The sequence below is a fragment of the Acidovorax sp. GBBC 1281 genome, assembly GCF_028473645.1.
Taxonomy (GTDB): Bacteria; Pseudomonadota; Gammaproteobacteria; order Burkholderiales; family Burkholderiaceae_C; genus Paracidovorax.
In genome coordinates this window covers 2697808-2811074 of the sequence record NZ_CP097269.1, presented here as the reverse complement: position 1 = coordinate 2811074, position 113267 = coordinate 2697808, and the positions used below count along the sequence as shown (strand labels likewise).

The 113267-nt window shown below is 66.1% G+C and carries 99 protein-coding genes, 2 tRNA genes and 8 pseudogenes (2 of these 109 only partly in view); 52 read left to right on the top strand and 57 right to left on the bottom strand.

Translation table 11 applies throughout. The annotated features are described in order from the left end of the window. The 6 genes from M5C96_RS13055 to dapC all read right to left on the bottom strand — a co-directional run. Positions 1–377, bottom strand: the beginning of a protein-coding gene (locus tag M5C96_RS13055; protein ID WP_272569515.1) for an ABC-F family ATP-binding cassette domain-containing protein. Its footprint begins 1666 nt before the window's first position; only the first 377 of its 2043 coding nucleotides appear in the window; its start codon is at positions 375–377; the stop codon falls past the left edge of the window. Positions 378–520: 143 nt separating this feature from the next. Beyond that, positions 521–1462, bottom strand: coding sequence for a 50S ribosomal protein L3 N(5)-glutamine methyltransferase (prmB, locus tag M5C96_RS13050; protein WP_272569514.1), 942 nt, complete (start codon positions 1460–1462; stop codon positions 521–523). Beyond that, the gene (dapE, locus tag M5C96_RS13045) at positions 1459–2634 is read right to left on the bottom strand and encodes a succinyl-diaminopimelate desuccinylase (protein ID WP_272569513.1); all 1176 of its coding nucleotides are present in this window, start codon (positions 2632–2634) and stop codon (positions 1459–1461) included. The genes prmB and dapE overlap by 4 nt, the downstream gene beginning before the upstream one ends. 40 nt (positions 2635–2674) lie before the next feature. Further along, positions 2675–3835: a PilT/PilU family type 4a pilus ATPase gene (locus tag M5C96_RS13040; protein ID WP_272569512.1), complete on the bottom strand. Its 1161-nt coding sequence runs from the start codon at positions 3833–3835 to the stop codon at positions 2675–2677. A gap of 71 nt (positions 3836–3906) precedes the next feature. Then, complete coding sequence (gene dapD, locus M5C96_RS13035; RefSeq protein WP_272569511.1) at positions 3907–4731, bottom strand: 2,3,4,5-tetrahydropyridine-2,6-dicarboxylate N-succinyltransferase; 825 nt, start codon at positions 4729–4731, stop codon at positions 3907–3909. Positions 4732–4739: 8 nt separating this feature from the next. Next, positions 4740–5942 carry a succinyldiaminopimelate transaminase gene (gene dapC, locus M5C96_RS13030; protein ID WP_272569510.1) on the bottom strand — a complete coding sequence of 401 codons (1203 nt, stop codon included), beginning with the start codon at positions 5940–5942 and terminating at the stop codon, positions 4740–4742. 212 nt (positions 5943–6154) lie between these two features. Between dapC and M5C96_RS13025 the strand changes: the two genes are divergently transcribed. After that, on the top strand, positions 6155–7651 hold the full coding sequence (locus M5C96_RS13025) for a methyl-accepting chemotaxis protein (RefSeq protein WP_272569509.1): 1497 nt from the start codon (positions 6155–6157) through the stop codon (positions 7649–7651). Positions 7652–7715: 64 nt separating this feature from the next. Here M5C96_RS13025 and rsxB read toward each other — a convergent pair whose 3' ends face one another. From rsxB to M5C96_RS13000, 5 genes are all read right to left on the bottom strand, one after another. Continuing rightward, positions 7716–8390, bottom strand: a complete 675-nt coding sequence (gene rsxB / locus M5C96_RS13020; RefSeq protein ID WP_272569508.1) for an electron transport complex subunit RsxB — start codon at positions 8388–8390, stop codon at positions 7716–7718. Beyond that, positions 8387–9814, bottom strand: coding sequence for a polyhydroxyalkanoate depolymerase (locus M5C96_RS13015; protein ID WP_272569507.1), 1428 nt, complete (start codon positions 9812–9814; stop codon positions 8387–8389). Before M5C96_RS13015 ends, rsxB begins: the two co-directional genes overlap by 4 nt. Before the next feature lie 214 nt (positions 9815–10028). After that, on the bottom strand, positions 10029–11099 hold the full coding sequence (locus M5C96_RS13010; protein WP_272569506.1) for a GTP pyrophosphokinase: 1071 nt from the start codon (positions 11097–11099) through the stop codon (positions 10029–10031). Positions 11100–11225: 126 nt separating this feature from the next. Further along, the gene (gene dusA, locus M5C96_RS13005) at positions 11226–12221 is read right to left on the bottom strand and encodes a tRNA dihydrouridine(20/20a) synthase DusA (protein WP_272569706.1); all 996 of its coding nucleotides are present in this window, start codon (positions 12219–12221) and stop codon (positions 11226–11228) included. A 208-nt stretch (positions 12222–12429) separates the two neighbouring features. After that, a complete protein-coding gene (locus M5C96_RS13000; protein ID WP_272569505.1) occupies positions 12430–12882 on the bottom strand; it encodes an Lrp/AsnC family transcriptional regulator in 453 nt (150 codons plus the stop codon). A 162-nt stretch (positions 12883–13044) separates the two neighbouring features. On the opposite strand from M5C96_RS13000, the gene M5C96_RS12995 reads away from it, so the two are divergent. Together M5C96_RS12995 and M5C96_RS12990 are read left to right on the top strand one after the other, a co-directional pair. Then, complete coding sequence (locus M5C96_RS12995) at positions 13045–14166, top strand: saccharopine dehydrogenase family protein (protein ID WP_272569504.1); 1122 nt, start codon at positions 13045–13047, stop codon at positions 14164–14166. 381 nt (positions 14167–14547) lie between these two features. Next, a complete protein-coding gene (locus M5C96_RS12990; RefSeq protein ID WP_272569502.1) occupies positions 14548–14784 on the top strand; it encodes a hypothetical protein in 237 nt (78 codons plus the stop codon). Here M5C96_RS12990 and M5C96_RS12985 read toward each other — a convergent pair. Next, positions 14781–15875: an IS630 family transposase gene (locus tag M5C96_RS12985; protein ID WP_272563777.1), complete on the bottom strand. Its 1095-nt coding sequence runs from the start codon at positions 15873–15875 to the stop codon at positions 14781–14783. The two genes, M5C96_RS12990 and M5C96_RS12985, sit on opposite strands and share 4 nt — an antisense overlap. A gap of 127 nt (positions 15876–16002) precedes the next feature. Between M5C96_RS12985 and M5C96_RS12980 the strand changes: the two genes are divergently transcribed. Then, positions 16003–16737, top strand: coding sequence for a lipase family protein (locus M5C96_RS12980; protein ID WP_272569499.1), 735 nt, complete (start codon positions 16003–16005; stop codon positions 16735–16737). On the opposite strand, the gene M5C96_RS12975 is transcribed toward M5C96_RS12980, so the two are convergent. From M5C96_RS12975 to M5C96_RS12960, 4 genes are all read right to left on the bottom strand, one after another. Next, on the bottom strand, positions 16734–17690 hold the full coding sequence (locus M5C96_RS12975; protein ID WP_272569498.1) for a sensor domain-containing diguanylate cyclase: 957 nt from the start codon (positions 17688–17690) through the stop codon (positions 16734–16736). The genes M5C96_RS12980 and M5C96_RS12975 overlap by 4 nt on opposite strands. Continuing rightward, entirely contained in the window at positions 17660–18112 is a 453-nt protein-coding gene (locus M5C96_RS12970; RefSeq protein WP_272569497.1) for a PAS domain S-box protein, read from the bottom strand. Before M5C96_RS12970 ends, M5C96_RS12975 begins: the two co-directional genes overlap by 31 nt. After that, on the bottom strand, positions 18109–18801 hold the full coding sequence (locus tag M5C96_RS12965) for an MHYT domain-containing protein (RefSeq protein ID WP_272569496.1): 693 nt from the start codon (positions 18799–18801) through the stop codon (positions 18109–18111). Before M5C96_RS12965 ends, M5C96_RS12970 begins: the two co-directional genes overlap by 4 nt. 161 nt (positions 18802–18962) lie before the next feature. Next, positions 18963–19598 carry a GntR family transcriptional regulator gene (locus M5C96_RS12960; RefSeq protein WP_272569495.1) on the bottom strand — a complete coding sequence of 212 codons (636 nt, stop codon included), beginning with the start codon at positions 19596–19598 and terminating at the stop codon, positions 18963–18965. 124 nt (positions 19599–19722) lie between these two features. Between M5C96_RS12960 and scpA the strand changes: the two genes are divergently transcribed. The 8 genes from scpA (at position 19723) to bioB (ending at position 29880) form a co-directional block, all read left to right on the top strand. Beyond that, complete coding sequence (scpA, locus tag M5C96_RS12955) at positions 19723–21888, top strand: methylmalonyl-CoA mutase (protein ID WP_272569494.1); 2166 nt, start codon at positions 19723–19725, stop codon at positions 21886–21888. Positions 21889–21949: 61 nt separating this feature from the next. Further along, on the top strand, positions 21950–22414 hold the full coding sequence (locus tag M5C96_RS12950; protein ID WP_336297899.1) for a GNAT family N-acetyltransferase: 465 nt from the start codon (positions 21950–21952) through the stop codon (positions 22412–22414). 128 nt (positions 22415–22542) lie between these two features. Then, positions 22543–23580, top strand: a complete 1038-nt coding sequence (gene meaB, locus M5C96_RS12945) for a methylmalonyl Co-A mutase-associated GTPase MeaB (protein WP_272569705.1) — start codon at positions 22543–22545, stop codon at positions 23578–23580. A 33-nt stretch (positions 23581–23613) separates the two neighbouring features. Then, entirely contained in the window at positions 23614–25146 is a 1533-nt protein-coding gene (locus tag M5C96_RS12940; RefSeq protein WP_272569492.1) for an acyl-CoA carboxylase subunit beta, read from the top strand. Positions 25147–25160: 14 nt separating this feature from the next. After that, complete coding sequence (locus M5C96_RS12935; RefSeq protein ID WP_272569491.1) at positions 25161–25700, top strand: NYN domain-containing protein; 540 nt, start codon at positions 25161–25163, stop codon at positions 25698–25700. 72 nt (positions 25701–25772) lie between these two features. Then, positions 25773–27821 carry an acetyl-CoA carboxylase biotin carboxylase subunit gene (locus M5C96_RS12930; RefSeq protein ID WP_272569490.1) on the top strand — a complete coding sequence of 683 codons (2049 nt, stop codon included), beginning with the start codon at positions 25773–25775 and terminating at the stop codon, positions 27819–27821. Positions 27822–27991: 170 nt separating this feature from the next. Then, positions 27992–28468, top strand: coding sequence for a VOC family protein (locus tag M5C96_RS12925; RefSeq protein ID WP_272569489.1), 477 nt, complete (start codon positions 27992–27994; stop codon positions 28466–28468). A gap of 353 nt (positions 28469–28821) precedes the next feature. Next, positions 28822–29880 (top strand): biotin synthase BioB, encoded by a 1059-nt coding sequence (gene bioB / locus M5C96_RS12920; RefSeq protein ID WP_272569487.1) that lies wholly within the window; start codon positions 28822–28824, stop codon positions 29878–29880. Positions 29881–29910: 30 nt separating this feature from the next. On the opposite strand, the pseudogene ligD reads toward bioB, so the two are convergent. Continuing rightward, positions 29911–32461 (bottom strand): annotated as a pseudogene (gene ligD, locus M5C96_RS12915) (DNA ligase D). Between the two features lie 84 nt (positions 32462–32545). Between ligD and M5C96_RS12910 the strand changes: the two are divergent. Beyond that, complete coding sequence (locus tag M5C96_RS12910) at positions 32546–33331, top strand: IS5 family transposase (protein WP_272569486.1); 786 nt, start codon at positions 32546–32548, stop codon at positions 33329–33331. Positions 33332–33349: 18 nt separating this feature from the next. Continuing rightward, positions 33350–33451 (top strand): annotated as a pseudogene (locus M5C96_RS12905) (IS5/IS1182 family transposase); the annotation flags it as partial. Here M5C96_RS12905 and M5C96_RS12900 read toward each other — a convergent pair. Then, entirely contained in the window at positions 33449–34543 is a 1095-nt protein-coding gene (locus M5C96_RS12900; RefSeq protein ID WP_272563777.1) for an IS630 family transposase, read from the bottom strand. The pseudogene M5C96_RS12905 and the gene M5C96_RS12900 sit on opposite strands and share 3 nt — an antisense overlap. Positions 34544–34609: 66 nt before the next feature. On the opposite strand from M5C96_RS12900, the pseudogene M5C96_RS12895 reads away from it, so the two are divergent. The 4 genes and pseudogenes from M5C96_RS12895 to M5C96_RS12880 all read left to right on the top strand — a co-directional run. Beyond that, a pseudogene (locus M5C96_RS12895) lies at positions 34610–35461 on the top strand (IS5 family transposase); the annotation flags it as partial. Positions 35462–35517: 56 nt separating this feature from the next. After that, positions 35518–36399 (top strand): annotated as a pseudogene (gene tnpC, locus M5C96_RS12890) (IS66 family transposase); the annotation flags it as partial. Positions 36400–36401: 2 nt separating this feature from the next. After that, on the top strand, positions 36402–36983 hold the full coding sequence (locus M5C96_RS12885; protein WP_272563684.1) for a plasmid pRiA4b ORF-3 family protein: 582 nt from the start codon (positions 36402–36404) through the stop codon (positions 36981–36983). A 6-nt stretch (positions 36984–36989) separates the two neighbouring features. Continuing rightward, positions 36990–37235: a hypothetical protein gene (locus M5C96_RS12880; RefSeq protein ID WP_272563685.1), complete on the top strand. Its 246-nt coding sequence runs from the start codon at positions 36990–36992 to the stop codon at positions 37233–37235. Between the two features lie 313 nt (positions 37236–37548). Here the strand turns inward: M5C96_RS12880 and M5C96_RS12875 are convergent. The 3 genes and pseudogenes from M5C96_RS12875 to M5C96_RS12865 form a co-directional block, all read right to left on the bottom strand. After that, a pseudogene (locus tag M5C96_RS12875) lies at positions 37549–38499 on the bottom strand (IS5 family transposase). 379 nt (positions 38500–38878) lie between these two features. Continuing rightward, positions 38879–41482, bottom strand: coding sequence for a MobH family relaxase (gene mobH, locus M5C96_RS12870; protein WP_272563906.1), 2604 nt, complete (start codon positions 41480–41482; stop codon positions 38879–38881). Further along, positions 41479–42066: a hypothetical protein gene (locus tag M5C96_RS12865; protein WP_272563907.1), complete on the bottom strand. Its 588-nt coding sequence runs from the start codon at positions 42064–42066 to the stop codon at positions 41479–41481. The genes mobH and M5C96_RS12865 overlap by 4 nt, the downstream gene beginning before the upstream one ends. Positions 42067–42194: 128 nt before the next feature. Between M5C96_RS12865 and M5C96_RS12860 the strand changes: the two genes are divergently transcribed. Continuing rightward, positions 42195–42614, top strand: a complete 420-nt coding sequence (locus M5C96_RS12860; RefSeq protein WP_272563908.1) for an XRE family transcriptional regulator — start codon at positions 42195–42197, stop codon at positions 42612–42614. Positions 42615–42651: 37 nt separating this feature from the next. Then, on the top strand, positions 42652–42918 hold the full coding sequence (locus M5C96_RS12855) for a hypothetical protein (protein WP_272563909.1): 267 nt from the start codon (positions 42652–42654) through the stop codon (positions 42916–42918). 78 nt (positions 42919–42996) lie between these two features. On the opposite strand, the pseudogene M5C96_RS12850 reads toward M5C96_RS12855, so the two are convergent. The 3 genes and pseudogenes from M5C96_RS12850 to M5C96_RS12840 form a co-directional block, all read right to left on the bottom strand. Beyond that, positions 42997–43848 (bottom strand): annotated as a pseudogene (locus M5C96_RS12850) (IS5 family transposase); the annotation flags it as partial. Continuing rightward, a complete protein-coding gene (locus M5C96_RS12845) occupies positions 43845–44939 on the bottom strand; it encodes an IS630 family transposase (RefSeq protein ID WP_272563777.1) in 1095 nt (364 codons plus the stop codon). The pseudogene M5C96_RS12850 and the gene M5C96_RS12845, both read right to left, overlap by 4 nt. Before the next feature lie 67 nt (positions 44940–45006). Continuing rightward, positions 45007–45108, bottom strand: a pseudogene (locus M5C96_RS12840) (IS5/IS1182 family transposase); the annotation flags it as partial. 439 nt (positions 45109–45547) lie between these two features. Between M5C96_RS12840 and M5C96_RS12835 the strand changes: the two are divergent. Further along, a complete protein-coding gene (locus M5C96_RS12835; RefSeq protein ID WP_272569485.1) occupies positions 45548–46834 on the top strand; it encodes an O-acetylhomoserine aminocarboxypropyltransferase/cysteine synthase family protein in 1287 nt (428 codons plus the stop codon). Positions 46835–46953: 119 nt separating this feature from the next. Here M5C96_RS12835 and egtB read toward each other — a convergent pair whose 3' ends face one another. Further along, entirely contained in the window at positions 46954–48279 is a 1326-nt protein-coding gene (gene egtB, locus M5C96_RS12830) for an ergothioneine biosynthesis protein EgtB (RefSeq protein ID WP_272569484.1), read from the bottom strand. After that, entirely contained in the window at positions 48276–49193 is a 918-nt protein-coding gene (gene egtD, locus M5C96_RS12825) for an L-histidine N(alpha)-methyltransferase (RefSeq protein WP_272569483.1), read from the bottom strand. Before egtD ends, egtB begins: the two co-directional genes overlap by 4 nt. A 323-nt stretch (positions 49194–49516) precedes the next feature. Between egtD and M5C96_RS12820 the strand changes: the two genes are divergently transcribed. After that, positions 49517–50545 (top strand): metal-dependent hydrolase, encoded by a 1029-nt coding sequence (locus M5C96_RS12820; protein WP_272569482.1) that lies wholly within the window; start codon positions 49517–49519, stop codon positions 50543–50545. Between the two features lie 66 nt (positions 50546–50611). On the opposite strand, the gene M5C96_RS12815 is transcribed toward M5C96_RS12820, so the two are convergent. Together M5C96_RS12815 and M5C96_RS12810 are read right to left on the bottom strand one after the other, a co-directional pair. Continuing rightward, complete coding sequence (locus M5C96_RS12815) at positions 50612–51208, bottom strand: OmpW/AlkL family protein (protein WP_272569480.1); 597 nt, start codon at positions 51206–51208, stop codon at positions 50612–50614. A 145-nt stretch (positions 51209–51353) separates the two neighbouring features. Continuing rightward, on the bottom strand, positions 51354–52346 hold the full coding sequence (locus tag M5C96_RS12810; RefSeq protein WP_272569478.1) for a DUF808 domain-containing protein: 993 nt from the start codon (positions 52344–52346) through the stop codon (positions 51354–51356). A 236-nt stretch (positions 52347–52582) separates the two neighbouring features. On the opposite strand from M5C96_RS12810, the gene M5C96_RS12805 reads away from it, so the two are divergent. Beyond that, positions 52583–53299, top strand: coding sequence for a class I SAM-dependent methyltransferase (locus M5C96_RS12805; protein ID WP_272569477.1), 717 nt, complete (start codon positions 52583–52585; stop codon positions 53297–53299). Between the two features lie 69 nt (positions 53300–53368). Here M5C96_RS12805 and purL read toward each other — a convergent pair whose 3' ends face one another. Then, positions 53369–57319, bottom strand: a complete 3951-nt coding sequence (purL, locus tag M5C96_RS12800; RefSeq protein WP_272569704.1) for a phosphoribosylformylglycinamidine synthase — start codon at positions 57317–57319, stop codon at positions 53369–53371. Between the two features lie 268 nt (positions 57320–57587). On the opposite strand from purL, the gene map reads away from it, so the two are divergent. Together map and M5C96_RS12790 are read left to right on the top strand one after the other, a co-directional pair. After that, the gene (gene map / locus M5C96_RS12795; protein ID WP_272569475.1) at positions 57588–58403 is read left to right on the top strand and encodes a type I methionyl aminopeptidase; all 816 of its coding nucleotides are present in this window, start codon (positions 57588–57590) and stop codon (positions 58401–58403) included. A gap of 118 nt (positions 58404–58521) precedes the next feature. Next, entirely contained in the window at positions 58522–61116 is a 2595-nt protein-coding gene (locus tag M5C96_RS12790; RefSeq protein WP_272569474.1) for a [protein-PII] uridylyltransferase, read from the top strand. Positions 61117–61234: 118 nt separating this feature from the next. On the opposite strand, the gene def is transcribed toward M5C96_RS12790, so the two are convergent. Beyond that, positions 61235–61774: a peptide deformylase gene (gene def, locus M5C96_RS12785; protein WP_272569472.1), complete on the bottom strand. Its 540-nt coding sequence runs from the start codon at positions 61772–61774 to the stop codon at positions 61235–61237. A gap of 88 nt (positions 61775–61862) precedes the next feature. On the opposite strand from def, the gene M5C96_RS12780 reads away from it, so the two are divergent. The 7 genes from M5C96_RS12780 (at position 61863) to M5C96_RS12750 (ending at position 65790) form a co-directional block, all read left to right on the top strand. Beyond that, the gene (locus M5C96_RS12780) at positions 61863–62285 is read left to right on the top strand and encodes a YbaN family protein (RefSeq protein WP_272569471.1); all 423 of its coding nucleotides are present in this window, start codon (positions 61863–61865) and stop codon (positions 62283–62285) included. Between the two features lie 92 nt (positions 62286–62377). After that, positions 62378–62453 (top strand) — tRNA-Asn (locus M5C96_RS12775). A 63-nt stretch (positions 62454–62516) separates the two neighbouring features. Next, positions 62517–62592: transfer RNA gene (locus tag M5C96_RS12770), tRNA-Asn, on the top strand. A gap of 224 nt (positions 62593–62816) precedes the next feature. After that, entirely contained in the window at positions 62817–63227 is a 411-nt protein-coding gene (locus M5C96_RS12765; protein WP_272569470.1) for a YgiW/YdeI family stress tolerance OB fold protein, read from the top strand. 199 nt (positions 63228–63426) lie between these two features. Next, positions 63427–64185 (top strand): leucyl/phenylalanyl-tRNA--protein transferase, encoded by a 759-nt coding sequence (gene aat / locus M5C96_RS12760; protein ID WP_272569468.1) that lies wholly within the window; start codon positions 63427–63429, stop codon positions 64183–64185. Then, entirely contained in the window at positions 64182–64919 is a 738-nt protein-coding gene (locus tag M5C96_RS12755; protein WP_272569466.1) for an arginyltransferase, read from the top strand. The genes aat and M5C96_RS12755 overlap by 4 nt, the downstream gene beginning before the upstream one ends. Positions 64920–64986: 67 nt before the next feature. Further along, entirely contained in the window at positions 64987–65790 is an 804-nt protein-coding gene (locus M5C96_RS12750) for an IclR family transcriptional regulator (protein WP_272569465.1), read from the top strand. Positions 65791–65913: 123 nt separating this feature from the next. On the opposite strand, the gene M5C96_RS12745 is transcribed toward M5C96_RS12750, so the two are convergent. From M5C96_RS12745 to M5C96_RS12720, 6 genes are all read right to left on the bottom strand, one after another. After that, entirely contained in the window at positions 65914–67011 is a 1098-nt protein-coding gene (locus M5C96_RS12745) for a serine hydrolase (protein ID WP_272569464.1), read from the bottom strand. A 115-nt stretch (positions 67012–67126) separates the two neighbouring features. After that, the gene (locus M5C96_RS12740; RefSeq protein WP_272569463.1) at positions 67127–68665 is read right to left on the bottom strand and encodes a 2-isopropylmalate synthase; all 1539 of its coding nucleotides are present in this window, start codon (positions 68663–68665) and stop codon (positions 67127–67129) included. Between the two features lie 208 nt (positions 68666–68873). Further along, entirely contained in the window at positions 68874–69707 is an 834-nt protein-coding gene (pssA, locus tag M5C96_RS12735) for a CDP-diacylglycerol--serine O-phosphatidyltransferase (RefSeq protein ID WP_272569462.1), read from the bottom strand. A 196-nt stretch (positions 69708–69903) separates the two neighbouring features. Continuing rightward, on the bottom strand, positions 69904–70920 hold the full coding sequence (ilvC, locus tag M5C96_RS12730) for a ketol-acid reductoisomerase (protein WP_272569461.1): 1017 nt from the start codon (positions 70918–70920) through the stop codon (positions 69904–69906). A gap of 63 nt (positions 70921–70983) precedes the next feature. After that, a complete protein-coding gene (ilvN, locus tag M5C96_RS12725; protein WP_092743827.1) occupies positions 70984–71475 on the bottom strand; it encodes an acetolactate synthase small subunit in 492 nt (163 codons plus the stop codon). A 142-nt stretch (positions 71476–71617) separates the two neighbouring features. After that, positions 71618–73405, bottom strand: a complete 1788-nt coding sequence (locus M5C96_RS12720; RefSeq protein WP_272569460.1) for an acetolactate synthase 3 catalytic subunit — start codon at positions 73403–73405, stop codon at positions 71618–71620. A gap of 285 nt (positions 73406–73690) precedes the next feature. Here M5C96_RS12720 and M5C96_RS12715 point away from each other — a divergent pair, with 285 nt between their 5' ends. The 6 genes from M5C96_RS12715 to M5C96_RS12690 all read left to right on the top strand — a co-directional run bounded on the left by M5C96_RS12715 (position 73691) and on the right by M5C96_RS12690 (position 77174). Further along, entirely contained in the window at positions 73691–74260 is a 570-nt protein-coding gene (locus M5C96_RS12715; protein ID WP_272569459.1) for an RNA polymerase sigma factor, read from the top strand. After that, positions 74257–74703, top strand: coding sequence for a DUF3619 family protein (locus tag M5C96_RS12710; RefSeq protein WP_272569458.1), 447 nt, complete (start codon positions 74257–74259; stop codon positions 74701–74703). The genes M5C96_RS12715 and M5C96_RS12710 overlap by 4 nt, the downstream gene beginning before the upstream one ends. Positions 74704–74719: 16 nt before the next feature. Then, positions 74720–75574, top strand: a complete 855-nt coding sequence (locus M5C96_RS12705) for a DUF3106 domain-containing protein (protein ID WP_272569457.1) — start codon at positions 74720–74722, stop codon at positions 75572–75574. Between the two features lie 34 nt (positions 75575–75608). Next, positions 75609–76127, top strand: a complete 519-nt coding sequence (locus tag M5C96_RS12700) for an RDD family protein (RefSeq protein ID WP_272569702.1) — start codon at positions 75609–75611, stop codon at positions 76125–76127. 62 nt (positions 76128–76189) lie between these two features. Continuing rightward, the gene (locus M5C96_RS12695) at positions 76190–76585 is read left to right on the top strand and encodes a diacylglycerol kinase (protein ID WP_272569455.1); all 396 of its coding nucleotides are present in this window, start codon (positions 76190–76192) and stop codon (positions 76583–76585) included. Further along, the gene (locus M5C96_RS12690) at positions 76578–77174 is read left to right on the top strand and encodes a TIGR00730 family Rossman fold protein (RefSeq protein ID WP_272569454.1); all 597 of its coding nucleotides are present in this window, start codon (positions 76578–76580) and stop codon (positions 77172–77174) included. The genes M5C96_RS12695 and M5C96_RS12690 overlap by 8 nt, the downstream gene beginning before the upstream one ends. A 70-nt stretch (positions 77175–77244) precedes the next feature. Here the strand turns inward: M5C96_RS12690 and M5C96_RS12685 are convergent, their stop codons facing one another. Together M5C96_RS12685 and M5C96_RS12680 are read right to left on the bottom strand one after the other, a co-directional pair. Next, the gene (locus tag M5C96_RS12685; RefSeq protein WP_092743842.1) at positions 77245–77583 is read right to left on the bottom strand and encodes a P-II family nitrogen regulator; all 339 of its coding nucleotides are present in this window, start codon (positions 77581–77583) and stop codon (positions 77245–77247) included. 62 nt (positions 77584–77645) lie between these two features. Continuing rightward, positions 77646–79298, bottom strand: a complete 1653-nt coding sequence (locus tag M5C96_RS12680; protein ID WP_272569453.1) for an NAD+ synthase — start codon at positions 79296–79298, stop codon at positions 77646–77648. Between the two features lie 250 nt (positions 79299–79548). Between M5C96_RS12680 and M5C96_RS12675 the strand changes: the two genes are divergently transcribed. Next, on the top strand, positions 79549–80853 hold the full coding sequence (locus M5C96_RS12675; RefSeq protein ID WP_442867390.1) for a GNAT family N-acetyltransferase: 1305 nt from the start codon (positions 79549–79551) through the stop codon (positions 80851–80853). A 162-nt stretch (positions 80854–81015) separates the two neighbouring features. On the opposite strand, the gene M5C96_RS12670 is transcribed toward M5C96_RS12675, so the two are convergent. The 3 genes from M5C96_RS12670 to M5C96_RS12660 all read right to left on the bottom strand — a co-directional run bounded on the left by M5C96_RS12670 (position 81016) and on the right by M5C96_RS12660 (position 83239). After that, positions 81016–81525, bottom strand: coding sequence for a chemotaxis protein CheW (locus M5C96_RS12670; protein ID WP_272569450.1), 510 nt, complete (start codon positions 81523–81525; stop codon positions 81016–81018). A gap of 258 nt (positions 81526–81783) precedes the next feature. Continuing rightward, positions 81784–82425, bottom strand: coding sequence for a 3-oxoacid CoA-transferase subunit B (locus M5C96_RS12665; RefSeq protein WP_272569449.1), 642 nt, complete (start codon positions 82423–82425; stop codon positions 81784–81786). A gap of 1 nt (position 82426) precedes the next feature. Next, complete coding sequence (locus tag M5C96_RS12660) at positions 82427–83239, bottom strand: CoA transferase subunit A (RefSeq protein ID WP_272569448.1); 813 nt, start codon at positions 83237–83239, stop codon at positions 82427–82429. A gap of 78 nt (positions 83240–83317) precedes the next feature. On the opposite strand from M5C96_RS12660, the gene M5C96_RS12655 reads away from it, so the two are divergent. Further along, positions 83318–83863, top strand: a complete 546-nt coding sequence (locus tag M5C96_RS12655) for a PAS and helix-turn-helix domain-containing protein (RefSeq protein ID WP_272569447.1) — start codon at positions 83318–83320, stop codon at positions 83861–83863. Positions 83864–84143: 280 nt separating this feature from the next. Beyond that, on the top strand, positions 84144–84914 hold the full coding sequence (locus tag M5C96_RS12650; RefSeq protein WP_272569445.1) for a hypothetical protein: 771 nt from the start codon (positions 84144–84146) through the stop codon (positions 84912–84914). A gap of 82 nt (positions 84915–84996) precedes the next feature. On the opposite strand, the gene M5C96_RS12645 is transcribed toward M5C96_RS12650, so the two are convergent. From M5C96_RS12645 to M5C96_RS12595, 11 genes are all read right to left on the bottom strand, one after another. Beyond that, complete coding sequence (locus tag M5C96_RS12645; protein ID WP_272569444.1) at positions 84997–86277, bottom strand: NAD(P)/FAD-dependent oxidoreductase; 1281 nt, start codon at positions 86275–86277, stop codon at positions 84997–84999. A gap of 165 nt (positions 86278–86442) precedes the next feature. Then, a complete protein-coding gene (gene katG / locus M5C96_RS12640) occupies positions 86443–88698 on the bottom strand; it encodes a catalase/peroxidase HPI (protein ID WP_272569442.1) in 2256 nt (751 codons plus the stop codon). Positions 88699–88900: 202 nt separating this feature from the next. After that, on the bottom strand, positions 88901–89830 hold the full coding sequence (locus tag M5C96_RS12635) for an SMP-30/gluconolactonase/LRE family protein (RefSeq protein ID WP_272569440.1): 930 nt from the start codon (positions 89828–89830) through the stop codon (positions 88901–88903). 73 nt (positions 89831–89903) lie between these two features. Next, entirely contained in the window at positions 89904–90806 is a 903-nt protein-coding gene (locus M5C96_RS12630; protein ID WP_272569439.1) for an amidohydrolase family protein, read from the bottom strand. An 8-nt stretch (positions 90807–90814) separates the two neighbouring features. Then, entirely contained in the window at positions 90815–91774 is a 960-nt protein-coding gene (locus M5C96_RS12625; RefSeq protein ID WP_272569438.1) for a Bug family tripartite tricarboxylate transporter substrate binding protein, read from the bottom strand. A 109-nt stretch (positions 91775–91883) separates the two neighbouring features. Continuing rightward, on the bottom strand, positions 91884–92816 hold the full coding sequence (locus M5C96_RS12620; protein ID WP_442867389.1) for a Bug family tripartite tricarboxylate transporter substrate binding protein: 933 nt from the start codon (positions 92814–92816) through the stop codon (positions 91884–91886). Between the two features lie 189 nt (positions 92817–93005). Continuing rightward, positions 93006–93944 (bottom strand): NAD(P)-dependent oxidoreductase, encoded by a 939-nt coding sequence (locus tag M5C96_RS12615; RefSeq protein ID WP_272569436.1) that lies wholly within the window; start codon positions 93942–93944, stop codon positions 93006–93008. Beyond that, positions 93941–94627, bottom strand: coding sequence for an RraA family protein (locus tag M5C96_RS12610; protein ID WP_272569434.1), 687 nt, complete (start codon positions 94625–94627; stop codon positions 93941–93943). Before M5C96_RS12610 ends, M5C96_RS12615 begins: the two co-directional genes overlap by 4 nt. A 61-nt stretch (positions 94628–94688) precedes the next feature. After that, complete coding sequence (locus M5C96_RS12605; RefSeq protein ID WP_272569433.1) at positions 94689–95708, bottom strand: Bug family tripartite tricarboxylate transporter substrate binding protein; 1020 nt, start codon at positions 95706–95708, stop codon at positions 94689–94691. Between the two features lie 19 nt (positions 95709–95727). Then, positions 95728–96636, bottom strand: coding sequence for an amidohydrolase family protein (locus M5C96_RS12600; protein ID WP_272569431.1), 909 nt, complete (start codon positions 96634–96636; stop codon positions 95728–95730). A 48-nt stretch (positions 96637–96684) separates the two neighbouring features. Then, entirely contained in the window at positions 96685–97689 is a 1005-nt protein-coding gene (locus M5C96_RS12595; RefSeq protein WP_272569430.1) for a Bug family tripartite tricarboxylate transporter substrate binding protein, read from the bottom strand. Between the two features lie 114 nt (positions 97690–97803). Here M5C96_RS12595 and M5C96_RS12590 point away from each other — a divergent pair, with 114 nt between their 5' ends. From M5C96_RS12590 to M5C96_RS12560, 7 genes and pseudogenes are all read left to right on the top strand, one after another. Next, entirely contained in the window at positions 97804–98640 is an 837-nt protein-coding gene (locus M5C96_RS12590) for an IclR family transcriptional regulator (RefSeq protein ID WP_272569429.1), read from the top strand. 50 nt (positions 98641–98690) lie between these two features. Next, positions 98691–99263 (top strand): annotated as a pseudogene (locus tag M5C96_RS12585) (peroxidase-related enzyme). A gap of 240 nt (positions 99264–99503) precedes the next feature. Further along, positions 99504–101408 carry a multicopper oxidase family protein gene (locus M5C96_RS12580; protein ID WP_272569428.1) on the top strand — a complete coding sequence of 635 codons (1905 nt, stop codon included), beginning with the start codon at positions 99504–99506 and terminating at the stop codon, positions 101406–101408. A 40-nt stretch (positions 101409–101448) separates the two neighbouring features. After that, on the top strand, positions 101449–102255 hold the full coding sequence (locus M5C96_RS12575) for a tyrosinase family protein (RefSeq protein ID WP_272569427.1): 807 nt from the start codon (positions 101449–101451) through the stop codon (positions 102253–102255). 45 nt (positions 102256–102300) lie between these two features. After that, complete coding sequence (locus M5C96_RS12570) at positions 102301–102969, top strand: tyrosinase family domain-containing protein (RefSeq protein WP_272569426.1); 669 nt, start codon at positions 102301–102303, stop codon at positions 102967–102969. A 52-nt stretch (positions 102970–103021) separates the two neighbouring features. Beyond that, positions 103022–103483 carry a hypothetical protein gene (locus M5C96_RS12565; protein ID WP_272569425.1) on the top strand — a complete coding sequence of 154 codons (462 nt, stop codon included), beginning with the start codon at positions 103022–103024 and terminating at the stop codon, positions 103481–103483. Positions 103484–103485: 2 nt separating this feature from the next. Continuing rightward, positions 103486–104244 (top strand): DJ-1/PfpI family protein, encoded by a 759-nt coding sequence (locus tag M5C96_RS12560; protein ID WP_272569424.1) that lies wholly within the window; start codon positions 103486–103488, stop codon positions 104242–104244. A 33-nt stretch (positions 104245–104277) separates the two neighbouring features. On the opposite strand, the gene M5C96_RS12555 is transcribed toward M5C96_RS12560, so the two are convergent. Next, positions 104278–104940: a TetR/AcrR family transcriptional regulator gene (locus M5C96_RS12555; protein ID WP_272569423.1), complete on the bottom strand. Its 663-nt coding sequence runs from the start codon at positions 104938–104940 to the stop codon at positions 104278–104280. A gap of 120 nt (positions 104941–105060) precedes the next feature. Continuing rightward, on the bottom strand, positions 105061–106068 hold the full coding sequence (locus M5C96_RS12550; protein WP_272569422.1) for a LacI family DNA-binding transcriptional regulator: 1008 nt from the start codon (positions 106066–106068) through the stop codon (positions 105061–105063). Positions 106069–106373: 305 nt separating this feature from the next. Here M5C96_RS12550 and M5C96_RS12545 point away from each other — a divergent pair, with 305 nt between their 5' ends. The 3 genes from M5C96_RS12545 (at position 106374) to garD (ending at position 110220) form a co-directional block, all read left to right on the top strand. After that, positions 106374–107333, top strand: a complete 960-nt coding sequence (locus M5C96_RS12545) for a Bug family tripartite tricarboxylate transporter substrate binding protein (protein ID WP_272569421.1) — start codon at positions 106374–106376, stop codon at positions 107331–107333. Between the two features lie 58 nt (positions 107334–107391). Continuing rightward, positions 107392–108546 (top strand): L-talarate/galactarate dehydratase, encoded by a 1155-nt coding sequence (locus tag M5C96_RS12540; RefSeq protein WP_272569420.1) that lies wholly within the window; start codon positions 107392–107394, stop codon positions 108544–108546. Positions 108547–108624: 78 nt separating this feature from the next. Next, complete coding sequence (gene garD / locus M5C96_RS12535) at positions 108625–110220, top strand: galactarate dehydratase (protein ID WP_272569419.1); 1596 nt, start codon at positions 108625–108627, stop codon at positions 110218–110220. Positions 110221–110262: 42 nt separating this feature from the next. Here garD and M5C96_RS12530 read toward each other — a convergent pair whose 3' ends face one another. The 3 genes from M5C96_RS12530 to M5C96_RS12520 all read right to left on the bottom strand — a co-directional run bounded on the left by M5C96_RS12530 (position 110263) and on the right by M5C96_RS12520 (position 113129). Continuing rightward, positions 110263–110607, bottom strand: coding sequence for an acyl-CoA thioesterase (locus tag M5C96_RS12530; RefSeq protein WP_272569700.1), 345 nt, complete (start codon positions 110605–110607; stop codon positions 110263–110265). A gap of 73 nt (positions 110608–110680) precedes the next feature. After that, positions 110681–111037 (bottom strand): H-NS histone family protein, encoded by a 357-nt coding sequence (locus M5C96_RS12525; RefSeq protein ID WP_272569417.1) that lies wholly within the window; start codon positions 111035–111037, stop codon positions 110681–110683. A 556-nt stretch (positions 111038–111593) separates the two neighbouring features. Next, a complete protein-coding gene (locus M5C96_RS12520; protein ID WP_272569416.1) occupies positions 111594–113129 on the bottom strand; it encodes a hypothetical protein in 1536 nt (511 codons plus the stop codon). A 112-nt stretch (positions 113130–113241) separates the two neighbouring features. Between M5C96_RS12520 and M5C96_RS12515 the strand changes: the two genes are divergently transcribed. Beyond that, positions 113242–113267, top strand: the 5' end (the start) of a protein-coding gene (locus tag M5C96_RS12515) for a hypothetical protein (protein ID WP_272569415.1). 880 nt of this gene lie beyond the right edge of the window; the window shows 26 of its 906 coding nt (coding positions 1–26); the start codon lies at positions 113242–113244; its stop codon lies off the right edge, out of view.

Below are 113267 nucleotides of genomic sequence, written 5' to 3'. Positions count from 1 at the left end.
ACGGCATCATGGTCGCCCGCATCGGCCAGGTCGGAATAGGCATGCGCGATGGCCATGCCGTCCTCGTCCTGCTCGGCTTGGACCAAGGCCTGGCGCAGTTCGGCCAGTCGCGTGTCGCCGTTGAGCACGAATTCGGTGGCCGATTCCGAGGTCTCCGGCATGTTCTGCGCGACCTGGGCCATGCGCCACTGCGGTGGAATGAAGAAGTCGCCGCCATCCTCGTGCAGCGTGCGGTTGAGCAGTGCGAACAGGCTGGATTTGCCCGCGCCGTTGCGCCCGACCAGGCCCACGTTCTCCCCGGGGTTGATGGTGACGGAGACGCGGTCGAGCAGGACCTTGGCGCTGCGGCGCAAGGTGACGTTTTTGAGTGTGATCATCGATAAGAACCAGCAAAGGCGTTCAAAAACGCCCGAAGAAAAAACGGGGGGCTGGATGGCAAGCACCAGCCCGGCGCGCGCCGCAAACGGCAGCCCGCGCGAAGGGAGCAGGGCGCTTGGGCGCCCCGGTCGGCAGTGCGAAATCAGGTCGGGTGTGTCACCAGTGCCTCGCGGGTGATCAGCAGCACCTGGTCCTCGCCAGCGCTCGTGTCGAGCCAGAACACAGGCAGGTCCGGAAAGGCGGCTTCGAAATGGCTGCGCTCGTTGCCGATCTCCAGCACCAGCACGCCGTCTTCGCTCATGCAGCCGGGCGCCTGCGCCAGCAGGCCGCGGACGAAGTCCATGCCATCCGGGCCACCGGCCAGGGCCAGTGCGGGCTCGGCAAGGTACTCCTGGGGCAGCGCCGCCATGCTCTGGGCATTCACGTAGGGGGGGTTGCAGAGGATCAGGTCCCACGGGCCCGGCACAGCGTCCAGCCCGTCGGACTGTTGCAAGGCCACGCGCTCTTGCAGGCCGTGCTTGTCCACGTTGATGCGGGCCACGGCCAGCGCGTCAGGCGAGATGTCGGCCCCGGTGACCTGCACGTCCGGATAGACCATGGCCGCCAGGATGGCCAAGCTGCCGTTGCCAGTGCACAGGTCCAGCACGGCACGCGTCTGCTCGCCCAGAAACCCGTCGATGCCGCCGTCCGGTGGCGGGTTCACCAGCAGTTCGGCGATGAAGCTGCGCGGCACGATGGCCCGCTCGTCCACATAGAACGGAACGCCCTGCAGCCACGCCTCGCGCGTCAGGTAGGCCGCGGGTTTGTGGGTGGCGATGCGCTCTTCGAAGAGCGCGGCCACGCGGGCTTGATCGGCCGCAGCCACGGGACGGGCGGATACGGGCTCTAGGCCATCGTCCAGCGGCTCGTCCAAGGCAATGCCCAGGCGCCACAGCACCAGCCACACAGCCTCGTCGCGTGCATTGGCGGTGCCGTGACCGAAGGCCACGCCCGAGGCCTCCAGCCGCGCGGTCCCGGAGGCGATCAGGGCGCCGACCGTGTCGCCATGCACCTGAGCCCCGGTGGTTTGCGCCGTTTCGCTCATGCGGCCGCCTGTGCGTTCAGATGCTCGAGCGTGCGGCGGTAGATGTTCTTCAGCGGCTCGATGTCGGTCACGACCACGTGCTCGTCGATCTTGTGGATGGTGGCGTTGGGCGGACCCAGTTCGATCACCTGGGGGCAGATCTGCGCGATGAACCGGCCATCGCTGGTGCCGCCGGTGGTGGACAGCTCGGTGTCCAGGCCCGTTTCATCCAGCACCGCCTGCTGCACGGCCCGCACCAGTTCGCCGGGCTCCGTGAGAAAGGGCTGGCCGCCCAAGGTCCAGGACAGGCCGTATTCGAGGCCATGGCGGTCCAGCAGCGCATGCACGCGCTGCTTCAGGCCCTCAGCCGTCGATTCGGTGGAAAAGCGGAAGTTGAAGTCGATCATCACCGCACCCGGGATGACGTTGGTCGCGCCCGTGCCGCCGTGCATGTTGCTGATCTGCCAGCTGGTGGGCGGAAAGAAGGCGTTGCCCTCGTCCCAGCGGATGGCGGCCAGTTCGGCCAGCGCCGGCAGGGCCTGGTGGATGGGGTTGCGCGCCAGTTGCGGGTAGGCGATGTGGCCCTGCACGCCCCGAACGGTGAGCCGCCCGCTGAGGGTGCCGCGGCGGCCGTTCTTGATCATGTCGCCGGTCTTCTCGACCGAAGTGGGTTCACCCACGATGCAGTAATGCAGCGCCTCGCCACGCTCGCGCAGACGATCGACCACCACCTTGGTGCCGTTCACCGAGGGGCCTTCTTCGTCGCTGGTGAGCAGGAACGCGATCTGCAGGTCCGGCTCGGGCGTGGCCGCCAGGAACTCTTCCACGGCGACGACGAAGGCGGCGATCGAGGTCTTCATGTCGCTCGCGCCGCGGCCATAGAGCTTGCCGCCGCGGTGCATGGGCGTGAAGGGATCGCTGCCCCATTGATCGACGGGGCCGGTCGGCACCACATCGGTGTGGCCGGCGAATACTACGGTTTTGATAGCGCCATGCCCTAGTGCTGATTGTGCTGCAGGCCGTTTTGCCCAAAGGTTGCTGACGCGGAAATCGTCCGGCCCGCTGTCCATGCGTTCGCAGTCGAAGCCGAGCGGCCGCAGGCGGTCGGCCAGCAGCTCCAGGCAGCCCGCGTCGTTCGGGGTGATGGAGGGGCGGGCAATGAGCTGTTCGGCCAGGTGCAGGGTTCGGGACATCGTGTGGGCAGGCGGTTCGGGCGAAGGAGGGCGGGGCAGGTCAGGACGGCTTGACGTCCAGCACGATCTCGGTGAAGGACGGCTGGTCTTCCTCTTCCCGCGCGGCCTCGCTCTGGGCTTTGGCGTTCTTGGAGGCCAGGGAGAAATCGTTTTGCAGCCGCCACATCAGATTGGTGGGCGAGTCGGCATAGGCCATGCCTTCCTTGCGGTCGATGCGGCCTTCGAGGATGAGCTGGGCCAGCGCCTCCTCGAACGTCTGCGAGCCTTCGGCCATGGACTTTTCCATGGCTTCGCGCACGCCCGAGAAGTCGCCCTTCTCGATCAGGTCGCCCACCAGCTTGGTGTTGAGCATGACCTCGACGGCGGGTACGCGCTCGCCGGCCGGGGTGCGCACCAGGCGCTGCGAGACGATGGCCTTGAGCGCCGAGCCCAGGTCGCCCAGCATGGTGGGGCGCACCTCGACGGGGTAAAAGCTCAAAATCCGGTTGAGCGCGTGGTAGCTGTTGTTGCCGTGCAGGGTGGCCAGGCACAGATGCCCCGACTGCGCGTAGGCGATGGCGGCGGACATGGTCTCGCGGTCGCGGATTTCGCCGATCAGGATCACGTCGGGCGCCTGGCGCAGGGCGTTTTTCAGGGCGGTCTGCAGCGACTGCGTGTCGGCGCCGATCTCGCGCTGGTTCACGATCGACTTCTTGTTGCGGAACTGGTATTCCACCGGGTCTTCCACGGTCAGGATGTGGCCGGTGAGCTGCTCGTTGCGGCTATCGATCATCGAGGCGAGCGTGGTGCTCTTGCCCGAGCCCGTGGCCCCGACGACCAGCAGCAGCCCGCGCTTTTCCAGGATGAGGTCGCTCAGCACCGGCGGCAGGTTCAGCGAGGCGAGCGGCGGAATGTGCTGCGCGATGAAGCGGATCACCACCGCGTAGCTGCCGCGCTGGCGCATGGCGCTCACGCGAAAGCGCCCGACGCCGGTGAGCGGCACGCCCATGTTGAGTTCGCCGGTTTCCTCCAGCTCCTCGATGCGGTCGGGCGAGACGATCTCGGCCAGCAGGTTCTTCGGCGCGTCGGCCGGAAGCACCTGGCTGTTGATCGGCACGCACTCGCCATTGATCTTGATCAGCGCCGGCGCGTTGGCCGACAGGTACACGTCCGACGCCCGCTTTTCGGCCATCAGTCGAAGAATCCGTTCCATCGTGCTCATGGGGATTGCTCTTTCGTTCGTCGGGGTGCGGGTCGCGGGTGGACGGGCGGATCGGATCCGGGGCGGTGCGGTCAGTCGCGCAGCAGGTCGTTCAGGCTGGTGGTGGAGCGGGTCTTGGCATCCACCTTCTTGACGATGATGGCGGCGTACATGCTGTAGCGGCCATTGTCCTTGGGCAGGTTGCCGCTCACCACGACCGAGCCGGCCGGCACGCGGCCGAAGCTGGTCTCGCCGGTGGCGCGGTCGTAGATGGGGGTGCTCTGGCCGATGTACACGCCCATCGAGATGACCGAGTTCTCTTCCACGATCACGCCTTCGACGATTTCCGAGCGCGCGCCGATGAAGCAGTTGTCCTCGATGATGGTCGGGTTGGCCTGCAGCGGCTCCAGCACGCCGCCCAGCCCCACGCCGCCGGACAGGTGGACGTTCTTGCCCACCTGCGCGCAGCTGCCCACGGTGGCCCAGGTATCGACCATGGTGCCTTCGTCCACGTAGGCGCCGATGTTCACATAGCTGGGCATCAGGATGGCGCCCTTGGCGATGTAGCTGCCGCGGCGCGCCACGGCGGGGGGCACCACGCGCACGCCGGTGGCGGCCATTTCCTGGGCCGACAGGTGGCCGAACTTCGTGGGCACCTTGTCGTAGAAACCCAGCTCGCCGGCCTTCATGATTTCGTTGTCCTTGAGGCGGAACGACAGCAGCACGGCCTTCTTGATCCACTGGTGCACCGTCCACTGGCCGACGCCTTCGCGCGTGGCCACGCGCAGCTTGCCGTTGTTCAGCTCGGCGATCACGTGTTCCACGGCATCCTGCACCTCCTTGGGGGCCGCGGCGGGCGAGAGGCTGGCGCGGTTGTCCCAGGCGTTGTCGATGAGGGTCTGAAGTTGTTGGGTCATGGGTCGGTTCAGGGATGGGATTGGATGAATTGCACGATGCGCTGGGCTGCCTCCACGCATTCTTCGGCCTCGGCCACCAGGGCCATGCGGATGCGTTGCGCGCCGGGGTTGACGCCGCCGGCCTCGCGAGCGAGGTAGCTGCCGGGCAGCACCGTCACATTGTATTGAGCGAGCAGTTCGCGGGCGAACTGCGCATCGGTCAGGCCCAGGGCGTCGGGCACGCGGGCCCAGAGGTAGAAGCCCGCGTCGGGCAGCGCCACGTCCATCACGCGGGCCAGCAGCGGCGTGACGTCTTCGAACTTGCGGCGGTAGAGCGCGCGGTTCTGGTCCACGTGCTGCTCGTCGTTCCAGGCCGCGATGCTCGCGCCCTGCACGGCCGGGCCCATGGCGCTGCCATGGTAGGTGCGGTAGAGCAGGAAGGCCTGGATCAGCCGGGCATCGCCCGCCACGAAGCCGCTGCGCAGGCCGGGCACGTTGCTGCGCTTGGACAGGCTGGTGAAGGCGATCAGGTTGCGGAAATCGGCGCGGCCGAGCTGGGCCGCGGCCTCCAGCCCGCCCAGCGGCGGTTCGCCCTGGAAGTAGATCTCGCTGTAGCACTCGTCCGAGGCGATGACGAAGCCGTGGCGGTCGCTCAGCTCGAAGAGCTTTTGCCATTCGGCCAGCGGCATGACCGCGCCCGTGGGGTTACCGGGGGAGCACACGAAGAGCAGCTGCGTGTTCTGCCAGACGCTCTCGGGCACGCTGTCCCAGTCCACGGCGAAGTTGCGGGCCGGGTCGCTGGGCGCGTAGTAGGGCGTGGCGCCCGACAGCAGCGCCGCGCCTTCGTAGATTTGATAGAAGGGATTGGGGCAAACCACCGTTGCGCCCGCGCGCGTTGGGTCGATGATGGTCTGCGCGAAGGCGAACAGCGCCTCGCGCGATCCGTTGATGGGCAGCACCTGGGTGGCGGCGTCCACCGCCAGGCCGTAGCGCCGCTGCATCCAGTCGGCGCAGGCTTGGCGAAGGCGCGGCTCGCCGGCCGTGGCGGGGTAGCTGGCCAGGCCCGACAGGCTTTGGTTGAGCGCTTCCTTGATGAAGGCGGGCGTGGGGTGGCGGGGTTCCCCCATGCCGAGGCTGATGGCGCGGTGCGACGCCGGGGGCGTGACCCCCGCGAAGAGCTGTCGCAGCCGCTCGAATGGGTAGGGCTGCAGGTGGGAGAGCAGGGGATTCATGGGCCGCCATTATGGTGGATGGAGCGCGGTCTTCCGCCGGGCACGCGCCCACCGGCAGTGGCCCGGGGACGGCTCGGGCAGGGCGGTGGTGGCGGGCCGGCGCGCACCGTGTTCGTCGCCGTAAGCACCGTTTCGCGCTTGGCGTGTGTCAATCGTGCGTAAGTCGCAGCCTCTAGCATTCGCGCACTAAAAGCGCTTGGGGAGACATCGGAATGGGTTCATTTTCGCCAATGGGGCCGGGCGTGCGGCTGATGCGCCGCCTGGCGTTGCCCGCCAAGATGGCGCTGCTGTCGGGCACCGCGTTGGCATCGATGCTGGCCGTGGCGCTGGCCACACAGGGGCGGTGGTGGTGGTTCGCTGCCGGAAGCGTCCTGGTCGCCTACCTGGCGGCGGCGATGCACCGCGGCATGGCGGACGACCTCGCGGTGCTGGCCCATGCCATGGACAGCGCGGCGCGCGGCGACTTGGGGGCGCGGCCGCGCATCCCGGGGCAGGACGAAATGGCCCGACTGGGTGGCCTGCTGGAGCGCATGGTGCTCATGCTGTCGTCGATGGTGGCCGACATCCGCAGCAATGCCGCGCTGGTCGCCCATGCCGGCGAGAGCCTGGCCGCGGACAACCGGGCGCTGGCCGAGCGCACCGAGCAGCAGGCCGCCAATCTGGAGCAGACGGCCGCGAGCGTCGAACAACTGTCCTCCGCCGTGCAGCAGAACGCCGAAACCGCCCGCTCGGCGGACCAGCAGGCGGCCCAGGTGCGCACCTCGGCCGATGCGGGAGCGCAGGCCATGGGCCGGGCGGTGCAGTCGGTCGAGGACATTCAGCAGGGGGCGAGCCGCATGGCCGAGATCACGGCGGTGATCGACGGCATTGCCTTCCAGACCAACATCCTGGCGCTGAACGCGGCGGTGGAGGCGGCCCGCGCGGGTGAGCAGGGCCGGGGATTCGCCGTGGTGGCGTCGGAAGTGCGCTCGCTGGCCGGGCGATCGGGCGCGGCGGCGCGCGAGATCCGCGACCTCATCGGCGACTCCGTGCGCCAGGTGGAGACCAGCGCGCAGCTGATCCGGGCGGCGGGCTCGGGCATCGCCGAGATGGCGGGCGGCGTGCGCAGCGTGGCCTCCAACGTGAGCGAGATCTCGGCCTCCAGCGCCGAGCAGAGCACCGGCCTCAGCGAAATCAGCGCCGCCGTGCAGCAGCTCGACCAGATCACCCAGCGCAACGCCCAGATGGTGGGCCAGGCCGTGCACCAGGCCGAGGCGCTGGAACACCGGGCCTCCACGCTCTCGCGGGCGGTGATGTCGTTCCGCCTGCAGCAGGGCACGGCCGACGAGGCCAAGGCGCTGGTGGAGCGGGCTGCGGCCCTGGCGCGCACGGCGCCGCAGGCCAGCCTGCTGCGCACGCTGACGGACCCGGCCCAGCCTTTCCACGACCGGGACATGTATGTGTTCGCGCTGCGTCCGGACGGCACCTACCTGGCCTTCGGCGGCAATCCGGCCAAGGTCGGTTCCCGCGTGCAGGACATTCCCGGCATCGACGGTGCGGCGCTGATGGCGTCCATCGCGGGCCAGGCCGAGCAGGGGCCGGGGTGGGTGGAGTACAACATCACCAACCCGGCCACCGGCCGGGTGCAGACCAAGATGTCGTTCGTGTGCAAGGCCGGGGAGATCTACCTGGGCTGCGGCGTCTACAAGTCGCTCATCGCTGCGGCCTGATCCTGGTCGGGCGCTTCCACCCGCAGGAGAAAAGGGCGGCGAGCCAGCGTTGCCGGCGCTCGCGTCAGCCGGCGGAACGCCTGGCGCGGGCCCGGGCCATGGCGGCGGCGATGGCGGCCCGCTTGGCATCTCCGGGCGGCGCCGAGGATGAGGCCGCCCCTGCGTCGGCTGAGGCCGTAGCGGGCTCTGGGGTCGGCAGCAAGGCGGGTGCCGCCTGCGCGTCGCGGTCCAGCCGCCGCGTGCGGGCCGCGTAGCGGTCCCGGGCGTGTCCGGCCTGTGACGCGGACCAGGCGGTCCAGCCGGTCGCGCTGCCGCTGGCGTTTTCCAGCACGATGCAATCGACCGGGCACACGGGAATGCACAGTTCGCAGCCCGTGCAATGGTCCTCGATCACCGTGTGCATCTGCTTGTTGGCCCCCAGGATCGCGTCCGTGGGGCAGGCCTTGAGGCACAGCGTGCAGCCGATGCACCAGGCCTCGTCGATGAACGCCACGGCGCGTGGCCCTTCGGTGCCGTGTTCGGGCGACAGCGGCCGCACCGGCCGCTGCGTGAGGGCGGCCAGGCGTTCCACGCCCTCGGCGCCACCGGGCGGGCATTGGTTGATGCCGGCCTCGGCTGTGGCGACCGCCAGGGCATAGGCCGCGCAATCGGGGTAGCCGCAGCGGGTGCACTGCGTCTGCGGCAGCACCGCATCGATGCGCGCCGCGAGCGCGCGGACGGCGTCCGCGGCGGGGGTCAAGCCTTGCGGGGCGCGCGCTTGGCGCGCGGCGCACTGGCGGCGGCGGTGGCCGCGGCCTTCAGCCCGGCCGTGTCCGCGTGCACGGCCGCCGCAGCGCCGGTGCGGCGGCGCGGTGCGTCGTCGCTGGGCAGGGGCGTGGTGCCGGTGTCGGCCGCGTGGGCGGGCTCATGGGCCAGGATGAAGTCGCGCACCTGGGGGTACACCAGATCGCGCCAGCGGCGGCCACTGAAGATGCCGTAGTGGCCCGCGCCCTTCACTTCGTAGTGGCTGCGGTTCTTCTGGGCGATGCCGGTGCACAGGCTGTGCGCGGCCTCGGTCTGGCCGGAGCCGGAGATGTCGTCCAGCTCGCCTTCGACGGTGAGCAGCGCGGTGGTGTGGATGTCCTGCGGGCGCACGCGCTCGGGCTGCCCCTCGGGGGCGCGCACATCCCAGGTGCCGTGCACGAGGCTGTAGTCCTGGAAGACGGTCTTGATGGTCTCCAGGTAGTAGTCCGCATCCATGTCCAGCACGGCGTTGTATTCGTCGTAGAACTTGCGGTGGGCCTCGGCGCTGGCGTCGTCGCCCTTGATGAGGTCCTTGAAGTAGTCGTAGTGGCTGGTGGCGTGGCGGTCGGGGTTCATCGCCACGAAGCCCGTGTGCTGCAGGAAGCCGGGGTAAACGCGCCGGCCCGCGCCGGGGAAGCTGTCGGGCACGCGGTAGATCACGTTGTTCTCAAACCACTCGTAGCTGCGGTTCGTGGCCAGGTTGTTCACCGCGGTGGGGGATTTGCGTGCGTCGATGGGGCCGCCCATCATGGTCATGGACAGCGGCGTGGTCTCGCCGCGGCTGGCCATGAGCGACACGGCGGCCAGCACCGGCACCGTGGGCTGGCACACGCTGACCACGTGGCAGTTGCCGTAGCGCGACTGCAGGTGGCGGATGAACTCCTGCACGTAGTTCACATAGTCATCCAGATGGAAGGCGCCGTCGGCCAGCGGCACGAGGCGGGCATTCTTCCAGTCGGTGATGTAGACCTTGTGGCCCTGCAGCATGGTGCGCACGGTGTCGCGCAGCAGCGTGGCGTAGTGGCCCGACAACGGCGCCACGATCAGCACGGCGGGTTGCTGCTTGATGTGGGTGAGGGTGGCGGGGTCGTCCGAGAAGCGCTTGAAGCGGCGCAACTCGCAAAAGGGCTTGTCGATCTCCACCCGTTCGTGGATGGCGACATCCGTGCCCTGTACGCTGACGGTGTGGATGCCGAACACCGGCTTCTCGTAATCCTTGCCCAGGCGGTACAGCAGGTCGTAGCCCGCCGACATGCGCTGGGCGAAGACTGTCTGGCTGAAGGGCGACACTGGGTTGCTGTAGAGCTTGGACGCGGTCTGGGCAAAGTCCGCGAACGGCTCCATGAGCGAACGCTGGGTTTCGTAGATGTTGTAAAGCATTTGGCGCGAAACTCCGGATATGTTGCAGTGCAATATAGCAGTACAACGCAACCCCTGTATGGCGTGAAAGTACTGACAACGAGTCACCTATGCGACAAATGGAAACAATTGTCGCGTGACGGAAGGCTGTTTTTTTGCTATTAAAAATATAGCGCTATGCCCTAGTGATGATTGCGCTGAGGGCTGTTTTAGTGGTCGGTGCCGGAACGCGCCGTCAGGCCTGTTCTTTCAGCCACGCCTCGAACGCCTCGCGCGAACTGTTGCGCAGGGCCCGGCGGAACGTGGTGCGGTCGCCCAGGTAAAGGCAGTGGCGGATGACCGTGTAGGCGTTGAAGCTGCCCTGCGGGTTGTGGTCCTCGAAGTGCTGCTTGTAGCGTTTGACGGTGCCGATGGTGGCGCGCATCAGGGTGTTGAAGCGCGCGCGCGTGATGGTGGGTGACCACGCGCGGATGTCCTCCACGAACAAGTCCACCTTGTGCGGCTCGAAGTCCTGGTCCTTGAAGAAGTGGTTCGCGATCTTGAGGAACGTGAACGCATTGAGCTCGCTGCCCGGCGCCTGCGCCTGCTCGGCGGGGGCCGACTCCAGGTCGGTGCCCTCGTCGGGCTCGGCGGTTTCGTCGGGTGCCTGCCGCAGTTCGGCCTCGGTCGCGTCGCGGATCTGCAGGAACTCGCGGTCGGCCAGTTCGAACAGGGCCGACAGCACGTTGATGCGCCGCTTGAGCTGCCCGGGGATCGATTTCTTGTACTTGATCTTGTGGTCCAGCACGCTCCAGGAGTCCTGGATGATCGTTCGCACCTGCAACTCGAACGGCTGGTGGGCATAGGCCGCGTGTTCGGCCAGGGCCGCCTGGGTCGGCGTCAGCCGCAGGTCCAGGTGCAGGCCCTTGTAGCCGAAGGAGTCCTCGGTGCTCTCCACCGCCGTCACCTTGTCGGTCACGTCGATCACGTCGAAGTGCGATCGCACGGCCTGCGCCACCTTTTCCAGCTCGTCCTCGTACAGGCACACCACCCGCACGCCGATCAGGTCGGTGATGTAGGGGCGGATCTCGTAGGGGGTGTTGCTTTCTTCCAGCGCCGCGCGGTATTTGCGCGAGAACTTGTTCACGCATTCGCGGCGGTCCTTCACACGCCCCTCGACCTTGGTGATGTCCAGGTGGGGCGTACGCGAAAGGATGGCCTGCAGCAGCGCCATATAGGAGGCGCAGGCGTACTGCAGCGCAGGCAGTTCCTGGGCATAGGCGGCTTCGAAGCCTTTTTCTTCCCGGGAGAAATCGAGCGAGGGCATGGGCAAAAAGAAACAGTGCTTGAGGGCGATGGCCTCCAGGGCGGGCCACCGTCCAAGCCGCCATCGTAGTCCAACTGCATTGCCCGGGCCCGGTGCCCGGAACGGCGCCGGCCGTGCCGGCCGGATTTACCGTGTGGCCGCCAGTTCGGCCGAGGCGTCCAGGGCGGCCGGGGTGTCCGAAGGCGCGCCGCGCTGCGGCGCCTGCGCCAGGGCCATCACCTCGTGCGCGGGCAGGCCCTTCAACCGATGGTCGCTCCACACCTGCCGCCAGCGCCGCGCGCCCGGCAGGCCGTGGCGCAGCCCCAGCATGTGGCGGGCGATCGAATACCAGTGGGTGCCGTGCAGCGCCGCCTCGCGTGCCATGTAGTCCACCATGGCGGCCTCGACCGCCTCGCGCGTCAGGGCGTTGTCGGCGGCGCCGAAATAGAGCGCGTCCCAGCGCGCGAGCCACCAGGGGTTGTGGTACGCCTCGCGCCCCACCATGGCTCCATCGACCCGGCCCAGCGCATCGGACACGGCCTCGTCGGTGGCTAGGCCGCCGTTCAAGGCGATGGTGAGGTGCGGAAAATCCGCCTTCAGGCGTTGCACCACGTCGTACCGCAGCGGCGGAATCTCGCGGTTTTCCTTGGGCGACAGGCCCTTGAGCCAGGCGTTGCGCGCATGGACGATGAACACGTTGCAGCCCGCATCCGCCACGGTGCCGATGAAGTCGCGCACGAAGCCGTAGTCCTCGCTCTGGTCGATGCCGATGCGGTGCTTGACCGTGACCGGCACGTCCACCACATCGACCATGGCCTTCACGCCGTCGGCCACCAGTTGCGGCTCGTTCATCAGGCAGGCGCCGAAAGCGCCGCGCTGCACCCGCTCGCTGGGGCAGCCGCAGTTGAGGTTGATCTCGCCGTAACCCCACTGCGCACCCAGTCGCGCGGCCTGGGCCAGATCGGCCGGCTCGCTCCCGCCCAGTTGCAGGGCCACCGGGTGCTCCTCGGCGTTGAAGCGCAGGTGCCGCTCCACGTCGCCATGGATCAGCGCGCCAGTCGTCACCATCTCGGTGTAGAGCAGCGCATGGCGGCTCAGCAGGCGGTGCAGGTAGCGGCAGTGGCGGTCGGTCCAGTCCATCATGGGCGCGACGGACAGGCGCCAGGGACTGTAGGGAGCGGTGGACATGGGCACGGACAGAAAAAGCGGCAGGCAGGGGAGACAGGGCTGGGGGAAGGGCAGGGCGCATTATCCCATCGGACCGGGGAAGACGGATTCAAAGGGAAATGCGCCCATGCCGGCGGATTGATTGCCTGTGTTGCTATGCAATCAGGAGCAAGCGGCAGCGCCTTCAGTCGCCGGCGCCCCGCCGGTCGATCTTGCGGCTGAGCACGATGCTGGTCTGCGTCTGGTGCACGCCCTCCAACTGGCCGATGCGGTCGAGCAGCGCATCGAGCTGTTCATGGCTGGTGCAGCGCAGGAACACGAGGTAGTCGAACGCGCCGCTCACGGCCGAGACCTCTTCCACCTCCGGCAGCGCACCGAGCATGCGCAGCACCGCTGGCGAGGCTTTGGGCAGCACGCTCAGGCTGCACCAGGCGCGCACGGCCTGCGCCTGCAGCGGCGCGCCCAGCCGCACGCCGTAGCCGGCCACGATGCCTTCGCGCTCCAACCGGGCGATGCGCGCGACGACGGTGGTGCGCGCCAGGCCCAGGCGGCGGGCGAGCAGCGCGGTGCTTTCGCGCGCGTTGGCTTGCAGCAGGCTGAGCAGGCGACGATCGGTGTCGTCCATTTCGGTGGCCATGGCGGGTCCTTTGGAGCAGGGAGTGCGAATGCGTCAGACATTTTCGCCGATTCGGCGAATATTTTGAGAAAATGTGACGCTTTTCACGCTACACATCGACAGCATCGGCGCCTAGCATGGCTGCATTCATCCCTTCGTCAGAACCCCCTTGAGGAGACCGCCATGCCTTCCACCCCATCGACCCATCGCATCGCCATCCTGGGCGCGGGCCACATCGGTTTTGCCATGGCCGTGCTGTTGCAGGAGGTGGGCGAATACCGGATCACCGTGGCCGACCGGGATCCCGAGGCGCTGGCCCGGGCGGCGGCGCTGGGCGTCGGCACCGTGCTGCTGCAGGACGATGGCGCCCTGGAGGCGGCCGTCACGGGGCAGTTCGCCGTATTGAATGCGTTGCCGTTTCACCGCGCCGTGCCGGTGGCCACGCTGTGCGCCCGCCACGGGGTGCACTACTTCGACCTGACCGAAGACGTGCGCAGCACGCAGGCGATCAGAGCCCTGGCGCAGGACGCCCGCAGCGTGCTGATGCCGCAGTGCGGGCTGGCACCGGGCTTCATCGGCGTGGTGGGCAACGATCTGGCGCAGCGCTTCGACACGCTGCACGACCTGCGCATGCGCGTGGGCGCGTTGCCGCGCTACCCGCTGGGCGCGCTGCGCTACAACCTGACGTGGAGCACCGAAGGACTCATCAACGAATACTGCAACCCCTGCGAAGCCATCGTGGACGGCCAGCCCACCACCGTGGCGGCGCTGGACGGGCTGGAGACCTTCGCGCTCGACGGGGTGGAATACGAGGCTTTCAACACTTCGGGCGGGCTGGGCACCCTGCCCGAAACCTGGGCCGGCAGGGCCCGCCGCATGGACTACCAGTCGATCCGCTATCCGGGGCACTGCGCCATCCTGAAGCTGCTGCTGAACGACCTGCGCCTGCGCGACCGGCGCGATTTGCTCAAGGACATTTTCGAGGCCGCCATTCCGGCCACCGAGCAGGATGTGATCGTGGTCTTCGCCAGTGCATCGGGCCTGCGCGGCGGGCGGCTGGTGCAGGATGCCTACTCGGCACGCATCGTCGGCGCCACGGTGGGCGGGCATGCGCTGAATGCCATCCAGCTGACCACGGCTGCAAGCATCTGCGCAGCGCTGGATCTGGTGGTGCAGGGGCGGCTGCCGCAGTCGGGGTTCATCCGGCAGGAGCAGATCGCGCTCGGGGATTTCCTGGGCAATCGCTTCGGCCGGGCCTATCGCGATCACGCGCTGGCGCAGGCGGAAGGGGTGGCTGCCGCCTGAACCGGGGCGAAGATGGACCGGGCACGGGGAGGGCTGCGCGGTTCGCGGGACGGCATCTCGGTTCGCCCACGGTCGCGCCGGACCGCGGCGTGCGCAGTGCAATACCGGCCTCGGTTTCCACCCCCATTCCATGCGCCGGTGCCAGGGTCTGCGCCCAGCCCTCGCCCGCGTGCATCACCCGCGCACCTCTGATCGATGACCACGGCATTTTTCCGACAGCCCCTTCCAGCGACGGCACCGCCGCATTCGGCGGGCGCGCCCAGCCGGCCAGGCCATCCGGCCGGTGTCCCGGTGCGCGTCCCGATGCGGCACAGCACGGCAGGGCCGTTGCACGGGTTGGCCGTTCAACGGCCGCCGCGCCTCTGTCCGGGCTCCGCGCCGATGCGGGCCCGTCCGGCGGCCCCGGTGGCCGTCGACATGGCTTCGGTGGACATCGCCGAGGCCCTTTGGGCGGTCGATCTGCCGCAGGCCGGCCGTGCCCGTGGCCTGCCGTCCAGGACCAGGCAGGCCTTGCAGCGGGCCGTGCTGGAGGGCATGCGGGATTTCGCGGGGCAGGCGTACACCGTGGATTTCGACGAGATCACCGGCCGTGGCGGCATGCGTTTCGCGGCCGACTAGTGTCCTGTCCCGTTAATTCGCCCGCATAGTCTGGCGAGTTTTTCGAGGATGGAGTCTGCTGTAGCTGTCCAAGTAAACGGCTGGCAGGACTGGTTGTAATTCGCGATGAATGTGTCGATCTTGTTGATCAGATCCTTCACGCTGGTGAACGAGCCACGGCGGATTGCCCGCGTGGTGATGATCGAGAAGAAGCGCTCGACCTGATTGAGCCAGCTTGAATAGGTCGGAACGAAGTGCATGTGCCAGCGAGGCCGCTCGGCCAACCAAGCGCGCACCTTTGGATGCTTGTGGCTGGCGTAGTTATCAGCTATGCAGTGCACATCCAGTTCGTCGGGCACTGCCTTGTCGATGGCGCGCAGGAAGGCAAGGAACTCTTGATGACGATGCCGGGGCCGGCACTGCGCGATCACTTGGCCATTCATCACGTTCAGGGCCGCGAACAAGGTGGTGGTGCCGTGGCGCACGTAGTCGTGCGTGACACCTTCGACATAGCCAAACCCCATTGGCAGCATCGGCTGCGTACGCTCCAAAGCTTGGCATTGGCTCTTCTCGTCCACGCACAGCACCAGCGCGTTGTCAGGTGGGTTCAGGTACAGCCCCACAACGTCGCGCAGCTTCTCGATGAACAGCGGATCGGTCGACAGCTTGAAGCTGTCGGCCCGGTGCGGCTTGAGGTTGAAGGTCTGCAGATAGCGCGCCACCGTGCTCTTGCTGATGCCCGTATCGGCGGCCAGCGTGCGGGTGCTCCAGTGGGTACCCCCATCAGCAGGCTTGGTGTGCAACGTCTTGGTAATCAACTCAGCAACACGCTCGTCATCTACCGTGCGGGGGCGACCCGGGCGCAACTCGTCGTAAAGCCCTGCAATGCGATGGCGCGCATAGCGCCCGCGCCACTTGGTGACAGTGCTACGACTGATCCCCAGAGCCTGCGCAACCGCGGTGCTGGCTTTATCTGTGCCTTCGCAAGTCAGCACGATGCGCGCCCTGAGCGACAACGCCGCTGGCAGCGAACGTGATCGCGCCATGGACGTCAGTTCCGCGCGCTCCACTTCACTAAGCGCAATTTCTGTTCGGGTCGTTGCATTGGGCATGGCGGCACCTCAAGGATGGCCCGAAACCATGCAGCTATCGTGCCTGCGAATTAACGGGACAGGACACTAGTCCAGCGCGGCCACCAAATGCTGGGACCACCTGGAGCACCCGCAGGTCCTTGCCGTCGTGCTGGGGTTTGCCGGCACGCGCATGGAGGACCCCGACGATCTGATGTGCGACCTCAAGTCGCAGATTCCGCGGGCCCATGCCAACCCGCTGGCCGCGGGCTTGCCCGATCTGGGACGGGTGGGCAGCGGCTGGCAGGAACGGTGGCACGCCGAGGCGATGGCGCCGCGCGCCAACGGGCTGGATTTGGGCGGCCTGCTGATGCGTTATGCCGCGATGGCGCGGGACAGCGGCAAGACGCTGTCGGTCTCGGTGGTGGGCCACAGCCTGGGCGCGGCGGTGGCCACCCTGGCCAGCTTCGACATCGCGCATTTCCTGGACGCCAACGGCGCGCGCGGCAAGGTCAGTACCTATGCCTTCAACCCGCCACGCCTGGGGATGGAGGCCGTCGCGCAGCGCTACATCGCGCCGAAGACCGCAGGGGGCATGGCCTTCGCGCTGCGCCAGTTCACCCGGTCGCTGGACCCGATCCAGTCCATGCCGATGCTCATGCACCACCCGGGCTGGGTGGCGTCGCCACGGCCGGGGACCTACTCCGCCGCAGGCAATCCCCAGGTCGTCACCTACCAGGACCGCTGGGCGGACCGGATCAATCTGTCCGCCAACCACGAGCTGCCCCAGTGGCAGCCCGTGATCGCATCGGCCATGCATCCGTCGGACCTGGAGCACCTCTTCGACGCCGTGGCGCAACAGGTGCAGGCGCCGCCACCGCGGCCAGAGGCGCTCGGTACCTAGCGGCTGGGCCCATGCAGCGGCGCCTGCACCATGGGTTCGGCACCCGCGAACCGGCGGCAGTGGTTCTTGCCGTTCTGCTTGGCCTCGTACATGGCGTGGTCGGCCTGGCGCAGCAACAGGTCGGGGGTGTCGCCATCCAGCGGGTAGATGCTCAGCCCGATGCTGGCCGAGACGAATCCCTGGCCGCGCGGCAGCGGCACGGGCTGGTGCACGGCCTGCAGCACCCGCTCCAGCAGGGGCGCGCAGTCGTCGGGGGATTGCAGCCCGCCGATCAGCAGCACCATCTCGTCGCCGCCCAGGCGCGCCAGCGTGCCCTCGGCGCGCAGATGCGACTGGATGCGGCGGCCCACCTCGACGAGCAACTGGTCGCCCGCGGCATGGCCGTGCTGGTCGTTCACGCGCTTGAAGCCGTCGAGGTCGAGGTAGCACACGGCCAGCAGTTCGCGGTGCCGTTGCGCATGAGCGATCGCCAGCACCAGCCGGTCGGCGAGCAGGCGCCGGTTGGGCAGGCCGGTGAGGCTGTCGTACAGCGCGATGTGCTCCAGTTCCTGCTCGTGCGCCTTGATCTGGGTGATGTCGCTGATGACCACGATGTAGTGGTGCGGGTAGCCTTCGTCGCCCAGCACCGCCGCGATGGACACGCGCTGCGGCACGGCACCCTGCGGACTGCGCCCGAGCAGTTCCCCCTGCCAGTAGCCCTGGGCCTGCACCGCATGCCACACACCGGGAAAGTCGAGATGCGGGGCGGCGGCGTAGAGCGTCTGCACGTGGCGCCTGAGGACTTCGGTGCGGGACTCGCCCATCATCCGCTCGAACGCGGGATTGGCATCCACGATGAGGCGTTCGGCGTCGAGGATGAGCACCGCCTCGTAGCTGTGCGCGAACACGCTGGCGGCGATGCCCAGCCGCATCTCGGCCTCCTTCACGCCGCGCAGGTCGGTGACGAATCCCACGAACATCGGCCCCCGGGCGCATCGGCGCGGCCGATGGCCAGCCGCAGCGGGAAGGTGCTGCCGTCGCGGTGCAACCCCAGCACCTCGCGGCCCGTGCCGATGATGCGCGCCTCGCCGGTCTCCAGGTAGCGGCGCAGGTAGCCGTCGTGGGCAGCGCTGTCCGGCTGCGGCATGAGCATGCGGATGTTGCGGCCCAGCACGTCGGCGGGCGGCCAGCCGAAGATGCGCTCGGCCGAGCGGTTGTAGCTTTGCATCGTGCCTTCATGGTCGATGGTGATGATGCCGTCCACCGCCGTGTCCACCAGGGCGCGCAGGCGCGATTCGCTGCGTCGCACCTTGCGGTACATGTCGCGGTAGCGGATCAGTCCGTTGGACACGCCCGCGAAGATCCCCACGCCGGCCGTCACCAGCGCCACCGTCACCGCGAGCGCCTGCGTCCAGGCTGCAGTTCCGGGTCGGCCTGCCCGACGAAGCGGGCGGCCGCCATGGCGGTGTAGTGCATGCCTGAGATCGCCATGCCCATGATGCTGCCCGACAGCAGGGTGGCCTGCCAGTTGGACATGCCGCTGCGCTGGTGCACCGTGAAACGCACCCACAGCGCCAGCACGGCCAGGACGACCGCCACCACGATCGATGCGGCGAACCAGGCCGGGTCGTAGCGCAGGTCCGGTGCCATGCGCAGGGCTTCCATGCCGGCGTAGTGCATGGCGCCGATGCCCGCGCCCACGAGCAGTCCGCCCATGGCCAACTGCCGCCCGGTGACTTGCTGACGGACCAGCACGTTCAGCGCCACCCAGGACGCGGCCAGGCCCGGCAGCATCGACAGGAGGGTGATGCCCACGTCGTAGCGCACCGCCACGCACAGGGTGAAGGCCAGCATGCCGATGAAGTGCATGGCCCAGATGCCCGCCCCCAGCGCGACGGCGGAGGTGGCCAGGGCCATCGTGCGGTGCACCGGTTCGTGGGTCAGCCGGGCTTGCCCCGCCAGGTGCAGGGCAAGGGTCGACGTGGCCACGGCCACCGCCACAGACAGCAGCAACAGCCACGGATCGTGCTGCGCCACCAGCAGGTCGGCAGGTGACTCTCCCAACAAGAAAAACCGCTCCAGCATGCAAGCTCCTCCCGTGTGTCATCGGCCGTGGCCGTGAGGGATGGCTACCGCACGCGCGCGGTGCCATCGTTTATGGACAACGGGTGCATCATGAAGGCGATATCCCTGCGGGGCAAGCGCCGGGTGTCTCAGGGGACGCGGCCCGCAGGCCGCGGCACGGCTCAGGCGGCAGCCTGCAGCCCGTTGGAGAAGTGCTCGCGCATGGCGCAGGCGGCGGCCTGCGCGTCGTGTGCCTGCAGCGCGGCCAGCACCCGGCCGTGTTCGCGCAGCGATTCTTCGATGCGGCCCTGCTTGAGCAGCGAGTTGTGACGGTTGAGCTTCATCACCTTGCGCAGGTCGGCCACCATCTGGTTGCGCCAGCGGTTGTCGGCCAGCTCCAGCACCCGCATGTGAAAGCGTTCGTTCACCGCGAAGAAGCGCTCGCGGTCGTCCACGCTGGCGGCCAGTTCGCGGTGCAGTCCTTCCAGCTCGCGAAGCTGCTCGGCCGTGGCGCTGGCGGCGACCACGCCGGCCGCATCGCTTTCCAGCAGCGCGAGCAGGTGGTACACGTCGCGCAGGTCCTTGTCGGACACCTCGGTCACGTAGGCGCCGCGGCGCACCTTCATCGTGACCAGCCCTTCGGCCGCGAGCACCTTGAGGGCTTCGCGCAGGGGCGTGCGGCTGATGCCGAACTCCTCGGCGATGCGCAGTTCGTCGATCCAGCTGCCGGGCTGCAGTTCGCGCCGGAAGATGCGCTGGCGCAGTTGCTCCGCCACCTCTTCGTAGAGGGCGCGGGGGGTGAGGGTGGCGGCTGACATGGCGGGAATGTACCGCAGAAAAACTATAAATTAATAATTACAGATTGGGTTAGACTCGCTTCACTGTGCCAAATCGTTGCAGCGCCACCGCGCTTTTCTCGCCACCCGTGAAGCCTTCCCAGATATGAGCAGCAACACCCCATTCCCCTCTTTCGCTTCCGCAGACCTCGCCGCGTGGACCCGGGCCGCCGCCAAGTCGGCCCCCGGTGGCGATGTCGCGGCGCTGAACTGGGTGACGCCCGACGGCATCACGGTCAAGCCGCTCTATACGGCCGAGGACACGGCGAACCTGCCTTACGCCAACACGCTGCCGGGTTTCGAGCCCTACCTGCGCGGCCCGCAGGCCACGATGTACGCGGTGCGGCCCTGGACGATCCGCCAGTACGCCGGCTTTTCCACGGCCGAGGAATCCAACGCCTTCTACCGCAAGGCGCTGGCCGCCGGCGGACAGGGGGTGAGCGTGGCGTTCGACCTGGCCACGCACCGCGGCTACGACAGCGACCACCCGCGCGTCACGGGCGACGTGGGCAAGGCCGGCGTGGCGATCGATTCAGTGGAGGACATGAAGATCCTCTTCGACCAGATTCCGCTGGACAAGGTGAGCGTCTCCATGACGATGAACGGCGCCGTGCTGCCGGTGCTGGCCGGCTACGTGGTGGCCGCGGAAGAGCAGGGCGTGCGGCAGGACCAGCTGTCGGGAACCATTCAGAACGACATTCTGAAAGAGTTCATGGTGCGCAATACCTACATCTACCCGCCCAAGCCCTCGATGCGCATCATCGGCGACATCATCGGCTACACGGCGCGGAACATGCCGAAGTTCAATTCCATCTCCATCAGCGGCTACCACATGCAGGAGGCGGGCGCCAACCAGGCGCTGGAGCTGGCCTTCACCCTGGCCGACGGCAAGGAGTACGTGAAGACGGCCATCGCATCGGGGCTGGACGTGGACGAATTCGCCGGGCGCCTGTCGTTCTTCTGGGCGATCGGCATGAACTTCTACCTGGAGGTGGCCAAGATGCGCGCCGCGCGCCTGCTGTGGTGCCGCATCATGAAGGCCACCGGCGCCAAGAACCCCAAAAGCCTGATGCTGCGCACCCACTGCCAGACCAGCGGCTGGAGCCTGACCGAGCAGGACCCCTACAACAACGTGGTGCGTACCACCATCGAGGCCATGGCCGCGGTGTTCGGCGGCACGCAGAGCCTGCACACCAACGCGCTGGACGAGGCCATCGCGCTGCCCACCGAGTTCTCGGCCCGCATCGCCCGCAACACGCAGCTCATCATCCAGGAAGAGACCCACATCACCAACGTGATCGATCCCTGGGCCGGCAGCTACATGATGGAAAAGCTCACGCAGGACATGGCCGATGCTGCGTGGACCATCATCGAAGAGGTCGAAGCCATGGGCGGCATGACCCAGGCGGTGGACAGCGGCTGGGCCAAGCTCAAGATCGAGGCCGCGGCCGCCGAGAAGCAGGCGCGCATCGATTCCGGCAAGGACGTGATCGTGGGCGTCAACAAGTACAAGCTGCACAAGGAAGACCCGGTCGACATCCTGCAGATCGACAACGTGAAGGTGCGCGACGGGCAGATCGCGCGCCTGAAAGCCATCCGCGAAAAACGCGACGCCGCGCTGGTGCAGCAGGCGCTGGATGCGCTCACCGCCGCGGCGGAGAGCGGCGAAGGCAACCTGCTCGATCTGGCCATCCAGGCGATGCGCCTGCGCGCCACGGTGGGCGAGGTGTCCGACGCGCTGGAGAAGGTCTATGGCCGCCACCGCGCCGACACGCAGAAGGTGACGGGCGTGTATGCCGCCGCCTACGACTCGGCCGAAGGCTGGGAGCAGCTCAAGGCCGAGATCAACGAGTTCGCCGAGGCCGAAGGCCGCCGCCCGCGCGTGATGATCGCCAAGCTCGGCCAGGACGGGCACGACCGCGGCGCCAAGGTGGTGGCCACGGCCTTTGCCGACCTGGGGTTCGACGTGGACATGGGCCCGCTCTTCCAGACCCCCGAGGAATGCGCCCGCCAGGCCATCGAGAACGACGTGCACGCCGTGGGGGTCTCCACCCTGGCGGCGGGGCACAAGACGCTGGTGCCGGCCATCATCCAGTCGCTCAAGGACCAGGGCGCAGACGACATCATCGTCTTCGTGGGCGGCGTGATCCCGGTGCAGGACTACGACTTCCTCTACGAGGCGGGCGTCAAGGGCGTGTACGGTCCCGGCACGCCGATTCCGGCCAGCGCCAAGGACGTGCTGGAGCAGATCCGCAAGGCCTTCGCCGCATGACGACGGCGACCGTCGGCCGGGCGCCCGCGCGCATGGCATGGCGCCGCGTGGAGGTGCCGCATTGACCGCCCCCGCATTCACCTGGCATCCGGTGGCCGAAGCGGACTTCGAGCCCATGCTGGCGCTGCGCACTGCGGCCATGCGCGAGAGCCTGGAGCGTGTGGGCCGCTACACGCCGGAGCGCTCGCGCGAGCGGCTGCGCGCGGCTTTCACCCCCGAGCACATGCAGCACCTGGTCGCATCCGACGGGCGGCGCATGGGCTTCGTCACCGTGCTGCCCGAGGGCGACGGGGCGCTGCGGCTGCAGCACCTGTACCTGCACCCGGACTGGCAGGGCGCCGGCGTGGGCGCCGCCGTGCTGGCCCAGGTGCAGGACCGGGCGCGCCGCGAAGGCTCCGTGCTGCGCGTGACCGCGCTGCAGCGCAGCGATGCCAACCGCTTCTACCAGCGCCATGGCTTCGTGCAGACGGGCGAGGAAGACGTGGACGTGCACTACGAGTGGCGGCCCGAGGAGGGTGCCGAATGAGCGCGCCTCTGCCTTCGCCCGCTTCTTTACCCGCTTCTGCGGCGGTGGCTTCGCCCCATCGGCCACCTTCGGCCGGCGGCTGGCTGGACGGCATCCTCCACGGCGCCCAGGCCGTGCAGCGCCGGGCCATGTCCAAGGCGATCACGCTGCTGGAATCGACCCGCGCCGACCACCGCGCGCAGGGCGACGAGCTGCTCACCGCCTTGCTGCCGCACACCGGCCAGTCGTTTCGCCTGGGGATCAGCGGCGTGCCCGGCGTGGGCAAATCCACCTTCATCGAAGTGCTGGGCCTGCACCTCATCGGCCTGGGCCACCGCGTGGCGGTGCTCACCATCGACCCGTCGTCCACCGTGTCGGGCGGCTCCATCCTGGGCGACAAGACCCGCATGGAACACCTGTCCATGCACGAGAAGGCCTACATCCGCCCCAGCCCGTCCAGCGGCACCCTGGGCGGCGTGGCCGAGAAGACGCGCGAGGCCATGCTGGTGTGCGAGGCTGCCGGCTACGACATCGTCATGGTGGAGACCGTCGGCGTGGGCCAGAGCGAGATCGCCGTCGCGGGCATGACCGACATGTTCGTGCTGCTGCAGCTGCCCAACGCGGGCGACGACCTGCAGGCCATCAAGAAGGGCGTGATGGAGATCGCCGACCTGGTCGTCATCAACAAGGCCGACATCGACCCGCATGCCGCCACCCGGGCCGAGGCGCAGATCACCTCCAGCCTGCGGCTGCTGAGCCAGCACGGCAACCCCGAGCGCTCGCTGGGCCACCCCCGCCAGGCGCCGGCAGCGGGCCACGGCGCGGTGCCGGCCGAAAGCGAACCGGCACCGGTTCAGGCCGATGCCGCCCCGTGGCAGCCCAAGGTGCTGCAGATCAGCGCGCTGCAGGGCCAGGGCCTGCAGGCCTTCTGGGCCGCCGTGAGCCAGTTTCGCCAACTGCAGACCGCCAGCGGCCGGCTCTCCCGCCGCCGCGAAAAGCAGGCCCTGGCCTGGATGTGGGAGCGCATCGAGGCGGGCCTGCGGCATGCGTTCCGCCAGCACCCCGAGGTGCGGGCACTGCTGCCCACGCTGCAGGCGGACGTGGCGGCCGGGCGCATCGCCGCGTCCACTGCCGCACGGAATCTGCTCGCAGCACAAGAAAACTCCCGGCATACCGCTATTAAATAAATAGCAAAAGAATCACCACCGAAAGAGCGACCCATGCAAGACATCCTCGAACAACTGGAGCAAAAGCGCCAACTCGCCCGCCAGGGCGGCGGTCAAAAGCGCATCGACGCGCAGCACAAGAAGGGCAAGCTCACCGCGCGCGAGCGCATCGAGCTGCTGCTGGACGACGGCACGTTCGAGGAATGGGACATGTTCGTGGAGCACCGCTGCACCGACTTCGGCATGGAAGGCCAGAAGATTCCCGGCGACGGTGTGGTGACCGGCTACGGCATGATCAACGGCCGCCTCGTCTTCGTCTTCAGCCAGGACTTCACCGTGTTCGGCGGCGCGCTGTCGGAAACGCATGCCGAGAAGATCTGCAAGGTGATGGACCAGGCCATGAAGGTGGGTGCGCCGGTGATCGGGCTCAACGATTCGGGCGGCGCGCGCATCCAGGAGGGCGTGGCCTCGCTCGGCGGCTATGCCGACGTGTTCCAGAAGAACGTGCTGGCCAGCGGCGTCATCCCGCAGATCAGCATGATCATGGGCCCGTGCGCCGGCGGCGCCGTGTACTCGCCCGCCATGACCGACTTCATCTTCATGGTCAAGGACAGCAGCTACATGTTCGTGACCGGCCCCGAGGTGGTCAAGACGGTCACGCACGAGGAGGTCACGGCCGAGGAGCTGGGCGGCGCCGGCACCCACACCACCCGCAGCGGCGTGGCCGACATGGCGTTCGAGAACGACGTCGAGGCGCTGATGATGCTGCGCCGCCTGTACAACTACCTGCCGCTGAACAACCGCGAAAAGCCGCCCGTGCGACCGAGCAACGACCCGGCCGACCGCATGGACCGCAGCCTCGACACCCTGGTGCCCGAGAACCCCAACAAGCCCTACGACATGAAGGAGCTGATCACCAAGGTGGTGGACGACGGCGACTTCTTCGAGCTGCAGCCCGACTACGCCAGGAACATCGTCATCGGCCTGGCGCGCATGGAGGGTCAGACCGTGGGCATCGTCGCCAACCAGCCCCTGGTGCTGGCTGGCTGCCTGGACATCAAGAGCAGCATCAAGGCCGCGCGCTTCGTGCGGTTCTGCGACGCGTTCAACATCCCCGTGGTCACCTTCGTGGACGTGCCCGGCTTCATGCCCGGCACGTCGCAGGAGTACGGCGGCATCATCAAGCACGGCGCCAAGCTGCTGTACGCGTATGCCGAGTGCACCGTGCCGAAGATCACCGTCATCACCCGCAAGGCCTACGGCGGCGCCTACGACGTGATGAGTTCCAAGCACCTGCGCGGCGACGTCAACCTGGCGTGGCCCAATGCCGAGATCGCGGTGATGGGTGCCAAGGGCGCGGTGGAGATCATCTTCCGCGAGGACAAGAACGACCCCGCCAAGCTCGCCGCCCGCGAGGCCGAGTACAAGCAGCGCTTTGCCAACCCCTTCGTGGCCAGCGCCCGCGGCTTCATCGACGACGTGATCCTGCCGCACGAGACGCGAAAGCGCATCTGCCGCAGCCTGGTCATGCTGCAGGGCAAGAAGCTGGAGAACCCCTGGCGCAAGCACGGGAACATTCCGCTGTGAGCGATGCCCGCCCCATGAAAACCGTGTGGATCGTCGACGGCGCCTACCTCTTCAACTACGGCAAGGGCCGGCCCTTCGACTACCTGAAGCTCAAGAACGAGATCACGCGCCTGAACGGCGGGCCGATCCACGAGAGCTACTACCTGAACTCGGCGAGCGATCCATCCACCGATGCCCAGAACGCGTTCCACTCCTGGATCAAGACCGCGCCCCCCATCGGGCCGAAGTTCCGGGTGCAGCTCTACAAGCTCAAGCGCATGCACGCCAACTGCCCCAACTGCAGCCACCAGTTCGACCGGTCGGTGCAAAAGGGCGTGGACGTGGGCATCGCCACGCTGATCATCAAGCTGGCGGCCCAGAACGTGTACGACCGGCTGATCCTCTCCGCCGGCGACGGGGACTTCGAAGACGCCATCTCCTACGTGAAGTCCGAGCTGCACAAGGAGGTGTGGGTTTCGGGCTCCACCTCCAACCTCTCGCCCGACCTGCAGTCGTACTCGGACAACGTGCTCTGGATGGAAGACATGAGCCCGGCCATCGACCGGCACGCATGAGCCCCGTGCCCGCCGGACAGACAAAAAAGACGCAAGACACCGCCCGTTAGAACACCTCCACTCCCCAACACCATGTTCACCAAAATCCTGATCGCCAACCGGGGCGAAATCGCGTGCCGGGTCATCGCCACCGCCAAGAAGATGGGCATCGCCACCGTGGCGGTGTATTCCGATGCGGACAAGGAGGCGCGCCACGTCAAGCTGGCCGACGAGGCCGTGCACATCGGGGCCGCGCCCAGCCGCGAGAGCTACCTGCAGGCCGACCGCATCATCGCGGCCTGCAAGCAGACCGGGGCGCAGGCCGTGCACCCGGGCTACGGCTTCCTCTCGGAAAACGAAGCCTTCGCCAAGCGCGTGGAGGAGGAGGGCATCGTCTTCATCGGCCCCAAGCACCATTCCATCGCCGCCATGGGTGACAAGATCGCCTCCAAGAAACTGGCGAACGGGGCGCAGGTCAGCACCATTCCGGGCTGGAACGACGCCATCGAATCGGCCGAGCGCGCGGTGGAGATCGCCCGCGACATCGGCTACCCGGTGATGATCAAGGCGTCCGCCGGCGGCGGCGGCAAGGGCCTGCGCGTGGCCTACAACGACAAGGAGGCGCTGGAGGGCTTCACCTCGTGCCGCAACGAGGCGCGCAACAGCTTCGGCGACGACCGCATCTTCATCGAGAAGTTCGTGCAGGAGCCGCGCCACATCGAGATCCAGGTGCTGGGCGACAGCCAGGGCAACGTGATCTACCTGAACGAGCGCGAATGCTCCATCCAGCGCCGCCACCAGAAGGTGATCGAGGAGGCGCCGTCCCCTTTCATCTCCGACGCGACGCGCAAGGCCATGGGCGAGCAGGCCGTGGCCCTGGCCAAGGCGGTGAACTACCAGAGCGCCGGCACGGTGGAGTTCGTGGTCGGCAAGGACCAGGACTTCTACTTTCTGGAGATGAACACGCGCCTGCAGGTGGAGCACCCGGTGACGGAATGCATCACCGGCCTGGACCTGGTCGAGCTGATGATCCGCGTGGCGGCCGGCGAACCGCTGCCGCTCACCCAGGCCGACGTCCGGCGCGATGGCTGGGCCATCGAGTGCCGCATCAACGCCGAAGACCCGTTCCGCAACTTTCTGCCCTCCACCGGCCGCCTGGTGCGCTTTCAGCCACCGGAGGAGTCGATGTTCCAGGCCGATACCACCAAAAAGCTGGGCGTGCGGGTGGACACGGGCGTGTACGAGGGCGGCGAGATCCCCATGTACTACGACTCGATGATCGCCAAGCTCATCGTGCACGGCCAGGACCGGGAAGACGCCATCCACAAGATGCGCGCCGCGCTCAACGGGTTCGTGATCCGCGGCGTGGGCAGCAACATCCCGTTCCAGGCCGCGCTGCTGGCCCATCCGCGTTTCGTGGCGGGCGACTTCAACACCGGCTTCATCGCCGAGAACTACAGCCAGGGCTTTGCCTCGCAGGACGTGCCGCACGACGATCCGCTGTTTCTGGTGGCGCTGGCGGCGTACATGAACCGCCGCTACCGTGCGCGTGCCTCGGGCATCAGCGGGCAACTGGCCGGCCACAACGTGAAGGTGGGCGAGCAGTTCGTGGTGGTGGTGATGGGGCACGAAGGGCGCAACGAGCACCACGCGGTGTCGGTGACGGATTTCCAGGGCAGCTCGGGCTCCAGCGCCGTGTCGGTGGGCGGCAAGAGCTACCAGATCGGCAGCGCGGCCACGCTGGGCCAGATCCGCGTGCAGGGCCAGTGCAACGGCGCGGGCTTCACCGCACAGGTCGAGCGCGGCACGCCACGCAGCCCGCTGGCGCTGCGCATCTCGCACAACGGCACGCAGATCGATGCGATGGTGCTGTCCCCCCTGGGCGCTCGCCTGCACCAGCTCATGCCGTACAAGGCGCCGCCGGACCTGAGCAAGTTCCTGCTGTCGCCCATGCCCGGGCTGCTGGTCGACGTGGCGGTGCAGCCCGGCCAGGCGGTGCAGGCCGGCGAAAAGCTCGCAGTGATCGAGGCCATGAAGATGGAGAACATCCTGTTCGCCACCCAGGACGGTGTCGTGGGCAAGGTGGTGGCCGGCAAGGGTGAGTCGCTGGCGGTGGACCAGGTGATCCTGGAATTCCAGTGATCCCCGTGCGCGGTGGCGCGGGCGGGGCGGGCAAGGCCCGAACCGGCCGGCACCGCGTGGCGCATGCCTGTGGGTGGCACGCCGTGGATCAGGCCCGTTTTGGCCTGCGGCGCATATTCCACTATGGCATATCGCTATAAAAATCATAGTAAACCGTTTTTGGAGCCCGCATGGCAAATTCCATCACCGCACGTCCGTTCAAGGTCCTCGGCATCCAGCAAGTCGCCATCGGCGGCACCGACAAGGAGCGCATGAAGGCGCTGTGGGTGGACATGCTGGGCCTCGAACAGACCGGCACCTTCCGCAGCGAGCGCGAGAACGTCGACGAAGACATCCTGGCCATGGGCCGGGGCGCGCATGCGGTGGAGGTGGACCTGATGCAACCGCTGGACGTGGACAAGAAGCCGGCCGTGCACACCACGCCGCTCAACCACATCGGCCTGTGGATCGACGACCTGCCGAGCGCGGTGGAATGGCTCACGGCCCAGGGGGTGCGCTTCGCGCCCGGTGGTATCCGCCAGGGTGCGGCGGGGCACGACATCACCTTTCTACACCCCAAATCCAGCGCGGAGTTTCCGATCGCGGGTGAGGGGGTGCTCATCGAGCTGGTGCAGGCCCCCAAAGACGTGATCGCGGCGCTGGGCTGACGAATCCGCAGGCATTGCTTGCCGCCCTCCAGCGGCACTGGCGCCAACTGCACGCAACTCCGGGCATGGCTGCGCGGTGGGGCGAGGTATTTTCGGAAAGATGGCCATGATTTCGCGACAGAAAGCGACACGGGTTTTTCGGCTGTGCGATCGTGCGGGCAATGTCGCGCAACCTCGGTTAAAAAGCCCGATCGCTGGCCGGCCGTTGACTGCAGATAACGGCACTCCATCCCGCTCGGGTTTGTGAGGCCTGGATCTGGATTTGCGCCGCCGGCTCCGCCAGAATCTGCGCCTGCCACGACCGGCCAGATGCCGGACTGCCGAAAAACCAGACGAGAAAGGGCCCGCCCACCATGCCAACCACCGCTGTCCAACCCACCCCCGCCGCGGCGCAAGCCGTGCAACTGCACCGCCGCCCGCCGGTCGCCCAGGTGCCCGCCGGGCCCTGGTCCGTCGAGGCCATCCAGGCGCTGCTGGACAAACCGTTCATGGACCTGATGTTCCAGGCCCAGACCGTGCACCGCGAGCACTGGCCTGCCGGCGACATCGAATTGGCCACGCTCCTGTCGGTGAAGACCGGCGGCTGCCCCGAGAACTGCGGCTATTGCCCGCAGTCGGCCGAGTTCGACACCGGCGTGAAAGCCGAGAAGCTGATGAGCGTGCAGGAGGTGACTGCCGCGGCCCAGGCCGCCAAGGATGCCGGCGCCACCCGCTTTTGCATGGGCGCCGCCTGGCGCGCGCCCAAGGACCGGGACATCGAGAAAGTGAGCGAGCTGATCGGCGCCGTCAAAGGGCTGGGCATGCAGACCTGCGCCACGCTGGGCATGCTCGAATCGCACCAGGCGCAGGCGCTGAAGGACGCCGGGCTCGACTACTACAACCACAACCTGGACACCGCGCCCGAGTACTACACCGACGTGGTCAGCACCCGCGCCTACCAGGACCGGCTCGACACCCTGCAGCACGTGCGCGGCGCCGGCATCAGCGTGTGCTGCGGCGGCATCGTGGGCATGGGCGAGGCGCCCGTGCACCGCGCCGGCCTGCTCGCCCAGCTCGCCAATCTGAACCCTTACCCCGAGTCGGTGCCCATCAACAGCCTGGTGCGCGTGCCCGGCACCCCGCTGGCCGACAGCGAACCGGTGGACCCGTTGGACTTCGTGCGGGTGATCGCCGTGGCGCGCATCACCATGCCCAAGGCCCGCGTGCGCCTGTCGGCCGGCCGCCAGCAGATGGGCGATGCCGTGCAGGCGCTGTGCTTCATGGCGGGTGCCAATTCGATCTTCTATGGCGACAAGCTGCTGGTCACCGGCAACCCGGAGGGCGAGGCCGATGTGAAGCTGCTGGCCAAGCTCGGGCTGAAGGGCCACCGCACCACCCGCACCGAAGCGGAAGAACTGCCATTGCGGGCCTGAACGGCTCTGCCGCGGCCGGGCGGCCGCCGCTCACGCCTTCGGTGTGAACTGCAGCAGGCGCATGGCGCCCGCGATCGACACCGCCGCGCCGGCATAGCCCTCCCAGGGGGTGTTGCCGGTGCGCAGCCGCTCGTCCACATTGCGCACGGTCCACTCTGCACTGCCCGTCAGGGTTTCCAGCTCCTTCCAGGCCAGCGGCACCGAGATGGCCCAGGCCCGGCCGCGAGCGCGCCGACCAGGCGCAGACCGTGGTGGCGCTCAATCCGTTGCGCAGGTAGTCCACGAACACCTTGCCCACGCGGTTGCGGGGACCGCTCTTGGCCACGAACAGGGCCGGAATGGTGCGGGCCATGTGCTGCACGATGGCTTGCGAAAACGCCTTGACCGTATTCCAGTCGTGCCGGCGCTGGATGGGCACTACCACGTGCAGGCCCTTGCCGCCGCTGGTCTTGAGGAACGACGGCAGGCCGAGTTCGGTGAGCATCACGCGCATCAGGGTGGCCGCCTCCTGCATGCGGTCCCAGGCCAGGCCCTCGCCGGGATCGAGATCGAACGTCATGCGGTCGGGCCGGTCGATGCGGTCCTTGCGGGCATTCCAGGTGTGGAACTCCACCGTGTTCATCTGCGCAGCGGCCAGCAGGCCCTGCGGCCCTACCACCTCCAGCAGCGGCGGATGGCCGGGATAGAGCGAGGCCTTGAGCGGCTGCACGCCCTGCAGGCTGCCTTGCTCCTGGTGGCGCTGAAAGAACAGCTCGCCACCGACACCGGCCGGCGCCCGCACCAGCGAGACTGGGCGCTGGTGCAGGTGCTCCATCATCAGCGGCGCTACCAGCGCGTAATAGCGCACGAGATCGAGCTTGGTGGTGCCCGATTCCGGGTCGATGACGCGCTCAGCGTGGGTCACGCGCAGGGTGTCCGCTCGCGCGGTCGAGGGCTTGGCGCGGGTGGCAGCCTTGGCCAGCGCCTTGGCGGGAAGAGGGCGCTCGTGCACGATGTCCTTGGCGGGCTTGTCGTCCCGCAGGCCTCGGAATACGGCGTGGCGGATGCGTTCGCTGTGCGTCCAGCTGGCGAAGGCCACCTCCGCCAGCAATTGCGGCCGCACCCAATGCACCTTGGCCGCGCCCCGGGCTGCGTTGGCGAACGGGCTCTTGGAAGTCGTCAGCGCCTCCAGGCGCTCGCGCAACTGCGCCAGGCTGCGCTCGTTGAACCCGGTGCCGACATTGCCCACGTAGCGCAGGCTCCCGTCTTCGTCCTGCACGCCCAGCAGCAGCGCGCCGATGCCGTTGCGTGTGCCTCTGGGCTCGGTGTAGCCGCCGATCACGAACTCCTGGCGCTGGCCGCATTTCAGCTTGATCCAGTCCGCCGAGCGTTGCGAGACATACGGCGCGCTCCTGCGCTTGCCGATCACCCCTTCAAAGCCGAGTCGGCAGGCCGAAGCGATGAGTTGGCCCGGGGCCGCATCGAAGGCCTCGCTGAAGCGCACGGTCTGGCCCTCGCCCCCGGGAAGGATGGCGCGCAGGGCCTCGCGGCGGTCCGTGACGGGCAGCGCGCGCAGATCCGCCCCGTTCACGAAAGGCAGGTCGAACGCATAGAAAACCAGCCCTGCCGCGGTGCCGTTCTCGAACGCATTCTGCAGCGCCTGGAAGTCCGGCATGCCCTGGCGGTCCATCACCACGATTTCACCATCGATCCAGCCGCTGTCGATGGGAATCGCCTTCAGGGCCTTCACGAGGTCGGGCATCTTGTAGGCCCAGTCGTTGCCATTGCGGGTGAACAGCCGCACCTTGCCACGGTCGATGCGCGCAAGCAGCCGGTAGCCGTCGAACTTGAGTTCGAACAGCCAGTCGGCCAGATCGGGCGGCGGACCCTGGACCAGCGTGGCGAGCTGGGGTTTGAGCTCGGCTGGCAACGGGGCCTTGACCGCTTGGGCGGCTTTGGCGCCTCGGGCGGCCTTCGTTGCCCGCGCCTTGCCGGGCCGAGGCGCCTGGCCTGGCACGCCCGGGAGATCGGGCAGGGCGCTCACACTGTCGGGCATGGCTTGCACCACGTCGAACTCGGCCGCCGGGCGCTCCAGCCCGTCGTGTTCCTTGATCAGCAGCCATGCGGGCTGCCGCTCCTCCTTTGGCCCCCGAGAGCGCATTCGCACCAGCGTCCACCGCCCCTGCAGCTTGTGGCCGTGGATCTCGAACTTGAGCTTGCCGGCCCGGTAGCCCTTCACGGGGTCCTCCAGCGGCACCCAGTAGCCCTTGTCCCAGATGATGACCTTGCCCGCCCCGTACTGCCGCGCCGGGATCTGCCCTTCGAACTGGTTGTAGGCGATCGGGTGGTCCTCCACCTGCACCGCCATGCGCTTGTCGGCCGGATCGAAGCTCGGGCCCTTGGGCACGGCCCAGCTTTTCATGGTGCCCTCCAGTTCCAGGCGCAGGTCGTAGTGCAGCCGGGTGGCCCAGTGCTTGTGGATCACGTAACGCAGCGCCTCGGCGGGCGCCTCGGCCCCTCCGCGCGGCTCGGGGGTGATCGAGAAGTCGCGCTTTTGTTCATACAGCGCGAGGGCGGGAGGAGTGGTGCGGGAACGGGCCATGTTCATGAACGTAGCAGCGGCATGCTGATAGAGCGTGTTATGAACTTTGCTCCGTGAGAGCGAAGCCAAGGGTAGAGTTTGCAGATGCCCCGCAAGCCCTACCCAACAGACGTCAGCGATGAAGAATGGAGCTTCGCTGCGCCTTACCTGACCCTGATGGACCAGCACGCGCCCCAGCGCGAGCATGATCTGCGAGAAGTCTTCAACGCGCTGCGCTGGCTGGTGCGCGCGGGAGCGCCCTGGCGGATGCTGCCCAACGATCTGCCGCCCTGGGAAGCGGTTTACCAGCAGAGCCGGCGGTGGCTGGATGCGGGCTGCTTCGAGGCCATGGTCTCTGATCTGCGCTCCATCATCCGCGTGGCCCAAGGGCGCCAGGGCCAGCCCAGCGCCGTGGTGATGGACGGGCGAACGCTGCAATCGAGTTGCGAGAGTGGCCCACGTGCAGGCTATGACGGCTACAAACGCAAGCGAGGCAGCAAGGTGCACATGGCCGTGGACACGCTGGGCCATCTCCTGGCGGTACATGTCACGCCGGCCGACGAGCAAGAGCGCGCTCAGGTGCACCAGTTGTGCGAGGACGTGCAGCAGGCCACTGGCCATACGGTGCAACGGGCCTGGGCAGACCAAGGCTACACGGGTAAGGCGGCATCCAAGGCGGCGCAGGACAACGGCATCGATCTGCAGATCGTGAAGCTGCCCGAGGCGAAGAAAGGCTTTGTACTGCTGCCGCGGCGCTGGGTGGTGGAGCGAAGCTTTGGTTGGCTGGCGAGGTTCCGCAGGCTCTCCCGGGACTATGAGCGGTTGCCGCAAGTGCTCGGCGGGCTGCATTTTCTGGTGTTTGCGGCTTTGTTGCACAAATCGCGATGCTGATGCCCGTAGACTGACTGCGTGACAGAGACGAAGAACAGGCAGCGGAGCAAGTACCGCACGACGAACTGGAAGGCGTACAACGCGGCGCTGAAAGCGCGAGGCTCGTTGACGATGTGGCTAGTGTCCTGTCCCGTTAATTCGCCCGCATAGTCTGGCGAGTTTTTCGAGGATGGAGTCTGCTGTAGCTGTCCAAGTAAACGGCTGGCAGGACTGGTTGTAATTCGCGATGAATGTGTCGATCTTGTTGATCAGATCCTTCACGCTGGTGAACGAGCCACGGCGGATTGCCCGCGTGGTGATGATCGAGAAGAAGCGCTCGACCTGATTGAGCCAGCTTGAATAGGTCGGAACGAAGTGCATGTGCCAGCGAGGCCGCTCGGCCAACCAAGCGCGCACCTTTGGATGCTTGTGGCTGGCGTAGTTATCAGCTATGCAGTGCACATCCAGTTCGTCGGGCACTGCCTTGTCGATGGCGCGCAGGAAGGCAAGGAACTCTTGATGACGATGCCGGGGCCGGCACTGCGCGATCACTTGGCCATTCATCACGTTCAGGGCCGCGAACAAGGTGGTGGTGCCGTGGCGCACGTAGTCGTGCGTGACACCTTCGACATAGCCAAACCCCATTGGCAGCATCGGCTGCGTACGCTCCAAAGCTTGGCATTGGCTCTTCTCGTCCACGCACAGCACCAGCGCGTTGTCAGGTGGGTTCAGGTACAGCCCCACAACGTCGCGCAGCTTCTCGATGAACAGCGGATCGGTCGACAGCTTGAAGCTGTCGGCCCGGTGCGGCTTGAGGTTGAAGGTCTGCAGATAGCGCGCCACCGTGCTCTTGCTGATGCCCGTATCGGCGGCCAGCGTGCGGGTGCTCCAGTGGGTACCCCCATCAGCAGGCTTGGTGTGCAACGTCTTGGTAATCAACTCAGCAACACGCTCGTCATCTACCGTGCGGGGGCGACCCGGGCGCAACTCGTCGTAAAGCCCTGCAATGCGATGGCGCGCATAGCGCCCGCGCCACTTGGTGACAGTGCTACGACTGATCCCCAGAGCCTGCGCAACCGCGGTGCTGGCTTTATCTGTGCCTTCGCAAGTCAGCACGATGCGCGCCCTGAGCGACAACGCCGCTGGCAGCGAACGTGATCGCGCCATGGACGTCAGTTCCGCGCGCTCCACTTCACTAAGCGCAATTTCTGTTCGGGTCGTTGCATTGGGCATGGCGGCACCTCAAGGATGGCCCGAAACCATGCAGCTATCGTGCCTGCGAATTAACGGGACAGGACACTAGATGAGGGCATGCAGTGGTTTGGCACGCCGACCGGCAGGCGTGGACGCAGCCGAACCTTCTCGGACGCAGCAATCCAGTTCTGCCTGAGCATCAAGTGCCTGTTCGGCCAGCCCTTGCGACAGGCGCTGGGCATGGTGCAGAGCCTGCTGCGGCTGGCAAAGCTGGACTGGCCGGTACCTGACTTCAGCACTGTTTGCCGGCGCCAAAAGACCTTGCAGGTCGAACTGAGCTACCAGCGAACCAACTCGCCGCTGCAGTTGCTGGTGGACAGCACCGGCATCAAGTTCCTGGGCGAAGGAGAGTGGAAACGCAAGAAGCATGGTGCTGAATACCGGCGCGAATGGCGCAAGGTCCATCTGGGCATCGACGCGCAGACGCTGGAAATACGCGCCATCGAGGTGACCAGCAACGCCATTGGGGATGCGCCGATGTTGCCCGGGTTGCTGGCTCAGATTCCCACTGACGAATCCATCGAAAGCGTCAGTGCCGATGGCGCCTACGACACGCGCGCCTGCCTGGACGCCATTGCCGAGCGGCACGCGATGGCGGTGATCCCGCCCCGCAAGAACGCCAGCCATTGGAAGAAGTCGAGTCCGGGCTCGGCGCATCGTAATGAGGCCATTCGGGCGTGCCAGCGCCTGGGTCGCGGCATTTGGAAGAAGTGGAGCGGCTACCACCGGCGCAGCCTTGTGGAGACGAAGATGCACTGCTTCAAGCGACTGGGCGAACGGGTGATCGCGCGCACGTTCGACCGCCAGGTTGTGGAGCTGCATGTCCGCGTGGCCTTGCTCAATCGGTTCAGTCAGATCGGCCGTCCTCACACCGTGTCGGTGACTGCTGTGGCATAGGTCCGTCTGGGGTTGGGGTCATGCCGTCTGCAATTCGATTTGTGCAACAGCGCCACCCACTGGTCGCAGCGCTCGGGCGCTACGTGCTGGCGGGCTCCAAGCTCCACGCCGACGACACGCCAGTGGCGGTGCTCTCGCCCGGGCGGGGCAAGACCAAGACCGGGCGGCTCTGGGTCTACGTGCGTGACGATCGGTCATCTGCGAGTGCAGACGCGCCCGCGGCGTGGTTGCGTTACTCGCCCGACCGCAAGGGTGAACATCCTCAGGCGCACCTGAAGAACTTCAAGGGCGTGTTGCAGGCCGATGCGTATGCCGGCTTCGCCAAGCTCTATGCAAACGGCAACGTCATCGAGGCTTCGTGCTGGGCGCATGCGCGCAGACCATTCTGGGATCTGCACGAGAGCCAGGGGCGGGCGCAGGGCTCGGTTGCAGAACAGGCCCTTCGGCGCATCGGTGCGCTGTATGCGATCGAATCCGACATCCGCGGCCGCCCACCGGATGAGCGCTGCCGGGAGCGGCAGGCGCGAGCCGGGCCGTTGCTCGAGGAACTGTTCGCCTGGTTGCGAGGGATGCTCGGGCAGGTGTGTGCCAAGTCGGAACTCGCACGCGCCATCGGCTACACGCTCACACGGCTCCGGTCGTTGACGCGCTACCGTGACGACGGTCGCATCGAGATCGACAACAACGCCGCCGAGCGCGCGCTGCGCGGCGTGAGCCTGGGCCGCAAGAACTTCATGTTCATGGGCTCGGACGCTGGGGGCGAGCGCGCCGCGGCCATCTACAGCCTGGTGGAGACGGCCAAGCTGAACGGGCTCGACCCCGAGGCTTACCTGCGCGATGTGCTCGGGCGCATTGCGGACCATCCGATCAATCGCATCGACGAGTTGCTGCCGTGGAACATCGGCCGACACGCCGAAGACCAACGACAAGCAGCTTGAGCATGGCGAGCAAGGTCCAACGGATCAAGGCACCAGCGGCGATCCTGCAACTGCACATTGAATTGCGCGGCACCAAGCCCAAGGTCTGGCGCCGCGTCCTGGTGCCAGAGACGATCACCCTGGCCAAGCTGCATCTTGTGGTCCAGGCTGCCTTCGGCTGGGGCCACTCGCATCTGCACGAGTTCATCGCTGGCGACGGCGAGCGCTATGGCACGCCAGACCCGATGCACGACGAGCCTGGCTCGATCACCAGCGAAAGCACGCGACTGACCACTGCCCTGAACCGGTCGACGCTGAGCTACGTCTACGACTTCGGGGACTACTGGGACCACCGCATCAAGGTCGAGAAGAAGATCGCACCGATGCCGCAGTTCGTGCTCCCGTTCTGTGCCGGCGGTGCCTGTGCAACGCCGCCGGAGGATTGCGGAGGCGCACCGGGCTATGCGGAGTTCGTGCGGGCCATGGCGAACCCTGACGATCCCGAGCACGACAACCTGGTCGAATGGATCGGTGCCGATACCTGGGACCCGTTGGCCTTCGACAGCATCGAGATCAACGACCGGCTCGCCGCGATCAAGGTCTGAGCGACGATGTCTCGGACGAACTACATCAAGGCCCTGATCGAGGACGGCGGCGACATCACGATCGGTGCGCTGCCACCGCACGAGTGCGTCGCCACGGCCGCCGATGGCAGCAACTGCCTGGCCATGCTCGTGCGTCGCGACGGTGAGAGCCTCAACGTCCTGCTCAAACGCTTGAACAAGGCCATCGGCCTGGCTTGGTCAAACGACACGTTCGTTGACGAGGTCAACGACGGCGAGAGCGACCTGCTGTAGTTCTTCCGTCGATCCCGCGTCAAGAGGGGGGCTGAGACGGCGCTTACGGCTCAGCGCGGGTGCGCTCAATACAAGTGCCTGGGATGGCCTCGACGCGACCTGAGTAAACAGGCCGGACGGCTGCCCGGTGATTCAGCTCAAAGCTTTCGCCGCAAGTCCTGTGTGTACCTGCGAGCCGCGCGTCGCGCGCTGGCCAGCGTGGCTGCGCCCAGCAAAAACTAAAGATCAGTGGCGGAAAAACTAAGGTGTAGTGGCGTTCGGCGCTGTTGCACAAATCGAATTGCAGACGGCATGACCCCAACCCCAGACGGACCTATGCCACAGCAGTCACCGACACGGTGTGAGGACGGCCGATCTGACTGAACCGATTGAGCAAGGCCACGCGGACATGCAGCTCCACAACCTGGCGGTCGAACGTGCGCGCGATCACCCGTTCGCCCAGTCGCTTGAAGCAGTGCATCTTCGTCTCCACAAGGCTGCGCCGGTGGTAGCCGCTCCACTTCTTCCAAATGCCGCGACCCAGGCGCTGGCACGCCCGAATGGCCTCATTACGATGCGCCGAGCCCGGACTCGACTTCTTCCAATGGCTGGCGTTCTTGCGGGGCGGGATCACCGCCATCGCGTGCCGCTCGGCAATGGCGTCCAGGCAGGCGCGCGTGTCGTAGGCGCCATCGGCACTGACGCTTTCGATGGATTCGTCAGTGGGAATCTGAGCCAGCAACCCGGGCAACATCGGCGCATCCCCAATGGCGTTGCTGGTCACCTCGATGGCGCGTATTTCCAGCGTCTGCGCGTCGATGCCCAGATGGACCTTGCGCCATTCGCGCCGGTATTCAGCACCATGCTTCTTGCGTTTTCACTCTCCTTCGCCCAGGAACTTGATGCCGGTGCTGTCCACCAGCAACTGCAGCGGCGAGTTGGTTCGCTGGTAGCTCAGTTCGACCTGCAAGGTCTTTTGGCGCCGGCAAACAGTGCTGAAGTCAGGTACCGGCCAGTCCAGCTTTGCCAGCCGCAGCAGGCTCTGCACCATGCCCAGCGCCTGTCGCAAGGGCTGGCCGAACAGGCACTTGATGCTCAGGCAGAACTGGATTGCTGCGTCCGAGAAGGTTCGGCTGCGTCCACGCCTGCCGGTCGGCGTGCCAAACCACTGCATGCCCTCATCTAGCCACATCGTCAACGAGCCTCGCGCTTTCAGCGCCGCGTTGTACGCCTTCCAGTTCGTCGTGCGGTACTTGCTCCGCTGCCTGTTCTTCGTCTCTGTCACGCAGTCAGTCTACGGGCATCAGCATCGCGATTTGTGCAACAAAGCCGTGGCGTTCCGCAAAGGGCAAAGTTGGTGAACAACTTTGCGATAAAACTAGGAACAAATTTAAGATACTGAACGACTCAAAGCAGATCACGCAAGCATCGGTGTTTTGGTAGTTTTACATAATATACATCGTATCTAGTCAGGAGATATTAAAAAATGGGATCAATATCCCGACAGATCGATGAAGATAAAAGCATTTGCGACTACCTCCGCGCTGAATCGCACGGTGTGGACTGTAGGTGCATCCAGCTAGCCGTGTCAATCGTCGAACCGCTGGCTTTGTGTCAAGACGATTCTTTTCTGACTTCAAACTTACTCGGTGTGTGATGGTTGATCACTCCAACTTGAGTACCGGGTTCGGTGGCGGCACCGGCACGACCCAGCGGTCCGGTTCGGACAGCACGACGGCAGCGAGCCGCCCGACGCTGGCGCCGCCGCGGCCCACGACCTGGTAGCGCAGGATGTTCACGCGGCCCTTGCCCTGGCCCGACGTCATGCGGTGCCAGCCGGCCTTGATGAGCTCCCGTTGCACCTGCAGGCCCATGGCATCCGCTTGATCGGCGGGCCCGGTTTCACGGGCATAGAGCTTGAAGATCAACGGCGACACGAGCGCCATGCCTTCCTCCACGAAATGCACGGCGGCGCCGGTTTCGTTGTGCTTGATCTCCCGGCTGGCCAAGCCGTTTTGAAGCCAGCGCATGAAGGCGATGGCGACCTCGCTGGGCTCGACCTTGCGGGCGGCCGCTTCGTGGGGCAGCTCGGGCAGGTGCGGCGCCAAGACCACGGGCATGGGCTGAGTGCGCGCCGAAGTCTCAGGGGCCGAGCCGAACAGCGGACGCACGAAGCTGGCCTCGGGCCGCTGCGGGGGCGTGGCCGTCGATGGCGCCGTGTCACGCGGGGACGCCAGCGTCGGTGCCGCTGCGGGCACCTTCGACGTTGATGCATCCTTGGATTTGGGCGCGGGCTGTTCCGGTGCAGGCGCTGCAGGTGCTTGCTTGCCGTTCGGCGTTGGCGCATTCTTGGGCGCCGCCGGCGGTGGCCTGGATGGTGCTGCCGGCACGCCGGGCCGCACCGGCGCGGGCGCGGCGGTGCGCACGTCGTCGTCCTCGTCCAGCCATCCATCATCGACGTCGAAGCCATCGTCCTTGCCCCCGATGCGGATCACATCGTTCAAGGGCGGGAACGTGGGCTCTGGGCGTTGGGTTGCATTCGCCTGTGCAGGCGGTTTGGTTGCTACGGCAGCAGCTGGTGCTGGCGCAGTTGCCTGTGTGGCCGCTGCAGGATCTGCCGCAATCTCCTGCGCATTGCCGTTCGATGCAGGCTTGGGCTTTGGCCGGTTGAACGCCGGGGCCTTGAGCTGGTTCTCGTTGGGCTTTTGAGAAGTTGCCGCAGCCTTGGGCTTGTTGGGCTTTGATCCAGCTTCCGGCGTGTGGGATGCCGCAGGTTGGGGCGCTGGCGCGAGAGCTGCCGCATCCTTGTCGGGTTGCCTCGATGCACGCGCTGCATCAGCGCTTTCGGTGCCCTGCTGCACCGACACCTGCCCTGCCCCATCCTCCTGGTCGTCCTCTCCTGCTGCTTCATCCTTGCGCTTGTCCCGCACCACGATGCGGCCGGCCATCGGCTGGGGGTACTGGCTCGGATCGTCATAGAGCTTGGCCAGTGGAAACCTCAGCATGGTCAGCGAGTGGCTGTAACCTGCCGCAGCCATGTCCTGCGGCGTTGCGGCAGCTTCCTGTGGGCCTACTGCATTGCCTGCTTCATCCTGGGCCTGACCCTTCACCGTCACGTACCAGATCGCCTGGCCGCTGTGCGGATTCACCTCGATGCAGCCGTACTCCTGCCAGGTGTCGAACAGCCGGTCGTTCTTGGCCTCGCCCGGTACGGCTTCCTCGGGGGCATGGTCCTTGATCCAGGTGCGCACGCCATCGGCAAGGCGCTTGGCCACGAACCACATCGAGCCGTCATGCACCCAGCCCGCCGCGCCGGAACGGTTCAGCGGCAGCGCGGTGCCCGCGCGCAGCATGGCCTTCACCGCATTCATCAGCAGGTCGATGAGCGGGATCGCATTGCTGGTGGTGAACCGCGCCCGGCTGCCGTGCAGCAAAGCCCGCTGGGTCGATGCCTGATCGGCGCGGCCAACGATGCTCGCTACCAGCCCATCCTTCGTGCCCGAGAGGAAGCGGGTCAGCGCCTCCAGCGTCTGCGGCCGGCGAGCAAGAAACGTCACCGCCGTGGCCGGCGCGATCAGGCCCAGCAGCGTGACCGCCAGGCGCGAATGCGCGCCATAGTCCCTCGCGGATTTGGGGGCGAACTCCACGAGGTACTCTGCCGCCCTGCCCGGCTCGATCCGCGTCATCGGTCCCCCGATCGGATTCCACCGGGTGCGCTCCGTCGCCCCAGGCGTGCGCCACGTGACGCGCAGATCCGTCATCGGCTTGGCAATGTCGTGCAGCAGCGCGGAGAAGAACACCACGTAGGTCCACTCGTCGCGCTCCGCGTCGATCTGCTCGATGGGCGCGCCCTCGGGCAGGAAGTGCCCGTTGCGCCAGGTCATGGCAGCCAGGAGCATTTCCAGGGTGTGGGCCAGCAGCCCGCCCACATGCGCGTGGTGATGGGCCTCGGACGCCGGCATCAGCTGCACCATCTCTGCGTAGCGGTGGATCGCGGGCAGCAGATCGCGCTGCCACACGCTTTGCGCCAGGCGCGACTGGCGCCACATGTCCTGCATGGCCTTGTCCGCGTTCACGCACACCAGCAGCTCATCGGCGGGCAACAGGCGCAGCCACCCTTGCTCGGAGCCCTCAACGGCGATGCGCCGTGGCGCGGTAGGCGCGGCCACGGCAAGCGCCGCAGCGGGAAGGGGTGCACGAGCGGGCACGCCCAGCATTCGGCCTGCATCGCCCCAGCGGCTGCGAAGCCATTCGAGCGATCGCTTCATGCGGGTGCCAGCAGGTAGCGGGACAGTTGCTCCAGCCATGGCCTGGATGCCGGGCGGCTGTCATCGACGCACAGCCAGTCCTCGTCTCCATGCGGCATCTCGATGAAGTCCAGCCAGCACTGCTCCAGCGGACTCCACAAGCACGCGGATGCCTCGGGCCGATGCTCGTTGCCCCACCAGGCGCGCACGCGCACCAGGTCCAGGGTCAGCAGATCCTGCACGATGGCAAGCCGGCGGGCGTGGGCCACCCGAACATCCAAACTTGCGGCAGCTTCACCGGGGATGCGGCAGACATGCCGGAGCAACACGTCGCGAACGCAGATGTTGGGTGCTTGCCAGTCCTCCAGGTGGCGCTCCAGCCCGTCGTAGCGGCCCAGCCATTGCAGCAGCCTGGAAGTCCAGCCGGCCAGGCCCAGCGAGGACAGATGCTGCACGATCGAGTAGACCGCGTGGGCGTGATCGAGCGCATCGCGGCCGGAGTGCGGCCATCCCGCGTTGGGGGCGGGGTTGCTGTGCTGCGCCCTCAGTCGCGGTTGCCGCGCAGGAGTGGGCGGCGAGAATTCAGGGTCCAGTGCTTCTTCCATGATGGCGCAGCACTGTATTGACGGCGGGCCAGGCAGGCCAGCGAGAACCCTGCGCGACATGGCGGAGGGTTTACGCTTGCCGACCCAGCTCCGTTCTGCTATGCGATTAAAACCAAGAAAGGGAATCAATGCCGACCATGAAACAGTCGCCTGACATAAAGCAGCAGTTCGCTCAAACACTGCGACAGGCGATGGAAAACGCTGGCTATGCGCCCAAGCCCGCTGTGCTGCAGCGCGAGTTCAACAGCCGACACCCGGCCGACAAGCCGATCACGCTGCATGGCGTGCGCCGCTGGCTGATGGGAGAGACCATTCCCAGCTATCCCAAGCTGCAGGTGCTGTCCGATTGGTTGGGGGTGCCGGTGCACGAACTCATGCATGGGGCCAAAAGCCCTTCGATCCAACCATCCAAACCGCCACGCCCCATGGCAACTGACGATCGCATCGCGGTCGAGGCATTTCTCAATCTGCCAGCTGCTCCGCGACGCATTGCACGGGATGTGATACTCGCCATCGCCCGTGCGAACGAGGTCGGCAGAACCTCGTGATCGACCGGGTTCTACAAACTACAAAAGGGAGTTTTCTATGAGATTGAATCGTCTGGACTTGGCCGGCTTGTTGGGTGGTGCGATGCGTCCTGGGGCGGACATTGGTCCCGCCGACACGCAGTTGGAGGGCAGTTACCGGCGTGGCTATCAGCAAGCCATCGCCGAGGTGGCCGCGCAGATGCGCGCCGACCAGGACGTAACCCCGGAACTACTGGATGCCTGGGTGGAAGGCGTGCGCATGCAGTGGCGGCATGTCAGTCCCCTGCATCGCAAGATTCTTGCGCCGGCACTGATCGAGACCTGAAATCGGGACACCGCCGAAAGGCGGGGCGCTGTTGCACAAATCGAATTGCAGACGGCATGACCCCAACCCCAGACGGACCTATGCCACAGCAGTCACCGACACGGTGTGAGGACGGCCGATCTGACTGAACCGATTGAGCAAGGCCACGCGGACATGCAGCTCCACAACCTGGCGGTCGAACGTGCGCGCGATCACCCGTTCGCCCAGTCGCTTGAAGCAGTGCATCTTCGTCTCCACAAGGCTGCGCCGGTGGTAGCCGCTCCACTTCTTCCAAATGCCGCGACCCAGGCGCTGGCACGCCCGAATGGCCTCATTACGATGCGCCGAGCCCGGACTCGACTTCTTCCAATGGCTGGCGTTCTTGCGGGGCGGGATCACCGCCATCGCGTGCCGCTCGGCAATGGCGTCCAGGCAGGCGCGCGTGTCGTAGGCGCCATCGGCACTGACGCTTTCGATGGATTCGTCAGTGGGAATCTGAGCCAGCAACCCGGGCAACATCGGCGCATCCCCAATGGCGTTGCTGGTCACCTCGATGGCGCGTATTTCCAGCGTCTGCGCGTCGATGCCCAGATGGACCTTGCGCCATTCGCGCCGGTATTCAGCACCATGCTTCTTGCGTTTCCACTCTCCTTCGCCCAGGAACTTGATGCCGGTGCTGTCCACCAGCAACTGCAGCGGCGAGTTGGTTCGCTGGTAGCTCAGTTCGACCTGCAAGGTCTTTTGGCGCCGGCAAACAGTGCTGAAGTCAGGTACCGGCCAGTCCAGCTTTGCCAGCCGCAGCAGGCTCTGCACCATGCCCAGCGCCTGTCGCAAGGGCTGGCCGAACAGGCACTTGATGCTCAGGCAGAACTGGATTGCTGCGTCCGAGAAGGTTCGGCTGCGTCCACGCCTGCCGGTCGGCGTGCCAAACCACTGCATGCCCTCATCTAGTGTCCTGTCCCGTTAATTCGCCCGCATAGTCTGGCGAGTTTTTCGAGGATGGAGTCTGCTGTAGCTGTCCAAGTAAACGGCTGGCAGGACTGGTTGTAATTCGCGATGAATGTGTCGATCTTGTTGATCAGATCCTTCACGCTGGTGAACGAGCCACGGCGGATTGCCCGCGTGGTGATGATCGAGAAGAAGCGCTCGACCTGATTGAGCCAGCTTGAATAGGTCGGAACGAAGTGCATGTGCCAGCGAGGCCGCTCGGCCAACCAAGCGCGCACCTTTGGATGCTTGTGGCTGGCGTAGTTATCAGCTATGCAGTGCACATCCAGTTCGTCGGGCACTGCCTTGTCGATGGCGCGCAGGAAGGCAAGGAACTCTTGATGACGATGCCGGGGCCGGCACTGCGCGATCACTTGGCCATTCATCACGTTCAGGGCCGCGAACAAGGTGGTGGTGCCGTGGCGCACGTAGTCGTGCGTGACACCTTCGACATAGCCAAACCCCATTGGCAGCATCGGCTGCGTACGCTCCAAAGCTTGGCATTGGCTCTTCTCGTCCACGCACAGCACCAGCGCGTTGTCAGGTGGGTTCAGGTACAGCCCCACAACGTCGCGCAGCTTCTCGATGAACAGCGGATCGGTCGACAGCTTGAAGCTGTCGGCCCGGTGCGGCTTGAGGTTGAAGGTCTGCAGATAGCGCGCCACCGTGCTCTTGCTGATGCCCGTATCGGCGGCCAGCGTGCGGGTGCTCCAGTGGGTACCCCCATCAGCAGGCTTGGTGTGCAACGTCTTGGTAATCAACTCAGCAACACGCTCGTCATCTACCGTGCGGGGGCGACCCGGGCGCAACTCGTCGTAAAGCCCTGCAATGCGATGGCGCGCATAGCGCCCGCGCCACTTGGTGACAGTGCTACGACTGATCCCCAGAGCCTGCGCAACCGCGGTGCTGGCTTTATCTGTGCCTTCGCAAGTCAGCACGATGCGCGCCCTGAGCGACAACGCCGCTGGCAGCGAACGTGATCGCGCCATGGACGTCAGTTCCGCGCGCTCCACTTCACTAAGCGCAATTTCTGTTCGGGTCGTTGCATTGGGCATGGCGGCACCTCAAGGATGGCCCGAAACCATGCAGCTATCGTGCCTGCGAATTAACGGGACAGGACACTAGCCACATCGTCAACGAGCCTCGCGCTTTCAGCGCCGCGTTGTACGCCTTCCAGTTCGTCGTGCGGTACTTGCTCCGCTGCCTGTTCTTCGTCTCTGTCACGCAGTCAGTCTACGGGCATCAGCATCGCGATTTGTGCAACAAAGCCTGCCTTCACTCATCTGGTCAGACTACCAGCGAGCTGCATCGCTTTGTGCAACAAAGCCAATCCAATGTCAACCGCATAACCACACAGTCCAAACCATTACCCATATCGGCCCCTTGCCGACCTTTCGTCAGGAATCGGTTTTTGCCTGCCATGCTTTATGGTGAAAATAATTCCAGAGTACCGGACGCGTTTCGCACACGGTGGCTGCCCGAACTCAAAACTGTGCCCGCCATGCGAACGCTGACACCACCCTTTTGTTGGCCGAAATAAGCACATAGCCAATGCGTTGTTCGGACGCCGGGCACGCGGTGCAAGAATGGCCCGCACCGCGTTGCGCAGGCCTTGCCTGCGCTTCACGCACTCTGTTCCCGTCACCCCAGAAAGAGACAACCCATGCGGATCGAAACCCTCGCCGTCCATGCCGGACAGTCGCCCGACCCCACCACCAAGGCGGTGGCCGTGCCCATCTACCAGACGGTGGCCTATGCCTTCGACAGCGCCCAGCACGGCGCCGACCTGTTCGACCTCAAGGTGCAGGGCAACATCTACACGCGCATCATGAATCCGACCAACGACGTGCTGGAAAAGCGCGTCGCGGCGCTGGAGGGTGGCATCGCCGCGCTGGCCGTGGCCTCGGGCATGGCAGCCATCACCTACGCGATCCAGACCATCGCCGAAGCCGGCGACAACATCGTCTCGGCCAGCACGCTCTACGGTGGCACCTACAACCTCTTCGCCCACACGCTGCCGCAGCAGGGCATCACCACGCGGTTCGCCGATCCACGCGATCCGGCCAGCTTCGCGCAGCACATCGACGCGCGCACCAAAGCCATCTTCATCGAATCCATCGGCAACCCGCTGGGCAACGTGACCGACATCGCGGCCCTGGCCCGGGTGGCGCACGACCATGGCGTGCCGCTCATCGTGGACAACACGGTGCCCAGCCCCTACCTGCTGCGCCCCATCGAACATGGCGCCGACATCGTGGTGCACTCGCTCACCAAGTACCTGGGCGGCCACGGCAACAGCGTGGGCGGCGCCATCGTGGACAGCGGCAAGTTCCCCTGGGCGAAGCACAAGGCGCGCTTTCCGCGCCTGAACGAGCCCGACGTGAGCTACCACGGCGTGGTCTATACCGAGGCACTAGGCGAAGCGGCCTTCATCGGTCGCGCGCGCGTGGTGCCGCTGCGCAACACCGGCGCGGCCCTGGCCCCGCAGAACGCGTTCCTGATCCTGCAGGGGATCGAGACGCTCGCGCTGCGCATGAACCGCATCTGCGAGAACACGCTGGCCATCGCGCGTGCGCTGCAAGGCCATTCCAAGGTGGAGTGGGTGCGCTACGCCGGCCTGCCGGACCACCCGGACCACGCGCTGGTGCAGCGCCAGCTGGGCGGGCGGGCGTCGGGGATCCTGTCGTTCAGCCTGCGTTCGGAAGAAGGCACGGACCCGCGTGCGGCCGGCGCGCGCTTCCTGGATGCGCTGCAGCTCTTCACGCGCCTGGTGAACATCGGCGACGCCCGCTCGCTGGCCACCCACCCCGCATCGACCACGCACCGCCAGCTCGATGCCGGCGAGCTGGCCAAGGCCGGGGTCACGGAAGGCATGGTGCGGCTGTCCGTGGGCATCGAGCACATCGAGGACTTGCAGGCCGACCTGGCGCAGGCGTTGCAGGCGGTGTGACCGCCGCGTGGCCGGGGCGGCGGACTGCTGCCGCCCCCATGCGATCCATGCTCCTTTTGGCCTCCAGCGGAATCAGTACTAGGGCATATCGCTATTAATTCAATAGCAAATCAATCCCATCACAGATCCCGCGCCAGCCGTAGCCCCGAGAACTGCCAGCGCGCGATGGCGGGAAAGAAGTTGCGGTACGTCGCCCGCACGTGCCCGACCGGCGTCGCGCACGAGCCGCCGCGCAACACGTATTGGTTGACCATGAACTTGCCGTTGTACTCGCCCACCGCGCCCTCGGCCACGCGGAAACCGGGGTAGGCAGCGTAGCTGGACTGCGTCCACTCCCACACGTCGCCGAACATTTGCACCAGGCCCCGCCCGGCATCGGAGGCCGGCCGCGGGTGCAACGTGCCGCTGTCGGCAAAGTGGCCGCTGGCAGCGTTCGCCCCCTGCACGCCCTGGGAGGTGGCCGCCACCTCCCATTCGGCCTCGGTGGGCAGGCGCGCGCCGGCCCACCGTGCATAAGCGTCTGCCTCGTAATACGACAGGTGCACCGCGGGTGCGTGGGGTTGGAGCGGGCGCGGCCCGGCCAGGGTGAACTCGTACCAGGCTGCGCCCTGGCGTTGCCAGTAGATGGGGTGCGACAACTGCTGCGCGCGCACCCAGTCCCAGCCCTCGGCCAGCCAGTGGGCGGATTCCTGGTAGCCGCCGTCTTCGACGAACGCCAGGTACTCGGCGGTGGTCACCGGCCGGTTGGCCAGCTCGAACGGCTGCAGGTACACGCGGTGGCGCGGCCCCTCGTTGTCGAAGGCGAAGCCACCCCGGTCACCGCCCGGATGGCCGATCTCGCACACGCCGCCGGCAAAGGGCTGCCAGGCCAGCGGGACGCCGCCGGCCGGTGAGAGCTGGGCCTGCTGCTGCGACTGCGCCTGCCCCGGCAAGCGGTAGGCCGGCCACAGCGGGCTGCACGACAGCAGGTGCTTGACGTCGGTGAGGATCAGTTCCTGGTGCTGCTGCTCGTGCTGCAGGCCCAGCTCGACCAGGGCCGCCAGCGCGGCGTCGTCCGGCCGCTCGGCCATCAGGCGCGACATGCGGCTGTCCACGTCGGCCCGGTAGGCCAGCACCTGCGGCAGTGCGGGCCGGGTGAGCAAGCCGCGCTGCGGCCGCGGGTGCTTGTCGCCCACGCCGTTGTAGTAGGAATTGAAGATCACCCGGAAGGCGGGGTGGAACGGCGCGAAGCCGGGCTCGTTCGGCTCCAGGATGAAGGTCTCGAAGAACCAGGTGGTGTGCGCCAGGTGCCATTTCACCGGGCTGGCGTCGGGCATGGATTGCGCGCAGCAATCCTCGTCGGACAGCGGCAGCGCCAGGGCCATGGAGGCACGGCGCACCTCGGCGTAGCGGGCGCTGAGCGTGCAAGGCGCCACGGCATGGGGGGAGCGGGTGGCGAAGTTCATGGCTGGGCATGCACCACGGCGAACCAGCCCCGCTCGTCCGTCCAGGCCTGCGCGCGCGAAAAACCCGCGCGCGCCAGCAGCGCCTGGAAGGCCGTGAGGCTGTATTTGTAGCTGTTCTCGGTGTGGATGCGCTCGCCCGCGGCAAAGTCGCGCCCTCCGCCGGGCCAGCGCACCTGCGCACCCTCGCGGGCTTCCAGGTGCATTTCGATGCGCGACTGCTCCCCGTTGAAGAAGGCCCGGTGCTCCCACGCCTCGGGCGTGAAATCGCTGCCGATGAGCCGGTTCACATGGGCCAGCACATTGCGGTTGAACGCGGCCGTGACGCCGGCGGCATCGTCGTAGGCGGCCTGCAGCACGTCCACGTCCTTGGGCAGGTCGATGCCGATCAGCAGCGCGCCGTCGGCATCCACCAGCGCACGCATGCGCGACAGCAGCTCCAGCGCCTGGGGCGGGTCGAAATTGCCGATCGAAGAGCCGGGGTAGAACACCACGCGGCGTGCGCGCGGAATGTCCGGCGGCAAATGGACGGGGCGGGTCAGATCGCCCGCCACCGCATGGGCCTGCAGTGCGGGCAGATCGCTGCACAGGCGGGCCACGCCCTCGCGCAGGAAGTCCGCCGAGATGTCCACGCCCACGAACCGCTCGGGCTGCAGCAGGCGGCACAGCGTGCGCGCCTTCTCACAGTTGCCGGCGCCCAGTTCGATGACGGTGCCGCCCTGCCCCACGGCACGGGCGATGTCGTCACCGTGCGCCCGCATCAGCGCGTGCTCGGTGCGGGTAGGGTAGTACTCTGGCAGTCGGGTGATTTCCTCGAACAGCTGGGAGCCCCGCTGGTCGTAGAAATACTTGGGGGAAATGCACGCGGGACGGCGGGCCAACCCCTGGAGGATGTCGTGGTGCGGTGTGTTCTGCATGTCGCTCGGGGGATGGGTCTGTCGGATCGCGGCGCACCGGGGGCGGCGCGGCTGCAACGCATGGCCCTCTCCGATCGCTCTTCGGCAACCTGAAACGGCCATGTAACAGAGCATTACAGACACCCCGCCACCCGGATGTAGGACACGTCCGCAAATCCATCAGCGCCATGTGGCCGAACATTGGCTGCGCCTTCCAAGACACGCATCACCATCGTCCCCGCCACCGCACAGTTTTTTCGAAGGCCCCGTGGCGCACCGGCGCGGCTGGGCCACACTCCGCCGATCGACACCAACGGCCGGCTACCACGGCCTGCTTCGCTGCCATGGATTCCCTGACCCAGATCGCCCTTGGTTCCGCCGTTTCGCTCGCCGTGATGGGCCGGCGCACCGCCCCCTGGAAAGCCGCGCTGTGGGGTGCGGTGGCGGGCACGCTGCCCGACCTGGACGCCTTCATCGACCACGGCAATGCCATTGCCAACATGGTCGAGCACCAGGCGGAAAGCCATGCCCTGCTGTACCTCAGCCTGTTTTCGCTGCCCCTGGGCGCACTGGTGGCGCGCCTGCATGGCGAGCAGGCCGGCTGGCGAAGGTGGTGGCTGGCGATGTGGCTCGCGCTCGTCACCCACCCGTTGCTGGATGGCATGACGGTGTACGGCACCCAGTTGTGGAAGCCGTTCACCAGCCACCCGTACGGGGTGGGCAGCATCTTCATCATCGACCCGCTGTACACCGTGCCGCTCATCGTCGGCGTGGTCGCCGCGCTGGCGAGCGGCCCGCCGGTCGGTGCCCGCTGGAACCGATGGGGCCTGGCGCTCAGCACGCTCTACCTGGCGTGGAGCGTGGGCGTGCAGCAGCACGTCACCGGCGTGGCGATGGCATCCTTGCGCACGCAGGGCCTGCCGGTGCAGACGGTGCTGGTAACGCCCACCCCGTTCAACACCCTGCTGTGGCGGGTGGTGGCGGTCACGCCCACCCAATATGCCGAAGGCTTCTACGCCCTGGCCGACGGCAACAGGCCCATGCAATGGACGGTGCACGAGCGCGGAGCCCCGCTGATCCAGCGCTACGGAACCGTGCCGGACGTGCAGCGGGTGGCGCGCTTCAGCCACGGCTTTTATCGCATGCGTTCGCGGGACGGCCGCGTCTTCGTGACCGATCTGCGCATGGGGCAGGAGCCCGACTACAGCTTCCAGTTCGATCTCGGCACGCCCGCGCAACTGGACGCCGGCCAGCCCGAGGTGGCGCTGCGCGGACAGCGCCCGGACATCGGCACGGCCCTCGCCGCGCTGTGGCGGCGCATGTGGGGGCATGCGGGCGGCTCGGGACCGTTCGGTGCCGACACGGCCCCATGAAAAAAGCCGGCGCCATGCGCCGGCTTTCCCCACCAGGCTGTCAATGGCCGCACCCGCGGCCCGCGGTCAGAACCGCCAGCCCAGGCCCACGCCGGCCAGCACGGGATCGATCTTGAAGGTGCCCAGCTTGGCACCGGCTGCGAACACGTCGGTCTGGATGTAGACCTTCTTCACGTCGAAGTTCAGCACCAGGTTCTTGGTGAGGGGAATGTCCACGCCGACCTGCAGGGAGCCGCCCCAGCTGCTCTTGTCGATGCTCACGCCGGCGGGCAGGCGCACGCTGGCAAACCGCGTGTAGTTCACGCCCGCGCCCACGTAGGGACGAAAGCCGGCGGTGTCGAAGTGGTACTGCAGCATCAGCGAAGGCGGCAGGTGCTTGAGCGTGCCGATCTGCGCGTTCAGGGCGCTGGAGGACAGCCGCTGCTTCTGGGGCACGGTCAGCACCAGCTCGGCGGCGATGTTGCGGTTGAAGAAATAGGAGATGTCGACTTCAGGCAGCGTCTTGTCGTTGATCGACAGGCCCAGGCCGGTGCTGTCCTTGTTGGAGGAATCCAGGTTCACGGCACGCGCACGAACGAGCCAGGGGCCTTCCGCCGTTTGCGCGAAGGCGGCGCCGGAGGTCAATGCGCACAGCACGGCCAGGGCCAGCAGGTTTTTTTTCATACGGAAACTCGATGCGTTGAACGGGGACGACCCCCGTGCATGCATTGGGCCGGCAAACGGCCCGGGCGGCCTTGCCATGGATCAAACCGCCGGCAGGTTGTGCCGCGGGCCGCGAGGGTCTGAAAGCGCCCTCTTCTCCCCGCTCTCAGTGCGCGCCCTTGCCCCGCAGGCGCTGCACCAGCGTGACCACCGCCAGCACGGCGGCACCGGCCACGATGCCCACCACCGCATTGAGCAGGTTGGGCACCAGCACGCGCCACAGGCCGCCCGCCGGCCACTGGGCCGCCGATGCGGCCAGGCCCTCGACCGCGTGGTGGATGGCGGGCACGCCATGCACCAGAATGCCGCCGCCCACGAGGAACATGGCGGCCGTGCCGGCGACCGAGAGCACCTTCATCAACCAGGGCGCGGCGGCCACGATGCCGCGGCCCAGCGCCTGCGCAGCGCGCCCCGTCTTGCGGGTGAGCCACAGGCCCAGGTCGTCCAGCTTGACGATGCCGGCCACCAGGCCGTACACGCCCACCGTCATGATGAGCGCGATGCCGGCCAGCACGGCCACCTGCTGCCCGAACGGGGCGCTGGCGACTGTGCCCAGCGTGATGGCGATGATCTCGGCGGACAGGATGAAGTCGGTGCGCACCGCGCCCTTGACCTTGTCCTTCTCGAAGGCGGCGATGTCCACCGCCGGGTTGGCGTTGGCCAGGGCATGCGCCTCACGGCCCGCCTCTTCCTTGGGGGCATTGCCGTGGGGCAGGAACCGGTGCGCCAGCTTCTCCGCGCCCTCGAAGCACAGGAACGCGCCGCCCACCATGAGCAGCGGCGTCACCGCCCAGGGAATGAAGGCGCTGATCAGCAGCGCGGCCGGCACCAGGATGGCCTTGTTGACGAGCGAGCCCTTGGCCACCGCCCAGACCACGGGAATCTCGCGATCGGCGCGCACGCCCGTGACCTGCTGGGCATTGAGCGCCAGATCGTCGCCCAGCACGCCGGCGGTTTTCTGCGCCGCCACCTTGGTCATGACGGACACGTCATCGGCCATGGCGGCACTCTTCTTGGCAGCGACCTTGGTCATCAGGGCCACGTCGTCCAGAACGGTGGCGATATCGTCGAGCAGCGTCAAAAGGCTGGCACCGGCCATGGGAATCCTTAAAAAATCGAGGGAGGGAGCGGGTCCGTGGGCCACGGCGCGAGAGGCGGCAAGGCCACGGGAGCGCCGCGCGGGCCGGGCATGCCGGCCGAAAAACCAGGCGCCCATCGCCCAGGCGGCGCCCACTATAGCAACGCCCTGCGATGGGTCCGTGTCGGTGCAAGGCGCATACTGGCGGCCTTCCCACCGATATCGGGGTCCTGCACGCGGGCTCTCGCTCCCGCAGCATGCCAGGCTACCTGACCAAGCAAGAAAACATCGCCATCGCCGGCGTCGACGACCTCGTCATCCGCTCCCTGCTGGACCGCCAGCAGTTCTCCGACCCCCTCGGCGACGCCGAAACCCTGGGCATCTCCTCGGCCGCCTGGCCCCTCTTCGGCCTGCTGTGGCCCTCGGGCGCGCAACTGGCCGCGCGCATGGCGGCCCGGCCCGTGCAGGCGGGCGAGCGCATCCTGGAGCTGGGCTGCGGCCTGGCGCTGGCCAGCCTGGTGTGCCACCGGCAAGGCGCCGACGTGACCGCGAGCGACTGCCACCCGCTGGCCGGTACCTTCCTGCGCGAGAACCTGCGCCTGAACGGCATGGGCACCATGAAGTACCGCCAGGGCCAATGGGGCAGCGGCGAAGCGCTGGGCCCGCCGCAGCAGGACGAGAGTCCGCTCGCGCAGGCGCACGGCGGCCCGGTGCACGGGCTGTTCGACCTCATCATGGGCAGCGACCTGCTGTACGAACGCGACGCCCGCGCCAGCCTCGCGCATTTCATCGACCTGCACGCGGGCCCCGCGGCCCAGGTCTGGATCGTGGACCCGGACCGGGGCAACCGCGCCGCCTTCAGCAAGCAGATGGCCGCGCAGGGCTTCGGCCTGCGCGAAGAGCGGCTGGACCGCGCTGCGCTGGACGATGCGCCCGCCTACAAAGGCCGGCTGCTGGTGTACCGCCGCACCTGAACGCCGAAGACGGCCCGAGCGTTCCGGCCGCCGGATCGCGCCGGGCACGCTCCCGGCTCTTCGGCTTTCTCAGCCCACCCAGCGGCGGGCGTTACGCCAGATGCGCATCCACGGGCTCAGCGCGCTGCGGTCGCCGCTGGTCCAGCTCATCTGCACGTTGCGGAACACGCGTTCGGCGTGCGGCATCATGGCCGTGAAGCGCCCATCGGCGGTGGTCACCGCCGTGAGACCGCCTGCGCTGCCGTTGGGGTTGAACGGGTATTGCTCGGTGGCCGCGCCGTGGTGGTCCACATACCGCATGGCGGCGATGGCCTGGGCCGGGTCGCCGCGGTACTTGAAGTTGGCGTAGCCCTCGCCGTGCGCCACGGCGATCGGCAGGCGGCTGCCCGCCATGCCGGCGAAGAACAGGCTGGGCGATTCCAGCACCTCCACCAGCGACAGCCGCGCCTCGAAGCGCTCGCTCTGGTTGGTGGTGAAGCGCGGCCAGGCCTCGGCGCCGGGAATGATGTCGGCCAGCTCGGCGAACATCTGGCAGCCGTTGCACACGCCCAGGCCGAAAGTGTCCTTGCGGCCGAAGAAGCCCTGGAACTGCTCCGACAGCACCGGGTTGAACGTGATCGAACGCGCCCAGCCGATGCCCGCGCCCAGAGTGTCGCCGTAGCTGAAACCACCGCAGGCCACCACGCCGGCGAAGTCCGACAGCTGCGCGCGGCCGGTCTGCAGGTCGGTCATGTGCACGTCGTAGGCCTCGAAGCCCGCCTCGGTGAAGGCGTAGGCCATCTCGATGTGCGAGTTGACCCCTTGCTCGCGCAGAATGGCGACCTTTGGCCGCGCGAGGTTCAGGAAGGGCGCGGCCACGCCCTCGGCCGGATCGAACGTGAGCGCCACGTGCAGGCCCGGGTCGTTCGGCACGCCTGCGGCGGCATGCTCGGCATCGGCCGTGGCCGGGTTGTCGCGCTGCTGCGTGATCTTCCAGCTCACCGCGTCCCACACCTGGTGCAGGTCGGACAGGGTGGCGCTGAACACGCTCTTGGCATCGCGCCACACCTGCAGCTCGCCCTTGCCGACATCCATGGTGGACGACGCGGGCCGCGTCTTGCCGATGAAGTGGCTGGACCGGGACAGGCCGTGCTCGCGCAGGGTCTGCATGACCTCGTTGCGCTCGGCGGTGCGCACCTGCAGCACCACGCCCAGTTCCTCGTTGAACAGCGCCTTGAGCGTCAGCTCCTCGCGGCGCGCGCTCACCTGGGAGGCCCAGTTCTTGGCGTCGCCTGTTTCCATACGGCTGTCGCTGATGCCGTCGCCCTCGGTCACGAGCAGATCGACGTTCAGCGCCACGCCCACATGGCCGGCGAAAGCCATCTCGGCCACCGCGGCCAGCAGGCCCCCGTCGCTGCGGTCGTGGTAAGCCAGGATCTGGCCCTTGGCGCGCAGCGCGTTCACGGCATCGACCAGGCGCACCAAGTCCTGCGCGTCGTCCAGGTCGGGCGCCACATCGCCGCTCTGGCTCAGCACCTGGCCCAGGATGCTGCCGCCCATGCGGGCCTTGCCATGGCCCAGGTCGATCAGCACCAGCGTGGTGTCGTCCTCCGCCGCGTCCAGCTGCGGCGTGAGCGTGCCGCGCACGTCGGCCAGCGTGGCGAAGGCGCTGACGATCAGGCTCACGGGGGAAGTGACCTTCTTCGCACCGCTTTCATCCTTCCACTGGGTGCGCATGGACAGCGAATCCTTGCCCACCGGGATCGAAATGCCCAGCGCCGGGCACAGCTCCATGCCCACGGCCTTCACGGTGGCGTACAGCGCGGCATCCTCGCCGGGCTCGCCGCAGGCGGCCATCCAGTTGGCGGAGAGCTTCACGCGCGGCAGTTCGATGGGCGCGGCCAGCAGATTGGTGATGGCCTCGGCCACGGCCATGCGGCCCGAGGCGGGCGCGTCGATGGCGGCCAGCGGCGTGCGCTCGCCCATGCTCATGGCCTCGCCGGCAAAGCCCTGGAAGTCGGCCAGCGTGACGGCGCAGTCGGCCACCGGCACCTGCCAGGGGCCCACCATCTGGTCGCGGTGCGACAAGCCGCCCACCGTGCGGTCGCCGATGGTGATGAGAAAGCGCTTGCTCGCCACCGTGGGGTGCGCCAGCACGTCGATCACCGCCTTTTGCAGCGCCACGCCCGTGAGGTCGATGGGCGCGAATTCGCGCTGCACGGTCTTCACGTCGCGGTGCATCTTGGGCGGTTTGCCCAGCAGCACTTCCATGGGCATGTCCACCGGCAGCTTCTGATTGCCGGTGGCGGCCGTGTCCTCCAGCACCAGCTGGCGGTGCTCGGTGGCGGTGCCAATCACGGCGAACGGGCAGCGCTCGCGCTCGCAGAACGCGCGGAACTGCTCCAGCGATTGCGGCGCGATCGCCAGCACGTAACGCTCCTGGCTTTCGTTGGACCAGATCTCTTTCGGGGCCAGGCCCGACTCTTCGAGCTGCACCGCGCGCAGGTCGAAGTGCGCGCCCCGGCCGGCGTCGTTGGTCAGCTCGGGGAAGGCATTGGACAGCCCGCCCGCACCCACGTCGTGGATCGCCAGGATGGGGTTGGCCGCACCCTGCGCCCAGCAGTGGTTGATGACCTCCTGCGCGCGGCGCTCGATCTCGGGGTTGCCGCGCTGCACGGAGTCGAAATCGAGCTCCGCCGCGTTCGCGCCCGTGGCCATGGAACTGGCCGCGCTGCCACCCATGCCGATGCGCATGCCCGGGCCGCCCAGCTGGATCAGCAGCGAGCCGGCCGGGAATTCGATCTTCTGCGTGAGGCCCGCATCGATGGTGCCCAGGCCGCCGGCGATCATGATGGGCTTGTGGTAGCCCCGGTCCACGCCGCCCACCGACTGCTCGTACTCGCGGAAATAGCCCAGCAGGTTGGGCCGGCCGAACTCGTTGTTGAACGCCGCGCCGCCCAGGGGGCCTTCCACCATGATCTGCAGCGGGCTGGCGATGTGCTCGGGCTTGCCGAACTCTCCGCCCCAGAGCTTGGACACCGTGAAGCCGGTCATGCCCGCCTTGGGCTTGGAGCCGCGGCCCGTGGCGCCCTCGTCGCGGATCTCACCGCCCGCGCCCGTGGAAGCGCCGGGGAACGGCGAGATGGCCGTGGGGTGGTTGTGCGTTTCCACCTTCATCAGAATGTGGTTCGTGACGCTACTCTTTTCATAGCACACTGCCCTAGTGGAATTTGCACTGGTGGGCATTTTGGCCAAAAACCGCTCGACGCGCGTGCCTTCCATGACCGAGGCGTTGTCCGAATACGCCACCACCGTGTGCTGGGGCGCCAGCTGGTGGGTGTTGCGGATCATGGCGAACAGGCTCTTGTCCTGCTTCTCGCCGTCGATGGTGAACTGCGCGTTGAAGATCTTGTGGCGGCAGTGCTCGCTGTTGGCCTGCGCGAACATCATCAGCTCCACGTCGGTGGGGTTGCGCGCCAGGCCCTGGAAGGCATTGACCAGGTAGTCGATCTCGTCGTCGGCCAGCGCCAGGCCCCACTGGGCGTTGGCCGCCTCGACCGCCGCGCGCCCACCGCCCAGCACATCGACGAACTCCATCGGCGCGGCCGGCAGCTCGGTGAACAGGGCCTCGGCGCCCGATCGGTCCCACACCACCGATTCGGTCATGCGGTCGTGCAGCAGCGCGGCGATCTGCCCGCGCTGCGCGTCGGTCAGCGTGGGCGTGCCGCCCAGCAGGCCGGATTTGAGCGAGAGGCGGTATTCGGTGATGCGTTCCACGCGGCGCAGCGCCAGGCCGCAGTTGTGCGCGATGTCGGTCGCCTTCGACGCCCAGGGCGAGACCGTGCCCAGGCGCGGCGTGACGATGATGGCCGGGCCATCGGCCGGGCCGCCGTAGGGGTCGCCATAGGTCAGCAGCGCGGCGAAGCGGCCGCTTTCGACCGGGGTGGGCACCGCGTCGGTGGCCACCAGGTGCACGAAGCGGGCGGCGATGCCTGTGATGCGGTCGTGGATGGCCTGCAGCGCGGGCAGCAGCTGGCGCATGCGGAAGGCGCTGAGGGCGTTGCCGCCTTCGAACGTGCTGAGGTGCAAGGAGGGCTTCGTGGACGATGTCGGCGAGATCACTTCGGCGGCCTGTTGGGTGATGGAAAAGGTGCGGCCCCACCCTGGACCGCCGGCCGCTGACTGGGGCCGGCTGGGCAGGGTGCGGAGAATGCTGAGCCCGGCATTTTACCGGGGCGGATCGCATCGCCGACGAGGCCTTCGCCCGCGCGGCCCGCATCGGCCGAGCGCCGATGGGATAATTGGCCCCATGAGCATCACCATCAAAGACGCCGAAGGCATCGCCGGCATGCGAGAGGCATGCCGACTGGCTTCGGAAGTGCTGGACTACATCGCGCCCCACATCCAGCCTGGCATCACCACGAACGAAATCGACCGCCTCGCGGCCGAATGCATGGCGCAGCAGGGCACCATCTCCGCCACCATCGGCTACCAGCCGCCGGGCTATCCGCCCTACCCCAAGTCGCTGTGCACGTCGATCAACAACGTGGTCTGCCACGGCATCCCGAACGACAAGCCCCTGAAGAAGGGCGACATCATGAATGTGGACGTCACCGTCATCACCAAGGACGGCTGGTACGGCGACAACAGCCGCATGTACCTGATCGGCGACGTCTCCATCGCCGCCAAGCGCCTGTGCAGCCTCACCTTCGATGCCATGTGGATCGGCATCCAGCGCGTCAAGCCCGGCGCCCGCCTGGGGGACATCGGCCACGCCATTCAGAAGTACGCCGAGGGCCACGGCCTGTCGGTGGTGCGCGAGTTCTGCGGCCACGGCATCGGCCAGAAATTCCACGAAGAGCCCCAGGTGCTGCACTACGGCTACCCTGGCACGCTGGATGAGCTGCTGCCCGGCATGACCTTCACCATCGAGCCCATGCTGAACGCCGGCCGCCGCGAGGTGAAGGAGTTCGGCAACGACGGCTGGACCATCGTGACCAAGGACCGCAGCCTGTCGGCGCAGTGGGAGCACACCGTGCTGGTGACCGAGACCGGCTACGAAGTCCTCACCCTGTCGGCCGGATCGCCACCGCTGCCGGCCTTCGTGACCGCCACGAAGACCTGACCGGAACACGGCGCGCGGGCCGGCCGCGCGGCGGCCGGGCGCACGGTTCTTGCTTGTCTGGTGCTAACCTGCCCACCGCTCCGTTGCTCTACCCGCACCCGCCACCCCGCCGCCGTCCATGACCGACCTGCAAACCCTGCGCGACGCCTACCGCCAAGACAAGGCCACCCTGATCGCGTCGCTGCAATCCACGGGAGCGTCCACGCGCGGCGTTCGCACACTGCTGCACAAGCTCTCTACCCTGGCGGACCGCCTGCTGCGCCAGCTGTGGCAGCGCGCCGGCATGCCGGACGACCTCGCGCTGGTGGCCGTGGGGGGCTACGGCCGCGCGCAGCTCTTTCCCCATTCCGACGTCGACGTGCTCGTCCTGCTGCCGGACGGCGCCACGCCCGGGGCCGGCTGCGCCTTGTCCACGTGCATCGAATCGTTCATCGGCAGCTGCTGGGACGCGGGCCTGGAGATCGGCTCCAGCGTGCGCACGGTGGCCGAGTGCCTGACCGAATCCGCGGCCGACGTGACCGTGCAGACCTCGCTGCTCGAAGCCCGCCGCGTCTGCGGCAGCTCGCCGCTGTTCGCCGCGTTCCAGCAGCGCTACGACGCGCAGATGGACGCGCAGGACTTCCTCATTGCCAAGACGCTGGAGATGCGCCAGCGCCACACCAAGTACGAGAACACGCCCTACTCGCTGGAGCCCAACTGCAAGGAGTCGCCAGGCGGCCTGCGCGACCTGCAGACGGTGTTGTGGGTCGCCCGCGCGGCCGGCCTGGGACGCGACTGGCGCGAACTGGCCGCCAATGGCATGGCCACGCCGTTCGAAGTGGCCCAGATCGAGCGCAACGAGGCCGTGCTGTTCCTCATCCGCGCGCGGCTGCACGCCGTGGCCGGCCGCCACGAGGACCGGCTGGTGTTCGACCTGCAGACCGCCGTGGCCGAATCGTTCGGCTATCGCTCCCACTCGCCCGACGGCAAGCGCCTGGCCATGCGCGCAAGCGAAACCCTCATGCGCCGCTATTACTGGGCGGCCAAGGCCGTGTCGCAGCTCAGCCAGATCCTGCTGTTGAACATCGAGGAGCGGCTCAGCCCCTCCACGCACGAGCTGCACCGCATCAACGACCGCTTCTTCGAGAAGGCCGGCCTCGTCGAGGTGGCGAGCGACGACCTGTATGAGAAGCACCCCCACGCCATCCTGGAAACCTTCCTGCTCTACGAGACCACGCTGGGGCTGAAGGACCTGTCGGTGCGCACGCTGCGCGCGCTCTACAACGCCCGCGGGGCGATGGACAGCGCCTTCCGCCGCGACCCGGTCAACCGCGCGACCTTCATGAAGATCCTGCGGCAGCCCTCGGGCATCACGCATGCGATGCGGCTCATGAACCAGACCTCGGTGCTGGGCCGCTACCTCTGGCCGTTTCGCCGAATCGTGGGCCAGATGCAGCACGACCTGTTCCACGTCTACACCGTGGACCAGCACATCCTGATGGTGCTGCGCAACGTGCGCCGCTTCTTCATGGCCGAGCATGCGCACGAATACCCGTTCTGCTCGCAGCTGGCCGGCGGCTGGGACAAGCCGTGGCTGCTGTACCTGGCGGCGCTGTTCCACGACATCGGCAAGGGCCGCGGCGGCGACCACTCCAAGATCGGTGCCGAGGAAGTGCGCCACTTCTGCCGCCAGCACGGCGTGGACGAGGAAGACGCGGCTCTGGTCGAGTTCCTGGTGCGCGAGCACCTGGCCATGAGCCAGGTCGCGCAAAAGCAGGACCTGTCCGATCCGGACGTGATCGGCGCTTTCGCCCAGCGCGTGGGCAGCGAGCGCCGCCTCACCGCGCTGTACCTGCTCACCGTGGCGGACATCCGCGGCACCAGCCCCAAGGTCTGGAACGCGTGGAAGGGCAAGCTGCTGGAAGACCTGTACCGCGCCACGCTGCGCGCCCTGGGCGGTCACGCCCCCAATGCCGCCGCCGAAATCGAGGCCCGCAAGCGCGAAGCCATGGTCATGCTGGCGCTGCAGGCCCAGCCGTTCGAGGCGCACAAGAAGCTGTGGGACACGCTGGACGTGGGCTATTTCATGCGGCACGAAGCCGCCGACATCGCCTGGCACACGCGCCACCTCTCGCGCTACGTGGGCACCGGCCGCACGGTGGTCCGCGCGCGGCAGTCGCTGGCGGGCGAGGGCCTGCAGGTGGTGGTTTATGCGCCCGACCAGCCCGACCTCTTCGCCCGCATCTGCGGCTATTTCGACCGGGCGGGCTTCAGCATCCTCGATGCGCGGGTGCACACCGCCCACGATGGCTGCGCTCTCGATACGTTCCAGGTCGTGGCCTCGGAGCAGGCCGGACATTACCGCGAACTCACGCACATGGTGGAGAGCGATCTCGCCCGCGCGATCGAGGACGAAACCGCGGGCCTGCCCGAGCCGGCTCGCAAGCGCGTCTCACGCCGCGTGAAGAGCTTTCCCGTGGCCCCGCGCGTCACGCTGCGCCCCGACGAGAAAGCCCAGCGCTGGCTCATCAACATCTCCGCCAGCGACCGGGCGGGCCTGCTTTACCTGGTGGCGCGCATCCTTTCGCGCCACCACCTGAGCGTGCAACTGGCCAAGGTCAGCACCCTGGGCGAGCGGGTGGAAGACACCTTCCTCGTGCACGGCCCGGAACTGCAGAGCAACGCACGGCAGATCCAGATCGAGACCGAACTGCTGAACGCGTTGTCCGAGTGACGGGCCGCTGGGGTCCGACGCATTCGATGCTATTTATTTGATAGCAAAACGCCCTAGCATTGTTTGCGCTGGAGGCCAATTTCATTCATGTTTTCCGAGGCAACGCTTGCCAGGTCCGTCAGTCGTCTTCCGCGTCGGCGAGCTCGGGAAACAGCACCTCGGTATAGCCGAACTGGGTGAAATCGCGCACCCTCATCGGGTAGAGCTTGCCGATCAGGTGGTCGCATTCGTGCTGCACCACGCGCGCATGGAACCCCTCCGCCGTGCGGTCGATCGGGTCGCCATACGGGTCCAGGCCCTGGTAGCGGATGCGGGACCAGCGCGGCACCTTGCCGCGCAGGCCGGGAACGGACAGGCACCCTTCCCAGTCCTCTTCCTCCTCGTCGCCCAGCGGCGTGATCTGCGAGTTGAGCAACACGGTGCGCGGCACCAGGGGTCGGTCGGGATAGCGGGGGTTCTTGCGGTCCGAACCGAAGATCACCAATTGCAGATCCATGCCGATCTGCGGGGCTGCCAGGCCGGCGCCATTGACTGCCTCCATGGTGTCCAGCATGTCGCGCACCAGCAGGTGCAGCGCGTCGGTATCGAACTCGGTCACGGGCTGGGCCACGCGCAGCAGGCGCGGATCGCCCATCTTGAGAATGTTTTGAACGGTCATGGGAATGAAAAGAAGGGCCGACGGTCAGCGTCGAAGTGACCGCAGCATAGCGCGCCGACCGCCCCCATGCCGCAGGCACAATCCAGGCATGCCGCCCCCGCCAGCGCCTTTGCCACCGCCGCCACCCCGCCCTGCCCCGCTGCCCCTGCCGGTGCGCTGGCTGCTGCTGTGCTTTGCGGTGCTGAGCCTGGTGACCGGCATCATCGGCATCTTCGTGCCCGGTCTGCCGACCACGGTGTTCATCCTCATGGCCGGCTGGGCGGCAGCCCGCAGTTCACCCCGGCTGCACGCGTGGCTGTGGCGCCACCCGCTTTTCGGCCCCATGCTGCGCGACTGGGCCAACGGCGGCCAGGTGAGTCGCCGCGCCAAGTGGAGCGCCAGCATCCTCATGGCGCTCGCGGCGGCCGTGCTCGTCTTCGGCCACGCACCCCGCTGGGTTGCCATCAGCGCTTCGCTGTGCATGGCGTGCGTGCTCGCCTGGCTTTGGCAGCGGCCGGAGCCGGCCCGTTGAGGGCCCATGGGAAGCAACCCGCAACCCGATCCATCAGGCAGCCGCAGTTCTTCGAATTTGCTCACTTTTTGTGTATATAATCTAAGTCTTGTTCCTCGATAGCTCAGTCGGTAGAGCGCCGGACTGTTAATCCGTAGGTCCCTGGTTCGAGCCCAGGTCGAGGAGCCAAGATCATCAAGGCCTTGCATGTGTACGCAGGGCCTTTTACATCGCTAGTCAGATACCGAATATTCCTCGATAGCTCAGTCGGTAGAGCGCCGGACTGTTAATCCGTAGGTCCCTGGTTCGAGCCCAGGTCGAGGAGCCATAGACAGCCTTACAGGCTGTACAAAAGCCCGCTATTTCATCGATAGCGGGCTTTTTTTTGTCTCCGGTCCCGTGATTTTTTGGCCAGTCATTGCCGACATCGACCGAATTGGCCGTCCGGCCATCGCCTACACCGCGTCCTCTGCCGCTTCGGCATCCTTTGTGGTTACTTGCTGCGGGTCACCCAACCCGCATGCCATTCAACCATCCCAAAGGAGTGAAGCCATGCAGAAAACCACCACCGCGCTCGTTCTCACCCTCGGCCTGCTGGGCGCTGCCGCACCGGCCATGGCGCAGTACACCGGTCCCACCACAGGCGAACGTGCTGCAGCACCGGCAGCCGGCAGCGGCTACACCGGGCCCACCTCGGTGCCCACAATGACGGTGAAGCAACTGCTCGACACCGCCACGGACGACCAGCACGTCCGCCTGCAAGGCCGCATCGTGTCCCACGACGGCGGCAAAAACTACACCTTCGCAGACGACAGCGGCCGCATGCCCGTCGAGATTTCCGACAAACGCTTTCCGGCAGGCCAACCCATCAGTGCCCAGCAGCGGGTGGAACTGGTGGGAGAGGTCGACAAGGGCATTCGCAAAATGGAGTTCGAGGTGGAGCAGGTTCGCCTGATTCCCTGATGGGATGAGGCTGGGGCCCGAGCGCCGCCACTCGCCCCAGTGAAAGGCCATCCGCGGGGATGGCCTTTTTGCCATCGCCTGCTGAAGGCAGGCTCGGATCGACTCCACCCAAGCAGTCACCACCCAACCGATCCGAAGGCCGCCCCGCAGCCCTGCGCACTCGGCGACAATCCGTTGCTTCTTCCATTCTTCCCTGTGCATGGCTGACGATCATTTGCCTTGGCTGCAACCCGGCGACAAATTTCCCAGCGTGGCGCTCAGCTGGGGCAGCGAATCTGCGGCCCCGGGACTGCTGGCCGCTGGTGGAAATCTCAGCGTCGCCCAGTTGAAAAGTGCCTACCAGCGAGGCATTTTTCCGTGGTTCAGCCCTGGGCAACCCGTGCTCTGGTGGAGCCCCGATCCCCGCATGGTGCTGCCCATGGCGGAATTTCGGCTGCACCGGTCACTGCGCCGCACCTTGCAGAAATTCCGTCTCTCGCCCCAGTGCGAAATCCGCGTGGACCATGACTTCGGCGCGGTCATCAAGGCCTGTGCCGGCACGCCAAGGTCGGGCCAGAACGGCACCTGGATCGTGCCGCAGATGGTGGACGCCTATCGTGCATTCCACGCCGCCGGTTTTGCGCACAGTGTGGAGACGTGGGTCGACGGCCGGCTCGTCGGCGGGCTGTACTTCATCGCGCTGGGCAAGGCCGTTTTTGGCGAATCGATGTTCGCCCACGCGACCGATGCATCCAAGGTCGCGCTCGCAGCTTTCGTCTGCTTGTGCCGGCACCACGGCGTGGCGCTCATCGACTGCCAGCAGAACACGGCCCATCTGGCATCCTTCGGTGCCCATGAAATAGACCGCGCCCGGTTCCTCGACCACGTTGCACAGGCCTCCCTGGAAGCACCGGTTTCCTGGAAATTCGAGCCCGTATACTGGACTGCGCTGATGCACCCTACCGGGAACCCGGGATGACGCAACTCAACGATTTGCCACTGCACACCTTGCAGTTCTACGCCACGGCGCCTTATCCATGCAGCTACCTGCCTGCACGGCAGGCGCGCTCGCAGGTTGCCACGCCCAGCCACCTGATCCAGAACGACGTGTATTCGGACTTGGTGGCGCGGGGGTTTCGCCGCAGCGGCATGTTCACCTACCGCCCCTACTGCGATGGCTGCCAGGCATGCACGCCGTTGCGCGTGCTGACCAAGTCCTTCAAGCCCGATCGGAGCCAGCGCCGCGCGTGGGCGAAGCACGGCACTCTGCAGGCACGTGTTCTGCGTCTGGGCTACGTGCCCGAGCACTATCAGCTTTATCTGCGCTACCAGAACCTGCGCCACTGCGGTGGCGGCATGGACCAAGACAGCATCGACCAGTACACCCAGTTCCTGCTGCAGAGCCGGGTCAACTCCCGGCTCGTGGAGTTCCGCGAACCCGACGTGGACGGTACGCCCGGTGCATTGCGGATGGTATCGATCCTGGACGTGCTGGACGACGGGTTGTCGGCCGTGTACACGTTCTACGAACCCGACCCCGGCTGCAGCTACGGCACCTACAACGTGCTTTGGCAGATCGAGCAGGCGCGCACCCTGGATCTGCCCTATGTCTACCTGGGCTACTGGATCGAAGAAAGCCCGAAGATGAACTACAAGGCGCGCTTCCTGCCCCACGAGTTGCGGATTGATGGCGAATGGAGACTAGCGCCCTGAGGTGGTGAAGACGGTCGCTCTGCATTTCACAAGATAAAATGCGCGCTTCTCGTCAACACACATCACCATGAAAAAAGACGATGCCGGCGCGCCTGCCAAACCCAGCGTCCAGGTGCTGGAGCGCATGTTTGCACTCATCGACGTGCTCACCTCGCGCGAGGAAGCGATTTCCCTCAAGGAAATCAGCGAGAAGACCGGACTGCATCCTTCCACGGCCCACCGCATCCTAAACGACCTGACCATTGGCCGTTTTGTGGACCGCCCGGAATCTGGCAGCTACCGCCTCGGCATGCGTTTGCTGGAATTGGGCAACTTGGTGAAAGCGCGCCTGAGCGTGCGCGATGCGGCGTTGACCCCGATGCGCAACCTGCACAAGCTGATTCAGCAGCCCGTCAATCTGAGCATGCGCCAGGGCGATGAGATCGTGTATGTCGAGCGTGCCTACAGTGAACGCTCCGGCATGCAGGTGGTCCGGGCCATCGGTGGTCGAGCGCCGCTGCACCTGACGTCGACGGGGAAACTATTTCTGGCCGCAGACGATCCACAACGGGTGAGGGCCTATGCGATGCGCACCGGTCTGTCGGGGCACACCCGCAACAGCATCACGCAGCTTCCAGTCTTGGAGCGCGAACTGGGCAAAGCACGCCAATACGGCATCGCGCGAGACAACGAGGAACTCGAACTCGGCGTGCGCTGCATGGCAGCGGGCGTGTATGACGACCAGGCCCATCTGGTCGCAGGCCTTTCGATCTCCGCGCCCGCGGATCGACTGGATGAGAACTGGCTGCCCAAGCTCCAGGCGACTGCCAGCGAAATTTCCCAGGCCTTGGGCTATTCCACCAACCGGCGCGACAAATCAGCTGCACCCTAGCGAGCCCGAAGAAAAAATGCGCATTGCAAGCAATGCGCGTTTTTCAAAGGGGTCGGATCGCCTTGGTCTTTCGCCTCTCCTGATCTCAAGCCTTGCCATTCAAAACAGGCGGGGCCAGCAGCGTCAAGGCTTTGTGCCGATGGCGTGCAGAGTGGGCGCACCGCCGATGGAAGGCAGTTTTTCCACCCAGTTGCGCACGCGCTCGGCATCGCCCAGGCGGCTGAACTTGCCTGCCGAGTCCAGGAAAACCATGATCAGCTTGCGGCCCGATATCTGGGCCTGCATCACCAGGCAACGGCCTGCTTCGGAGATGTAGCCCGTCTTCTGCAGGCCGATGTCCCAAGCCGGGCTTTTCACGAGTCGATTGGTGTTGTTGTACTGCAGCGTGCGGCGCCCCACGGCCACTTCATAGCTGGGAGACGTGGTGAGTTCGCGCAGCATGGGATCGCCATGGGCAATGTTCACCAAGGTGGCCAGATCGCGGGCACTGGACTGGTTGTGGCTGGACAGGCCCGTGGGCTCCACATAACGGGTATCCGTCATGCCCAGTAACTTCGCCTTCGCGTTCATCTGCGCAACGAAAGCCTCCAGCCCGCCGGGGAAGGTGCGGCCGAGGGCATGGGCCGCCCGGTTTTCGCTGGACATGAGGGCCAGATGCATCATCTCGCCCCGCGTGAGGGTCGTGCCTACGGCCAAACGGGAACTGCTGAACTTCTCGGTATCCACATCGTCTTGCGTGATGGTGATGGGCTCATCCATCGGCAAGTGGGCCTGCGATACGAGCAGCCCGGTCATCAATTTGGTCAGCGATGCAATCGGCAAAACGGCATGGTCGTTCTTGCTCAGCAGGACTTCGTTGGTCTCCTGGTCGATGACCAAGGCCACGCTGGACTTCAAATCCAGGGGGTCGGTGAGGGAATGCAGGCCTGCAACTTGCCCAAAGGACAGCTTTTCAGGGACAGCCACCATGCGCGTGGCAGCCTTCACGCTGCGCGCGGATGCGCGGGTGGTGGCCTTGACACGGGTCACGGCTTTGCGAGAAACCACCGTGGCAGAGCGTGCCACAGGACGCTGTTTGGCCGTCGAGGATGCAGCCTGCTTCTTGACCTGCACCTTCTTTCGCTCTGCCGCGTGCACCGAGGTGGCCGTGAGCGCAATGCTCATCGCAAGGAATGCGACGGTGCGAAAAAAACGAGAAGAAGCGCGAGGGCGTACGTGCATCAGAATGCTCCAAGCGGTAAATAGTGTTTGTCAGTGTACAGAATCGAAAAAAGTCGCGCAAGATCAATACCTTGCGCGACCTTTCAATAAAGTGAATGAATTATAAATTCGATGGTCAGCCTTGTGCGGCGACTCGATCGGCTTTACTTTGTAATTTGTTCAACGCACTGATGTAGGCTTTGGCTGACGCGACCACGATGTCGGGGTCTGCGCCCACCCCGTTCACCACCCTGCCGCTGTTCTGCAGCCGCACCGTCACTTCCCCCTGGCTCTCCGTCGAACCGCTGATGGCATTGACCGAATAGAGCACCATTTCGGCCCCGCTCTTGACATGCGACTCGATGGCCTTGAGTGAAGCATCCACAGGCCCATTGCCGTCCGATTGGCCCCGCACCTCCTTGCCGCTCATCGTGAAGACGATGGTGGCCTGCGGGCGCTCGCCGGTTTCGCTGTGCTGTGACAAGGACACGAAGCCGTATTGCTCCTGCTCGTTGGCAGCACTTTCACCGCTGACCAGCGCCAGAATGTCTTCGTCGAAGATCTCGCTTTTGCGGTCTGCCAGTTCCTTGAACTTGGCGAAGGCGCTGTTGACATCCGTTTCGCTGTCAAGCTGCACGCCCAATTCAAGCAAACGCTGCTTGAAGGCATTGCGGCCGCTCAGCTTGCCCAGCACGATCTTGTTGGCAGACCAGCCCACATCCTCGGCGCGCATGATCTCGTAGGTGTCGCGGGCCTTCAGCACGCCGTCCTGGTGGATGCCGCTGGCATGCGCGAAAGCGTTGGCACCCACCACGGCCTTGTTGGGCTGCACGACGAACCCCGTCGTCTGGCTGACCATGCGGCTGGCCGCCACGATGTGCTGGGCCTCGATGCCCAGCTCCAGTCCAAAGTAGTCCTTGCGCGTCTTGACGGCCATCACGATCTCTTCCAGCGAACAGTTGCCTGCCCGCTCGCCCAGCCCGTTGATCGTGCACTCGACCTGGCGGGCACCACCGATCCTCACGCCAGCCAGAGAGTTGGCCACCGCCATGCCCAGATCGTTGTGGCAATGCACCGACCAGATGGCCTTGTCGCTGTTGGGAATCCGCTCCCGCAGGGTTTTGATGAAGTTGCCATACAGCTCGGGAACCGCATAGCCGACGGTATCGGGCACGTTGATCGTGGTAGCTCCTTCTGCAATCACGGCTTCCAGTACGCGGCACAGGAAATCCATCTCGCTGCGGTAGCCGTCTTCCGGGCTGAACTCGATGTCGCCGATCAGGTTGCGGGCGAATCGGACCGACTGTTTGGCCTGCTCCAGCACCTGCTCAGGCGTCATGCGCAGCTTCTTTTCCATGTGCAGCGGGCTCGTCGCAATGAACGTGTGGATGCGCGCGCTGTTGGCCCCCTTCAGCGCTTCCGCCGCGCGCGAAATATCGCGATCGTTCGCTCGGGACAGGGAGCAAATGGTCGAGTCCTTGATGGCTTGTGCGATGGACTGCACCGCCTCGAAATCCCCGTTGGAGCTGGCAGCAAACCCCGCTTCGATCACATCGACCTTGAGACGCTCCAGTTGGCGCGCAATGCGCAGCTTCTCGTCCTTGGTCATGGATGCACCGGGCGACTGTTCGCCATCGCGCAACGTGGTGTCGAAAATGATCAGCTTGTCTGCCATTGTGTTTCTCCAGAGATGGTGGGGGTCCGCAACGTTGAAATTCTGGCACGCCAAGCAAAAAGGCCCGCTGCGGATGCATACGGGCCTTTTTGCAAGAAGAGCGCCTGTGCGCTACCGTCTCCGCCCGAAAGCGAATAGCGATAGCAGCGGCAGTGCCAACGTTTTCATGCGGCGCAATGTAGCACACCAGCCTCACGCAGCGGCGCAGTCACTTGTGCAGGCCCCGTTCGTCCGGCTCATCGGTGGACATGCTGATCACGCTGCTGTGCTGCCCTTTCGCCTTGCGCCACGCATAGACGAAGTATCCGCTCAGGCCATACAGCACGAACACGCTGAACAGCACGGTGGGTGGGTGGATGTTGATGATGGCGATGCCCAGCGCGATCAAAACGATCACGGCGAACGGCACGCTTTTTTTCATCTGGATATCTTTGAAGCTGTAGAACGGAACATTGGTCACCATCGTGAGGCCCGCATACAGCGTGAAGCCGAACATGGTCCACGTCACCTGCGACCAGCTCATCCAGCCCGTTTCGCCGCGGCGCACACCCAGTTCCGTCAACAACCAGATGAAGCCGGCCACCAATGCGGCGGCGGCGGGCGATGGCAAGCCTTGAAAGTACCGCTTGTCCACCACACCGGTATTCACATTGAAACGGGCCAATCGCAGGGCCGCACAGGCGCAATAGACGAAAGCGGCGATCCATCCCCAGCGTCCCAGCCCCTTCAGCGCCCACTCATAGGCAATGAGCGCTGGCGCGGCTCCGAAAGACACCATGTCGGAGAGCGAGTCCATCTGCTCGCCAAAGGCACTCTGCGTATTGGTCATCCGGGCCACGCGCCCGTCCAGGCTGTCGAGCACCATGGCGCAGAACACACCGACGGCCGCAAGGTCGAAGCGGCCATTCATGGCCATCACGATGGCATAGAACCCCCCGAAAAGCGCCGCCAACGTGAACAGATTGGGCAGTATGTAGATGCCTTTTCGCCGCTTGCGCACCACCAGGGGCGTGTCATTGGCGAAATCATTGCCCTCGTGCATCAAATGAACCTCCAGCGCCCGCGCCTTCAGCGCAAACAGCTATCAAAATTAGAGTACCTCTGCCGGATCCCTGCGATCGGCGGACAGCGGAGTGTAGTGCCTGCACGCACCACGAGAAGCCAAAGAAAAAGGCCACCGAAGTGGCCTCTCTGCAATTTTGGTGCCCACGGCCGAGACCGCAGGCACGCGGCGGCGATCAGTTGCGGGTCTGGTCCACCAGCTTGTTCTTGGCGATCCAGGGCATCATCGCGCGCAGCTTGTTGCCCACCACTTCGATGCTGTGGTCGGCCGTGTTGCGGCGGCGAGCCGTCATCGATGGATAGTTCAGGCGGCCTTCCTGAATGAACATCTTGGCGTAATCGCCGTTCTGGATGCGCTTCAGGGCGTTGCGCATGGCTTCGCGCGACTGGGCATTGATCACTTCCGGGCCGGTCACGTACTCGCCGAACTCGGCGTTGTTCGAGATCGAGTAGTTCATGTTGGCAATGCCGCCTTCGTAGATCAGGTCCACGATGAGCTTGAGCTCGTGCAGGCACTCGAAATAAGCCATCTCAGGTGCGTAGCCGGCTTCGACCAGGGTTTCGTAACCCATCTTGATCAGCTCGACCGCGCCACCGCACAGCACGGCCTGCTCGCCGAACAGGTCGGTCTCGGTCTCTTCCTTGAAGTTGGTCTCGATGATGCCGGCCTTGCCGCCACCATTGGCCATGGCGTACGACAGGGCCAGGTCACGAGCCTTGCCGGACTTGTCCTGGTGCACCGCCACCAGATGGGGCACGCCGCCGCCTTGGGTGTAGGTGTTGCGCACGGTGTGGCCGGGAGCCTTGGGAGCCACCATCCAGACGTCCAGGTCAGCGCGGGGCACGACCTGGTTGTAATGCACGTTGAACCCGTGCGCGAAGGCCAGCGATGCGCCCTGCTTGATGTTGGGTGCCACATTGTTCGTGTAGACCTCGGCGATCTGCTCGTCGGGCAGCAGAATCATGACGACGTCGGCAGCCTTCACCGCTTCGTTCACTTCCAGCACATTGAGGCCAGCCTTACCGACCTTGTCCCACGAGGCCCCGCCCTTGCGCAGGCCAACCACGACCTTCACGCCGCTGTCGTTCAGGTTTTGCGCATGGGCATGCCCTTGCGAGCCATAGCCGATGATGGCCACGGTCTTGCCCTTGATCAGGCTCAGGTCACAGTCTTTGTCGTAGAAAACTTTCATGTTGGCTCCAGGTTGAATCGATGAGGGGGTGTTGAAAAAAGGTGAGGAAATAAGCGGAATGGATCAGACACGCAGAATGCGTTCACCGCGGCCAATGCCGCTGGCGCCGGTTCGCACGGTTTCCAGGATGGCGGTGCGGTCGATGGCTTGCAAAAACGCATCGTTCTTGGACTGGTCTCCCGTCAGTTCGACGGTGTAGCTCTTCTCGGTGACGTCGATGATTCGGCCGCGGAAGATGTCCGCCATGCGTTTCATCTCTTCGCGCTCCTTGCCGACGGCACGCACCTTCACCATCATGAGCTCCCGCTCGGTGTAGGCGCCCTCGGTCAGGTCGACCACCTTCACGACTTCGATGAGGCGATTCAGATGCTTGGTGATTTGCTCGATCACGTCATCGGACCCCGTGGTCTGGATCGTCATGCGCGAAAGCGACGCGTCCTCCGTGGGAGCCACGGTCAGCGATTCGATGTTGTAGCCCCGTGCGGAAAACAGGCCGACGACGCGGGACAGCGCGCCGGGTTCGTTTTCCAGCAGGACGGCAATGATGTGCTTCATGGTACGGATTCCTCTTTTCGCTGCCCTCCCCTGGCGCCGGTAAGCGCCAGGTTCGGCAGGCAATAGATTCGTCGTTGGAGAAATTGCTATTCAAAGAATAGCTGGAAACGCTTTATGGCAAAGCGCTGGCAAGCGATTGGATTTAAAGATCTTCCGATCCCAAAAGCATTTCGGTAATGCCTTTGCCGGACTGAACCATTGGGAAAACGTTCTCCGTCGGATCAGTGCGGAAGTCCATGAAAACCGTGCGCTCCTTGAGCCTGCGTGCCTCACGCAACGCGGGCTCCACGTCTTGCGGCCGTTCGATCAACAGACCCACGTGGCCATAGGCCTCTGCCAGCTTCACGAAGTTGGGCAACGCATCCATGTAGCTGTGGCTGTACCGGCCGGAATATTCGATTTCCTGCCATTGCCGCACCATGCCCAGGTAACGGTTGTTCAACGCGCAGATCTTGATGGGCGTGTTGTATTGCAGGCAGGTGGACAACTCCTGAATGTTCATCTGCACCGAGCCTTCGCCCGTGATGCAGAAAACTTCGGCGTCCGGTTTGGCCAGCTTGATGCCCATGGCGTAAGGAATACCCACGCCCATCGTGCCAAGCCCCCCGGAGTTGATCCAGCGGCGCGGCTCATCGAATCGATAGTACTGAGCCGCCCACATCTGATGCTGCCCCACGTCGGAGGTCACATAGGTGTTGGCGTCCTTGGTCATGTTCCAAAGGGTTTCGACCACGTATTGCGGCTTGATCACATCGTTGTTGCTGCGATCGTATTTGAGGCATTCACGCTTGCGCCAGCCTTCGATCGTGTCCCACCAGGCAGCCAAGGCACCGGCATCGGCCCGCGTGCTCGATTCGCTGACCATGGTGATCAGCTCCGTCAGCACATCCTTGACGTCGCCAACGATGGGAATATCGACCTTGACGCGCTTGGAGATGCTCGACGGATCGATGTCGATATGGATGATCTTGCGGTCGTTCTGCGCGAAGTGCTTCACGTTGCCGATGACGCGGTCATCGAACCGTGCGCCAACTGCCAGCAGCACGTCGCAGTTCTGCATGGCGTTGTTGGCTTCGATCGTGCCATGCATGCCCAGCATGCCGAGGAACTTGCGATCGCTCGCCGGGTAGGCGCCCAATCCCATCAGGGTATTGGTCACCGGATAACCCAGCATGTCCACCAGCGTGCGCAACTCTTGCGTGGCATTGCCCAGCAAAACGCCACCACCCGTATAGATGTATGGCCGCTTGGCGGTCAGCAGCAACTGCAGCGCCTTGCGGATCTGGCCGCCATGGCCTTTGCGAACAGGGTTGTAGGAGCGCATTTCGACGCTCTGCGGATACCCGTTGTAGGCCACCTTCTTGAAGGAGACGTCTTTTGGGATATCGACCACCACCGGACCAGGCCGGCCGGTGCGGGCGATGTGGAAGGCCTTTTTCATCGTCATGGCCAGATCGCGGGCATCCTTGACGAGGAAATTGTGCTTCACAATGGGGCGCGTGATGCCCACGGTATCGCACTCCTGGAAGGCGTCCAGCCCGATCGCGGCCGTAGGCACCTGTCCGGAGATGATGACCATGGGAATGGAATCCATGTAGGCAGTGGCGATTCCGGTCACTGCATTGGTCAATCCGGGGCCGGAGGTGACGAGGGCGACCCCCACTTCACCAGTGGCACGGGCGTAGCCGTCGGCAGCATGCACTGCGGCCTGCTCGTGGCGCACGAGCACGTGCTGAATGGTCTCTTGCTTGTAGAGCGCGTCGTAGATGTAGAGAACCGCGCCGCCCGGATAGCCCCAGATGAATTGCACGCCTTCGGCCTGCAAAGACTTGATGAGGATTTCGGACCCCATGAGGTCCTGGGAAGGGGAATGCGAAGCGCCCTGCGTGGCAGCGGCCGCCGAAGTGATTTCGGCCTTGGAGATTTCCATGATCAACCTTTGCGAATTTCTCTAACGAAAAACCTTGGGTGCCCCTCGTGCGGACTCTTGTGGAGCCGACTTGGAACTTGAGGCTTCGGACATGGGCGAGATGATTGCTGCGCCGGACCGAAACCCGTTTGCCTTTTGAATTGCAGGCCGGATTATGGCACTGCAACATGGATTCTGGGCACGGCAGGCCCAAAAGACTTGAAGTCGATGCGATAAACTAGGCAATCCACGCGCTGGCCTTTGTCGCCAACGAACCCCAAGCCCCGATCAGCGGGCACCTTTGTCTTGGCTACCGAACAAGAACTCTCCAACTTCCTCAAAAGCGTAGAAAAGCGGGCCTACAAGCGCTCGCTCTATCACGTACGCAATGAGGAGTCGGCACTGGACATCGTTCAGGACAGCATGCTCAAACTGGCCGAGCACTATGGTGACAAGCCGGTGGCCGAGTTGCCCATGCTCTTTCAGCGCATTCTGTCCAACTGCACGCTGGACTGGTTTCGGCGCCAGAAGACACGCAATGCGTTGTTTTCCAGCATGAGCGACTTCGAAGGCCCGGGAGAAGACGGTGCAGATTTCGATCTGTTGGAAGCCTATTCGGGTCCCGAAGGAGGCGAGACAGCCCAAAGCGCGGAAGATCTGGTCAGGCGTGCCCAGGTTTTTCATGACATCGAAGCGGAAATTCAAGAGTTGCCGGCCCGTCAACGGGAGGCGTTTTTGATGCGTTACTGGGAAGAGATGGACGTTGCAGAAACGGCGGCTGCTATGGGCTGTTCGGAGGGCAGCGTCAAAACGCACTGTTTTCGTGCCGTCCAGACCCTCAGCAAAGCACTGAAGGCGAAAGGAATCGAACTATGAATTACCAGTCCTCACCCCATCCTGCGGAGATTGCCGCAGAGCGTTTTGCACGCCGCGTGACGGCGCGTCTCTCCGATGGCACGGCCGAGCTTCCCTACGATATTTCTGAACGGCTACGTGCTGCACGGGTGCAGGCCCTGGCGAAACGCAAGGTGGTGGCTCCGGTGCGACAGACGGCTCCCGCCGTGTTGGCGTCCGGTAACAGCGCGGTGCTGGGCTGGGGTGGCGAGGGCGGCAGCTGGTGGCGCGCACTGGTGTCGGCCGTTCCGATCACCGCTTTGCTCGTCGGGCTGGTCGTCATCAATGTCTCGCAGGATGAAAAAGGGGTGAACGAAGTGGCAGAGGTGGACGCCGCCTTGCTCACGGACGATCTTCCGCCATCCGCTTATGCCGATCCGGGATTCCTTCAATTCCTCAAGACGTCCGCCAACCCAACCCACTGACCTTATTGCAGATTGCATGCCCACCAGCCCTTTGGATGCCCCCCGCCTGATGCCAGCCGCCGTGCTGGCTTTTGTCTTGCTGGGCGCGCTCGTCGCGGGCGGCTGGCAAGCCTGGACACAGGTGGGGATGGCACCGGTGGCGCCCATGCCGGCCGAGGCGCTGGCCAGCAAACACACAGCCCGCGGGCCGGAGCTTCGGGTTCAGGACCCTGACAGCGCGGGCTCGGGGCCTGCATGGCAATCGTTGACGGCCGCGCAAAAGGAAGCGCTCGCCCCCCTCGCTTCCCGCTGGAACCTGCTCAGCGAAGCGCAAAAACGACGCTGGATCACGCTGTCGGCGAGCTTTCCCACCTTGTCGCCGCAAGAGCGCGAAAAGATGCTGGGGCGCATGACCGACTGGGCCAACCTCAGCCTTCAGCAGCGCAGTCAGGCCCGGTTGAACTACGCTGCCACCAAGAAACTGGCCGTGGATGACAAGTGGGCCCAGTGGGAGGCGTACCAAGCCCTTCCTACCGAGGAAAAAAAGCAACTGGCGGCCCGTGCGGCCCCTCGGCCCACCGGCGCGGCCACGGCGATCCGGCCCGTGGCCCCTCGCAAGCTGGCCCGCGTTCCTGCCGCCGCGGTGGCGAATGCGAACCGGCCCAATCCCCCCAAGATTCCACCGGTGAGAGAGTTCCATCCGACCCAGGCATTGCCGGTGTCCGTCCCCGCAGCCAGTGTGGCGCCCCCAGTGGAAACGGCCCCAGTTTCGGTGCCGATCGCTGTTCCGTCGCCCCTGGCGCCGCTGAGCGGCGCAGAGCCGGTGGCCGCCGAGGCAGCCCCCCCTGCCACCCCGCCCCAGGACAACACCCCGCTTCACCCGCCTCAGTGATACCGCCATGTCTGCTTCTCCGTCTCAGAGCACCATGGCCAGCCATGACGTTTCCAGCGCCGCGATGAACGGCACGACCCCTTCGCTGCGCCGTCGCATGGCTTGCTGGCTCTACGAGGGCATGCTGATGTTCGGGGTGGTGTTCATTGCCGGCTATCTTTTCGGCACGCTCAGCCAGACACGCAATGCGCTGGACAACCGCCATGCGCTCCAGGGATTTCTTTTCGTTGTCTTCGGCATCTATTTCGTTTGGTTCTGGGCCAGAGGACAGACGCTGGCCATGAAGACCTGGCACATCCGGGTGGTGGACCGGCTGGGACGGCCCATCACGCAGACCCGGGCCCTCGCGCGTTACGCGCTGAGCTGGCTGTGGTTTTTGCCGCCGCTGGCGGCCATGGCGCCATTCCAGCTGTCCGGTGGCGAGTCGGCGGTGATTCTGCTGGGATGGGTGGCGGTCTGGGCGTTGTTGAGCCGCTTTCAGCCGGAGCGGCAGTTCTGGCACGACATCTGGGCCGGCACGCGGCTCGTGCATTTCGAACACGCCAAAAAGTAAGCCGACAACTTCTTTCGCCGGATGCGATAACTGCCACACAGGCCGGCGAAAATGCCTGGCCTATGTCTGCCCCCTTCACACCCCACCCCCACAAAGCCCGCACCGGCCTGCACCGCCTGTGGCATGCCGGAAAGTATTCGCTGCAGGGCCTTCAGTCCGGCTGGGGCGAGAAGGCTTTTCGGCTGGAGGCATGCATGGCCTTCGTGCTGCTGCCCGCAGCATTCTGGCTGGGCCGTGGCTGGTTGGAGGTCGCAGCGCTCGCCGGCACGGTGGTTCTGGTGCTGATCACCGAACTGCTCAACTCCGGCATCGAATCCGCCATCGATCGCATCGGTCCCGAGCTGCACGATTTGTCCAAGCGCGCCAAGGACATGGGCAGCGCTGCCGTCTTGTTGAGTGTGTTGCTGTGCTCAGGCGTCTGGGCTGCAGCCCTGTTTCAGAGGTTTTTCCATGGCTGAGCCATCTTTTTCCCTGTGCGTCTATCTGGGTTCGCGCCCGGGCGAGAACCCGTTGTTCACCGAATCGGCCATCGCCGTCGGCGAATGGATCGGCCGCCATGGCGGCCAACTGGTCTACGGCGGCGGTCGCAGCGGCCTGATGGGTACGGTGGCCGAGGCCACACGGCGCGCGGGTGGTCGCGTGCTGGGCGTGATTCCCCGGGCGCTCGTGGACAAGGAACTGGCCAACCGGGATTGCGATGAACTGCACATCGTCGAGACGATGCACGAGCGCAAGGCCATGATGGCCGAGCGCTGCAACGCGTTCTTGGCCCTTCCAGGCGGCATCGGAACGTTCGAAGAGTTGTTCGAGGTGTGGACGTGGCGCCAGCTCGGCTACCACGACAAGCCCATCGGCCTGCTGAATGTGGATGGCTACTACGACGGTCTGATGGCGTTTCTGCAGACCAGCGTGGCCAGCGGGCTCATGAGCGACTGGCAGATGGGGCTAATGACGGCCTCCTCCGACCGCGAAAGCCTCCTGCAGTCCTTGGTCGAGGCCGCCGGCACGCAGGCCGCGCAGCCGGTTCCACTGCGGACGGTGATCTGATGCGCCGGGGGTGAATCTCGCCGGGCCTACCGGCAACGACCGCGCTGCCACCCAGGCGCGGCATCGACCATCAGACGGCGGCTTCGTCCAGGTCGCCCGTGCGGATGCGCACCACACGCTCCACGGCGGTGACGAAGATCTTGCCGTCGCCGATCTTGCCCGTGCGCGCCACGTTGACGATGGCGTCCACGCAGCGGTCCACGTCGTCGGTCTTCACGACCACTTCCACCTTCACCTTGGGCAAAAAATCCACCACGTACTCGGCGCCACGGTACAACTCGGTGTGGCCCTTCTGGCGGCCGAAACCCTTCACTTCGGTGACGGTCAGGCCCGTCACGCCGCACTCGGCCAGGGCTTCGCGGACTTCTTCGAGTTTGAAGGGCTTGATGACGGCGGTGATCATTTTCATGGCGGAAACTCCTGGAAAGGTGAAATGCGAGGGATGCTCAAGGCCGCGTCGTCGTCGATCGCTCACGCCCGGAAGCGGTTGGTGATGGGATAGCGCCAATCCTTGCCGAAGCTGCGGCGGCTGATGCGGATGCCCACCGGCGCCTGGCGGCGCTTGTATTCATTGAGCTGGATGAGGCGCGTCACGCGCTCCACGTCGGCCCGGTCGTAGCCGGCCTGCACGATGGCATCGATGGGCTCATCGTTCTCCATGTACCGGGCGACGATCGCGTCGAGCACCTCGTAGGGCGGCAGGCTGTCCTGATCCTTCTGGTCGGGGCGCAACTCGGCGCTCGGCGGGCGCGTGATGATCCGTTCGGGAATGGGCTGCGCGCCGGTTCCGAAGGGGTCGTTGGCATTGCGCCAGCGCGCCAGCGAGAACACGGCCGTCTTGGCCACGTCCTTGATGACGGCAAAGCCTCCTGCCATGTCGCCGTAGAGCGTGCAGTAGCCCGTCGCCATCTCGCTCTTGTTGCCGGTGGTGAGCACCACCGGACCGAATTTGTTGGACAGCGCCATGAGCAACGTGCCGCGGATGCGCGCCTGCAGGTTTTCCTCGGTGGTGTCTTCGGGCAGGCCAGCGAACTCCTGGGCCAGCGCGGCCTTGAACGCCTCGAATTGCGGGGCGATCGAGATTTCGTCGTATCGCACGCCCAGGCGCTCGGCCATGTCGCGCGCGTCGATCCAGCTGATGTCCGCGGTGTAGGGCGAGGGCATCATCACGGCGCGCACCTTCTCTGCACCCAGCGCATCCACGGCGATAGCCAGGACCAGCGCGGAATCGATGCCACCCGACAGCCCCAGCAGCGCGCCGGGAAAGCCGTTCTTGCCGACATAGTCGCGCACGCCCATGACCAGCGCGCTCCACAGATCGGACTCCAGCGCGGGCAGCGGCGCGACCTCGGCCTTCAATTCGATCGCACCCTGCGCGACGTCCACGCGGACCGGAAAGCAGGCTTCCTCGAAGCCCGGCGCGCGCGCGGCCACGAAACCGTTGGACTGCAGGGCGAAGGAGCGCCCTTCGAAGAGCACCTCGTCCTGGCCACCGACCAGGTGGGCATAGACCAGCGGCAGGCCGGTCTCCGTGACCCGCTCGCGCATGATCTGCTCGCGTTCGGCGCTCTTGCCCAAGTGGAACGGCGACGCGTTGATGGTGACCAGCAACTGCGCCCCCGCCTGCGCCGCCCGGCGGGCGGGGCCTTCGAACCAGGCGTCCTCGCAGATCAGCAGGCCGACGCGCACACCCTCCACGTCGAAGATGCAAGAGCCGTCGCCCGGCAAGAAGTAGCGCCGCTCGTCGAACACGTCGTAGTTCGGCAGTTCCTGCTTGAGGTAGGTCTGCTCGACCACCCCGTTGCGCAGCACGCTGGCCGCGTTGTAGCAAAGGCCTTCGCCATCCGCTTCGGCCCGCTGCGGATGGCCGACCACGATAGCCAAGCCCTCGAATCGCGCCGTTTCTTGCGCCACCGTTGCCAGCGCATCCTCGCAACCCGACAGGAAGGCGGGCCGAAGGTAGAGGTCTTCGGCGGCATAGCCGCACAGCGACAACTCGGGCGTGAGCAGCAGGCGCGCGCCGGCCGCATGGGCTTGCTGGGCGCAGGCGATGATCTTGCGGGCATTGCCCGGCAGATCGCCCACCACGAAATTGAGCTGGGCGACGCTGATGACGAATGGCATACGGGGATGGAAAAAGGACTCGGACGATTATGTCACCCGTGTCACGCACGGCAGCACCTCGTGCCACAAGGCCCTGCGTTATCCCCGCGGGCACTGGAAAACTCTGTGGATAAGTCGTGGCTTGCCCTGTAAGGCGAGCCTAAGTCCTTATCAGGGCTGAAGGAATGTCTCCGTGCCCTCTTTTTAGGCACCCGGGCCGGTGTGGATGGCCATACCCGCCCCGCGGCGGCGCAGCCCGGTTTGGGCCATGATGGCGGCCACCTTCCAACGACCGCACGCCGCCTTGTCCCAACCCGCCGATACCGCCTACGTCCTGCGCCTGCATCCGTCTCCCGACGACGTGGACGCCGATGCCTGGGATGCGCTCCTGGCCGCCCAGCCCCACGCCACTCCCTTCATGCGCCACGCCTACCTTGCGGCGCTGCACAGCAGCGGCAGCGCCGTACCGGAAACCGGCTGGACGCCCGTGTTCTGCACGCTCTGGCGGGAGGAGGTGCTGCAGGGCGCGTGCGCGGTGTATGCCAAGCCGCACTCCTACGGCGAATACGTGTTCGACCAGGGCTGGGCGGGCGCCTATGCGCGCCACGGCATGGACTACTACCCCAAGGCCGTCGTGGCCGTGCCCTTCACCCCCGTGCCCGGCGCGCGGCTGCTGGCCGTGGACGCGGCGGCGCGGCATGCGCTGGTGCGGGCGCTGGTGCAGTGGTGCGACGAGGCGGGCCTGTCGTCGCTGCACCTGCTGTTCACCGCGCCGCAGGACGTCGAGGCCGCGCAGGCGGCGGGGCTGATGCTGCGGCACACGGTGCAATTCCATTGGACGAACGCGGCGCCCCCGTCCGGGAGCGAGGGGCCCGGGCCGATGGCCGACGCGAGCGGCGAAGCGCCCTCGCCTGCCGGCGAACGGCCGTTCGAATCCTTCGACCATTTCCTGGCCAGCCTGTCGCAGGACAAACGCAAGAAGATCCGGCAGGAGCGGCGCCGGGTAGCCGACGCGGGCGTGGCGTTCCGCTGGATGCGGGGCACCGACATCACGACAGACGACTGGGATTTCTTCTACCGCTGCTACGAGCGCACCTACCTGGAGCACGGCAACCCGCCCTACCTCACGCGCGAATTCTTCGCCCGCATGGCCGCCGACATGCCCGAGGCCTGGGTGCTGTTCATCGCCGAACGCGACGGCCACCCCATTGCTAGTAGTTTGATAGCAGTTGGGGCAAGCGATACTAGGGCACAAGGCACAAAAGACCCGGAACTGGTGGCGTTCGGCCGCTACTGGGGAGCGCTGGAGCGGGTGGACTGCCTGCATTTCGAGGCCTGCTACTACCAGCCGCTGCAATGGTGCATCGCGCATGGCGTGCAGCGCTTCGAGGGCGGCGCCCAGGGCGAGCACAAGATGGCACGGGCCCTGCTGCCGGTGCAGGCCACGAGCGCCCACTGGCTCGCCCATCCCGCTTTTGCCGAGGCGGTGGACCGGTTTCTGGAGCGCGAGGGGGAAGGCGTGGCGCAGTATCTGGAGGAACTGCAGTCGCGCAACCCGTTCAAGACGGGCCGGTGACCCAAAGCGCATGAAAGCGCAGGCGCCCGCCCCGGCCAGAACTGAGCCCGTGGCGGCGGCACAGCCCGCCGGGATCAGGAGCCAAAAGCCCCTCCAGCGCAATATCCACTAGGGCATATCGCTACAAAAAATATAGCAAACGCTGCTGACCTTGGCAGCGGGCTACGCCACGGCAGCCGAGCGCACCAGCCCCATCTCGGCGCTGCTGAGCAGGGATTCGATGTCCATCATGATGAGCATGCGCTCGCCGACGCTGGCAATGCCGGTCACGAAGGCCGAATCCACCTCGCCCTGGAACTGCGGCGCGGGCCGGATGGCCTCGGCCTGCAGGGGAACCACGTCGGCCACCGCATCCACGACGGCGCCCATCACCGTGCCGCCCACGTTGAGGATGATGACGACGGTGAAATCGGTGTACTCGGCCTGCGCGCAACGCAGCTTCAGCCGCAGATCGACGATGGGGACGATCACGCCGCGCAGATCGATCACGCCCTTGATGAAGTCCGGCGCGTGGGCCATGCGGGTGGGTTGCTCGTACGAGCGGATTTCCTGCACACGCAGGATGTCGATGCCGTATTCCTCCTGCCCCAGACGGAAGGTGAGGTACTCCGCTGCGTTGGCGGCGGCACCCGTGGCATGGCGGGGAGAGGCGGAAGCGGGGGTCGACAGCATGGCAGGTCCTTCACAGATCAAGGTTCAGCACGCGCAGACGACCGTCTGGCGCGCGCGGCAATGGGCCAGCATATCAGCCACGCCGTTACTTGTGCTGACATTTAGCCGATTTCACCTATTCAAAGAAGGCCATTGCTGTGCTAGCAACGGCCTGCCCTCGGGCTTGGGCAGCGCTGGCGGCGGGCCGGCGGGAAGCCCGGGGTGCCTTCAAGAACCAGGCCGGCTGCCGGCCCTGTCCGGCGTGCCGACAGGACGGCCTCAGGCCGACAGCAACGTGACACCCGTCTTGGCCTGCAGCGCTTCGAAAGTCACGCCCGGCGCGAGTTCGACCACCTGCAGCCCCTTCGGCGTGACGTCCATCACGGCCAGGTCGGTGATGATGCGATCCACCACGCCCACGCCGGTGAGGGGCAGCGTGCACTGGGGCAGGATCTTGAGGTCTTCGGTGCCGTCCTTCTTGCGCGCCACATGCTCCATGAGCACGATGACGCGCTTGACGCCGGCCACCAGGTCCATCGCCCCCCCCATGCCCTTGACCATCTTGCCGGGGATCATCCAGTTGGCCAGATCGCCCTTCTCGCTCACCTGCATGGCGCCGAGGATCGACAGGTTGATCTTGCCGCCCCGGATCATGGCGAACGACTGGTCGCTGCCGAAGATGGAAGAGCCCTTGATGGTGGTGACGGTCTGCTTGCCGGCATTGATGAGGTCGGCGTCCACAGCGTCTTCGGTGGGGAACGGGCCGATGCCCAGCATGCCGTTCTCGGACTGAAGCCACACTTCCTTGTCGCCCGTGAAATTGGCCACCAGCGTGGGGATGCCGATCCCCAGGTTCACATAGAAGCCGTCTTCGAGTTCTTGTGCCGCGCGCGCGGCCATCTGGTCTTGGGTCCAGGGCATCTCAGGCTCCTTCTTTCTTGTTGACGGGCACCGTCACCGTAGGCACGGCTTCGCTGGTGGCAGCAGCCTGCGCGATCACGGCCTGGGCCTCGACCTTGGCAGCGGCCACATCGACGGGCGCGGCGGTCACTGTGCGCTTTTCGATGCGCTTTTCGGGGTTGGGGTTGTGCACGATGCGGTGCACGTAGATGCCGGGCAGGTGCACATCGTCCGGCGCGATGTCGCCCGTCTCCACGACCTCCTCCACTTCGACGATGCAGACCTTGCCGGCCGTGGCGGCCGCGGGGTTGAAGTTGCGCGCGGTCAGGCGGAACTGCAGGTTGCCGGACTTGTCGGCGCGCCAGGCCTTGACGAGCGACACATCGGGCACCAGCGAGCGCTCCATCACATAGGTTTCGCCGTCGAATTCGCGCAATTCCTTGCCTTCGGCCACCATGGTGCCGACGCCGGTCTTGGTGAAGAAGGCCGGAATGCCGGCGCCTCCTGCCCGCAGCTTCTCGGCCAGCGTGCCCTGCGGCGTGAATTCCAGTTCCAGCTCGCCGGCGAGGTATTGGCGCTCGAACTCCTTGTTCTCGCCCACATAGGAAGAGATCATCTTCTTGATCTGGCGCGTCTCCAGCAGCTTGCCGAGGCCGAAGCCGTCCACGCCGGCGTTGTTGGAGATGACGGTGAGGTCCTTGACGCCGCTGTCGCGCAGGGCGTCGATCAGCGCCTCGGGTATGCCGCAGAGCCCGAAGCCGCCGACGGCCAGCATCTGGCCGCCGGCCACGACGCCCTTGAGCGCCTCGGCCGCGGTGGGAAAAAGCTTGTTCATTGGAGACTCCTCAACATCAGGTTGGATGGCCGCTACGATACTACGTACCCCGCTACGTAGTTCTCCCTAAATACTTCCATGGATGTCGCCGATTACCGCCTCGCTTTCGAAATGGCCCCAGTGGGTCTGGTCATTTCGCGCAACCGCACCATGGTCGATTGCAATCGCCAAGTGTGCGAGATGTTCGGCGCCTCGCGCGAGGTGCTGATCGGCCAGTCCTTCCGGATTCTCTATCCCAGCGCGGACGAATACGAACGCCTGGGCAAGCACATGGAGCCCATCCTGAATGCGCGGGGCCACTATGCCGACAACCGCATCATGAAGCGGGCCAGCGGCGAGGTGTTCTGGTGCCATGTCTCGGGCCGGGCGCTCAATCGCGAGGCTCCTCATGAATCAGGCATCTGGAGTTTCGAAGACCTCAGCTCGCAGCGGTCCGTCAAGGCCGAACTGACCGGCCGCGAGCGCGAGGTGGCGGCGCGGCTGCTGGACGGCCTGACCTCCAAGGAGATCGGCCGCGCGCTCGACATCAGCCACCGCACGGTGGAGATCTACCGCGCGCGCCTCATGCGCAAATACGCAGCCTCCACAGCGGCTGACCTGGTGCAGAAGCTGATGGCAGGATGACGGCCGGCAGTCAGGGATACCCCTACTAACACTTGCTTTCATCTGCGCTCCCTGGGTGGGGTACCGCGGCAAAGGGGTGGCGGATACCGTCTGCTCATCCCAACCTGCCCGTCGGCGGTGTGGCGCATGGTGCGCGGCGCCGCAGAGGGCGACCCATTCCAAGACCATGCCTACCAGTTCCCATTCGCTCCGCGCGGTAGCCGCTTTTGCCGCCCTCGCCGCATTGACATTGACCGCAGCCTCCCTGACCGCGTGTGGCGGCGGCGGAGGCGGAGGCGACGTGACCACCCCGCCCGGCGGTACCCCAGCGCCGGCGCCCACGCCGGCACCCGCCCCATCGCCATCGCCGGCACCATCACCCGCTCCAGCACCGGCCCCCACTCCCGCCCCCGCACCTTCGGGCAGCAGCTCCGCCGCCTGCTACAACGCGGCGGACTTCAACGAGGGAACCGTGCTCGTCGAAGAGGGCCTCACGAAGATGGACGGGCAACCCGACCTCACCACCACCAGCACCACGACGACGGGGGGACGGCAAAATTTCGCGGGCGCGAAACCGGTCATGTTCACGCCGCAGTCCACCGGCTCCCTGGGCAACAACCGGCTGTTCCGCGACCGCACGGCCAGCAGCGAACTGGCGTACGGCGTCGTCTCCGACACGTCCACCCAGGTGCTGACGCAGGTCTACGATCCACCCGTGTCCACGCCCTTGGACATGCAGCCCGGCCAGACCGTTCAGCGGGACCACAAGAACCAGTTCACGATCGTGCCCAAGGCGGGCTCGGCGCCCAGTTCCTATTCGGAAACCGTGGAGGACCAGTTCACGTACGTGGGCAGAGAGTCGCTGCAGACCGCCATGGGCACCTTCAACGTCTGCAAATTCAACAACGACTTCGTCACGGTGGGGCCGACCGGGCGCGCCGTGGCCAACTTCCAGACCTGGGTGGTCGCAGAAGGCCCTTACCAGGGCCGGACGATCAAGATCGCCACGTCCAGCTCCAACGGCAGGCCCTCGACTTACGAGGTGACGAAGATCACCTATACCCCCAAGTAAGGCGCGCAGGCGGGCCGCAGGACGGTGGCGGGCGGCCGGTTCGGAACCGGCATGCCTGCCCCGCCCGGCTGAACCCACGCGCTCAGTGGAGTTTCAGCCGTCCGGACACGCGCTGCTGCAGCAGCCGCGCCAGGGCGAGCACGGCCGTCTTGCCCAGGCCCAGGATGGCCCGGTGGTGGTTCAAGTGCAAGGAGATGTACATCCACTTCGCGATGAGGCCTTCCACGAAGAAGTTGCGTCCCATCAGGCCGCCCATGAGGTTGCCCACGCCCTTGTTATCGCCCAGCGACACCAGCGAGCCGAAGTCGCGGTACACGAACGCCTCGGTCACCTCGCGCTCGCGCAGCATCGCGCCCAGCACCTTGGCCAGGTAGTCGGCTTGCTGGTGCGCGGCCTGGGCCCGCGCAGGCACGGTCTTGCCACCCTCCCACGGGCAGGCGGCGCAGTCGCCGAAGGCATAGACGCCGGGCACCGAGGTGCGCAGACGGTCGTCCACCACGAACTGGTTCAGGCCGTTCACGGCCAACCCCATGCGGGCGTTGGCATCGGCGGCCTTGATACCCGCGGCCCAGACGATCATTTCGGCGGGAATGCTGCCTTCGGAGGTGACCAGCGCGCCACGGCGCACCTCGGTCACACGCGTGCCGGTGCGCACGTTGACCTGCTTGCGCTCCAGCGCCAGCCGGGCCTGGGCCGATATCTTTTCGGGCAAGCCGCCCAGGATGCGCGGGCCGCCTTCCACCAAGGTGATGTCGAGCCGAAAGCGCTGGCCGTCGCCCATGCTTTCCTGCAGTTCGGCATGGGCCTCCAGCAGTTCGGCCGACAACTCGACCCCGGTCGCCCCACCGCCCACGATGGCCACGCCCAGCGCACGGCTCTCGGAGAACGAGGCGCGGGCGCACGCGGCCAGCCAGTCGGCATGGAAACGCTGCGCATCGCGCACGTTCTCCAGCAGGTATGCGTGCTCCACGCCGGGCGTGCCGAAGGCATTGGAGCCGCTGCCGATCGCCAGCACCAGGCGCGTGTAGCTCACGGTGCGCCGGGGCACCACGGCTTCACCCTGCGCATCGCGAATCTCGGACAAGGTGATGCCTTTGCGCTCGGTGTCGAGGGCCGCCATCTCGCCCATGGCAAAGCTGAAATGGTTGCGCCGGGCCAGCACGGTGTAGGAGAGCCCTTCCTGGTGGGCATCGAGCGTGCCGGCGGCCACCTCGTGCAGCGTGGGCTTCCAGATATGGAATGGGCTGCGGTCCACCAGCAGCACCTTCTCCCGCCCTACCCGGGGCCCCAGGCCCCGCCCGAGGCGTGCCGCCAATTCCAGGCCGCCCGCGCCGCCGCCAACGATCACGATGTCGAAATGCATTCCATCTCCCGCTTTTTGTGCGATGCAGCAAGTTTAGGGCGCGCGGGCCTTCCCCGCGCCCAAAAGGGCTCCTTTGCCGCACGCGGATGCAAAAAGCCCACGGCGTCGAAGCCGCGGGCTTTTCCCGAAGAAAGCGCGCCGGCTCAGCAGAGCCGACGCGGCAGGTCAGGCCAGATCGAAGCGATCGAGTTCGGTGACCTTGGTCCAGGCCGCAACGAAGTCGTCCACGAACTTGCGCTTGGCGTCCGCCCCGGCGTACACCTCGGCTTGGGCCCGCAGCAGCGCGTTGGAGCCGAACACGAGGTCCACGCGCGTGCCGGTCCACTTGACCTCGCCGGTCTTGCGGTCGCGGCCCTCGAAAACCCCAGCGTCCTGGGCCGAGGCCTTCCACTCTGTGCCCATATCGAGCAGGTTGACGAAGAAGTCGTTGGTGAGCGAGCCGGGCGTTGCGGTCAGGACACCGTGGCGGGTTTCATTGGCATTGATGTTGATCGCACGCAGCCCGCCGATCAGCACCGTCATCTCGGGCGCAGTCAACGTCAGCAACTGGGCCTTGTCGATCAGCAGCACCTCGGCAGGCACGCTGTAGCGGCGCTTTTGGTAGTTGCGGAAACCGTCTGCCACGGGTTCGAGCACGGCGAACGATTCCACATCGGTCTGGTCCTGCCGCGCGTCGGTACGGCCGGGGGAAAACGGCACCGTGACCTCGAAGCCCGCGCTCTGGGCCGCCTGCTCTACGCCTGCGGCCCCCGCCAGCACGATCAGGTCGGCCAGCGAGATACGCTTGCCACCCGCAGCGCCGCGATGGAAGTCGCTCTGGATGCCTTCGAGCACCTGCAGCACCCGGGCCAGTTGCGCCGGCTGGTTGACGTCCCAGTCCTTTTGCGGCGCCAGGCGGATGCGGGCGCCATTGGCGCCACCGCGCTTGTCCGAACCGCGGAAGGTGGAGGCCGAAGCCCATGCCGTGCCCACCAGTTCGGACACCGACAAGCCGGAGGCCAGGACCTGCGCCTTGAGGGCCGCCACATCGGACGCATCGACCAGCGGATGGTCCACCGCGGGAACGGGGTCTTGCCAGATCAGCACTTCCTTCGGCACTTCGGGGCCGAGGTAGCGCGCGCGCGGCCCCATGTCGCGGTGCGTGAGCTTGAACCAGGCCCGCGCGAAGGCTTCGGCGAAGGCCTGGGGGTTGTCCAGGAAACGGCGCGAGATTTTTTCATAGGCCGGGTCCATGCGCATTGACAGGTCAGTGGTCAGCATGGTCGGCAGGCGCTTCTTGGCGGGGTCGTGCGCGTCGGGGATGATGGCTTCGGCGTTCTTGGCCTGCCATTGGTGCGCGCCTGCCGGGCTCTTGGTGAGTTCCCATTCGTACTTGAACAGGTTCTCGAAGAAGTTGTTGCTCCACTGCGCGGGCGTGGTGGTCCAGGTCACCTCCAGGCCGCTGGTGATCGCATCGCCGGCCTTGCCGGAGCCGAAGCTGCTGGCCCAGCCCAGGCCCTGCTGCTCGATGCCTGCGGCTTCGGGCTCGGCGCCCACATGGTCGGCCGCGCCGGCCCCATGGGTCTTGCCGAAGGTGTGGCCGCCGGCGATCAGGGCCACGGTTTCCTCATCGTCCATCGCCATGCGGCCGAAGGTTTCGCGGATGTCGTGCGCGGCGGCGATCGGGTCCGGATTGCCTTCGGGGCCTTCCGGGTTCACGTAGATCAGGCCCATCTGGACCGCTGCGAGGGGGTTTTCCAGGTTCCGCCCCTGGCTGTCCGTGCGGTCGGTTTCCTGGCCGTGCATGGCGGGGTCGGCCACCAAGGTGCCGTCGCCGGGGGCACCCTTGCCGTAGCGGGCGTCGCCACCGAGCCATGTCTTCTCGCTGCCCCAGTACACGTCCAGGTCAGGCTCCCACGTGTCTTCGCGGCCGCCGGCGAAACCGAAGGTCCGAAAGCCCATGGTTTCCAGCGCAACGTTGCCGGTCAACACCAGCAGGTCGGCCCAGGAAATTTTTTGACCGTACTTTTGCTTGATGGGCCAGAGCAGGCGGCGCGACTTGTCGATGTTGACGTTATCGGGCCAGCTGTTGAGCGGCGCGAAGCGCTGCTGCCCACGGCCCGCACCGCCACGGCCGTCGCCCGTGCGGTAGGTGCCGGCGGCGTGCCACGCCATCCGGATGAACTGCGGGCCGTAGTGTCCGAAGTCGGCCGGCCACCAGTCCTGCGAGTCGGTCATGAGCGCACGCAGGTCTTTCTTCAGGGCTTCGTAGTCGAGCTTCTTGAACTCTTCGGCGTAATTGAAGCTGCCGCCCAGGGGGTCGGACTTGAACGAATGCTGGTGCAGCAGATCCACGCGCAACTGGTTGGGCCACCAGTCCTTGTTGAGGGTTCCACCATTGACGGCGGCGGCATGGAACGGGCACTTGGTCTCTTGGCTCATGGGGCATTCCTCTTGCGGCTGATTGATGGGTGAATGCTAGAGAAAAGGCTCCCGCCGGAAAAGGCAATTAATCACATGCCTGGAATAGTTTTTCGAAATGATCAGCCATGACCGAACCCTCATCAAAGAGCGCGCGGCAAGCGGGCGGCGCATGGTTTTCCACTCCACTCCACGCCCTGCCCCGCCTCCTGGCTCTGGCAGATCAGCCGCCGAGCGCTGCGCCGGCGTGCAGTGGCAGCCCCGGTGCGTCCATGCTGGTACACAGGATGCGCCCGTGGGTGGAGTCGGTCACATAGAGCTTGGCCAGGTCGGCTCCGCCGAACGCCATGTTGGTGGTGGAGCTTCCCGCCACACCGCGCAGCACCTGCACCGGCTCGGCCCGGCCGTTGAGCACCCAGACCCAGCCAAGGCCGGGATTGGCCACCAGCAAACGGCCTTGCGCATCCACCGCCAGTCCGTCCGGGCCGCTCGGCCCATAGGAGGTGAAGAACTGGCTCACCTTGGCCACGCTCCCGTCGGGCAACAGCGGGACGCGCCAGACGCAATTGCCACGTGTCACGGCCAGGTACAGCACACGGCCATCCGGCGACAACGCCACGCCGTTGGGACTGGGTACGTTGTTCAGCAGCAGATCGAGCTGGCCGTTCGGACGCAGGCGGTACAGGCGGCCCGACGGGTCGTGCAGGCCACTCTGGCCTTGGTCGGTGAAGTAGAGGTTGCCTTCGGCATCGAACACCAGATCGTTCACGCCCTTGAAGCGCTCGCTGTTGCGGCGCTCCAGGTAAGGCGTGACGGTGCCGCTCGCCACATCCAGTCGCACCAGACCGTTCTTGTAATCGGTGATGAGCAACGTGCCGGCGTCCAGGAACTTCATGCCATTGGGCTCGCCGTCGTACTCCGCGACAAGGCTCCAACCGCCCTGCGGGTCGATGCGGAAGATGCGCCCCCATGGAATGTCGGTCACGTACAGGTGGCCGGCGGTATCGAACACCGGGCCTTCGAGGAATGAATCGGTGATGGTGCCGCCGCGGTTGGCATCGGCCCATGCGCCGCGCGCCGGGCGCCGGAACGCATCGGGCAACGAGGTGAACGGCTCCAGTTCACGGACCTGTGGGGCCTGTAGCAAGAACATGGGATCGGCTTTCTTTAAAGAAGGACCCGTCCCGGCGAAATGCTGGGCCAGGGCGGGAAACGGAATGCGATTTTCAGACGGCTTCGAACCCGTACAGCTGCGCAGGGTTGTCCACCAGGATGCGGTCCATTGCCACGGGATGGGACCCTGTCCAGGCTTGCAGCAGATCCACCAGATCGGCATCGTTCACCGTGCCGGGCGGCTCGGTGGTGTGGGGCCAGTCGCTGCCCCACACCAGCCGCTCGGGCGCGGCCTGCACCAGCGCGCGGCCCAGAGGCAGCGTGTCGGCATAGGTCGGGCCTCGCGCCGTGGAACGCATGTAGGCACCGGAAAGCTTGACCCAGGTGTTGCCCCCGTCGAGCAGCTGGCGCAGCACGCCGTAGGCCTGGGCGGACGGGCCTTCGGCCGGGTCGATGCGGCCCAGATGGTCGATCACCAACGGCACGGGCAACGTCTGCAGCACCGGCCGCAGCGCGACGATCTGCTCCGCATCCGCGAAGACCTGGATGTGCCAGCCACCACAGTGCGGATGGCGCGCGACCCGGCTTGCCAGCGTGGTGAGCATTTCGGGCGTGGTCGCACCCCAGGACTGCGGCGATACGAAGTTCACCCGCAGGCCGCACACGCGGCGCGCGGCCAGGTGTCCCAGTTCGGCATTGCTCACGCCTGCGCCCACCACCGCCACGCCCCGCGCGGTGTCGCCGAGCTGCTCCAGGGCATCCAGCGTACAGGCGTTGTCCGTGCCATAGGTGGAAGGCGTCACCACCACCGAACGCGCCGTGCCCAGGCGCTGCTGCAGCCGCCGGTAGGCGGCCACCGGCGCATCGGGCGGCAAGCGCTTCCAGTGCACCGACGGTGCAAAGCGCGGATCGAAAATGTGCATGTGGCTGTCGCATGCCATCGCGGGCAGCAAGCGCGACGGGCGGCTCACCCCCACGGAATGCGGCACCGGTGCAGGAATCGCAGGCAGGCGCATGGTGCCCGTCAGTCCAGTTTGATGTCGCCCTTGCGCACCACCTCGCCCCACTTGGCGTCTTCCTTCTTGAGGAAGGTGACGAACTCCGTGGGCGTGGAACCGATCGCCTGGGCGCCCAGGTCCGCGAGGCGCTGCTTCACCTCGTCTTCCTTCAGCACCTCGACCAGTGCCTGCTGCAGCTTGGCGGCCACCGGCTCGGGTGTGCCCGCGGGCAGGAACACGCCGTTCCATTCATAGGCCTCATAGCCGGGAATGACGGTCTCGGCCACCGTGGGCACATCGGGCAGGCGCTTGGACCGCTCGGGGGCCGATACCGCCAGTGCACGCAGTTTGCCGCCCGACACCAGCGGGTACGAGGCCGCGATGGTGCCGAACATGAAGTCCACCTGCCCGCCCATCACATCGGCGATGGCGGGGCCACCACTCTTGTAGGGCACATGCACCATGTCCAGTTGCAGCTTCTGGCGGAACAGCTCCGCCGCCAGCCGTTGCACGGTGCCGCTGCCGCCCGACGCGAAGTTCAGCTTGCCAGGCTCGGCTTTCGCCTTGGCGATCAGGTCGTTCACGTTTTTGAAGGGCGAGTCGGCCTTCAGGATCAGCGCGTTCGGAGCCAGCAGCACCAGGGACAGCGGCTGCAACGCCGTGCTGGCATAAGGCATCTTGGGAAACAGGTGCGGATTGATGGAATACGGCGTGGCGTCGTACAGCATGGTGTAGCCGTCGGCAGTGGCCTTGGCCACATAGCTCGCGCCGATCGTGCCGCTGGCGCCGGCCTTGTTGTCCACGATCACGCTGGCACCCAACCGGGCGCCCATGCGCGTGGCCAGCACACGGGCCACGGCATCGGCAGCACCACCCGGGGCGTAGGGCACGACGATCGTGATCGGGCGGTCCGGGAAAGCGGCCTGTGCCACGGTGGCGGCAAGGGCGCAGGCGGCGATCAGGGGGGAGATGAAAAAAGCACGCATGAGGTCTCCTGGTTCGAATGGCAAAGCGACAGAGAAAAAAGAAACCGCAACCCGCCGCGAGCCACGCGGCCCGGGCCCAGGACAGTTGCGTTGGAAGGCACGCCGGTGGTCAGTCGGCCTTGAGATTCAGGTCGAGGGCAATCTGCGCATAGGTGGCCACTTCACGCCCGACCCGCGCCACGAAGGCAGCGCCACAGGTGGACTCGGCGTCCAATCCCAGGCCACGCAGTTTTTCGGCAGCGGCCTCGCTCTTGGCGAAGTCGGCGGCCACGCGTTCCAGCGCCTGCGCGACCGGCTCGGGAATGCCGGCGGGCGCCAGCACGCCGTACCACGCGTCGGCCGAGTAGTTGCCGCCCCCCGATTCCGCGAAGGTGGCGATGTCGGGCAGCAGACCGGAACGCTGTGGCGACGCTACCGCCAGCGCCGTCAGCTTGCCGCTGCGGATCTGCGGCAGGACCGAGCCCAGCGTAGCGAAAGAGCTGTCGAGCTGGCCGCCCATCAGGTCCGTGACCACCGGTGCGGCGCCTTTGTAAGGCACATGGTTGAGCTGCAGGCCGTTGGCGCGGGCGAACATCTCGGTCGCGAAGTGACCCGAGCTGCCGATGCCAGCCGTTCCGGCAGTGATGCGCCCGGGCTCCTTGCGGGCCTTGGCCATGTAATCGGCCAACGACTTCATCGGCAGGCCCGGCCCGACCACCAGCACCGTCGGGCTGGTCGCCACCGTGCACAGCGGACGGAAGGAGCGCACCGCATCGAACTTCACCCGGTTGCTGTACAGCCCGGGAATCATCGTGTGGTTGGTCGCACCGAACAGCAGCGTGTAGCCATCGGCCGGCGCGCTGGCCACCGCCTGTGCAGCCAGGATGGTGTTGGCGCCCGGCTTGTTGTCGATGATGAATGGCTGGCCCAGCGCGCGGCTGGCATGGTCAGCAAACGCCCTGGCCACCACGTCGGTGGGGCCGCCTGCCGCAAATCCCACCACCAGCTTCACGGGCTTGGAAGGATAGCCACCGGCCTGCGCGAAACAGGTGGCGGACACCATGCACAGCGCAACCGCCAGCGCCTTGCGCACCGGTGCTGCCAGCCTTCTGGTTTCGAAACTCTTGCTCATTGAATGTCTCCTGTCAGGGGCCGCACTGGCGGCGGCTTCTTGTTCTGGCGCAACCGGCATCCCACACCGGTCGGGGAAAAGCGGACACGCAACGCTGGCGTGCCCGGTCTTGGGTCTTGGTTACGAGGCTGCAGCAACGGCAGCCGGGGCGCGGGCCAACACCTCCAGCAGGTTCTTGGCAGCCCCCACGCCCATGTTCACGTAGGCATCGCCCGTCACGCCGCCGATGTGCGGGCTCAGGATGAAGCGTGGCTCGCCCTGGAACGGATGGTTGGCCGCCATCGGCTCCACGGAGAAGCTGTCCAGGCCCGCTGCCATCACTTGGCCCGATCGCACGGCAGCCAGCAGGGCGGCTTCATCGATGAGTCCGCCGCGCGCGGTGTTCACCACGATCACGCCGCGCTTGCACTGTGCCAGCGTGGCCGCATTCAGCATGCCCCGGTTCTCGTCGGTCAGCGGGCAGTGCAGTGAAATCGCGTCGGACTCGCGCCAGATCGTCTCCAGGTCCACGCTCTGCACACAGGCCGGCAGGTCCTTGGCGAAGGGATCGAACCCGATCACGCGCATCCCCAGCGCATCGGCCATCCTGGCGAAGCGCAGACCAATGGCGCCCAGGCCCACGAGGCCCACCGTGCGCCCACCCAGCTCCAGGCTCTTGTGCGTGGCCTTGTCCCAGTGGCCGGCGTGCATGCGGGCATCGAGTTGCACCACCGACTTGGCACAGGCCAGCAACAGGGCCAGCGCCTGCTCGGCCACCGCCGCGGCGTTGGCACCCGCAGCGGCCACGACCTCTACGCCACGGGCCTTGGCGGCCACCTTGTCGATGGTGTCGGTGCCGCTGCCGTGCTTGGAGATCACCTTGAGCGATGGCGCCGCATCCATCACGGCGGCGCCCACCTTGCCGTAGCGCACGATGATGGCCACCGGGTCATGCTGCCGACACAGCGCCACCAGGTCGTCTTCGGTGGGTGTCTTGCCGGCATAGACGATCTCGAAATCCTGAAGCAGATCGAGTGCCTGCTGCGCCAGGTCGGCGCCGGTCACGAGGATGGCGCTCACATCGATTCCCCTTCCTTCAGCACGCCGGCGGCGCGCAGCGCGGCGGGCAGCCATTTGGAGGCCGTATCGCCACGGGCGATCGCCTCGATGCGCGCGGCCTCATCGGCCACCTTCTTGTCGGCCAGCGCCATCATGGCGGGCGCCTTGGCACGCTCGATGACCACCACGCCGTCGGCATCGCCCACCACCAGGTCGCCCGGGTTCACCACTGCGCCGCCGGCCGAGATGGGATGGTTGATGCGGCCCGGCACACACTTGGTGGGTCCAGCCGGATTGAAGCCGGCGCTGAACACCGGGAAACCGAGTTCCAGCAGTTCCAGCTTGTCGCGGATCGCACCGTCCACGATCACGCCGGCCAGGCCGATCTTCTTGCAGGCGCTGAGCATCAGCGTGCCCATGAGCGCGGCGGTCTGGTCGCCTTTGCCGTCGATGACCAGTACGTCGCCCGGCTTCGCCAGCGCGATGGCCGCGTGGATCATGAGGTTGTCGCCCGGGCGCACTTCGACCGTGAAGGCCGGGCCGGCCACCTTCATGTCCTGGTGGACGGGCGCCACGCGGGCATGCAGGGTGCCGCGGCGTCCGGCCACATCGGCCAGGATGGCGGCCTGGAAGGTCGCGGCCTTGGCGACGACCTCGGCGCTGACGCGCTCGATGTCACGGATGACTTCTGGGAGTTGGCTCATGGCGGTTCCAGTGAGTTGGGAGGAAAAAGAAAAACGGAAGAAACGTTGGCCTGCAGCGAGCTCACTCGGCCTTGATGTTTCCGTCCTGGATGACCTTGGCCCACTTGGCGGAGTCGGCCTTCTGCAGGTCGCCCAGCTGCTGGGGCGTGCCGCCGACCAACGTCACGCCCAGCTTGTCGGCCAGCGCGGCCACGCCCGGGTCCTTCAGCGCCTTGCCGATCTCCTGGTTCAGGCGCTGCACGATGGCGGAAGGCGTCCTGGCCGGTGCGAAGACGGCCTGCCACTGCTCCACGACGAAGTCCTTCATGCCGACCTCGCCCATGGTGGGCACGGTCGGCAGGGACTTCAGGCGCTGCGCCGACGTGACGGCCAGCGCACGCAGCTTGCCCGCCTGCACGTGCGGCAATGCAGCGGCGGCAGGCGCGAACATGAATTGCACCTGTTCGGCCAGCGTGTCCTGCAGCGCCGGGGTGTCGCCCTTGTACGGCACGTGGATGAAGCGCGCGCCCGTCTGCTGCTGCAGCAACTCCCCCTGCATCTGCAGGATGGTGCCGTTGCCGCCGGAGGCGAAGGCGAGCTTGCCCGGCTGCGCCTTGGCCGCAGCCACGAGATCGGCCACGGCCTTGAACGGCTGGTTGGCGCCGACCACGAGGATGTGCGGAATGGTGCCGATGGTGATCACGGGTTCGAAACCGGCAATCGGGTCATAGGGCAGTCTCCCCATGAGGTGCGGCGCAATGGCCTGGGGACCGATGGAAGTGCCCAGCAGGGTGTAGCCATCCGGCGGCGCCTTGGCGACGAACGCCGCGCCGATGGTGCCCGTGGCACCGGCCTTGTTGTCCACGATCACATTCGTGCCCAGTGCCGCGCCGACGCGCTGCGCCACGTTGCGGCCGAGCACATCGGTGCTGCCGCCCGGCGGGTACGGAACCACCCAGGTGATGATCTTGCCGGCGGGCCAGTCGCCCTGGGCCAGCGCGGTGCGGGTGAGCAACGGGCCGAGCAACGCGGCGCCTGCGGCGGCCAGCAGGCTGCGGCGTGCGAGCCGGGTCTTCGGAGAGGAAGGGATCGACGTGGTCATGTGCTTGTCTCTTGTTTGGTCAGGCAAAGGAGGAAGGCTGCGTGAAGCCGTACAGCGCGGCGGGGTTGTCCACCAGCACGCGATGCAGGGTGGCCGCATCGCCGCTCTGGCCGGCCCAGTCCACGAGCCGATCCACCTGTCGCGCGTCGTCCGGCATGGGGTGCGCACCGGACGATGCGGTGGCGTGGGGCCAATCGCTGCCCCAGACCACGCGCTCGGGCGCGCAGCGCAGGTAACTCGCGGCCAGCGCATCGAGGGCGGGGTCTTCGGTCGAGTGGCGTTCGCTCACGATGTAGCCGCCGGACAGCTTGATCCACGCCTGTCCGCACTGCAGCAGGTCCTGCAGCAGCGCGTGTGCGGGGTGTTGCCCGGCCTGCGTCGGCGAAATGCGGCCGAAGTGGTCGAAAACCAATGGAACGGGCAGCCGGCGCAACACCTCGCCCTGCGCCGCCAGCAGATCCGGCTCCATCAGCAATTGCAGGTGCCAGCCCAGCGGCGCGATGCGGCAGGCCAGCGGCGTCAGCGATTGCACGGTGCCAGACACACCGAGCGACAGGTTCAGGCGTGCGCCGCGCACGCCGGCGTCATGCAGGCGCTGCAGTTGGGCGTCGCTCTCGTGGCCGTCGATCACGGCCACGCCGCGCGCCTGCGGGCCCAGCGCCGCCAGGCCTTCGAGCATGCAGCGGTTGTCGGTGCCATACGTCGAGGGCGTGACCAGCACGGTGCGCGCGGTGCCGATGCGATGCTGGAGCGCACGGTAGTCTTGTGCCGAGGCGTCCGGCGGCAGCAGCCTGGCGCCCGGTGCCGCGGGAAAGCGGCCGTCATAGACATGCACGTGGCAGTCGCAGGCGTCTTTCGGCAGCACCGTGCGCGGCGCGGTGCTACCGGCCGAGAAACGCACAGGCGTGGCAAAGCTTTCGCGGTGCATGGCGAGGGCTCAATGGGCGTGGGAAACGGGGCTTTGCAGGGCGCCGCGTCAATCCAGGCTGGCGCCCGAATCCTTGACGATCTTTGCCCAGCGGGGCACTTCGGACTTCAGCAGCGCGCCGAACTTTTCGGGGGTGCCGCCCAGCACGTCACCGCCTTCGGAGCGGAGCTTTTCCGCCACGTCGGGCTGCGCCAGCGCCTGATTGATGGCCTTGTTCAACTGCTGCACGATGGGGGCGGGCGTGCCGGCCGGGGCCAGCACGCCATACCAGGAAGCGGCCTCGAAATCCTTGTAGCCCGACTCGGCCAGCGTGGGCGTCTGCGGCAACTGGTCGGATCGCTTGAGCGACGTGATCACCACCGCACGCAGCTTGGCATTGCGCACCTGCCCCAGCAGCGTGGGCACGGCCGACATGTACAAGTCGATCTGCCCGCCCACCAGGTCGGTCATGGCCTGGGCCGCGCCCTTGTAAGGTACGTGGCGCAACTTGATGCCGGCGGCGTTCTCTGCCAGTTCACCGGCCAGATGGGCGACAGTGCCGTTGCCGGAGTAACCCAGCGTGATGCCGTCCGGCTTGGCCTTGGCGGCGGCGACCACATCGGCGAACGTCTTGTAAGGCGAGTTGGCGGGCGCGGCCATCACGATGGGGGCCGACGACACCAGCGCCACCGGGACCAGATCCTTAAAGGGGTCGTAGGGCAGCTTGGCATACAGCGAGGGGTTGATGGCCAGGTTGCTGGTCTGGCCCATCACCAGCGTGTAGCCATCGGGCGCCGACTTGGCCACGGCATCCACACCCAGGTTGCCGCCTGCCCCAGGGCGGTTGTCCACCACCACGTTCCACTTGTGCTGCTCGGTCAGCTTCTGCGCCACGGTGCGCGCGATCATGTCGGTGCCGCCGGGCGGGAACTGCACGATCAGGCGGATCGGCTTGTTCGGGTAGCCGGATTGCGCTTGCGCAGTGCCGGCGGAAAAGGCCACTGCCGTGATGCCCAGCAGGGCGATGGACAAAGGTGCGCCCAGGGCGCGCCGGGTCAGCGAGAAAGTTGGCATGGTTTGTCTCCGTTGTGATGGACCTGTCGCGCCTTGTTCTCAGGCGTTGCCAAGACTTTACGAAAACGTTTCAACGCATACAATACAGTTTCATACAGCGAAACATATTGCACCATGAGCAACGCAACAAGCGGCAGGCCAAAGGCCTCCTCCGCAGCGCCGCAGGGGCCTGGCGAGGCCGCATCCGCCGCCCCGACGTCCTCCTCTTCGGCCACCGCGAAAGAAACCGGCGGGGTCATCGCCGTAACGCGCGCCCTCCAGTTGCTGGAGGCGTTCTCCCTGGGCGAATCGCATCTGCCGCTCGCAGAGCTGAGCCGCCGCTGCGGGTTGCACAAGACCACCGTGCTGCGCCTGGCGCGCACGCTGGCGCAGTCCGGCTTCATGGTGCAGCGCGAGGACGGCGACTGGCGCCTCGGGCCGGCGGCGGGCTGGCTGGGGGCGCGCTACCAGGCGGGGTTCGACGTGCAGAACGTGCTGGAGCCAGCCTTGCGCGAACTCACCCAGGCCACGGGCGAAAGCGCGGCGTTCTATGTACGTGAAGGCAATGTGCGCACCTGCCTCGTGCGGGTGGAGGGTCCGCAGGCGCTGCGCCACCATGCCCGCATGGGTGAAGGCCTGCCGCTCGACAAGGGCTCGCCGGGCCGCGTGATCCTGGCGTTCTCGGGCGAGCCCGGCGCGGACTACGAAGACATCCGCCAGCGTGGCTACCACTGGTCCATCGGCGAGCGGGAGCACGGTGTGGCCACCGTCTCTGCGCCCGTGTTCGGCATGCATTGGCGGCTGATGGGCTCGGTGTGCATATCGGGGCCGGAATCACGCCTGCCCGAAGCCCGTCTGCAGACGCTGGCCAAGACGGTCACTGCAGCGGCCACACGGCTGTCCTATGCGCTGGCGGGCAGTTCAGCGCCACCCTCCTCCACAGGGATGCGCGCGACCCAGTGGCATCCGTGATAAGTTGCAGGCGGCTACTCGCGCCAGCCACAACACAACGGAGACAACCCTTGAGCCGCTACCCCTTCCCCGACCTCGCCGCCCTGCCCGACGACATCCGCACCCGCATTCTCGAAGTGCAGGAAAAGGCCGGCTTCGTGCCGAACGTGTTCCTGGCATTTGCGCGGCGACCCGCCGAATGGCGTGCGTTTTTCGCCTACCACGACGCCTTGATGCTCAAGGAGGAAGGCAGCCTGACCAAGGGCGAACGCGAGATGATCGTCACCACGACCAGCGCCGCCAACCAGTGTCTCTACTGCGTGGTCGCGCACGGTGCCCTTCTGCGCATCTAAGAAAAGAAGCCGCTGGTGGCCGATCAGGTGGCGGTCAATTACCGCAAGGCCGACATCAGCCCGCGCCAGCGGGCCATGCTCGACTTCGCGATGAAGGTGTGCAACCAATCGCATGCCATCGAGGAAACGGATTTTCCCGCCCTGCACGCCCACGGCTTCGACGACGAGGACATCTGGGACATCGCGGCCATCACCGCGTTCTTCGGTCTGTCGAACCGCATGGCCAGCTTCGCGGGCATGCAGCCCAATCCCGAGTTCTACCTGATGGGCCGCGTGCCGCGCCAAAAATAGCACTGTCGAAATGCGTTGACCCGCCCCAGGCGCCTCCGCCATACTGGGACAAAGCAATCACACGGCAAGAGCTGCAGCCAGCAGCCGCCTCGGCTTTGCAATACCCGTAAGAGGGGGGGGGAAACCATGGAACTCGCGTTTCGGAATGCGTGCGCGTCTGCGTCTCCAGCCGCCTTTGCCACGGCGTTGGCGTGCACCGTCGCACTGCCCGCACAGGCCCAGTCAGACACCCCGCGGCGGGTGTCCAACCCACCCCTGCTGGAACTGCAGCGCAAGGCGCCTCGCAGGCTCCAGCTGGCAGCGGGCCCGGCCACACGCGCGGTGTCCCACGAAGCCTCGCTGGACCTGAACGTCGTCTACACCGACGGCAAGCTCTGGAACCCGGCCGAGCAGCGCTTCGACAAGGTGCGCCTGCGCAGCTACCAGGGCACCCGCGTCGATCCCAAGGCGCCTTTCGTCTCGCCCATGCTGGAGATCCGCCCCGGCGACACCATCCGCATCCGCCTGAACAACCAGTTGCCGCCCGACCCGAGCTGCATCACGTTCACCGACGGGGTCAATACGCCGCACTGCTTCAACGGGACCAACCTGCACACCCACGGCCTATGGGTAAACCCGGCAGGCAATGGCGACAACGTGCTGATCTCCATCAATCCGACGGTGAGCTTCGAGTACGAGTACAACATTCCCTCGGACCATCCCGCCGGCACGTTCTGGTACCACACGCACCGCCATGGATCCACCGCGCTGCAGGTGGCCAGCGGCATGGCGGGTGCCCTCGTCATCCGCGGCGACCGGCCGCCCACCCCAACGCAGACGGGCGATGTGGACACCCTGCTGCGGCCCACCGCCCGCCAATCGTTCAAGGAACGGGTGCTGGTGCTGCAGCAGATCCAGTACGCCTGCCGCGACAAGAACAACCGCATCCAGTTCAACCCGGACGGAACCTACCGCTGCAACGAAGGCGACGTCGGTGGCATCGAGCACTACAAGGCCGTGGACAAGGAGGACAAGGACCAGTTCGGCCCCGGGTCCTGGCCGGCCTCCGGGCGCTACACCAGCATCAACGGCGAGGTGCTGCCCACCTTCGAGGGCGCGAAGGCCGGCCAGATCGAGCGCTGGCGCATCATCCATGGCGGCGTGCGCGACACCATCAACCTGGAGTTCCGCAAGCTGCGGCCGGGCGCACGCAGCGCACAGGCGCTGCGCGCCAGCGAGCACGATGCCTACATCGAACAAAATTGCACGGGCGCCCCGCTGCCCCAGCACCTGATCGCAGCCGACGGGCTGACCACCGCTGCGGCGATCCCCAGCACGCAGACGGTGTATCAGCCGGCCTACCGCTGGGACACCCTGATGGTGTTTCCCGAGGCGGGCGACTACTGCGTGATCGACGCCGCCTCACCCGCTTCGGCCAGCGTGAACCAGGCGCCCCCGTCGCGCCAGTTGCTCGGCACCGTGAGCAAGGTCGCCCCCGGCAATCCCGTTCCGCAGAACATTTCGGCGTACCTTGCAGCGGAACTGGCCGCCGCTGCCGCCGTCAACCTGCCCTTGGACGTGCGGGCCCAGGTCAGCGCTGAATTGAAGGATGGACTGAAGCTCACCAGCTTCGTGCCCCACCCCACCGTGCAGGACAGCGAAGTCACGGGCACGCAGACCCTCGCATTCAACATCGACCTGAACGCCCAGCCGATCCAGTTCCAGGTGAACGGCAAGCCCTTCGATCCGAACCGCATCGACCGCGTGCTGACCTTGGGCGGGGTGGATGAATGGACGCTGCAATCGGACTTCGTGAGCCATCCGTTCCACATCCATGTGAACCCGTTCCAGATCGTCAAGATCCTCGACCCGGACGGCAAGGACGTGTCCGGACCGGACGGCGACGACAAGGCGGACGGCACCGTCGACCCGCAATACCGCGCGCTCAAGGGCGTGTGGAAAGACACGCTCTGGGTCAAGAACATCGCGACCAAGGAACAGCCCAACGGCAAGTACACGCTGATCGTGCGAACGCGCTACCAGCGCTACATCGGGGACTACGTGCTGCACTGCCACATCCTGGACCACGAAGACCAGGGAATGATGCAGATCGTGCGGGTGGCCCTGCCGGACGGCGCTGGCGGGGCCAGCAAGGGCCACCACTGAACTCACGGCCCAACGCCGGCCAACGCGGGAGAACCCCCACATGATCAGCAAGAGAAACGCACTGAAAACCGTGGTCGCCGCCGGCGCCATCACCACGTTCTCGGGCCTGGTGCCCGGCCTGCTGCAGGCCGTGGCCGCACCCAAGCTTCGCACACGCCGCTGCGTCAACACCATGGCGCTGGACGATCCGGACCTGTCCGCCTACCGGGACTTCGTCGGCATCATGCGGTCCCGGCCCCAAAGCAGCCGGGTCAGCTGGCTGGGCTTTGCCAACCAGCATGGGGATGCCCACAATTTCAAATACTGCCCGCACGGAGACTGGTACTTCCTGCCATGGCACCGCGGTTTCGTCGAGATGTACGAGAAGGCGGCCGCAGCCATGACCCGCCACCCCGACTTCGCCATGCCCTACTGGGACTGGACCGCGCTGCGCGAACTGCCCGCGGCGTTCACAGACAAAACCTACAGGGGCCAGCCCAACCCCCTGTATGTGCCGGGCAAAGGCGACGACCCCACCATGCTGCGCAACCAGCTCACGGGCGAGAACGCGCTGACCGACGAACTCGTGGGCCCCGAGGTGATCCGCAAGATCTACCAGGAAACCAACTACGAAGCCTTCGGCACCAGCCGCTCGGTGGATCGCAGCGATCCGAAAAAGCCGGTGGTGCAGAACAACCTCGACGCCAAGTGGGTTCCGATGGGAGGCGGCAACCAGGGCATTCTGGAGCGCACGCCGCACAACAACGTGCACAACAACATCGGCGGATTCATGCCGGAGTCCAACTCGCCGAGAGACCCGATCTTCATGATGCACCACGGCAACATCGACCGCATCTGGGTATCCTGAAACGCGCTCGGCCGCCAGAATTCGACCGATCCGCTGTGGCTCAACATGCCGTTCCGCGACAACTACATCGCACCCGACGGCAGGCTCTACACCAAGAAGGTGAGCGACCTGCTGAGCACTGCCGCGCTTGGCTACACCTACGACACCCTGCCCTCGCCCGACAACCAGCCCGTCGATCCGCAGCGCCGGGCCAACCTGTCGGCCCTGTTCAATCCCGCGGCCGGCGACAATCTTCTGCGCCTGAAGAAAAGCGACATGGCCGCGGCCACGGCGGCCACTTCGCTGGGCGTGCCGTTCCAGCTGGGCGCCGGGGCGCTCGCGCCATTGCAGTCCCCGCCTTCCGCGCCCGGTGCGGGTGCGCCGCGAGAAGTGGTGGCGCTGATCTCCGACATCCGCATCGCGGACAACGTGCGTGCGATCCGTGTGTTCGTCAATCGCGATACCGTCGGTCCGCAGGTGCCCGTCACCGACCCGCATTTCGTGACGACGCTGAGCTTCCTCCGGCACGGCCATGGCCACGGCGAGGGAGCGCACACCGGCAGCCTGCCTTCGACCCTGGTCAACCTCACGGACACGCTGCGGCGGCTGTCGCAGACCCAGGGACTGCAGGGCAACACGGTCACGGTGCAACTGGTGGCCTTGCCGGTGGCCGGCACCCCGCCCTCGGAGGTGGGCACCGTGGTGCCCGGCTCGATCGAGATCGCACTGATCTGACGCGCAGCAACCCGGCACCGCAGCGATGGCACCGCTTGCTTCAGCCTGCGCCTTGCTGGCCTTCACCCTGGCCGGGTTGCCCGCGGTGGCTGCGCACGCCATGGAGCCAACCCCTGCACCCCATTCCGTTACCACCAGCACGGCGCCTGCGAAGGTTTGCCTGACACCCACGCCAGCGGACCGGCTGGCCCTGCAGGAAGACCGCCAACGCGTGGTGATCGTGCTGCGGGCCTTCGAGCCGCCACGGCCGGCCACCGGGCGGCTGGTCGCCTCCCTGCTGGTGGGCGCCCCACCCACCCCGCGGGAGATCACCCGCTTCGCGGTGCACCCACTGCGCGCCTTCACCGCGGCGCAGCCACAGCGCAGCCAGCGGTTTCTCGTCTCCCTTGCAGGTGATGCCCCCCTGCCCCCGGCGGGGCAGCCGGTCTGCCTGCTGATCGGTTTTCCCATCGACGGCAGCCCCCACGAGGGGGGGCGAGCCGACCTTGCCATTGAACTCTTTCCCACCAAATGACCATGCCTGCAGCATCCCATTCCACACCTGCCACGGCCTTTCCACGCACCCAACGCGTCGGGATCCTGGTGTTTCCCCAATTCGAGCCGCTCGACGTATGGGGCTTCATCGAGGCGTTTTCCATCGCGCGCTTCATCGGCACCTCCTATGCCGACGCGCCGGCCCTGCCGTTCCAGATCGTGCTGATCTCCAACGAGTGCAGGCCCGCCGCGAACGGTGCCAGCCCTGCGCCGGTTCCCGCGCCGGTGGCCAGCTTCAACGGCCCCCGCGTGGCGCCGGATCTCTTCCGCGACGAGGCGCTGGAGCAGCCGCTGGACCTGCTCATGATCCCCGGCGGACAAGGGGTCGGCACCTTGCTGATGGACCCGGACACCGCAGCCGTCCAGGCCTTGCTGCAATGGGTGCAGGCCATGGACCAGCACGTGGCCGTGGTCACTTCGGTCTGCACCGGCGCGGCCATCCTGGCGCGATCCGGCCTGCTGGATGGGCGGCCAGCCGCCACCAACCACCAGGCCTTCGGCTGGGTGGCGGGCTTCGGTCCCGCGGTGCTGTGGGACAACGTTTCGCGCTGGGTGGATGCGGGCAAGTACGTGACCTCGGCGGGCGTGTCCGCAGGGACCGACATGGCATGGCACCTGGTCGCTCGCCTGGCTGGCCGTGCCGTAGCCGAAACGGCCGCCCTCGCCGCCGAGTACGACTGGCACCGCGATCCGGCGCAACCCATCTTCTACCCCCAGCAGGCTGCTGTGCCTTCTTCCTGAGTCCTCTGCCGACGGCAACAAAAGGGGGTGGCGCTAATCCCCCGCGTCGGCGCGCAACATGCCCCACAGCATGCGCACCAGTTCGTCCTCGAACGCGGGCTGACCCAGCAGGGGCGAGTCCTCCAGCGCGGCGCTGCGGATGGCGCCCATGATGGCGCGCGTGGCAACGAACATCATGGCCGGCGTGGGAGCGCGCACCGAGGTATCGCCTACCTCGATCAGGCGGGCCAGCGCCAGGGCATTGCGCTCCGCCCCTTCGCGCAGCGCGGCCGTCACGCGGTCGTGGTGGTCGATGCGCCAGCCCAGCCGCACCATGCCGCGCCGAACCCGCGAATGGCCGCCGGTGCCGAAGGCCGCCACCAACAGCCGAACCACGTCGCGCAGCACGGCCCGCACCTCACGCCGCTGGGCCACGGCCTCGTCCAACAGCTCGCGCAATTGCTGCTGCACGCGGTTGCGCTCGCGCTCCACCATGGCCAGCACGATGGCCTCCTTCGAGGGGAAATACTGGTAGAGCGTGCCGATGGAAAAGCCCGCCACCTGCGCGACCTTGTTGGTGGTGATGCCCTCCTCGCCTTCCTTTTCCACGATCTGCGCGGTGGCGCCGAAGATGGCCTCGATGGTCTGGCGCGCCCGCGCCTGGGTGGGCTGGCGGCGCATGCCGGAGGAACTGTCGGGGGCTGGAGATTTCTTCAAGGGCGGCTTTCGAGCGGTGGACGCGGCACGGCAGGGCCACGCCCCGGAAACTGAATGGTGCTCAGAAACGGTGTTGGCGGCAAGGGTGCGAGCGTCACCTGGCCCCAACCATCCGCCCCTTCAGCCGGCGGGTGCCGTCGATTGCCGCTCGATCAGGCGAAAGCCCAGATCGAAGATGGTTTGCGGGCCCGCGTTGCCCCGGCAGCGGTCGATGACCAGTTGCGCCGCCAGCCGGCCGATCTCCGGGCCATCGACATGCACGGTGGTGATCGAAGGCAGCATGTGCTCGCTGAAATCGGCATTGCCGAAGCCGCAGATGGCGAGGTCCTGCGGCACCCGCAGGCCGCGGGCCGCGGCCTCGACGAGCACCCCGTGCGCCAGCGTGTCCGAGCTGCACGACACGGCCTGCAGCCGCGGCTCTTGCTCCAGCAGCTGCGCCAGGGCCCTTCGCCCCAGCGCCAGGCTGCTGGGTGCGGGCACCGTGGCAGTCGGCACGTCCCGCCCCAGGGTGGCGACAAAACCCTCGCGGCGCAACATGGCTCGGTGGTCGCCGCCCGTGGCGATTCCCACGCGTTGCCAGCCCCGGGACAGGAAGAACCCCGCCACCGCGCTGCCCACTTTCAGATGCGAAAAGCCCACCACCATGTCCACGGGGCGGTCGCTCAGGTCCCAGGTTTCCACCACGGGAATGCCGGATCGGCGCAGCCGGTCGCGCGCGCGCTGCGATTGCACCAGCCCGGTCATCACCAGCCCGTCGGGTTGGCGGCCGATCATGGTGTTCAGCACGGCCTCTTCGCGCTCGGCGTCGTAGGCGGTCTGGCCCAGGATGAGCTGGTACCCCTCGGCAGCCAGCGTGGTCGTCAGGCTCTGCACGGTGGGCAGGAACTGCGACACCGACAGCGCCGGGACCACGGCCGCCACCATCAGGCTGCGGCGGGACTTGAGCCCACCCGCCAGCAGGTTGGGGATGTAGCCCGTCGCCTCGACGGCCTGCTGCACCCGGGCCTTCGTCTTCTCGGACACCACCACCGGATTGCTCAGCGCACGCGAGGCGGTGATCAACGACACGCCAGCGGCCTTGGCCACGTCGTGAAGCGTGGCCGCCTTGAAGTTGGAAGGGGCGTTCATGGGGTTTCGGAGCACACCGGTCGGGCGAAAGACGAAGACCATACCGCATTCCACGCCACCGCCCGTCGCCGGTGCATGGCGGCATTCCAGGACCCCTTAGGGACGCCAGCGGCAGTCCCGGACAAGGGGAAAACCCCCAGCAGAAAAGCTTGCCGACCGGAAATGACAACGATATCATTTCCAATGCGCGCACACAGCGCAACTGAAAAAATCATAAAAACATGTCGATCCTGTAACGTTTTTGGCGGTGATTTTCCCTCCATCCAAAAATGACAACGTTCGCATTTCCACCAAGGAGACAAATCATGAAACGATTCCTGGCAGCCATTTCCCTCGGCATTCTGGCTTTCGGCGCCCAGGCACAGGCCTGGCCCGAAAAACCCGTGACCCTGGTCGTGCCCTTCCCGCCCGGCGGCTCGACCGACCAGGTTGCACGCGCCGTGGGGCCCCGGTTGACCGAGAAGTTCAAGCAGTCCTTCCTGGTGGACAACAAGCCCGGCGCCACCGGAACGATCGGTGCCACGTTCGTGCAGCGGGCCGCCCCCGATGGCTACACCTTCCTCGTGACCTCCCTGGGCCCGCTGGTCATCGTGCCGCACCTGCTCAAGGGCCTGCAGTACGACGCGCTGCATGGCTTCGACCTGATCACCGTGGCGGTGCAGTCGCCCAACGTGCTGGTGGTGCCGGCCAACTCCCCGCACAAGACCGTGGCCGACGTCATCGCCTACGAGAAAGCCAACCCCGGCAAGATGAGCTTCGCCTCGGCCGGCAACGGCTCGAGCGACCACCTCACCGCCGAGCTGTTCTGGCAACAGACGGGCACCAAGGGCGTGCACATTCCCTACAAGGGCGGCGCGCCGGCCCACACCGACCTGATCGGCGGTCAGGTGGATGCCTCGTTCCAGAACATCAACGCCGTGTCGCAGTACATCAAGGCCGGCAAGATGCGCGCGCTGGCCATCACCAGCGCCAAGCGCTCGCCGGTGCTGCCCGAGGTTCCCACGCTGGCCGAAGCGGGCGTGCCCAATGTCGAGGTCGCTTCCTGGCAGGCCATCGTCGCACCCAAGGGGCTGCCACCCGCCGTGCGCGAAAAGGCCCATGCGGCGTTCGTCGAGGCGCTCAAGGATCCGAAGGTGCGCGAGCAGTTCACGTCGATCGGCTTCGAGATGGTCACCAACACGCCCGAGCAGTTCGCCGCCTTCCAGCAGCAGGAATTCGCCCGCTGGAAGAAGGTGATCGAGACCGGAAAGATTTCGATCGACTGACCCCCATCCGCCCCGCCTGGCCTGCGCCCCGTTTTGCCCGAATGACCTGCACTGCACCATGACCGCTTCCTCGTCTCCCTCCTCTTCCAGCGACAGCATCGCCTGGGTCCGCATCTCATCGTGCTACCTGCCCCTGGCCAACCCCATCAGCGATGCCAAGGTGCTGACCGGCCGGCAAAAACCCATGACCGAGATCGCCATGCTGTTCGCCGAGATCGAGAGCAAGGACGGCCACCGGGGCCTGGGCTTCAGCTACTCCAAGCGGGCGGGCGGGCCGGGGCAGTTCGCGCACGCCCGGGAGGTCGCGCCGGCGCTGCTGGGCGAAGACCCGAGCGACATTTCCCGGCTGTGGACCAAGCTCTGCTGGGCCGGCGCGTCGGTGGGGCGCAGCGGCATGGCGGTGCAGGCCCTCGGCGCCTTCGACGTGGCGCTGTACGACCTCAAGGCGCGTCGCGCGGGCCTGTCGCTGTCCAAGCTGCTGGGTTCGCAGCGCGACTCGGTGCGCTGCTACAACACCTCGGGCGGCTTTCTGCACACCCCGCTGGACCAGCTGCTGCGCAACGCCAGCGCCTCGCGCGAGCGCGGCATCGGCGGCATCAAGCTGAAGGTGGGACAGCCCGACCATGCGCTCGACATCCAGCGCGTGGAGGCGGTCCGCAAGCACCTGGGCGATGCCATGCCCATCATGGTCGATGCCAACCAGCAGTGGGACCGCCCCACCGCGCAGCGCATGTGCCGCGTCTTCGAGCCGTTCAACCTCGTGTGGATCGAAGAGCCGCTGGACGCCTATGACTTCGAAGGCCACGCCGCGCTCGCCGCCCAGTTCGACACGCCGATCGCCACCGGCGAGATGCTCACCAGCGCGGCCGAACACGGCGAGCTGATCCGCCACCGCGCGGCCGACTACCTCATGCCCGATGCACCCCGCGTGGGGGGCATCACCCCGTTCCTCAAGATCGCCGCGCAGGCCGAGCACGCGGGCTTGAGCCTGGGCCCGCACTTCGCGATGGAACTGCACGTGCACCTGGGCGCGGTCTACGCCACCGAGCCCTGGGTCGAGCACTTCGACTGGCTCGAGCCGCTGTTCAACGAGCGCCTGGAAATCCGCGACGGCCGCATGATGGTGCCCACGCGCCCGGGCCTCGGCCTGAGCCTGAGCGAGCAGGCCCGCGGCTGGACGCGCGAAACAGCGGAGTTCGGCACCCGCGCGTGAGCCCGGCGCCATCGACAATCGAGCGGCATGCCGCATGCAAAGCCCCCAGAACATCGCCCCACCCACGACGACCGCCCCATGACCGATTCCGCTTCACCCGCCCGCCCGCCCCTGACCGTGCAGATGCACGCGGCCGACAACGTGGCCATCGTCGCCAACGACGGGGGCCTGCCCGCAGGCACGGTGCTGGCCTCGGGCCTGACGCTCGTCGACCGCGTGCCCCAGGCCCACAAGGTCGCCCTGGAAGACATCCCACAGGGCGGCGCCGTGCGCCGCTACAACGTGCCCATCGGCTACGCGATCCAGCCCATCCCCGCCGGCAGTTGGGTGCACGAGCGCCTGCTGCACATGCCCGATGCCCTGTCGCTGGAGGGCCTGCCCCTGGCCACCGTGCGCCCCGAGCCCCTGCCCCCGCTCACCGGCTACACCTTCGAGGGCTACCGCAACGCCGACGGCTCGGTCGGCACCCGCAACATCCTGGCCATCACCCAGACCGTGCAATGCGTGGCCGGCGTCACCGAATTCGCCGTCGCGCGCATCAAGGCCGAACTGCTTCCCCGCTTTCCCAATGTGGACGACGTGGTGGCGCTGGAGCACACCTACGGCTGCGGCGTCGCCATCGACGCGCCGGACGCCGTGATTCCCATCCGCACCCTGCGCAACATCAGCCTGAACCCCAACTTCGGCGGCGAGGTGATGGTGGTCAGCCTGGGCTGCGAGAAGCTCCAGCCCGAGCGCCTGCTGCCCCCGGGCAGCATCCCGCTGGTGGACGAGCGCAGCGTGGCCGACGTGGGCACCAGCGCCGAACCCAAGCTGGACGTGGTCTGCCTGCAGGACGACGCCCACGTGGGTTTCATGTCCATGATCGACTCCGTCATGCGCCAGGCGGAAAAGCACCTGGAGCGCCTGAACGCCCGCCGCCGCGAGACCGTGCCCGCCGCCGAGCTGGTGGTCGGCGTGCAGTGCGGGGGCAGCGACGCCTTCAGCGGCGTCACCGCCAACCCGGCCGTCGGCTTTTGCACCGACCTGCTCGTGCGCGCGGGCGCCACCGTCATGTTCTCGGAAGTGACCGAGGTGCGCGACGGCATCGACCAACTCACCTCGCGCGCCAGCACCCCGGAAGTGGCCCAGGCCATGATCCGCGAGATGGCCTGGTACGACGCCTACCTGGACAAGGGCCGGGTGGACCGCAGCGCCAACACCACGCCGGGGAACAAGAAAGGCGGCCTGTCCAACATCGTGGAAAAGGCCATGGGCTCCATCGTCAAATCGGGCAGCGCCCCGATCTCGGGCGTGGTCTCGCCCGGGGACAAGGCCACGCAGAAAGGGTTGCTGTATGCCGCCACGCCAGCCAGCGACTTCATCTGCGGCACGCTGCAGCTCGCGGCCGGCATGAACCTGCACGTGTTCACCACCGGGCGGGGCACGCCCTACGGGCTGGCCGAGGTGCCGGTGATCAAGGTGGCCACGCGCAGCGATCTGGCCCGGCGCTGGCACGACCTCATGGACATCAACGCCGGGCGCATCGCGGACGGGCAGGCGACCATCGCGGACGTGGGCTGGGAGATGTTCCACCTGATGCTGGAGGTGGCCAGCGGGCGCAAGAAGACCTGGGCCGAGCAGTGGAAGCTGCACAACGCCCTCGTGCTGTTCAATCCCGCGCCCGTGACCTGAGCGGCCCGGCGGCACCGGCCGCCGAACGCGACGACGGCGGCGTCACCCGCCCACCAGCGCGCGCACCCAGGCCGGCAGGTCCACGGCTTTCTTGCGCGGAAAGTCCACCCAGATGGTCGTGGCACCGCCGGCCGCGCACACCACGCCGGGCTGGTCCGCGCGCTCCATGGTGCCCCAGGTCTCGAACGTGGTGCGCCCCGGGTCGCTCACGTAGAGCTTGAGCAGCACCTCGGCCGGGTATTCGAGCTGCTGGTAGAAATTGCAGAAAGCATTCACGATCACCGGCCCCTGGCCCTGCGGGTCGGGGTTGCAGCCCGCCGCGACCAGCCAGTCGATGCGGGCCGTCTCCAGATAGCGGAAGTACACGGTGTTGTTCACATGGCCCATGTCGCCCCAGCGGGGGTAGTCTCGGTTTTCGAGCAAAACAGGAAACTTGAACAAAAAAGTTCTTCGTTATCAATCACTTAGCCTTACGAGCACGGGCCCCAGCGCGCTTGAAATCTTCCAAGGTCTTTCCGCGCTCAAGCGCTTCGTTCAGCCATGTAGGGCGACGTCCGCGCCCAGCCCACGTGTTGCCATCAGCGTCCTGATAAACCGCCTTGGCTTGCGCTGTTGCATCTCGCGCTTTGGAGATGTTAGGCGTTGCCAGTCTTGAGCTTTCTGGGCGCTGCTCAAAAAGGTCACCAGGCTCCAAGTCGAATTGGGCTATAGCCTTTTTCATGAGGGGAATAAGTTCCTCTGCATCGCTGGCCTCATTCATCGCCTCTTCGAGGCGCCTCTTCACTTGCGCAAGTGTCTTTGGCAATGGAATCTCCATCCGAGTACTTGGATGCCCCGAATCATCCTTCTTGTCGAGGCGCGCGACAATGCATGCTACTTAAATGACCAATAGAAATGGCTTTGCTGAAATTTTCATGAAGAATGTCCCGCTATGGGAGCGCTAGCTTGGTCCCCAACCAGCTGGTAACAAGCGGTCTGCGCGGTACTATTCGCGAGTTCACATGACGAGGGAGGCGGAGATGGTCAAGCATCTAGAAGAGGTAGTAAATGACCTTGCAGCGATGCAAGTGGGCTTTTACGTGTTCCATGACAACCCCTCGGGCCAAACAACGGTTCATCTCACTTCTGCTGAGCTCATCCGATACTCGGCCGACCCTGCTGGATATCTGTCGAGGCACTACGGTGTCAGTCGCGAAGATTACTTGGGCTGGCACCGTTCGGGCTACAGAGTAGTCTGCTCTGGCCTGACGAAGTCAGGCAAACAATGCAAAGCTACAGTTCCCGGCCTCTCGATGGTGCACAGTCCTGCAGAGTGGGTGCAAGGTAGAGGTGGGCGCTGCACTGTCCACAGTTGAACCGCCCACGCAATACCGTCAAGCTCGGGCAAGCCTATCATTGGCCTGTGTCGCTCCACTCAATGTGGCCAGGTATTCCACGACTGCCCGGTTGCGCGATAGCGCCTGCTTGACAGTGTCAATATCTACGCTATTGGAATCGATTAACTGCTTCATTTCTTCTTCCCACTGAAACACACGGTTCTCCCGCAGGAACTGGAATGCAGCTTCAATTTCTTCGGGGACGGCGAAGTTGCTTCGTGGCCGCACGTATAGATCGCTGACCATTACCGTACCGAGCTTAGTAGGAACATTTTTCGCACCCAGAATGGCGATGACTTCAGGCAATAGATCACTTTCCCTACGCAGGCGACCGGAGCGAAAAACGGTCATGAATATGTCGTCGACGTCACTTCCATACGTACCAGAAATAAGCATGACTTCCTTGCTGTACTCCAGTAGCAATTCTGAAGGTGTATAGGTGGGCTCAAACACCACGCGCCGGTATCCCTGCTCATAAGCACTCTCGATGGAGGGCAGAAATGGTAGCTGCTGGATTGACGGCGGCACCTGCCAGTCCTTCGCAGGTGTCGATCGATGGCGGGCCATGATGCGCGCAGCGGGGCCAGCATGTTCTGTCAACGCCAGGGAAGCTTCCACGAGTTCAATCGCAGAGTTTGCGTGGATTTGCGATGAACCGAATAGCAGCAGGCCTGCTTTTTGTCCCTTCACCGCCTTTTGCAGCGCGGCTTTCACTGGATTAGGGAAGGCTTTGGCAGTTGCGATGCTGCGTACATGCCTCAAGCTTGGTCGGGGTGTCGCAAAGGGTTGGCGTGGTTGCAAACCCCCATCTGAATCGACCCATCCTACCAACGCAGCGTGGCAGTCGTCCCCTTCGGACTGGACGGATCGCACCATTAACTGCACATCTTCGAACATCGCTTCTGGGCTTGGGGTCTTGACCAAAACTGCCACCCGGTGCGCAGCCCCTTGTGCGATCAAACATGCCATTTCCAGATGGCTGGAACTCTCCTTCCACGATTGCTGATCCAGTTCGAGCGGCCCCACCACGATCAGAGTGCCACTGGGGACGCGCTGCAGTCCGTTAGACCACAGCCCAGCCTCACCGAGATCAATGCTGCCGGCCCATTGGTTGCCCGCACGCTCCGCGTAGACCAAGGCACCGTCTGTGGCGTCTTCGTAGCGTTCGAGCAGCGCATTGATGGCCTCTTGCGAGTCCGTTATGTAGACGCCCGGAGCTGGTCCCGTGGGCCAGATTTGCGGGGCATCCAAAGGCTTAGTATGGTCTGGAGGGCTCAATGCCGCCAGAATCGACTGCGGCGGTAGGTCTAGCGCAAACTTTTTCTTCAGCCTAAATGCCAGCCGGCTGCAAGAAGTTGCATCGAGTTGGCATGTCGCCACACGATCCGGGAATGCCTGCACTTCGGGCCAATTGCGTAGGCCTGGCAGCGCTGCGATCAAATCGAGCGATTGATTATGGCCGACGGAATGTTGCGATTGCTCCAGCAGGCCGCGCACGCGCCCCGCCAGCAGCTTCAACTGCTGAATGTCCATTGTTTTCTCCTGGGCGCTGTATCCGGTACACGCATTGCGGGCCGCCCATGGAAAAACAAGGATTGGGTGAGGTCTGCAGAAATTCCGTCTTCGTCGTACTCATACTGAGCGCGTGCGGCTGGTGACGGTCACCAGCCT

What these genes read in the sequence shown, in the direction of transcription:
- prmB (WP_272569514.1), bottom strand. Translation starts at nt 1,462, where the DNA reads ATGAGCGAAACGGCGCAAACCACCGGGGCTCAGGTGCATGGCGACACG.
- dapE (WP_272569513.1), bottom strand. Translation starts at nt 2,634, where the DNA reads ATGTCCCGAACCCTGCACCTGGCCGAACAGCTCATTGCCCGCCCCTCC.
- M5C96_RS13040 (WP_272569512.1), bottom strand. Translation starts at nt 3,835, where the DNA reads ATGAGCACGATGGAACGGATTCTTCGACTGATGGCCGAAAAGCGGGCG.
- dapD (WP_272569511.1), bottom strand. Translation starts at nt 4,731, where the DNA reads ATGACCCAACAACTTCAGACCCTCATCGACAACGCCTGGGACAACCGC.
- dapC (WP_272569510.1), bottom strand. Translation starts at nt 5,942, where the DNA reads ATGAATCCCCTGCTCTCCCACCTGCAGCCCTACCCATTCGAGCGGCTG.
- M5C96_RS13025 (WP_272569509.1), top strand. Translation starts at nt 6,155, where the DNA reads ATGGGTTCATTTTCGCCAATGGGGCCGGGCGTGCGGCTGATGCGCCGC.
- M5C96_RS13015 (WP_272569507.1), bottom strand. Translation starts at nt 9,814, where the DNA reads ATGCTTTACAACATCTACGAAACCCAGCGTTCGCTCATGGAGCCGTTC.
- M5C96_RS13010 (WP_272569506.1), bottom strand. Translation starts at nt 11,099, where the DNA reads ATGCCCTCGCTCGATTTCTCCCGGGAAGAAAAAGGCTTCGAAGCCGCC.
- dusA (WP_272569706.1), bottom strand. Translation starts at nt 12,221, where the DNA reads ATGATGGACTGGACCGACCGCCACTGCCGCTACCTGCACCGCCTGCTG.
- M5C96_RS13000 (WP_272569505.1), bottom strand. Translation starts at nt 12,882, where the DNA reads ATGGCCACCGAAATGGACGACACCGATCGTCGCCTGCTCAGCCTGCTG.
- M5C96_RS12995 (WP_272569504.1), top strand. Translation starts at nt 13,045, where the DNA reads ATGCCTTCCACCCCATCGACCCATCGCATCGCCATCCTGGGCGCGGGC.
- M5C96_RS12990 (WP_272569502.1), top strand. Translation starts at nt 14,548, where the DNA reads ATGCGGGCCCGTCCGGCGGCCCCGGTGGCCGTCGACATGGCTTCGGTG.
- M5C96_RS12985 (WP_272563777.1), bottom strand. Translation starts at nt 15,875, where the DNA reads ATGCCCAATGCAACGACCCGAACAGAAATTGCGCTTAGTGAAGTGGAG.
- M5C96_RS12965 (WP_272569496.1), bottom strand. Translation starts at nt 18,801, where the DNA reads ATGCTGGAGCGGTTTTTCTTGTTGGGAGAGTCACCTGCCGACCTGCTG.
- M5C96_RS12960 (WP_272569495.1), bottom strand. Translation starts at nt 19,598, where the DNA reads ATGTCAGCCGCCACCCTCACCCCCCGCGCCCTCTACGAAGAGGTGGCG.
- scpA (WP_272569494.1), top strand. Translation starts at nt 19,723, where the DNA reads ATGAGCAGCAACACCCCATTCCCCTCTTTCGCTTCCGCAGACCTCGCC.
- meaB (WP_272569705.1), top strand. Translation starts at nt 22,543, where the DNA reads ATGTCCAAGGCGATCACGCTGCTGGAATCGACCCGCGCCGACCACCGC.
- M5C96_RS12940 (WP_272569492.1), top strand. Translation starts at nt 23,614, where the DNA reads ATGCAAGACATCCTCGAACAACTGGAGCAAAAGCGCCAACTCGCCCGC.
- M5C96_RS12935 (WP_272569491.1), top strand. Translation starts at nt 25,161, where the DNA reads ATGAAAACCGTGTGGATCGTCGACGGCGCCTACCTCTTCAACTACGGC.
- M5C96_RS12930 (WP_272569490.1), top strand. Translation starts at nt 25,773, where the DNA reads ATGTTCACCAAAATCCTGATCGCCAACCGGGGCGAAATCGCGTGCCGG.
- M5C96_RS12925 (WP_272569489.1), top strand. Translation starts at nt 27,992, where the DNA reads ATGGCAAATTCCATCACCGCACGTCCGTTCAAGGTCCTCGGCATCCAG.
- bioB (WP_272569487.1), top strand. Translation starts at nt 28,822, where the DNA reads ATGCCAACCACCGCTGTCCAACCCACCCCCGCCGCGGCGCAAGCCGTG.
- M5C96_RS12910 (WP_272569486.1), top strand. Translation starts at nt 32,546, where the DNA reads ATGCCCCGCAAGCCCTACCCAACAGACGTCAGCGATGAAGAATGGAGC.
- M5C96_RS12900 (WP_272563777.1), bottom strand. Translation starts at nt 34,543, where the DNA reads ATGCCCAATGCAACGACCCGAACAGAAATTGCGCTTAGTGAAGTGGAG.
- M5C96_RS12885 (WP_272563684.1), top strand. Translation starts at nt 36,402, where the DNA reads ATGGCGAGCAAGGTCCAACGGATCAAGGCACCAGCGGCGATCCTGCAA.
- M5C96_RS12880 (WP_272563685.1), top strand. Translation starts at nt 36,990, where the DNA reads ATGTCTCGGACGAACTACATCAAGGCCCTGATCGAGGACGGCGGCGAC.
- mobH (WP_272563906.1), bottom strand. Translation starts at nt 41,482, where the DNA reads ATGAAGCGATCGCTCGAATGGCTTCGCAGCCGCTGGGGCGATGCAGGC.
- M5C96_RS12865 (WP_272563907.1), bottom strand. Translation starts at nt 42,066, where the DNA reads ATGGAAGAAGCACTGGACCCTGAATTCTCGCCGCCCACTCCTGCGCGG.
- M5C96_RS12860 (WP_272563908.1), top strand. Translation starts at nt 42,195, where the DNA reads ATGCCGACCATGAAACAGTCGCCTGACATAAAGCAGCAGTTCGCTCAA.
- M5C96_RS12855 (WP_272563909.1), top strand. Translation starts at nt 42,652, where the DNA reads ATGAGATTGAATCGTCTGGACTTGGCCGGCTTGTTGGGTGGTGCGATG.
- M5C96_RS12845 (WP_272563777.1), bottom strand. Translation starts at nt 44,939, where the DNA reads ATGCCCAATGCAACGACCCGAACAGAAATTGCGCTTAGTGAAGTGGAG.
- M5C96_RS12835 (WP_272569485.1), top strand. Translation starts at nt 45,548, where the DNA reads ATGCGGATCGAAACCCTCGCCGTCCATGCCGGACAGTCGCCCGACCCC.
- egtB (WP_272569484.1), bottom strand. Translation starts at nt 48,279, where the DNA reads ATGAACTTCGCCACCCGCTCCCCCCATGCCGTGGCGCCTTGCACGCTC.
- egtD (WP_272569483.1), bottom strand. Translation starts at nt 49,193, where the DNA reads ATGCAGAACACACCGCACCACGACATCCTCCAGGGGTTGGCCCGCCGT.
- M5C96_RS12820 (WP_272569482.1), top strand. Translation starts at nt 49,517, where the DNA reads ATGGATTCCCTGACCCAGATCGCCCTTGGTTCCGCCGTTTCGCTCGCC.
- M5C96_RS12815 (WP_272569480.1), bottom strand. Translation starts at nt 51,208, where the DNA reads ATGAAAAAAAACCTGCTGGCCCTGGCCGTGCTGTGCGCATTGACCTCC.
- M5C96_RS12810 (WP_272569478.1), bottom strand. Translation starts at nt 52,346, where the DNA reads ATGGCCGGTGCCAGCCTTTTGACGCTGCTCGACGATATCGCCACCGTT.
- M5C96_RS12805 (WP_272569477.1), top strand. Translation starts at nt 52,583, where the DNA reads ATGCCAGGCTACCTGACCAAGCAAGAAAACATCGCCATCGCCGGCGTC.
- purL (WP_272569704.1), bottom strand. Translation starts at nt 57,319, where the DNA reads ATGCGCCAGCTGCTGCCCGCGCTGCAGGCCATCCACGACCGCATCACA.
- map (WP_272569475.1), top strand. Translation starts at nt 57,588, where the DNA reads ATGAGCATCACCATCAAAGACGCCGAAGGCATCGCCGGCATGCGAGAG.
- M5C96_RS12790 (WP_272569474.1), top strand. Translation starts at nt 58,522, where the DNA reads ATGACCGACCTGCAAACCCTGCGCGACGCCTACCGCCAAGACAAGGCC.
- def (WP_272569472.1), bottom strand. Translation starts at nt 61,774, where the DNA reads ATGACCGTTCAAAACATTCTCAAGATGGGCGATCCGCGCCTGCTGCGC.
- M5C96_RS12780 (WP_272569471.1), top strand. Translation starts at nt 61,863, where the DNA reads ATGCCGCCCCCGCCAGCGCCTTTGCCACCGCCGCCACCCCGCCCTGCC.
- M5C96_RS12765 (WP_272569470.1), top strand. Translation starts at nt 62,817, where the DNA reads ATGCAGAAAACCACCACCGCGCTCGTTCTCACCCTCGGCCTGCTGGGC.
- aat (WP_272569468.1), top strand. Translation starts at nt 63,427, where the DNA reads ATGGCTGACGATCATTTGCCTTGGCTGCAACCCGGCGACAAATTTCCC.
- M5C96_RS12755 (WP_272569466.1), top strand. Translation starts at nt 64,182, where the DNA reads ATGACGCAACTCAACGATTTGCCACTGCACACCTTGCAGTTCTACGCC.
- M5C96_RS12750 (WP_272569465.1), top strand. Translation starts at nt 64,987, where the DNA reads ATGAAAAAAGACGATGCCGGCGCGCCTGCCAAACCCAGCGTCCAGGTG.
- M5C96_RS12745 (WP_272569464.1), bottom strand. Translation starts at nt 67,011, where the DNA reads ATGCACGTACGCCCTCGCGCTTCTTCTCGTTTTTTTCGCACCGTCGCA.
- M5C96_RS12740 (WP_272569463.1), bottom strand. Translation starts at nt 68,665, where the DNA reads ATGGCAGACAAGCTGATCATTTTCGACACCACGTTGCGCGATGGCGAA.
- pssA (WP_272569462.1), bottom strand. Translation starts at nt 69,707, where the DNA reads ATGCACGAGGGCAATGATTTCGCCAATGACACGCCCCTGGTGGTGCGC.
- ilvC (WP_272569461.1), bottom strand. Translation starts at nt 70,920, where the DNA reads ATGAAAGTTTTCTACGACAAAGACTGTGACCTGAGCCTGATCAAGGGC.
- ilvN (WP_092743827.1), bottom strand. Translation starts at nt 71,475, where the DNA reads ATGAAGCACATCATTGCCGTCCTGCTGGAAAACGAACCCGGCGCGCTG.
- M5C96_RS12720 (WP_272569460.1), bottom strand. Translation starts at nt 73,405, where the DNA reads ATGGAAATCTCCAAGGCCGAAATCACTTCGGCGGCCGCTGCCACGCAG.
- M5C96_RS12710 (WP_272569458.1), top strand. Translation starts at nt 74,257, where the DNA reads ATGAATTACCAGTCCTCACCCCATCCTGCGGAGATTGCCGCAGAGCGT.
- M5C96_RS12705 (WP_272569457.1), top strand. Translation starts at nt 74,720, where the DNA reads ATGCCCACCAGCCCTTTGGATGCCCCCCGCCTGATGCCAGCCGCCGTG.
- M5C96_RS12700 (WP_272569702.1), top strand. Translation starts at nt 75,609, where the DNA reads ATGGCCAGCCATGACGTTTCCAGCGCCGCGATGAACGGCACGACCCCT.
- M5C96_RS12695 (WP_272569455.1), top strand. Translation starts at nt 76,190, where the DNA reads ATGTCTGCCCCCTTCACACCCCACCCCCACAAAGCCCGCACCGGCCTG.
- M5C96_RS12690 (WP_272569454.1), top strand. Translation starts at nt 76,578, where the DNA reads ATGGCTGAGCCATCTTTTTCCCTGTGCGTCTATCTGGGTTCGCGCCCG.
- M5C96_RS12685 (WP_092743842.1), bottom strand. Translation starts at nt 77,583, where the DNA reads ATGAAAATGATCACCGCCGTCATCAAGCCCTTCAAACTCGAAGAAGTC.
- M5C96_RS12680 (WP_272569453.1), bottom strand. Translation starts at nt 79,298, where the DNA reads ATGCCATTCGTCATCAGCGTCGCCCAGCTCAATTTCGTGGTGGGCGAT.
- M5C96_RS12675 (WP_442867390.1), top strand. Translation starts at nt 79,549, where the DNA reads ATGGCGGCCACCTTCCAACGACCGCACGCCGCCTTGTCCCAACCCGCC.
- M5C96_RS12670 (WP_272569450.1), bottom strand. Translation starts at nt 81,525, where the DNA reads ATGCTGTCGACCCCCGCTTCCGCCTCTCCCCGCCATGCCACGGGTGCC.
- M5C96_RS12665 (WP_272569449.1), bottom strand. Translation starts at nt 82,425, where the DNA reads ATGCCCTGGACCCAAGACCAGATGGCCGCGCGCGCGGCACAAGAACTC.
- M5C96_RS12660 (WP_272569448.1), bottom strand. Translation starts at nt 83,239, where the DNA reads ATGAACAAGCTTTTTCCCACCGCGGCCGAGGCGCTCAAGGGCGTCGTG.
- M5C96_RS12655 (WP_272569447.1), top strand. Translation starts at nt 83,318, where the DNA reads ATGGATGTCGCCGATTACCGCCTCGCTTTCGAAATGGCCCCAGTGGGT.
- M5C96_RS12645 (WP_272569444.1), bottom strand. Translation starts at nt 86,277, where the DNA reads ATGCATTTCGACATCGTGATCGTTGGCGGCGGCGCGGGCGGCCTGGAA.
- katG (WP_272569442.1), bottom strand. Translation starts at nt 88,698, where the DNA reads ATGAGCCAAGAGACCAAGTGCCCGTTCCATGCCGCCGCCGTCAATGGT.
- M5C96_RS12635 (WP_272569440.1), bottom strand. Translation starts at nt 89,830, where the DNA reads ATGTTCTTGCTACAGGCCCCACAGGTCCGTGAACTGGAGCCGTTCACC.
- M5C96_RS12630 (WP_272569439.1), bottom strand. Translation starts at nt 90,806, where the DNA reads ATGCGCCTGCCTGCGATTCCTGCACCGGTGCCGCATTCCGTGGGGGTG.
- M5C96_RS12625 (WP_272569438.1), bottom strand. Translation starts at nt 91,774, where the DNA reads ATGCGTGCTTTTTTCATCTCCCCCCTGATCGCCGCCTGCGCCCTTGCC.
- M5C96_RS12620 (WP_442867389.1), bottom strand. Translation starts at nt 92,816, where the DNA reads ATGGTGTCCGCCACCTGTTTCGCGCAGGCCGGTGGCTATCCTTCCAAG.
- M5C96_RS12610 (WP_272569434.1), bottom strand. Translation starts at nt 94,627, where the DNA reads ATGAGCCAACTCCCAGAAGTCATCCGTGACATCGAGCGCGTCAGCGCC.
- M5C96_RS12605 (WP_272569433.1), bottom strand. Translation starts at nt 95,708, where the DNA reads ATGACCACGTCGATCCCTTCCTCTCCGAAGACCCGGCTCGCACGCCGC.
- M5C96_RS12600 (WP_272569431.1), bottom strand. Translation starts at nt 96,636, where the DNA reads ATGCACCGCGAAAGCTTTGCCACGCCTGTGCGTTTCTCGGCCGGTAGC.
- M5C96_RS12595 (WP_272569430.1), bottom strand. Translation starts at nt 97,689, where the DNA reads ATGCCAACTTTCTCGCTGACCCGGCGCGCCCTGGGCGCACCTTTGTCC.
- M5C96_RS12590 (WP_272569429.1), top strand. Translation starts at nt 97,804, where the DNA reads ATGAGCAACGCAACAAGCGGCAGGCCAAAGGCCTCCTCCGCAGCGCCG.
- M5C96_RS12575 (WP_272569427.1), top strand. Translation starts at nt 101,449, where the DNA reads ATGATCAGCAAGAGAAACGCACTGAAAACCGTGGTCGCCGCCGGCGCC.
- M5C96_RS12570 (WP_272569426.1), top strand. Translation starts at nt 102,301, where the DNA reads ATGCCGTTCCGCGACAACTACATCGCACCCGACGGCAGGCTCTACACC.
- M5C96_RS12560 (WP_272569424.1), top strand. Translation starts at nt 103,486, where the DNA reads ATGCCTGCAGCATCCCATTCCACACCTGCCACGGCCTTTCCACGCACC.
- M5C96_RS12550 (WP_272569422.1), bottom strand. Translation starts at nt 106,068, where the DNA reads ATGAACGCCCCTTCCAACTTCAAGGCGGCCACGCTTCACGACGTGGCC.
- M5C96_RS12545 (WP_272569421.1), top strand. Translation starts at nt 106,374, where the DNA reads ATGAAACGATTCCTGGCAGCCATTTCCCTCGGCATTCTGGCTTTCGGC.
- M5C96_RS12540 (WP_272569420.1), top strand. Translation starts at nt 107,392, where the DNA reads ATGACCGCTTCCTCGTCTCCCTCCTCTTCCAGCGACAGCATCGCCTGG.
- garD (WP_272569419.1), top strand. Translation starts at nt 108,625, where the DNA reads ATGACCGATTCCGCTTCACCCGCCCGCCCGCCCCTGACCGTGCAGATG.
- M5C96_RS12530 (WP_272569700.1), bottom strand. Translation starts at nt 110,607, where the DNA reads ATGGGCCATGTGAACAACACCGTGTACTTCCGCTATCTGGAGACGGCC.
- M5C96_RS12525 (WP_272569417.1), bottom strand. Translation starts at nt 111,037, where the DNA reads ATGGAGATTCCATTGCCAAAGACACTTGCGCAAGTGAAGAGGCGCCTC.
- M5C96_RS12520 (WP_272569416.1), bottom strand. Translation starts at nt 113,129, where the DNA reads ATGGACATTCAGCAGTTGAAGCTGCTGGCGGGGCGCGTGCGCGGCCTG.